Annotated in this window: 98 protein-coding genes (2 of these 98 cut by a window edge); 34 read left to right on the forward strand and 64 right to left on the reverse strand. The window is 67.6% G+C overall.

The annotated features are described in order from the left end of the window. From AC3A6J_RS22260 to AC3A6J_RS22325, 14 genes are all read right to left on the reverse strand, one after another. Positions 1-594, reverse strand: partial view of a glutamate synthase subunit beta gene (locus tag AC3A6J_RS22260; protein WP_487862174.1) — the beginning only. The gene continues 885 nt to the left of window position 1, outside the view; only the first 594 of its 1,479 coding nucleotides appear in the window; the start codon lies at positions 592-594; the stop codon falls past the left edge of the window. Positions 595-636: 42 nt separating this feature from the next. Then, on the reverse strand, positions 637-5,397 hold the full coding sequence (locus tag AC3A6J_RS22265) for a glutamate synthase-related protein (protein ID WP_487862175.1): 4,761 nt from the start codon (positions 5,395-5,397) through the stop codon (positions 637-639). 175 nt (positions 5,398-5,572) lie between these two features. Further along, positions 5,573-6,274 (reverse strand): transposase, encoded by a 702-nt coding sequence (locus tag AC3A6J_RS22270; protein ID WP_487862176.1) that lies wholly within the window; start codon positions 6,272-6,274, stop codon positions 5,573-5,575. Positions 6,275-6,311: 37 nt separating this feature from the next. Beyond that, positions 6,312-7,166, reverse strand: coding sequence for a class I SAM-dependent methyltransferase (locus AC3A6J_RS22275; protein ID WP_487862177.1), 855 nt, complete (start codon positions 7,164-7,166; stop codon positions 6,312-6,314). A gap of 23 nt (positions 7,167-7,189) precedes the next feature. Beyond that, complete coding sequence (locus AC3A6J_RS22280; protein WP_487862178.1) at positions 7,190-7,765, reverse strand: DUF1415 domain-containing protein; 576 nt, start codon at positions 7,763-7,765, stop codon at positions 7,190-7,192. Further along, positions 7,762-9,039 carry an MFS transporter gene (locus tag AC3A6J_RS22285; protein ID WP_487862179.1) on the reverse strand — a complete coding sequence of 426 codons (1,278 nt, stop codon included), beginning with the start codon at positions 9,037-9,039 and terminating at the stop codon, positions 7,762-7,764. Before AC3A6J_RS22285 ends, AC3A6J_RS22280 begins: the two co-directional genes overlap by 4 nt. 22 nt (positions 9,040-9,061) lie before the next feature. After that, positions 9,062-10,192, reverse strand: coding sequence for a deoxyguanosinetriphosphate triphosphohydrolase (locus AC3A6J_RS22290; protein ID WP_487862180.1), 1,131 nt, complete (start codon positions 10,190-10,192; stop codon positions 9,062-9,064). Positions 10,193-10,265: 73 nt separating this feature from the next. After that, positions 10,266-11,378, reverse strand: a complete 1,113-nt coding sequence (gene aroB / locus AC3A6J_RS22295; protein ID WP_487862181.1) for a 3-dehydroquinate synthase — start codon at positions 11,376-11,378, stop codon at positions 10,266-10,268. A 50-nt stretch (positions 11,379-11,428) separates the two neighbouring features. Then, entirely contained in the window at positions 11,429-11,977 is a 549-nt protein-coding gene (locus tag AC3A6J_RS22300) for a shikimate kinase (RefSeq protein WP_487862182.1), read from the reverse strand. 24 nt (positions 11,978-12,001) lie between these two features. Continuing rightward, positions 12,002-14,143, reverse strand: a complete 2,142-nt coding sequence (locus AC3A6J_RS22305) for a type IV pilus secretin PilQ (protein WP_487862183.1) — start codon at positions 14,141-14,143, stop codon at positions 12,002-12,004. Next, positions 14,140-14,682 carry a pilus assembly protein PilP gene (locus tag AC3A6J_RS22310; protein ID WP_487862184.1) on the reverse strand — a complete coding sequence of 181 codons (543 nt, stop codon included), beginning with the start codon at positions 14,680-14,682 and terminating at the stop codon, positions 14,140-14,142. The genes AC3A6J_RS22305 and AC3A6J_RS22310 overlap by 4 nt, the downstream gene beginning before the upstream one ends. Further along, positions 14,679-15,362: a type IV pilus inner membrane component PilO gene (locus AC3A6J_RS22315; protein WP_487862185.1), complete on the reverse strand. Its 684-nt coding sequence runs from the start codon at positions 15,360-15,362 to the stop codon at positions 14,679-14,681. Before AC3A6J_RS22315 ends, AC3A6J_RS22310 begins: the two co-directional genes overlap by 4 nt. A 7-nt stretch (positions 15,363-15,369) precedes the next feature. Beyond that, positions 15,370-15,999: a PilN domain-containing protein gene (locus AC3A6J_RS22320; protein ID WP_487862186.1), complete on the reverse strand. Its 630-nt coding sequence runs from the start codon at positions 15,997-15,999 to the stop codon at positions 15,370-15,372. After that, on the reverse strand, positions 15,996-17,075 hold the full coding sequence (locus tag AC3A6J_RS22325) for a pilus assembly protein PilM (RefSeq protein WP_487862187.1): 1,080 nt from the start codon (positions 17,073-17,075) through the stop codon (positions 15,996-15,998). The genes AC3A6J_RS22320 and AC3A6J_RS22325 overlap by 4 nt, the downstream gene beginning before the upstream one ends. Before the next feature lie 239 nt (positions 17,076-17,314). On the opposite strand from AC3A6J_RS22325, the gene AC3A6J_RS22330 reads away from it, so the two are divergent. Continuing rightward, complete coding sequence (locus AC3A6J_RS22330) at positions 17,315-19,723, forward strand: penicillin-binding protein 1A (protein ID WP_487862188.1); 2,409 nt, start codon at positions 17,315-17,317, stop codon at positions 19,721-19,723. 19 nt (positions 19,724-19,742) lie between these two features. Here the strand turns inward: AC3A6J_RS22330 and cyaY are convergent, their stop codons facing one another. Further along, positions 19,743-20,075, reverse strand: a complete 333-nt coding sequence (gene cyaY / locus AC3A6J_RS22335; protein ID WP_487862189.1) for an iron donor protein CyaY — start codon at positions 20,073-20,075, stop codon at positions 19,743-19,745. A 12-nt stretch (positions 20,076-20,087) separates the two neighbouring features. On the opposite strand from cyaY, the gene lptM reads away from it, so the two are divergent. Next, a complete protein-coding gene (gene lptM, locus AC3A6J_RS22340) occupies positions 20,088-20,342 on the forward strand; it encodes an LPS translocon maturation chaperone LptM (RefSeq protein WP_487862190.1) in 255 nt (84 codons plus the stop codon). Next, positions 20,339-21,622 (forward strand): diaminopimelate decarboxylase, encoded by a 1,284-nt coding sequence (gene lysA / locus AC3A6J_RS22345; protein ID WP_487862191.1) that lies wholly within the window; start codon positions 20,339-20,341, stop codon positions 21,620-21,622. The genes lptM and lysA overlap by 4 nt, the downstream gene beginning before the upstream one ends. 14 nt (positions 21,623-21,636) lie before the next feature. Here the strand turns inward: lysA and AC3A6J_RS22350 are convergent, their stop codons facing one another. The 5 genes from AC3A6J_RS22350 to AC3A6J_RS22370 all read right to left on the reverse strand — a co-directional run bounded on the left by AC3A6J_RS22350 (position 21,637) and on the right by AC3A6J_RS22370 (position 27,778). After that, a complete protein-coding gene (locus AC3A6J_RS22350) occupies positions 21,637-22,296 on the reverse strand; it encodes a protein-methionine-sulfoxide reductase heme-binding subunit MsrQ (RefSeq protein WP_487862192.1) in 660 nt (219 codons plus the stop codon). A gap of 41 nt (positions 22,297-22,337) precedes the next feature. Beyond that, positions 22,338-23,357 carry a protein-methionine-sulfoxide reductase catalytic subunit MsrP gene (gene msrP, locus AC3A6J_RS22355; protein WP_487862193.1) on the reverse strand — a complete coding sequence of 340 codons (1,020 nt, stop codon included), beginning with the start codon at positions 23,355-23,357 and terminating at the stop codon, positions 22,338-22,340. Positions 23,358-23,474: 117 nt separating this feature from the next. Further along, the gene (ccsB, locus tag AC3A6J_RS22360) at positions 23,475-24,791 is read right to left on the reverse strand and encodes a c-type cytochrome biogenesis protein CcsB (RefSeq protein ID WP_487862194.1); all 1,317 of its coding nucleotides are present in this window, start codon (positions 24,789-24,791) and stop codon (positions 23,475-23,477) included. Beyond that, on the reverse strand, positions 24,788-26,956 hold the full coding sequence (locus AC3A6J_RS22365; protein ID WP_487862195.1) for a cytochrome c biogenesis protein ResB: 2,169 nt from the start codon (positions 26,954-26,956) through the stop codon (positions 24,788-24,790). The genes ccsB and AC3A6J_RS22365 overlap by 4 nt, the downstream gene beginning before the upstream one ends. Positions 26,957-27,106: 150 nt before the next feature. Next, positions 27,107-27,778 (reverse strand): c-type cytochrome, encoded by a 672-nt coding sequence (locus AC3A6J_RS22370; RefSeq protein ID WP_487862196.1) that lies wholly within the window; start codon positions 27,776-27,778, stop codon positions 27,107-27,109. 70 nt (positions 27,779-27,848) lie between these two features. Between AC3A6J_RS22370 and yihA the strand changes: the two genes are divergently transcribed. Together yihA and AC3A6J_RS22380 are read left to right on the forward strand one after the other, a co-directional pair. Continuing rightward, complete coding sequence (gene yihA / locus AC3A6J_RS22375; protein ID WP_487862197.1) at positions 27,849-28,592, forward strand: ribosome biogenesis GTP-binding protein YihA/YsxC; 744 nt, start codon at positions 27,849-27,851, stop codon at positions 28,590-28,592. Positions 28,593-28,662: 70 nt separating this feature from the next. Next, the gene (locus AC3A6J_RS22380; protein WP_487862198.1) at positions 28,663-29,574 is read left to right on the forward strand and encodes an alpha/beta fold hydrolase; all 912 of its coding nucleotides are present in this window, start codon (positions 28,663-28,665) and stop codon (positions 29,572-29,574) included. On the opposite strand, the gene AC3A6J_RS22385 is transcribed toward AC3A6J_RS22380, so the two are convergent. After that, positions 29,568-30,452 (reverse strand): LpxL/LpxP family acyltransferase, encoded by an 885-nt coding sequence (locus AC3A6J_RS22385; protein ID WP_487862199.1) that lies wholly within the window; start codon positions 30,450-30,452, stop codon positions 29,568-29,570. The genes AC3A6J_RS22380 and AC3A6J_RS22385 overlap by 7 nt on opposite strands. Beyond that, on the reverse strand, positions 30,449-31,342 hold the full coding sequence (locus AC3A6J_RS22390) for a lysophospholipid acyltransferase family protein (protein ID WP_487862200.1): 894 nt from the start codon (positions 31,340-31,342) through the stop codon (positions 30,449-30,451). Before AC3A6J_RS22390 ends, AC3A6J_RS22385 begins: the two co-directional genes overlap by 4 nt. Before the next feature lie 219 nt (positions 31,343-31,561). Here AC3A6J_RS22390 and metK point away from each other — a divergent pair, with 219 nt between their 5' ends. Beyond that, positions 31,562-32,746, forward strand: coding sequence for a methionine adenosyltransferase (gene metK / locus AC3A6J_RS22395; protein WP_487862201.1), 1,185 nt, complete (start codon positions 31,562-31,564; stop codon positions 32,744-32,746). Positions 32,747-32,777: 31 nt separating this feature from the next. On the opposite strand, the gene AC3A6J_RS22400 is transcribed toward metK, so the two are convergent. From AC3A6J_RS22400 to AC3A6J_RS22450, 11 genes are all read right to left on the reverse strand, one after another. Beyond that, positions 32,778-34,919, reverse strand: coding sequence for a TonB-dependent receptor domain-containing protein (locus AC3A6J_RS22400; protein WP_487862202.1), 2,142 nt, complete (start codon positions 34,917-34,919; stop codon positions 32,778-32,780). 62 nt (positions 34,920-34,981) lie between these two features. Next, entirely contained in the window at positions 34,982-35,176 is a 195-nt protein-coding gene (locus AC3A6J_RS22405; protein ID WP_487862203.1) for a hypothetical protein, read from the reverse strand. Next, positions 35,173-36,378, reverse strand: a complete 1,206-nt coding sequence (locus AC3A6J_RS22410; RefSeq protein ID WP_487862204.1) for a PepSY-associated TM helix domain-containing protein — start codon at positions 36,376-36,378, stop codon at positions 35,173-35,175. Before AC3A6J_RS22410 ends, AC3A6J_RS22405 begins: the two co-directional genes overlap by 4 nt. Before the next feature lie 30 nt (positions 36,379-36,408). After that, positions 36,409-38,535: a TonB-dependent siderophore receptor gene (locus tag AC3A6J_RS22415; protein ID WP_487862205.1), complete on the reverse strand. Its 2,127-nt coding sequence runs from the start codon at positions 38,533-38,535 to the stop codon at positions 36,409-36,411. 134 nt (positions 38,536-38,669) lie between these two features. Next, the gene (locus AC3A6J_RS22420; protein WP_487862206.1) at positions 38,670-39,434 is read right to left on the reverse strand and encodes a winged helix-turn-helix transcriptional regulator; all 765 of its coding nucleotides are present in this window, start codon (positions 39,432-39,434) and stop codon (positions 38,670-38,672) included. Positions 39,435-39,643: 209 nt separating this feature from the next. Beyond that, entirely contained in the window at positions 39,644-40,405 is a 762-nt protein-coding gene (locus tag AC3A6J_RS22425; RefSeq protein WP_487862207.1) for a helix-turn-helix transcriptional regulator, read from the reverse strand. Between the two features lie 281 nt (positions 40,406-40,686). Next, positions 40,687-41,742 (reverse strand): helix-turn-helix transcriptional regulator, encoded by a 1,056-nt coding sequence (locus tag AC3A6J_RS22430; RefSeq protein ID WP_487862208.1) that lies wholly within the window; start codon positions 41,740-41,742, stop codon positions 40,687-40,689. A 205-nt stretch (positions 41,743-41,947) separates the two neighbouring features. Then, complete coding sequence (gene paoC, locus AC3A6J_RS22435) at positions 41,948-44,158, reverse strand: aldehyde oxidoreductase molybdenum-binding subunit PaoC (protein WP_487862209.1); 2,211 nt, start codon at positions 44,156-44,158, stop codon at positions 41,948-41,950. A gap of 5 nt (positions 44,159-44,163) precedes the next feature. Beyond that, positions 44,164-45,114: an FAD binding domain-containing protein gene (locus tag AC3A6J_RS22440; protein WP_487862210.1), complete on the reverse strand. Its 951-nt coding sequence runs from the start codon at positions 45,112-45,114 to the stop codon at positions 44,164-44,166. After that, positions 45,111-45,761, reverse strand: coding sequence for an aldehyde dehydrogenase iron-sulfur subunit PaoA (gene paoA / locus AC3A6J_RS22445; RefSeq protein WP_487862211.1), 651 nt, complete (start codon positions 45,759-45,761; stop codon positions 45,111-45,113). The genes AC3A6J_RS22440 and paoA overlap by 4 nt, the downstream gene beginning before the upstream one ends. A gap of 238 nt (positions 45,762-45,999) precedes the next feature. After that, positions 46,000-46,962 (reverse strand): AraC family transcriptional regulator, encoded by a 963-nt coding sequence (locus tag AC3A6J_RS22450; protein WP_487862212.1) that lies wholly within the window; start codon positions 46,960-46,962, stop codon positions 46,000-46,002. 275 nt (positions 46,963-47,237) lie between these two features. Between AC3A6J_RS22450 and AC3A6J_RS22455 the strand changes: the two genes are divergently transcribed. Together AC3A6J_RS22455 and groL are read left to right on the forward strand one after the other, a co-directional pair. Continuing rightward, positions 47,238-47,531, forward strand: coding sequence for a co-chaperone GroES (locus AC3A6J_RS22455; protein ID WP_487862213.1), 294 nt, complete (start codon positions 47,238-47,240; stop codon positions 47,529-47,531). 83 nt (positions 47,532-47,614) lie between these two features. Then, complete coding sequence (groL, locus tag AC3A6J_RS22460; RefSeq protein ID WP_487862214.1) at positions 47,615-49,267, forward strand: chaperonin GroEL; 1,653 nt, start codon at positions 47,615-47,617, stop codon at positions 49,265-49,267. Between the two features lie 99 nt (positions 49,268-49,366). On the opposite strand, the gene AC3A6J_RS22465 is transcribed toward groL, so the two are convergent. The 4 genes from AC3A6J_RS22465 to tal all read right to left on the reverse strand — a co-directional run bounded on the left by AC3A6J_RS22465 (position 49,367) and on the right by tal (position 53,398). Further along, positions 49,367-50,341 carry a carbohydrate kinase family protein gene (locus AC3A6J_RS22465; protein WP_487862215.1) on the reverse strand — a complete coding sequence of 325 codons (975 nt, stop codon included), beginning with the start codon at positions 50,339-50,341 and terminating at the stop codon, positions 49,367-49,369. Between the two features lie 77 nt (positions 50,342-50,418). Beyond that, entirely contained in the window at positions 50,419-50,748 is a 330-nt protein-coding gene (locus AC3A6J_RS22470; protein ID WP_487862216.1) for a DUF805 domain-containing protein, read from the reverse strand. A gap of 131 nt (positions 50,749-50,879) precedes the next feature. Further along, a complete protein-coding gene (pgi, locus tag AC3A6J_RS22475; protein WP_487862217.1) occupies positions 50,880-52,436 on the reverse strand; it encodes a glucose-6-phosphate isomerase in 1,557 nt (518 codons plus the stop codon). A 2-nt stretch (positions 52,437-52,438) separates the two neighbouring features. After that, positions 52,439-53,398, reverse strand: coding sequence for a transaldolase (gene tal, locus AC3A6J_RS22480; RefSeq protein WP_487862218.1), 960 nt, complete (start codon positions 53,396-53,398; stop codon positions 52,439-52,441). A 270-nt stretch (positions 53,399-53,668) separates the two neighbouring features. Here tal and AC3A6J_RS22485 point away from each other — a divergent pair, with 270 nt between their 5' ends. After that, a complete protein-coding gene (locus AC3A6J_RS22485; protein ID WP_487862219.1) occupies positions 53,669-54,346 on the forward strand; it encodes a lipocalin family protein in 678 nt (225 codons plus the stop codon). On the opposite strand, the gene AC3A6J_RS22490 is transcribed toward AC3A6J_RS22485, so the two are convergent. Together AC3A6J_RS22490 and AC3A6J_RS22495 are read right to left on the reverse strand one after the other, a co-directional pair. Then, complete coding sequence (locus AC3A6J_RS22490; protein ID WP_487862220.1) at positions 54,333-54,965, reverse strand: HAD family hydrolase; 633 nt, start codon at positions 54,963-54,965, stop codon at positions 54,333-54,335. The genes AC3A6J_RS22485 and AC3A6J_RS22490 overlap by 14 nt on opposite strands. Positions 54,966-54,977: 12 nt before the next feature. Continuing rightward, entirely contained in the window at positions 54,978-55,907 is a 930-nt protein-coding gene (locus tag AC3A6J_RS22495) for an extracellular solute-binding protein (protein ID WP_487862221.1), read from the reverse strand. A gap of 142 nt (positions 55,908-56,049) precedes the next feature. Here AC3A6J_RS22495 and zwf point away from each other — a divergent pair, with 142 nt between their 5' ends. Beyond that, positions 56,050-57,516 (forward strand): glucose-6-phosphate dehydrogenase, encoded by a 1,467-nt coding sequence (gene zwf / locus AC3A6J_RS22500; RefSeq protein ID WP_487862222.1) that lies wholly within the window; start codon positions 56,050-56,052, stop codon positions 57,514-57,516. A 16-nt stretch (positions 57,517-57,532) separates the two neighbouring features. Here the strand turns inward: zwf and AC3A6J_RS22505 are convergent, their stop codons facing one another. The 7 genes from AC3A6J_RS22505 to AC3A6J_RS22535 form a co-directional block, all read right to left on the reverse strand. Further along, positions 57,533-58,579: an ABC transporter ATP-binding protein gene (locus tag AC3A6J_RS22505; RefSeq protein ID WP_487862223.1), complete on the reverse strand. Its 1,047-nt coding sequence runs from the start codon at positions 58,577-58,579 to the stop codon at positions 57,533-57,535. Next, complete coding sequence (locus AC3A6J_RS22510) at positions 58,576-59,646, reverse strand: ABC transporter ATP-binding protein (protein WP_487862224.1); 1,071 nt, start codon at positions 59,644-59,646, stop codon at positions 58,576-58,578. Before AC3A6J_RS22510 ends, AC3A6J_RS22505 begins: the two co-directional genes overlap by 4 nt. Positions 59,647-59,666: 20 nt before the next feature. Further along, entirely contained in the window at positions 59,667-60,581 is a 915-nt protein-coding gene (locus AC3A6J_RS22515; protein WP_487862225.1) for an ABC transporter permease, read from the reverse strand. 75 nt (positions 60,582-60,656) lie between these two features. Beyond that, on the reverse strand, positions 60,657-62,240 hold the full coding sequence (locus AC3A6J_RS22520; protein WP_487862226.1) for an ABC transporter substrate-binding protein: 1,584 nt from the start codon (positions 62,238-62,240) through the stop codon (positions 60,657-60,659). A gap of 31 nt (positions 62,241-62,271) precedes the next feature. Continuing rightward, the gene (locus tag AC3A6J_RS22525) at positions 62,272-63,543 is read right to left on the reverse strand and encodes a M20 aminoacylase family protein (protein WP_487862227.1); all 1,272 of its coding nucleotides are present in this window, start codon (positions 63,541-63,543) and stop codon (positions 62,272-62,274) included. A gap of 1 nt (position 63,544) precedes the next feature. Further along, positions 63,545-64,525, reverse strand: a complete 981-nt coding sequence (locus AC3A6J_RS22530) for an ABC transporter permease (RefSeq protein ID WP_487862228.1) — start codon at positions 64,523-64,525, stop codon at positions 63,545-63,547. A 193-nt stretch (positions 64,526-64,718) separates the two neighbouring features. Continuing rightward, on the reverse strand, positions 64,719-65,906 hold the full coding sequence (locus tag AC3A6J_RS22535) for a porin (RefSeq protein WP_487862229.1): 1,188 nt from the start codon (positions 65,904-65,906) through the stop codon (positions 64,719-64,721). Positions 65,907-66,188: 282 nt separating this feature from the next. Here AC3A6J_RS22535 and coq7 point away from each other — a divergent pair, with 282 nt between their 5' ends. Further along, the gene (gene coq7, locus AC3A6J_RS22540) at positions 66,189-66,818 is read left to right on the forward strand and encodes a 2-polyprenyl-3-methyl-6-methoxy-1,4-benzoquinone monooxygenase (RefSeq protein WP_487862230.1); all 630 of its coding nucleotides are present in this window, start codon (positions 66,189-66,191) and stop codon (positions 66,816-66,818) included. A gap of 18 nt (positions 66,819-66,836) precedes the next feature. Here the strand turns inward: coq7 and AC3A6J_RS22545 are convergent, their stop codons facing one another. Further along, entirely contained in the window at positions 66,837-67,286 is a 450-nt protein-coding gene (locus AC3A6J_RS22545) for an OsmC family protein (RefSeq protein WP_487862304.1), read from the reverse strand. Between the two features lie 307 nt (positions 67,287-67,593). Between AC3A6J_RS22545 and AC3A6J_RS22550 the strand changes: the two genes are divergently transcribed. Further along, positions 67,594-68,817: a porin gene (locus tag AC3A6J_RS22550; protein ID WP_487862305.1), complete on the forward strand. Its 1,224-nt coding sequence runs from the start codon at positions 67,594-67,596 to the stop codon at positions 68,815-68,817. Between the two features lie 90 nt (positions 68,818-68,907). Here AC3A6J_RS22550 and AC3A6J_RS22555 read toward each other — a convergent pair whose 3' ends face one another. Next, the gene (locus AC3A6J_RS22555) at positions 68,908-69,879 is read right to left on the reverse strand and encodes a hypothetical protein (RefSeq protein ID WP_487862231.1); all 972 of its coding nucleotides are present in this window, start codon (positions 69,877-69,879) and stop codon (positions 68,908-68,910) included. 231 nt (positions 69,880-70,110) lie between these two features. Between AC3A6J_RS22555 and ilvA the strand changes: the two genes are divergently transcribed. Then, on the forward strand, positions 70,111-71,697 hold the full coding sequence (gene ilvA, locus AC3A6J_RS22560; protein WP_487862232.1) for a threonine ammonia-lyase, biosynthetic: 1,587 nt from the start codon (positions 70,111-70,113) through the stop codon (positions 71,695-71,697). 21 nt (positions 71,698-71,718) lie between these two features. Here ilvA and AC3A6J_RS22565 read toward each other — a convergent pair whose 3' ends face one another. Further along, positions 71,719-72,351: a type II secretion system protein N gene (locus AC3A6J_RS22565; protein ID WP_487862233.1), complete on the reverse strand. Its 633-nt coding sequence runs from the start codon at positions 72,349-72,351 to the stop codon at positions 71,719-71,721. A 49-nt stretch (positions 72,352-72,400) separates the two neighbouring features. Between AC3A6J_RS22565 and gspG the strand changes: the two genes are divergently transcribed. From gspG to AC3A6J_RS22640, 15 genes are all read left to right on the forward strand, one after another. After that, on the forward strand, positions 72,401-72,841 hold the full coding sequence (gspG, locus tag AC3A6J_RS22570) for a type II secretion system major pseudopilin GspG (protein WP_487862234.1): 441 nt from the start codon (positions 72,401-72,403) through the stop codon (positions 72,839-72,841). Further along, positions 72,816-73,280: a prepilin-type N-terminal cleavage/methylation domain-containing protein gene (locus AC3A6J_RS22575; protein ID WP_487862235.1), complete on the forward strand. Its 465-nt coding sequence runs from the start codon at positions 72,816-72,818 to the stop codon at positions 73,278-73,280. The genes gspG and AC3A6J_RS22575 overlap by 26 nt, the downstream gene beginning before the upstream one ends. Then, positions 73,277-73,732, forward strand: coding sequence for a type II secretion system minor pseudopilin GspI (gene gspI / locus AC3A6J_RS22580; RefSeq protein ID WP_487862236.1), 456 nt, complete (start codon positions 73,277-73,279; stop codon positions 73,730-73,732). Before AC3A6J_RS22575 ends, gspI begins: the two co-directional genes overlap by 4 nt. Then, complete coding sequence (locus tag AC3A6J_RS22585) at positions 73,732-74,427, forward strand: PulJ/GspJ family protein (protein ID WP_487862237.1); 696 nt, start codon at positions 73,732-73,734, stop codon at positions 74,425-74,427. The genes gspI and AC3A6J_RS22585 overlap by 1 nt, the downstream gene beginning before the upstream one ends. Continuing rightward, positions 74,424-75,425, forward strand: coding sequence for a type II secretion system minor pseudopilin GspK (gene gspK, locus AC3A6J_RS22590; protein ID WP_487862238.1), 1,002 nt, complete (start codon positions 74,424-74,426; stop codon positions 75,423-75,425). Before AC3A6J_RS22585 ends, gspK begins: the two co-directional genes overlap by 4 nt. Before the next feature lie 131 nt (positions 75,426-75,556). Then, positions 75,557-76,768 (forward strand): type II secretion system protein GspL, encoded by a 1,212-nt coding sequence (gene gspL, locus AC3A6J_RS22595; RefSeq protein ID WP_487862239.1) that lies wholly within the window; start codon positions 75,557-75,559, stop codon positions 76,766-76,768. Continuing rightward, complete coding sequence (locus AC3A6J_RS22600) at positions 76,765-77,298, forward strand: type II secretion system protein M (protein WP_487862240.1); 534 nt, start codon at positions 76,765-76,767, stop codon at positions 77,296-77,298. Before gspL ends, AC3A6J_RS22600 begins: the two co-directional genes overlap by 4 nt. Positions 77,299-77,321: 23 nt before the next feature. Continuing rightward, on the forward strand, positions 77,322-78,122 hold the full coding sequence (gene gspN, locus AC3A6J_RS22605) for a type II secretion system protein N (RefSeq protein WP_487862241.1): 801 nt from the start codon (positions 77,322-77,324) through the stop codon (positions 78,120-78,122). A gap of 2 nt (positions 78,123-78,124) precedes the next feature. Further along, positions 78,125-80,434, forward strand: a complete 2,310-nt coding sequence (gene gspD / locus AC3A6J_RS22610) for a type II secretion system secretin GspD (protein WP_487862242.1) — start codon at positions 78,125-78,127, stop codon at positions 80,432-80,434. Positions 80,435-80,448: 14 nt separating this feature from the next. Then, positions 80,449-81,840 (forward strand): GspE/PulE family protein, encoded by a 1,392-nt coding sequence (locus AC3A6J_RS22615; RefSeq protein WP_487862243.1) that lies wholly within the window; start codon positions 80,449-80,451, stop codon positions 81,838-81,840. A gap of 22 nt (positions 81,841-81,862) precedes the next feature. Beyond that, the gene (gene gspF, locus AC3A6J_RS22620; protein WP_487862244.1) at positions 81,863-83,101 is read left to right on the forward strand and encodes a type II secretion system inner membrane protein GspF; all 1,239 of its coding nucleotides are present in this window, start codon (positions 81,863-81,865) and stop codon (positions 83,099-83,101) included. 4 nt (positions 83,102-83,105) lie between these two features. Further along, positions 83,106-84,005 (forward strand): 5'-nucleotidase, encoded by a 900-nt coding sequence (locus tag AC3A6J_RS22625; RefSeq protein ID WP_487862245.1) that lies wholly within the window; start codon positions 83,106-83,108, stop codon positions 84,003-84,005. A gap of 167 nt (positions 84,006-84,172) precedes the next feature. Beyond that, positions 84,173-84,364: a hypothetical protein gene (locus tag AC3A6J_RS22630; RefSeq protein WP_487862246.1), complete on the forward strand. Its 192-nt coding sequence runs from the start codon at positions 84,173-84,175 to the stop codon at positions 84,362-84,364. 50 nt (positions 84,365-84,414) lie between these two features. Then, positions 84,415-86,625, forward strand: a complete 2,211-nt coding sequence (locus AC3A6J_RS22635) for a phosphocholine-specific phospholipase C (RefSeq protein WP_487862306.1) — start codon at positions 84,415-84,417, stop codon at positions 86,623-86,625. A gap of 14 nt (positions 86,626-86,639) precedes the next feature. Continuing rightward, positions 86,640-88,886, forward strand: a complete 2,247-nt coding sequence (locus tag AC3A6J_RS22640) for a phosphocholine-specific phospholipase C (protein ID WP_487862247.1) — start codon at positions 86,640-86,642, stop codon at positions 88,884-88,886. 11 nt (positions 88,887-88,897) lie between these two features. Here the strand turns inward: AC3A6J_RS22640 and AC3A6J_RS22645 are convergent, their stop codons facing one another. The 10 genes from AC3A6J_RS22645 to AC3A6J_RS22690 form a co-directional block, all read right to left on the reverse strand. Further along, the gene (locus AC3A6J_RS22645; RefSeq protein ID WP_487862248.1) at positions 88,898-90,139 is read right to left on the reverse strand and encodes a pyridoxal phosphate-dependent decarboxylase family protein; all 1,242 of its coding nucleotides are present in this window, start codon (positions 90,137-90,139) and stop codon (positions 88,898-88,900) included. 7 nt (positions 90,140-90,146) lie between these two features. Then, on the reverse strand, positions 90,147-90,962 hold the full coding sequence (locus tag AC3A6J_RS22650; protein ID WP_487862249.1) for an ABC transporter permease: 816 nt from the start codon (positions 90,960-90,962) through the stop codon (positions 90,147-90,149). Continuing rightward, a complete protein-coding gene (locus AC3A6J_RS22655) occupies positions 90,959-91,795 on the reverse strand; it encodes an ABC transporter ATP-binding protein (RefSeq protein WP_487862250.1) in 837 nt (278 codons plus the stop codon). Before AC3A6J_RS22655 ends, AC3A6J_RS22650 begins: the two co-directional genes overlap by 4 nt. 4 nt (positions 91,796-91,799) lie before the next feature. Then, positions 91,800-92,843 carry a taurine ABC transporter substrate-binding protein gene (locus tag AC3A6J_RS22660; RefSeq protein WP_487862251.1) on the reverse strand — a complete coding sequence of 348 codons (1,044 nt, stop codon included), beginning with the start codon at positions 92,841-92,843 and terminating at the stop codon, positions 91,800-91,802. 117 nt (positions 92,844-92,960) lie between these two features. Beyond that, a complete protein-coding gene (locus tag AC3A6J_RS22665) occupies positions 92,961-93,683 on the reverse strand; it encodes a GntR family transcriptional regulator (protein WP_487862252.1) in 723 nt (240 codons plus the stop codon). A gap of 19 nt (positions 93,684-93,702) precedes the next feature. After that, positions 93,703-94,968, reverse strand: coding sequence for an MFS transporter (locus tag AC3A6J_RS22670; protein WP_487862253.1), 1,266 nt, complete (start codon positions 94,966-94,968; stop codon positions 93,703-93,705). 119 nt (positions 94,969-95,087) lie between these two features. Further along, positions 95,088-95,219, reverse strand: a complete 132-nt coding sequence (locus AC3A6J_RS22675) for a hypothetical protein (RefSeq protein WP_487862254.1) — start codon at positions 95,217-95,219, stop codon at positions 95,088-95,090. Positions 95,220-95,306: 87 nt separating this feature from the next. Beyond that, entirely contained in the window at positions 95,307-97,022 is a 1,716-nt protein-coding gene (locus AC3A6J_RS22680; protein WP_487862255.1) for a putative 2-aminoethylphosphonate ABC transporter permease subunit, read from the reverse strand. A gap of 6 nt (positions 97,023-97,028) precedes the next feature. Then, positions 97,029-98,114 carry an ABC transporter ATP-binding protein gene (locus AC3A6J_RS22685; RefSeq protein WP_487862307.1) on the reverse strand — a complete coding sequence of 362 codons (1,086 nt, stop codon included), beginning with the start codon at positions 98,112-98,114 and terminating at the stop codon, positions 97,029-97,031. 14 nt (positions 98,115-98,128) lie between these two features. Beyond that, on the reverse strand, positions 98,129-99,163 hold the full coding sequence (locus AC3A6J_RS22690; protein ID WP_487862256.1) for a putative 2-aminoethylphosphonate ABC transporter substrate-binding protein: 1,035 nt from the start codon (positions 99,161-99,163) through the stop codon (positions 98,129-98,131). 244 nt (positions 99,164-99,407) lie between these two features. Between AC3A6J_RS22690 and AC3A6J_RS22695 the strand changes: the two genes are divergently transcribed. Continuing rightward, the gene (locus AC3A6J_RS22695; RefSeq protein ID WP_487862257.1) at positions 99,408-101,204 is read left to right on the forward strand and encodes an ABC transporter ATP-binding protein/permease; all 1,797 of its coding nucleotides are present in this window, start codon (positions 99,408-99,410) and stop codon (positions 101,202-101,204) included. Here the strand turns inward: AC3A6J_RS22695 and queC are convergent. From queC to AC3A6J_RS22710, 3 genes are read right to left on the reverse strand one after another with little or no spacing between them, the layout of a single operon-like run. Continuing rightward, the gene (gene queC / locus AC3A6J_RS22700; RefSeq protein ID WP_487862258.1) at positions 101,153-101,890 is read right to left on the reverse strand and encodes a 7-cyano-7-deazaguanine synthase QueC; all 738 of its coding nucleotides are present in this window, start codon (positions 101,888-101,890) and stop codon (positions 101,153-101,155) included. The two genes, AC3A6J_RS22695 and queC, sit on opposite strands and share 52 nt — an antisense overlap. 16 nt (positions 101,891-101,906) lie before the next feature. After that, positions 101,907-102,398, reverse strand: a complete 492-nt coding sequence (locus tag AC3A6J_RS22705; RefSeq protein ID WP_487862259.1) for a cyanophycin metabolism-associated DUF1854 family protein — start codon at positions 102,396-102,398, stop codon at positions 101,907-101,909. Next, entirely contained in the window at positions 102,395-104,680 is a 2,286-nt protein-coding gene (locus AC3A6J_RS22710) for a cyanophycin metabolism-associated ABC transporter (protein WP_487862260.1), read from the reverse strand. The genes AC3A6J_RS22705 and AC3A6J_RS22710 overlap by 4 nt, the downstream gene beginning before the upstream one ends. Before the next feature lie 139 nt (positions 104,681-104,819). Here AC3A6J_RS22710 and AC3A6J_RS22715 point away from each other — a divergent pair, with 139 nt between their 5' ends. The 5 genes from AC3A6J_RS22715 (at position 104,820) to AC3A6J_RS22735 (ending at position 111,202) form a co-directional block, all read left to right on the forward strand. Next, positions 104,820-107,063, forward strand: a complete 2,244-nt coding sequence (locus tag AC3A6J_RS22715; protein WP_487862261.1) for a cyanophycin synthetase — start codon at positions 104,820-104,822, stop codon at positions 107,061-107,063. A gap of 20 nt (positions 107,064-107,083) precedes the next feature. Then, complete coding sequence (cphA, locus tag AC3A6J_RS22720) at positions 107,084-109,651, forward strand: cyanophycin synthetase (RefSeq protein WP_487862262.1); 2,568 nt, start codon at positions 107,084-107,086, stop codon at positions 109,649-109,651. Positions 109,652-109,820: 169 nt separating this feature from the next. Beyond that, positions 109,821-110,246 carry a hypothetical protein gene (locus AC3A6J_RS22725; protein ID WP_487862263.1) on the forward strand — a complete coding sequence of 142 codons (426 nt, stop codon included), beginning with the start codon at positions 109,821-109,823 and terminating at the stop codon, positions 110,244-110,246. Between the two features lie 41 nt (positions 110,247-110,287). After that, positions 110,288-110,821, forward strand: coding sequence for a hypothetical protein (locus tag AC3A6J_RS22730; RefSeq protein WP_487862264.1), 534 nt, complete (start codon positions 110,288-110,290; stop codon positions 110,819-110,821). A gap of 126 nt (positions 110,822-110,947) precedes the next feature. Further along, complete coding sequence (locus AC3A6J_RS22735) at positions 110,948-111,202, forward strand: hypothetical protein (RefSeq protein ID WP_487862265.1); 255 nt, start codon at positions 110,948-110,950, stop codon at positions 111,200-111,202. Between the two features lie 29 nt (positions 111,203-111,231). Here the strand turns inward: AC3A6J_RS22735 and AC3A6J_RS22740 are convergent, their stop codons facing one another. Together AC3A6J_RS22740 and AC3A6J_RS22745 are read right to left on the reverse strand one after the other, a co-directional pair. Then, positions 111,232-112,152 (reverse strand): dihydrodipicolinate synthase family protein, encoded by a 921-nt coding sequence (locus AC3A6J_RS22740; protein WP_487862266.1) that lies wholly within the window; start codon positions 112,150-112,152, stop codon positions 111,232-111,234. Positions 112,153-112,158: 6 nt separating this feature from the next. Next, positions 112,159-113,646: the 3' portion of an IlvD/Edd family dehydratase gene (locus AC3A6J_RS22745; RefSeq protein ID WP_487862267.1), read on the reverse strand. 252 nt of this gene lie beyond the right edge of the window; 1,488 of the gene's 1,740 nt are visible here — the last part of the coding sequence; its start codon lies off the right edge, out of view; it ends in the stop codon at positions 112,159-112,161.

Consider the following 113,646-nt stretch of genomic DNA (forward strand, 5'->3'; position numbering starts at 1 on the left):
GCGATCAATGTGCGACTTCTCCATCTTGAAATCGGGGATGCCGTAGCGCAGCAGGCCGCCAATGCGGTCGTTCTTCTCGAACAGCGTGACGTCATGGCCGGCGCGCGCGAGCTGCTGCGCTGCGGCCATGCCGGCCGGGCCGGCGCCCACCACGGCAACCTTCTTCCCCGTCTTGTGCTTGGCCACGCGCGGCGCGACCCAGCCTTCGTCCCACGCGCGGTCGATGATCGCGTGCTCGAGCGACTTGATGCCCACGGGATCGTCGTTCACGTTGAGCACGCAGGCGGCCTCGCAGGGTGCAGGGCAGATGCGGCCGGTGAACTCGGGGAAGTTGTTGGTGGAGTCGAGCACTGCGAAGGCGTTCTGCCAGTCGTTGCGGTACACGAGATCGTTGAAGTCCGGAATGATGTTGTTGACCGGGCAACCGCTGTTGCAGAACGGCGTGCCGCAGTCCATGCAGCGCGCGCCCTGCACCTTGGCCTGTTCGGTGTCCAGGCCGATGACGAATTCCTTGTAGTGCTTCAGGCGCTCCTCGACCGGGCGGTAGCCCTCCTCGACGCGCTCATGCTCCAGGAAGCCGGTGATCTTTCCCATCGTGATGTTCCTTCGTTATGTCTTCTGCGTTCACCCGGGCATTCAGGCAGCCGCCGGCGCCGTCTTGGACGCGGCAATCGCATGCGGCTCGAGGCCGACGTACGCGTTGTTGCCGCTGCTCGTGAGCTCGACCTTGCGGTCGTGGAGTTCGGCGAGCGCGCGCTTGTACTCGTTGGGGAAAACCTTCACGAACTTGGTCCGCGCCTCGGCCCAGTTGTCGAGCAGCTCGCGCGCGCGCTTGCTGCCGGTCCAGCGGTGGTGGTCTTCGAGCAGCTTGCGCAGCTGCGCCTCGTCGGTCTCGCCGCCGTGCCAGATCTTGCGGTGCACGCTCGCGGTCTGCTCGCTGGAGGTCAGCACCTTCTCGAGCGAGACCATCGCCATGTTGCAGCGCGAGGCGAACTGGCCGTCCTCGTCATAGACGAAGGCCACGCCGCCGCTCATGCCGGCCGCGAAGTTGCGGCCCGTCTTGCCGAGCACGGCCACGGTGCCGCCGGTCATGTACTCGCAGCCATGGTCGCCCGTGCCTTCGACCACCGCGGTGGCGCCCGACAGGCGCACTGCGAAGCGTTCGCCGGCCACGCCGCAGAGGTAGGCTTCGCCGGTGGTCGCGCCGTACAGCGCGGTATTGCCCACGATGGTGTTGCGCACCGCTTCGCCGCGGAAGTCGAGGCTCGGGCGCACCACCACGCGGCCGCCCGACAGGCCCTTGCCGGTGTAGTCGTTGGCGTCGCCGATCAGGTAGAGCGTGATGCCGCGCGCCAGGAAAGCCCCGAACGACTGGCCGCCGGTGCCTTCGAGCTGGATGCGGATCGAATCGTCGGGCAGGCCCTGCGGATGCACCTTGGTCAGCGCGCCCGAGAGCATGGCGCCCACCGAACGGTTGACGTTGCGCGCCACCTCGATGAACTGCACCTTCTCGCCGCGGTCGATGGCGGGGCGCGACTTTTCGATCAGCTTCACGTCGAGCGCGCGGTCGAGGCCGTGGTCCTGGTTCTCGACGTGGTAGCGCGACACATCGGCGGGCACGTTCGGCAGTGCGAACAGGCGGCTGAAGTCCAGGCCCGAGGCCTTCCAGTGCTCTATGCCGCGGCGCATGTCGAGCAGGTCGGCGCGGCCGATCATGTCGTCGAACTTGCGGATGCCGAGCTGGGCCATGATCTGGCGCACTTCCTCGGCCACGAAGAAGAAGTAGTTCACGACGTGCTCGGGCTTGCCCGAGAACTTCTGGCGCAGCACCGGGTCTTGCGTGGCCACGCCCACCGGGCAGGTGTTCAGGTGGCACTTGCGCATCATGATGCAGCCCTCGACCACCAGCGGCGCGGTGGCGAAGCCGAACTCGTCGGCGCCCAGCAGTGCGCCGATGGCCACGTCGCGGCCGGTCTTCATCTGGCCGTCGGCCTGCACGCGGATGCGGCTGCGCAGGCGGTTGAGCACCAGCGTCTGCTGCGTCTCGGCCAGGCCGATCTCCCACGGGCTGCCTGCGTGCTTGATCGACGACCAGGGCGAGGCGCCCGTGCCGCCGTCATGGCCGGCGATCACGACGTGGTCGCTCTTGCACTTGGCCACGCCTGCGGCGATGGTGCCGACGCCGATCTCGCTCACCAGCTTGACGCTGATGCTCGCATGCGGCGCGGTGTTCTTCAGGTCGTGGATCAGCTGCGCGAGGTCTTCGATCGAGTAGATGTCATGGTGCGGCGGCGGGCTGATGAGGCCCACGCCCGGCACCGCGTAGCGCTGCTTGCCGATGTACTCGGTGACCTTGCCGCCCGGGAGCTGGCCGCCCTCGCCGGGCTTGGCGCCCTGCGCCATCTTGATCTGGATCTGGTCGGCCGAATGCAAGTACTCGGCCGTGACGCCGAAGCGGCCCGAGGCCACCTGCTTGATGCGCGAACGCAGCGAGTCGCCATCGCGCAGCGGCAGATCGACCTCGACGTTCTCGGCACCGATGATGCTGCGCAGCGTGTCGCCCTGCTTGATCGGAATGCCCTTGAGCTCGTTGCGGTAGCGCGCCGGGTCTTCGCCGCCTTCGCCGGTGTTGCTCTTGCCGCCGATGCGGTTCATGGCCACGGCGAGCACCGAGTGCGCCTCGGTGCTGATCGAGCCGAGCGACATCGCGCCGGTGGCGAAGCGCTTCACGATCTCGGACGCGGGCTCGACCTCGTCGACCGGAATCGCCTTGGCGGTATCGATCTTGAACTCGAACAGGCCGCGCAGCGTGAGGTGGCGGCGGTTCTGGTCGTTGATGAGCTGCGCGTATTCCTTGTAGGTGTTCCAGTTGTTGGCGCGCGTGCTGTGCTGCAGCTTGGCGATCGCATCGGGCGTCCACATATGCTCCTCGCCGCGCGTGCGCCAGGCGTATTCGCCGCCCGCGTCGAGCATGTTGGCAAGCACCGGGTCGTCGCCGAACGCGGCCTTGTGCATGCGGATCGCTTCCTCGGCGATCTCGAACACGCCGATGCCCTCGACGCGGCTCGCGGTGCCCGTGAAGTACTTGCCGACCGTCCGGCTGTTGAGGCCGATGGCCTCGAACAGCTGGGCGCCGCAGTAGCTCATGTAGGTGCTGACACCCATCTTCGACATGATCTTCGACAAGCCCTTGCCGATGGCCTTGACGTAGTTGTAGACCGCCTTCTCGGCGCTCATGTCGCCCGGCAGGTCCGCGTGCATCGCCGCCAGCGTTTCCATGGCCAGGTACGGGTGCACGGCTTCGGCGCCGTAGCCCGCGAGCACAGCGAAGTGGTGCACCTCGCGCGCCGAGCCGGTCTCCACGACCAGTCCGGCCGTGGTGCGCAGGCCCTCGCCCACGAGGTACTGGTGCACGGCCGACAGCGCCAGCGCAGCGGGAATCGCCACCTGCGTCGGGCCGACGCCGCGGTCGCTCACGATCAGGATGTTGTGGCCGCCCTTGATCGCGTCCACCGCCTCGGCGCACAGCGATGCCAGCTTGGCCTCGACGCCTTCGTAGCCCCAGTCGAGCGGGTAGGTGATGTCGAGCACGTAGCTCTTGAACTTGCCCTGCGTGTAGGTGCCGATGTCGCGCAGCTTGGCCATGTCGGCAAAGTCGAGGATCGGCTGGCTCACTTCGAGCCGCATCGGCGGGTTGACCTGGTTGATGTCCAGCAGGTTCGGCTTGGGGCCGATGAACGACACCAGCGACATCACGATCGCTTCGCGGATCGGGTCGATCGGCGGGTTGGTCACCTGCGCGAACAGCTGCTTGAAGTAGTTGTAGAGCGGCTTGTTCTTGCTCGAGAGCACGGCCAGCGGGCTGTCGTTGCCCATGGAGCCGATGCCCTCTTCGCCGGCCTGCGCCATCGGGCTCATCAGGAACTTGATGTCTTCCTGGGTGTAGCCGAAGGCCTGCTGGCGGTCGAGCAGCGGCACCTGCGAGATCGGCGCGCTGACCGCGCCGGCCGGCTCGGCCTCGACGCTGTCGAGCTTGATGCGCAGGTTCTCGATCCACTGCTTGTAGGGCTTGCTGTTCGCGAGGGTGGCCTTGACCTCCTCATCGTCGATCATGCGGCCCTGCTCCAGGTCGATCAGGAACATCTTGCCGGGCTGCAGGCGCCACTTGCGCACGATCTTCTGCTCGGGCACGGGCAGCACGCCCGACTCCGAGGCCATGATGACGAGGTCGTCGTCGGTCACGCAGTAGCGCGAAGGCCGCAGGCCGTTGCGGTCGAGCGTGGCGCCGATCTGGCGGCCGTCGGTGAAGACGATCGAGGCCGGGCCGTCCCACGGCTCGAGCATGGCCGCGTGGTATTCGTAGAACGCGCGGCGGCGCGGGTCCATGGTGGCGTGCTGCTCCCAGGGTTCCGGGATCATCATCATCACGGCCTGGCTGATCGGGTAGCCGGCCATCGTGAGCAGCTCGAGGCAGTTGTCGAAGGTGGCGGTATCGGACTGGCCGGCGAAGCTGATCGGGTAGAGCTTCTGCAGGTCGGGGCCGAGCACCGGCGACGACATCACGCCTTCGCGCGCCTTCATCCAGTTGTAGTTGCCCTTGACCGTGTTGATTTCACCGTTGTGGGCGACGTAGCGGTACGGGTGGGCCAGCGGCCACTCCGGGAAGGTGTTGGTCGAGAAGCGCTGGTGCACCAGGCCGAGCGCCGAAACGCAGCGCTTGTCCTGCAGGTCGAGGTAATAGGTACCGACCTGGTCGGCGAGCAGCAGGCCCTTGTAGACCACGGTGCGGCTCGACATGCTCGGAACGTAGTATTCCTTGCTGTGCTTGAGCTTCAGGCGCTGGATGTTGGCGCTCGCGGTCTTGCGGATCACGTAGAGCTTGCGCTCGAGTGCGTCCTGCACGATCACGTCGTTGCCGCGGCCGATGAAGACCTGGCGCAGCAGCGGCTCTTTCTCGCGCACGGTCGGCGACATCGGCATCTCGCGATTCACCGGCACGTCGCGCCAGCCCAGCAGCACCTGCCCCTCGGCCTTGATCGCGCGCTCCATCTCCTGTTCGCAGGCCTGGCGCGAGGCATGTTCCTTGGGCAGGAAGATCATGCCGACGCCGTATTCGCCGGGCGGGGGCAGCGTGACGCCCTGCTTGGCCATTTCTTCGCGGTAGAGGCGGTCGGGCAGCTGGATCAGGATGCCGGCGCCGTCGCCCATCAGCTTGTCGGCGCCCACTGCGCCGCGGTGGTCGAGGTTCTCGAGGATCTTGAGGCCCTGCAGCACGATGGCATGGCTCTTCTCGCCCTTGATGTGCGCGACGAAGCCGACGCCGCAGGCGTCATGCTCGTCGGCACCGGAATACAGACCGTGTTGTTGGAGATGTTCGATCTCGGCAGCCGTCGTCATGGCGCACTCCTTCAGTTTTCGCAGGGATGGTGAGGATATTGCGATGCACAAAGAATGCCAAACACTTTAATCGGGGTCAGAGTCTCATTGAATTTCGAGGGTTTTGGTGAGGATAAAATTGGGGACAGATTGATTGGCCGACACGCGGAGCGGCGCCTTTTCCATGCCCCTGCGTTCAGGCCTGCGTCTCGGGCGCTGAGGGAGGCCGGCCGGCGCGGGCCTTGGTCACGCGGCGCTCGGTCGATTTCTGAAGCGAGGCCAGAAAGTCGGCATCGCCCGCTGCCCAGCCCCGCAAGGTTGCATCGGTGAGCGCGACCTGGTCGGCAGCACGCACGCCGCCGCGCACGAGCTCTACATAGGCAGCCTCGCGCGCGAACGGCGTGTTGCCGAGTTCCCAATAGAGCGGATGTGGCGTCAGCAGCCTGTCGTGGCGCAAGCCCGCGTAGTGACCGTGGCTGGACCAGGCGAAGTCGCGCGCATCCGACACCAGCCCTGCGCGCACCGGGTTCAGGTCGATATAGGCCATGCAGGTCAGCAGGTAGCGGTCGGTCTGGATCAGCGTGGACCTGTAGCGCCCTTCCCACAGCGTGCCGCTGCGGCCATGGCGGTCGTTGAAATAGCGCACGTAGCTGCGCCCCACCGACTGCATGAACTGCGGCAGGCCGGTGGTTCTGTCAGGCGTGGCCAGCAGGTGGAAATGGTTGTCCATCAGCACGTAGGCGTGCAGCGCGATGCCAAAGCGCACGGCGTTGTCGGCGAGCAGGCCGAGCAGCTTTTCGTGGTCCGCGCGATCCACAAAGATCGGCTGGCGGTTGTTGCCGCGCTGGATCACGTGGTGCGGCATGCCGGGGAGCGTGAGGCGGGGAAGACGGGCCATGGCGTCGAACGCTCGCGCGGGTTGCGTCGACGCCGGTTCAGTCCAGCCGAAACCGCGTATCGCCCAGGGCGTCGAGTCCGAACTGCGCCAGCAATTCGCGCAGCCGCGCCGCGGCGGCAGCCTTGCGCTGGCCGGTATGGCGCGCCAGGATCAGTTCGTTCTTCATGCTGTGCTCCCAGCCGACCAGTTCGGTGACGGTCACGCTGTAGCCGTTGGCCTCGAGGTAGAGGCAGCGCAGCACGTTGGTGAGCTGGCTGCCGATTTCGCGCGTGTGCAGCGGATGGCGCCAGAGCTCGGCCAGCGGCGTGCGCGACAGCGCGAGCGCCTTGGTCTCGCGCAGGCAGGCCGCGACCTCGGCCTGGCAGCAGGGCACGAGCACCATCGCGCGCGCCTTCTTCGCCAGTCCGAAGGCGATGGCGTCGTCGGTCGCGGTGTCGCAGGCATGCAGCGCGGTGACCACGTCGATGCGCTCGGGCAATTCGCTGGCGCTGGCCGACTCGGCCACCGTGAGGTTCAGGAAAGACATGCGGTCGAAGCCGAGCCGCGTGGCCAGCGCACGCGATTTCTCGACGAGTTCGCCGCGCGTCTCGATCCCGTATACGTGACCGCCCGCGTGCGAGCGGAAGAACAGGTCGTAGATGATGAAGCCGAGGTACGACTTGCCGGCGCCGTGGTCGGCCAGCGTGGCGCCGGTGCCCGCCTCCGGCAGCTCGCGCAGCAATTGCTCGATGAACTGGAACAGGTGGTAGACCTGCTTGAGCTTGCGGCGCGAGTCCTGGTTGAGGCGGCCTTCGCGCGTGAGGATGTGCAGTTCCTTCAAGAGCTCGACCGATTGGCCCGGACGCAGCACCTCCAACAATTCGTTTTCGGCCTTCGACGCTTTGGCGGTCATTCCGGCCCGGGTCGGCTGTCCGTTCATCGCGTTGCACTCCCGGCGCCGACGTCGAGCGCATTCCAGCCGGCCTGGCCCAGCGCTTCGAGCGTTTCGATGTTGCGCTCGAAGATCGCCTCGGCCTCGGGAAAGGCCTCGACCGCGCGGCTCACGCTGTCTTCGCGCAGCAGGTGCAGCGTGGGATAGGGCGCGCGATTGGTGGCGTTGCCGATGTCGTCGGGCGCGCTGCCGGCGAACTCGAACCGCGGATGGAAGCTCGCGAGTTGCAGCACGCCGTCGAAGCCTGCGCGCGCGAGCTTGCGTTCGGCGCGGGCCGTGAAGTCGTTGAAGTCCAGAAAGTCCGCCAAGGTGTTGGGTGCGATGAGCAAGGTAGTGTCGCGCACGGAAGCATCGTGCGCAGTGAGTTCACGGGCTTCGGCCAGGAGCATCTCGATCAGAAGGCCTTCGTCGGCGCCCAGGTAGACGGCATGGTGGATCTGCCGTTTCACGTGCACCGCCTTTGCGAAGGGGCACAGGTTGAGCCCGATGACCGCGCGCTCCAGCCAGCGCCGGGTATCGGCTTCGGCCTGCATGGCGTCGATTGTCGCTGCGTCCTTCATGCCACTTCCGTCGCAAGGCGTATTCGCCCGAGGCCCGCCGCGAGCAGCATGCCCGCGAGCGAGCAGGCGAGCGTGGCGATCCAGGTCCAATGCCAGCCGCCGGCGCGCAGCGCGATCCAGGCCACCGCCGGCGGCGCGAGGAACTGCCCCAGCGACGAGGCCTGCTGCATGAGGCCGACCGTGGTGGAGACGGTCGAAGGCCCCGGCGCCAGGCGCACGCCGAGCAGGAACAGCGTGGCAGGCACCATGCCGCCACCCAGCGAAAAGACGCAGACCGCGATGTAGCGCAGCGCCGGCGGCAGCCCCAGCGCGTCGCCGCCCTGCCCCACCTGCGCAAAGGCCGCGATGCCGCCCAGCGCCATGGCCAGGAACCCCCAGCGCAGCAGGCGCTCGGGCGCCACGCCGCGCTGCAGCCAGCGGCCGCCCGCGAGGTTGCCGACGATGTTCATCGCGGCAGCCAGCGCGGTCAGCACGGCGCTGAGCCCGGCCGGCACGCCCGCCCCCGCGTAGATGGCGGGCAGGAAACCGATCACCGCCATCCATTGGGCCGAATACACCGCGAAGGTCGCAGCCGTCATCCACGGCCCCCGTGCGCCGACAGTGGCGCGCAGCCGCGCCGGCCAGCCGGTGGCCGCCGCCCCGTCCGCCACCTTCGCGGCAGCGCCGGTCCGCCGTGCGTCCGGGGACACCGCAAGCCACAACCAGAGCGCCGCACCCGCGGAGACCGCGGACAGCGTCCACCACCAGTCGGGCCATCCGCCCCAGGCGATCAGAGCCGGGCCGGCCAGCAGCGCGAGCGCGACGCCGAACGGCATGTAAGCGCCCCACACGCCCAGCGCGGCCTTGTCGGCGCCGGCCGGCGTCAAGGCCCGGATCAACCCCGGTCCCGGCATCACGGCCATCAGGAAGCCGACGCCTTCGAGCGCGCGCAGGCCCAGCAGCCATTGCAGCGCGAACGTTCGGCCGAGCCAACCCGCGCCCACCGCGCCGCCCAGCAGGCTCGCGACCGTCAGGATCGCCAATCCCGCCAGCATGCTGCGGCGCAGGCCGATCGTGTCGGCTGCCAGCCCCGCAACCAGGCCCAGCGCCATGCTCGCCACCTGCACCAGCGACAGCAGGAACCCGGCCTCGACCAGGTCGATGCCCATCGTAGCTTGCAGCGCCGGCACCGCGGGCGGCAGCTTGCCGAGGTGCAGCGCGGCGCTGACGCCTCCCAGAACCACGGCAAAGGCGGCGAGCGGAACGCGTGCCGGCGCGGCGGCTGCAGCACTCACTGGTGCACCCTTCGCGCGGCGCTCATTCGATCGCCCGACGCCCGGTCAGGCGCTCATGCTCGCGCATCGCGAAGCGATCGGTCATGCCGGCGATGTAGTCAGCCACCGCACGGTGGCGGTCGCGGCGGCCCGCAAAGGAAGCCGGCATCTCGGCGTCGCGTTCGAGATACGCGTCGAACAGCTCGCGCACCACCTGCTGCGCCTGGTCGGTGGTCTGGGTGACCTGCGGATGCCGGTACAGATTGCGGAACAGAAAGCGCTTGAGTTCGTCGGATTGCGCCTGCATGGCCGGACTGAAACGCACCAGCGGTGGCGATTGGCGCACTGCGTCCGCGTCAGCCGGCTGCACCGCCTCGATCGCCGCCCGGGTGGCGTCGATCACGTCGTAGACCTGGGCGCTCAGCATGCGCCGGATGGTTTCGTAGAGCATGCGCCGCCCCTGCAGCCCCGGGTGCTCAGCCACCGCCTCGCAGCGGTATCGCTCGAACAGCGGCACCTCGCCGAGCTGCTCGACGCTGATGAGGCCGGAGCGCACGCCGTCGTCGATGTCGTGCGCGTTGTAGGCGATCGCGTCGGCCAGGTTGCACAGCTGCGCCTCGAGCGCCGGCTGCGTGCGGTCGAGAAAGCGCCGGGCCACGCCGCCGGGCTCGGCCGCTTCGAGCCGCTCCGCATTCGTTCGCGAGCAGTGCTTGAGGATGCCTTCGCGCGTCTCGAAGCTCAGGTTCAGCCCGTCGTACTGCGGATAGCGATGCTCCAGCGCATCGACCACGCGCAGGCTCTGCAGGTTGTGCTCGAAGCCGCCGTGGCCTTCCATGCAGGCGTCGAGCGCATCCTGGCCCGCATGGCCGAACGGCGTGTGGCCGAGGTCGTGCGCCAGCGCGATGGCTTCGACCAGGTCCTCGTTGATGCGCAGCGCACGCGCGATCGAGCGGCCCAGCTGCGCCACCTCCAGCGAATGCGTCAGCCGGGTGCGGAACAGGTCGCCCTCGTGGTTCAGGAAGACCTGGGTCTTGTAGACCAGGCGCCGAAATGCGGTCGAATGCACGATGCGATCGCGGTCGCGCTGGAATGCGTCGCGCGTCGGCGCCGGCGGCTCGGCATGCCGGCGCCCGCGCGAGCGCGACGGATGGCACGCAAAGGCCGCGAGGGTCATTGGTGCACCCTTGGCGCTGCGCGCCTTCCCGCCAAGCGGGAGCGAGCTTGCTTGGGGCGGCTCGGCGCGGCGCTCATTCGCTTGCGCAGCACTGCGCGAGCACTTCGCGCACCAGCGCATCGGGCGCGCTGCGGACTGCGGCCGAGCCCGGCCTGTCGATGACCACGAAGCGGATCTCGCCCGCCTCGGACTTCTTGTCGACCCGCATCAGTTCGAGGTACCGGTCGGCGCCCAGCGCCGGTCCGACGGTCGGCAGGCCGGCGCGCTCGACCAGCCGCGTGAGCCGCTCGACAAAGGCCGCATCCACGCCGCCGAGGCGCTGCGACAGATGCGCCGCCATGACCATGCCGCAGCCGACCGCTTCGCCATGGAGCCATTCGCCGTAGCCGAGCCCTGATTCGATGGCATGGCCGAAGGTATGGCCGAAGTTGAGAATGGCGCGCAGCCCGGTCTCGCGTTCGTCCTGGCCGACGACCAGCGCCTTGATCTCGCAGCTGCGCCTCACGGCATGCGCCAGCGCAGCCGGATCGCGCGCCACCAACGCATCGATGTTCGCCTCGGTCCAGTCGAGGAACGCCATGTCGTGGATCGGGCCGTACTTGATGACCTCGGCCAGGCCGGCGCTCAGTTCGCGCGGCGGCAGCGTCTGCAGCGTTTCCAGGTCGCACACCACGAGCTGCGGCTGGTAGAACGCGCCGATCATGTTCTTGCCGAGCGCATGGTTGATGGCCGTCTTGCCGCCGACCGACGAATCCACCTGCGCCAGCAGCGTGGTGGGCACCTGGACGAAGGGCACGCCGCGCATGTAGCTCGCAGCGGCGAAACCCGTCATGTCGCCAACGACGCCACCGCCGAGGGCAAACAGCACCGTCTTGCGGTCGCTGCCGCGGCCGAGTAGTTGGTCGAAGATCAAATTCAGGGTCTGCAGGTTCTTGTGGCTCTCGCCGTCGGGCAGCTCGAGCAGGTGCACGCTGCGGAAGCGGCCGGCCAGCACGGCACGCAGCCGCTGGGCATAGAGCGGCGCCACGGTGGTGTTGCTGACGATCAACGCGCTGGCAGCCGAGGGCACCACGTCAAAGCTCTGCGGCACGTCGAGCAGGCCGGCGCCGATCAGGATCGGATAGCTGCGGTCGCCGAGCTGGATGTCGACGCGTTCTGTCGTGGCGGAAGATGCGGGAAGGGACATGGCAGCGAGTTTAGGCGCTGCCACGTCCCTGCCCGTTGCGCGGGTTCGGCTCAGGGCTCCGACGCTTCGGGGTAGGCGCCCGTCGAGACGATGCCGGCCAGTTCGAGCTGCATCACGATGACGTTCACCAGCATCGTGATCGAGGGCCGGCCGGTGTCGACCACGTCGTGGGCGGTCTCGCGGTAGAGCGGGTCGCGCACGTCGTGCAGCTCGCGCAGCCGGCCGAGCGGATCGGCCACCTGCAGCAGGGGCCGCTTGACATCGTGGCGCAGGCGCCGGAACAGGTCTTCGGGCGAGGAGCGCAGGTAGATCACATGGAAGCGCTCGTGCAGCTGCCTGCGGTTGGCTTCCCTGAGCACCGCGCCGCCGCCGGTGGCGAGGATGCCGTGTGGCTGCGCGCCCAAGTCCTCGATGACGGCTTGCTCAAGATCGCGAAACGCCGTTTCGCCCTCGCGCTCGAAGTAGTCGCGGATGGAGCAGCCGATGCGCTGCTCGATCACATGGTCGGTGTCGACGAACGGAAGGTCCAGGCGGGCACCGAGGCGCCGGCCCACTGCAGATTTGCCGGCGCCGGGCAAGCCGACGAATGCGATCGCCACGCGGTGGCTGCTACACCTCGCGCGTCAGCGCGCGGCGTTGCGGTCGGTAATCATCTTCGGAGTGATAAAGACGAGCATTTCGGTCTTGTTGGCAACGCGCTCGCGCTTGCGGAACAGTGCCCCGAGGTAGGGCACTTCACCCAGCACCGGCACGCGCGATTCGTCATTGGTTTCGGTGAGTTCGAAGATACCACCGATGACGACCGTGCCGCCGTTCTCGACCAGCACTTCGGTCTGCACGTGCTTGGTGTTGATAGCCGGACCTGCCGAGGTGTTCACGCCGCGGGCGTCCTTGCTGACGTCGAGCGTCAGGATGATGTTGCCTTCGGGGGTGATCTGCGGCGTGACCTCGAGCTTCAGCACGGCCTTGCGGAATGAGATGGAGGTCGCGCCGCTCGAGGTTGCCTGCTGGTAGGGGATTTCCTCGCCCTGCTCGATCAGTGCCTTGGTCTGGTCGGCGGTGATCACGCGGGGGCTGGAGACCAGCTTGCCCCTGCCGTCGGCTTCGAGCGCCGAGATCTCGAGGTTCAACATGCGCGACAAGCTCGAGTTGAACAGCGAGATCGCGAAGGCACCGGGCGTATTGCCGGTGCCGCCGGCGTCGCCTGCGGGCAGGTTGATGAAGTTGGAGTTGGTCCAGGTGGCTGCTGCGCCGCCGACGCCGCCGCCGGTGGTGGCGGGCATCACGCCGACGGTGCCGAAGGCCGGATTGCCGTTGGACGACGCGACGCGTTCGCGGGAGATGCCGCCGCCCAGCCGCACGCCGAGCGATTTGCCGAAGGTGTCGGAAGCCTCGACGATCCGGGCCTCGATCAGCACCTGGCGCACCGGTATGTCGAGCTTCTGGATCAGTTCGCTGACCTGCGCGAGCCGCGACGGAATGTCGGACACGAACAGCTGGTTGGTGCGCGCTTCGGCGATCACGCTGCCGCGCGGGCTCAGGATGCGGGTGGTGGAGCCGGAGCCGCCACCGCCGCCGGCCGAGGCGCCGGTGCCGGTCAGGCCCTGGGCGATCGCGATCGCCTTGGTGTAGTTGAGCTGGAACGACTGGGTCCGCAGCGGCTCGAGGTTCTCGATCGCGGCCTTGGCCTCGAACTCGAGCTTTTCCTTGGCATTGATCTCGTCCTTGGGCGCGATCCACAGCACGGTGCCGTTCTTGCGCATGCCCAAGTTCTTGGCCTGCATGATGATGTCGAGCGCCTGATCCCAGGGCACGTCCTTCAGGCGCAGCGTCAGGGCGCCGGTGACCGAGTCGGAGGTCACTATGTTGAAGTTCGTGAAGTCGGCGATCACCTGCAGCAGCGAACGGATCTCGATGTTCTGGAAGTTCAGCGAGAGCTTCTCGCCGTTGTAGCCCACGCCCTGCGTCAGCTTGGTCGGGTCGACCTTGCGCGCGCGAAGCTCGACCACGAACTGGTTCTCGCTCTGGTAGGCGCTGTGCTCCCAGTCGCCACGCGCTTCGATTGTCATGCGGACGCGGTCGCCCGACTGCTGCGAGGTGATCAGCTGGACCGGCGTGTTGAAGTCGGCCACGTCGAGGCGGCGGCGCAGGCCCTCGGGCAGCGTCGACTTGGTGAACTCCACCACGAGGTTCTTGCCCTGCTGCCGCACATCGACGCCGACCTGGTTATTGGCCAGGTCGACGATCACGCGGCCCGAATTGTCGGGGCCCATGCGGAAGTCGACGTCGCGCAGCGGCAGGGTGTCACGGTTGCGGTTTTCGGCAAAGACCGAGGGCGTCGACGACGCGAGCGCCGTGCCCGCCACAGGCTCGAGGATCACGAGCAGCGACTTGCCCTGGATCTCGGCCTTGTAGGCAGTCGCCTGCTTGAGGTTGAGCACCACGCGGCTGCGGTCGCCCGCCTGGACCACGTTCACCGAGCGCAGGTTGCCCTGGTTCACCTCGATGGCGGAGCGCCCGATGGCGTTTGTCACGCCGGGAAAGTCGAGCGCGATGCGCGCCGGCGTCTGGACTGCGAAGCCGGTCGGCACGGCCGTGAGCGGCTGGGCGAGATCGATGCGGATCACCTCCGAACCGGACTGCGTCGAGCTGGTGACCGCTTCAATAGCGTTTTGCGCATGCGCGATCGCGAACGCGCCAAATGCCAGCAGGCCCAGGCCCGCCACTCGCAGCCGCTGTACCAACGTTAGTTTCTTGTGATTCATTTCGCACTCTCTTGCAGCTGCAGTGTCGCCGCGCGTTCGATCCATTCACCGGCGGCATCCTGCACGATCTCCCGCAGGCTCACTTCGGTTTCGTTGATTCGGGTGATGCGCCCGTAGTTGAGGCCCAGGTATTCGCCGACCCGCACCTTGTAGAGCAGCTTGTCGACGCGGATCAGCGCCACGGGCTGGCCGTTGCGGTTCATGCTGCCCACCATGGCCATCGCATCGAGCGGGAAGGCTTCGAGCGCCTCCTTGCGGCGCGCCAGCTCCGGCGCGATCAGTTCCGAGGTGCTCGGCTGGTTCGACTCGCGGCGCAATGCCTGGGTCAGCTTCAGCAGGTTGAATGGCTCGAAGGCCGCGCCTTCGGTGTAGGCCTGCGGCGTGAACTTCTTGGGCTCGGTGATCGGCGGCACGTTGGGCTTGACCTGGGCGCGCTGCTCGGCCATCCAGCGCCGCAGCTCTTCGCGCTCGGCGTCGGCGCAGGCGCTCAGGCCCAGCGCGGCCATCAGCAGCCAGAGGAATTTCGCAAACGTCCTCATTTCTTCTTCGCCTTCGGCGCAGCGGCGCGTTTCTGGGCTGCCCGCTCTTCGTCGTCGAGGTAGCGGTAGGTACGTGCCGTGGCGTCCATCGTCAGGGTGCCGTCCTTCTCTTTTTGCGGCGTGACCGTCAGGTTGTTCAGCGTGACGATGCGCGAGAGGCTCGCGATATCGGCGGCGAAGGCGCCGATGTCGTGGTAGCGACCGGTCACGCGCACCGCGATCGGCAGCTCCGCGTAGTAGTCCTTCACCGAGACCTGGCCCGGGCGGAACAGCTCGAACTGGAGGCTGCGGCCCAGGCCGGCCTGATTGATGTCGGACAGCAAGGCGTCCATTTCGGCCTTGCTGGGCAGCTGCTTCTCGAGCAGCGTCACGTATTGCTGTACCTGCTCGCGCTGCTTCTTGAGCAGGTCGAGGTTGGCGGCCAGCCCGACCTTCTTCTTGTAGTCGGCCCGCAGCGCGACTTCGCGGGCGCGCTCGCTCTCGAGTTCGTCGTTGGCATTGGTGAGCCACACGAACCACAGCGCGACGAGCACCAGCAGCGTGACCGCCACGCACAGGGCGTAGCGCGGCACGGGCGGCCACATCGAGGGGTCGTTCGGATTCAGGTTGCGAAACTGGTCGCCGAAGTTGCGCAGTGCCGCGCCGACGTCGAGTTTCTGGGAGGGGCGATTGCTTGCCATTGTTCGTCTACCCCTTGCCCGGCGCCGGTGCCGACCCCGGTGCGGTCAGCGCCTTCTCGGCCGCCTTCTGCGCGTCGGTCGGCCGCTTGAGGCCGATGCGCATCGTGAAGTTCGCCACACGGCGCTGGTCGCGCTGGCTCAGGCTCACGGTGGCGGAGGTGATCTCGATCAGTTCGGGCTTGACGAGCCAGGGGCTGTTGTTGCCGAGATTGCGCAGCAGTTCCGAGACGCGCTCGTTCGACTGTGCCATGCCCTGCAGGGTAACGGTCTGGTTGTCCTGCTTCATGCTCGTGAGATAGACGCCATCGGGCAGTTGCCGGACCAGTTCGTTGAGCAGGTGGACCGGCAGGTTGCGGTCGCCCTGGAGGTCTTCGACCGCCTGCTGGCGTGCGCGCAGCGCGGCGATTTCTTCCTGCAGCGTGGAGATTTCCTTGATCTCGACCTCGAGCTTGGTGATCTCCGCCTTGAGGAAGCTGTTCTTGTCCTGCTGGGCCGAGATCTGCGCCTCGAACCAGAGGTAGCCGAGGCCGGCGATCACGACGCCCAGCACCGCCGCGGCGCCGAGCGCGCCATAGAACGCCTCGCGCCGCCGCTTGCGTGCGGCCTCGCGGTGCGGAAGCAGGTTGATGAGGATCACTGCACGAACCTCCGCATGGCCAGGCCGCAAGAGGTCAGGTACGAGGGCGCCTCGCGCCGGACCTTCTTCTCGCGGACATTGGGTCCGATGTCCATGCCGTCGAACGGGTTCACGAGCGAGCAGGCGAACGAGGTCTGGCGCGTCACCGCGCTGGCCAGGCCCGGCAACGAGGCCGAACCGCCCGCGAGCAGCACGTAGTCGACCCGGTTGTGCGGCGTGCTCGTGAAGAAGAACTGCAGCGCGCGGGCGATTTCCTGGCCGATGCTCTCGACGAAGGGCTTGAGCACGCCCGAGCCGTAGTCGTCGGGCAGATCGCCGCTGCGCTTCTTGGCCTCGGCCTCCTCGGCGGAGAAACCGTACTGGCGAACGATGAGCTGGGTCAGCTGCGCGCCCCCGAAGGCCTGGTCGCGGTCGTACAGCACCTCCTGGTTGCGCAGCACCTGCATGCTGGTGGTGAAGGCGCCCACTTCGAAGAGCGCCACGACCGCATCGACCCCATTGCTCGGCAACTGCTCGATCAGGCGGGCGGCTGCAAGGCGGGAAGCGAAGGACTCGACGTCGAGGATCACGGCTTTCAGCCCGGCCGCTTCGGCCAGGCCTTCGCGATCCTGGACCTTCTCCTTGCGCGAGGCGGCGATCAGCACTTCGACGTCGCCGGCGGACGCGGTGCTTTGGCCGGTGACGCAGAAATCGAGGCTGACCTCGTCGAGCGAAAAGGGGATGTACTGGTTGGCTTCGGACTCGACCTGGATCTCGAGCTCCTGCTCGCTCATGCCGCCCGGGAGAATGATCTTCTTGGTGATGACCGCCGAGGGCGGCAGCGCCAGGGCGACGTTGCGGGTGCGGGTGCCGCTCTTGCGCACGACGCGGCGCACGGCTTCGGCCACTTCGTCGAACTTCTCGACGTTGCCATCGGTGATCCAGCCCCGCTCCAGGGGTTCGATCGCGCAGCGCTCGAGAACCAGCTTGCCGCTGGCCTCGCGGCCGAGCTCGACCAGCTTGACGCTGGACGAACTGACGTCCAGGCCGAGCATGGGAGCGCCTTGCCGGCGAAACAATGATCCGAAAGAAGCCAAGTTAGGTCCCTCTAGCCCTGCATTTGTAACTAATGGAAAGATTTGCGTTCGGTTGCATGCTATCAGCAGGCGTAGCGCCATCCAAGCGGGCGGCGCGGGCAAAACTCCGGTTCGTTGTCAAAACCTGACGCGGCAGCGACATTCGGTAACTTTTGGCTTAGCGGGAAACCTCTCCCTCACAGTTGAACCCCTTTCGGGTAGTCGGCTTTTTATAATGCGCGGTGACTCTCCGGGCCCCCATGCAAGAAACTCCACGCCCCAAAGGGGCAGCCAAGACCCCCTCTCCCGCACGCCCCGCCTGGCTGAAATGGCTGCTGCGCTTTCTTGCCTGGGGATTCGGCATTGCTGCAGCCGGCGCCCTGGCGATCCTGTGCGTTGTTGCCGTCGCCCTCGCGGTCGCCTACCCGAATCTGCCCGACATCTCGGAACTGTCCGACTACCGGCCGAAGCTGCCGCTGCGGGTCTTCTCTGCCGAAGGCATCCAGATTGGCGAATTCGGCGAAGAGCGCCGCAATCTAACCCCGATCGCAGCCATTCCCAAGCTCGTGAAGGACGCAGTGCTGGCCGCGGAAGACACCCGCTTCTACGACCACGGCGGCGTGGACTACAAGGGCATGGTGCGTGCCGCCATTGCCAACCTGAGCCGGGTGAAGAGCCAGGGCGCATCGACCATCTCGATGCAGGTGGCACGCAACGTGTACCTGAGCTCCGAAAAAACGCTGACCCGCAAGATCTACGAAGTGCTGCTCACCTTCAAGCTCGAGCACCTGCTGAGCAAGGATCAGATCTTCGAGATCTACCTGAACCAGATCTATCTTGGCAACCGCGCCTATGGTTTCGCCGCCGCATCGGAGGCCTACTTCGGCAAACCGCTGCACGCGCTGACCATTGCAGAGGCCGCCATGCTGGCGGGGCTGCCGAAGGCGCCGGGCGCAAACAACCCGGTCAACAATCCGCAGCGCGCCCGCGGGCGGCAGTTCTACGTGATCGACCGGATGCAGGACGCCGGTTTCATCACGGCCGAGCAGGCGGCCGAGGCCAAGAAGGAAGAACTCCACCTGCGCGACGCGTCCAACCCGGACCGGCTGCACGCCGAATTCGTGGCCGAGACGGTGCGCCAGTTGATGTACGCGCAGTACGGCGACAGTACCTACACGCGCGGCCTCAAGGTCTATACCTCGCTCGTGGCCGCCGACCAGGCCGCAGCCTACAAGGCGCTGCGCAAGGGCATCATGGACTATGAGCGGCGCCAGATCTACCGCGGGCCCGAGAAGTTCGTCGACTTGCCCAACGACCCGAAGGAACTCGACGAGGCCGTGGACGACGCGCTCGCGGAACACCCCGACAACGGCGACGTGAGGGGGGCCGTGGTGCTCCAGGCCGGGCCGAAGGAGATCTCCGCCGTGCGCGGCAACGGCGACCTGGTGCAGATCACAGGCGAAGGCCTGAAGCCCGCACAGTCAGGGCTTTCCAGCAAGGCTCCGCCAAACATCAAGATCCGTCGCGGCGCGGTGATCCGCGTGGTCAGGACGCCGAAGGACACCTGGGAGATCACCCAGTTGCCCGAAGTGGAAGGCGCCTTCATCGCCATGGACCCGCGCGACGGCGCCATCAAGGCCCTGGTGGGCGGCTTCGATTTCGGCAAGAACAAGTTCAACCACGTCACGCAGGCCTGGCGCCAGCCGGGATCGAGCTTCAAGCCGTTCATCTATTCGGCAGCCCTCGAAAAGGGCTTCACGCCGTCCACGGTCATCAACGACGGGCCTCTCTTCTTCGATGCCGGCACCACGGGCGGCCAACCCTGGGAACCCAGGAACTACGGCGGCGGCTACGACGGTCCGATGTCGATGCGCACCGCGCTCATGAAGTCGAAGAACCTGGTGTCGATCCGCATCCTGCAGTCGATCGGCACGCGCTACGCGCAGGATTGGGTCACCAACTTCGGCTTCGACAAGGAGAAGCATCCGGCCTACCTGCCGATGGCGCTCGGTGCCGGCTCGGTCACGCCGATGCAGATGGCCACCGCCTATTCGGTGTTCGCCAACGGCGGCTACCGCGTCAATCCCTACCTCGTGACCCGCATCACCGACCACAAGGACCGGGTGCTGGTCGAGAAGCAGCCGCCGCTGCTCAACGAGACGATCCGCGCGATTCCCCAGCGCAATGCGTTCATCATGAACACGCTGATGCAGTCGGTGACACGCTCGGGCACTGCCGCCAAGGCGCAAGCCCTGTTGAAGCGACCCGACCTCTACGGCAAGACCGGCACCACCAACGACTCGCTCGATGCCTGGTTCGCGGGTTTCCAGCCGACCATGACCGCCATCTCTTGGATCGGCTACGACACACCACGCAACCTGGGCGACCGCGAGACCGGCGGCGGCCTGAGCCTGCCGATCTGGGTCAACTTCATGCAGACCGCGCTCAAGGGCGTGCCGGTCACCGAACTCTCGGCGTCCCCGCCAAGCGGCGTCGTGAGCGTGGGCGGCGAGTGGTACTACGACGACTATGCACCGGGCCGCGGCGTGTCGAGCCTCGGCGTCGAGACCCCCGTCGCCGCGCCAGTGGAGGCCCTGACCGGCGTGCCCGTCGCCCCGCCGCCCCCGCCCGAGGAGCGCAACCGCATCCTCGACCTCTTCAGGAACTGATCCGACGCAAAGCGGCGGGTCAGGCGGCCGTGAATTCCAGTGGCTGCCCGGCCTGCAGGCTTGCTTCGCGCGTCAGGTTCGCGAAGAACTCCTCGCCCGTCTTGGTGTCGACCCAGGCGCTACCGTCGTGGCGGTAGTGATAGCCGCCCGAACGCGCGGCGAGCCAGATCTCCTGCAGCGGCTTTTGCAGATTGACGATCAGCTGGCTGCCGTTCCTGAACGAGATCGTGATCATGCCGCCGACCCGCTGGTTGTCGACGTCGGCGTCGGTGGCATCGTTGATGCGATCGCAGCATTGCTCGATGGCGGCGAGCGCGGCTTCGGCGCGGTCCAGGTATTCGGAGTCGGTCATTACAATTTCGTCATGTTGAATGTTCGTCAAATTCTAGTGAGCGCCTCCACCCGTGCTGCGCTCATGGTCGCCGGCCTCGCGGCTGCCGCCGCGGTCCTGTCGGCTTGCGGGCAGCGTGGACCGCTGTTCCTGCCGACCGATCCGGCGGCCGCACAGCGCGCCACCTTGCCGCAACTGCTGATCCCCGGCGGCGCGCCCGGCGCCGAGACGGCGCCTGCACCCGCTGCGCGAAGCAGTGCGCCAGTCGGCAATGGAGCGACGCGATGACGGCAAGCACCCCGCTCCCCGGCCATCCGCACATCGCCGACCAGGGCGGCGCGCTCCATGTCGAAGGCCTGAGCCTCGACGCGCTGGCCCGCGAACACGGAACCCCGCTCTTCGTCTATTCGAAGCAATGGATGCTCGACGCGCTGGCCGCCTACCAGCGCGGCTTCGAAGGGCGCGATGCGCTGATCTGCTATGCGATGAAGGCGAACGCGTCGCTCGGCGTGCTGCGCGTCTTCGCCGAGGCGGGCTGCGGCTTCGATATCGTCTCGGGCGGTGAACTGGCGCGCGTGCTGGCGGTGGGCGCCGATCCCGCGAAGATCATCTTTTCGGGGGTCGGCAAGACCCGCGCCGAAATGCGCCAGGCCCTCACGGCCGGCATCGCCTGCTTCAACGTCGAGAGCGAGGCAGAGCTCGACGTGCTCAACGAGGTGGCGCTGGCCGAGACCAAGCGCGCACCGATCAGCATCCGAATCAATCCCAACGTCGATCCGAAAACGCACCCGTACATCTCGACCGGGCTCAAGGGCAACAAGTTCGGCATCGCACACGACCGCGCGGTCGAGGCCTACCGGCATGCCGCAGGGCTGCCCGGCATCGAGGTGGTCGGCATCGACTGCCACATCGGCTCGCAGATCACCGAGGCGTCGCCGTATCTGGACGCCTGCGACCGGGTGCTCGACCTGGTCGAAGCCATCGAGGCAGCCGGCGTGCCGGTCCATCACCTCGACTTCGGCGGCGGCCTGGGCATCGACTACAACGGCGAAGTCCCTCCCAAGGCCGATGCACTCTGGCAGCAGCTGCTCGCCAAGCTCGATGCGCGCGGCTTCGGCCAGCGCAAGCTGGTCATCGAGCCGGGCCGCTCGCTCGTCGGCAATGCAGGCGTCTGCGTGACCGAGGTGCTCTACATCAAACCGGGGCAGGAAAAGAACTTTTGCATCGTCGATGCCGCCATGAACGACCTGCCGCGGCCCGCGATGTACCAGGCGTTCCAGAGGATCGTGCCGCTGCGCCCGCGCGCCGGCGACGGCACGACCTACGACGTGGTCGGCCCGGTGTGTGAGAGCGGCGACTGGATCGGCCGCGACCGGGCACTCAACGTGGTGGCCGGCGACCGGCTGGCCGTGTTGTCCGCAGGCGCCTACTGCATGAGCATGGCCAGCAACTACAACACCCGCGGCCGGGCGGCCGAAGTGCTGGTGAGCGGCCAGGAGGCGCGGCTCATACGCCGCCGCGAAACGGTGGAAGACCAGCTGCGCACCGAGCAGCAGATCGACGGCTGAGCGGCCGGCACGGGTCAGCCGGGGCTGCTGCCGCGCAGCGGCTTCTCGCCACCGCTCGCCGCGGTGGGCTTCGGCTTGCGCTTGCCCAACGCGTGCCACACTCGCCAGCCCAGCAGCACCGCGATGATGCCCGCGTAGACGAACACCTCGGCGAAATCGTTCTTGCCGGCCCGCATCCAGAAGAAGTGCAGCAGGCCGAGGCCGGCGATCAAGTAGACCAGCTTGTGCAGCATCTGCCAGCGCTTCGCGCCCATGGCCTTGATGGCGCGGTTGAACGAGGTCGCGGCCAGCGGCGTCAACAGCACGAAGGCCGAGAACCCCACGAGGATGAACGGCCGCTTGATGATGTCGCTTGCGATCTCGCCCCAGTCGAAGCCCTTATCGAACAGGCTGTAGCACAGCAGGTGCAGCACGACGTAGAAGTACGCGTACAGCCCGAGCATGCGGCGAAAGCGCGCCAGCGCATTGAGCTTGGCCATCACCCGCAGCGGCGTCACCGCAAGCACGATGCAGAGAAAACGCAGCGTCCAGTCGCCCGTGGCGCGGATCAGGAACTCCTGGGGATTGGCCCCCAGCTGGTCGACCACCACGCCATAGACCAGCCAGGCGAATGGCAGCAGGCACAGAAGGAAGACGAGCGGCTTGGCCGCCGGGTGCATGAGCAGCTTGTTCATGGGGCGATGCGCGCCGGGCCCGGAGGCCGGCACAGGCTCATTCAGAAGTTCTTCTTCAGGTCCATGCCGGCGTAAAGCTGCCCGACCTGGGCCTCGTAGCCGTTGAACATGAGCGTCTTGTGGCGCTTGGCAAACAACCCGCCCAGCCCGCCGCCCTCGCCGATCCGGCGCTCGGTGGCCTGGCTCCAGCGCGGATGGTCGACGTTCGGATTGACGTTGGAATAGAAGCCGTATTCGTTGGCCGCGGCCTTGTTCCACGCCGTGCTCGGTTCCTTTTCGACGAAGCGGATCTTCACGATCGACTTGGCCGACTTGAAGCCGTACTTCCAGGGCACCACGAGGCGCACAGGCGCGCCGTTCTGGTTCGGCAGCACCTCGCCGTACATGCCGAAGGCCAGCAGCGTGAGCGGATGCATGGCCTCGTCCATGCGCAAGCCCTCGACGTAGGGCCAGTCGAGCACGCGCGAGCCGACGAAGGGCATGGTCTTCGGGTCGGCGAGCGTCACGAACTCGACGAACTTCGCATTGCCCTGCGGCTCGACGCGCTTGATGAGTTCGGCCAGCGAGTAGCCCACCCAGGGAATGACCATCGACCAGCCCTCGACGCAGCGCAGGCGGTAGATGCGTTCTTCCTGTGCGCTGAGCTTGAGCAGGTCTTCGATGCCGTACTTGCCGGGCTTCTTGACCAGGCCCTCGACCTCCACGGTCCAGGGGCGCGTCTTGAGGGTGCCGGCATTCTTGACCGGATCACCCTTGTCGGTGCCGAACTCGTAGAAGTTGTTGTAGCTCGCCGCGTCCTTGTAGTCGGTGAGCTTTTCCATCGTCTGCGCGCCGGCCACGGCCGACTTGGCGCCGGGCAGGAGCGCGAGCTTGTGCGGCCCCGTGCCCTGGGCAAAGGCCTCGCGGCCCGCGAAACTCGCGAGCGCAGCACCTGCGGCACCGCCGGCCATGAGCTTCAGCAGGTCGCGCCGGCGCTCGTAGACTTCGCGCGGCGTGATTTCGCTCGCAACCGGGTGGATGAAACCGCTGCTGCGACCCTGCGGGCGGGAATGGAACGTCATGGTGGTGGCCTTTCGCGTGAATCGTTTGCTCGGGGTAGTTCGCGACTTCCCCTGATCCGGTTACGCGCTTTTGGCGCGCGCGGTTTCATTCTTCGCTAAAAAGCCGCCGTCTGCCCGTCAAAGGGTGCCGTAGCTGTGCAACCCGCTCAGGAACATGTTCACGCCGAGGAAGGCGAAGGTGGTCACGGCCAGCCCTGCCAGGGCCCACCATGCGGCCACGGTGCCGCGCAGGCCCTTGACGAGCCGCATGTGCAACCAGGCGGCGTAGTTGAGCCAGACGATCAGGGCCCAGGTTTCCTTCGGATCCCAGCTCCAGTAGCCGCCCCAGGCATCGGCCGCCCACAGTGCACCGAGCACCGTGGCAATGGTGAAGAAGGCGAAGCCGACCGTGATCGACTTGTACATCACGTCGTCGAGCACCTCGTTGGCAGGCAGCCGCGCGGCAATGCGCTTGCGGCCGAACAGGATGCCCGCGGCGATGAGTGCGGAGATGGCCGCATAGACCACCCAGTAGCTACCGCCGGCTTCCTGTGCGCGCTGGCGGAAGGCCACGGGCACGAAGCACAGCGCCATGCCCAATAGCCAGATCGGCGTGAGCTTGTACCAGCGTGTCTCGTTCGCCTGCTCCTTGACGAGGTAGGCGAAGGCCACCATGGCCGCGAGCGCGAAGGTACCGTAGCCGATGAAGTTGGCGGGCACGTGCACTTTCATCCACCAGCTCTGCAGCGCGGGCACCAGCGGCTGGATCTCGTGGGCTTCGCGCACCAGCGTGTACCAGAGCAGGAAGCCGACGGCGGCACTCACGACCAGCATGACGAAGGCGCCGAGCGACCGTGTGCGGTAGCGCTCTTCGTAGTACAGGTAGAACGCGGTCGTGAGCCAGCAGAACAGCACGAACACCTCGTACAGGTTGCTCACCGGGATGTGGCCGATGTCGGGCCCGATCTGGTGGCTTTCGTACCAGCGCACCATGGTGCCGATGAGCGCCATCGTGACGGCGGCCCAGGCCAGCCGCGATGCGATGGCTTCGAACGCATCGCCCTGCTTGCCGCCGAACAGGCCCAGCCAGTAGAACAGCGTGCTCATGAAGAACAGCACGCTCATCCAGAGGATGGCCGACTGGCTCGACAGGAAGTACTTGAGCCAGAACACCGTCTCGGCGCGCGCGAGGTCGCCCTGGTAGGACACGATGGCCAGCAGCGAGGCCGCCGCGACCACGATCGCCAGCACGCGCAGCGGCCGCCAGAACCAGCAGATGGCGATGATGGAAATCATCGCGCCCACGAGGATGGGCTTCTCGTAGTTGTCCATCGCGCTGGCGTATTGCGTCAATGCGAACAGGCCGCCGGCGATGACCAGCGCCGCGAACAACCAGTCGAACAGGCTGCGGCGCGAGAGCCAGCTTTCGTGGAGCGTGAGGGTGGTGGTGTTCATGGTGAGGCCGGCTCTTCTTTTTTCAGGGCGAGCAACTTGTGCTTGAGGTGCTCGAACTCGCGATCACTGTCGATGGTCTTGCGGTTGACCGAGAACGCCATGGTCGCGGCGGTCGCAGCGGTGTCTCCGGCGCCCTCGCCGGGCGTCAGCCACACCCAGAGACGGCGCTCGCGCACGTACAGCATGGCAAAAATCCCGATGATCAGCAACAGACAGCCCAGATAGACCACGTTCTTGCCGGGCGCGCGCGCCACCTGGAAGACGCTTGCCTGCACCTGGGTGAAGTCGGTCATCAGCATCGCGACCGGTGCCGGATAGAAATGGGCGTCGCTGATGGCCAGCACCGCCTGCGTCAGGAAGGCCTGCGACTTCGGTTCGCTCGGCAATGCCGCCAGCCCCGCGCCCTCGCGGCTCAGGTTGAGCACCTCGAACAGCACGTCGTTGAGGATGCGCACCAGCACTGTGCCGGCGCGCTCGCGCTCGGCCTCGGGCACGTTGGCCTCCATGAATTCGGCAATCGCCTGCCAGCCGCCACGCGTGCTCGCGTCGGCCTTGGCGCGTTCGCTGCCGGCAAACAGGGCCAGCGCCCGCGCCGCCGAGACGCGCAGTTGCTCGGCCATTTCGGGCCGCTTCGGATCGGCCGCCTTGGCGATGTAGCGCTCGACCGCGCGGGCGCGGGTGTCGGCGTCGGCCAGCGCGGTGCGCATGCGCACGAAGCCGTCCATCGCGCCCTCTTCGTCGGCCGGCACGCGCAGGTAACGGAAAGGCTCCTCGGGCTTCTCGCGCATGCCGAGCAGGAACACCGGCTGGCCGTCGCCCGTGTCGACCGGCACCATGTAGTTCTGGTACTCGCGCGCCTGGCCCGCGGCATCGCGCAGCTTGTAGCCGATGCTCGGGCCGATGTTGCGCAGCACTTTCGGCTTGTTGGTCTTGTTGGCCGCACCGAAGCGCGACTCGATGTCGTGGCGCAGGTCGACCTTGCGCACGTCGGCGCCGCTGCTCATGGCGCCGCCGTCCGCGAAATTTTCGACGTTGATCACGCGCAGCGCCGCGTATTCGAGCGTGAGCTTCTCGGTGCCGTTGGTGATCTCGGTGCTCGGGCCGCCGATCACGCCCTCGACCTCGAAAGGCTTGGCCGCGGCGGCCATCGGCACGGCCTTGAGCTTCACGCGCGAGCCCCCGTCGTCGAAGCTCGACTGGTAGATCTCCACGCCCTTGTAGCTCGCGGGATGGTTGACCTCGATGCGCGCCGGCACCTGCGCGCCGGTTTCACGGTCGTGCAGCACCACCTCGCTCGCGAACAGCTTGGGCATGCCGGTCGAGTAGTAGTCGACGATGAATTTCTTGAGCTCGATCGAGAACGGCAGCTCCTGCAGCAGCACACCGTCGGACTGTTGCAGGATGGCCACGCTGCCCTGCCCGCCCTCTGGCACCAGGATGTTGCCGCGGAAGGTGGGGTTGCGCGGCGAGAGCCGGTGTTGCGCCGGCACGTCGGCGATCATGCCGCCGCCGGTGAACACGCTCTTGCCGTTGAACCAGGTCTGGGCGCGCACCACGAGGTCGCCGTCGAGCAGGCCGCCGATGCAGACCAGCACGATCGCGCTGTGGGCCGCGATGTAGCCGAGCTTGTGGGCGCCGCCCGCGCGCGCGGCCACCATCCAGCCGGCGCCGGTTTGCCCGTCGGCACCGTCGCGCTGCTGCAACTTGACCTTCCAGCCACCGCTCACCAGCAGCTGGCCGATGCGGTTGGCAGCGGCCGCGGGCGCCTCGTCGAGCCGGCTCTCGGCACGCTGGCCGAAAGCCTTGAGGCTCTGCGCGCGGATGTCTTCCTTGAAGGTCTTGAGGTCCACCAGGATGCGCGGCGTGTTGCGCGCAATGCACAGCGAGGTGCTGACCACCAGGAACAACAGGATCAGCAGGAACCACCAGGCGCTGTACACCGAATCGAGCTTGGCCGCGCGGAACAGCTCGGCCCAGAAGGGCCCGAACTGGTTGATGTAGTTGTTGATGGGCTCGTGCTGCTTGAGCACGGTGCCGATGATCGATGCGATGCAGATGACCGTGAGCAGCGCGATCGCGAAGCGCATCGAGGACAGCAGTTCCACCGCAGCGCGAAGCACTTGCGGGCCGCGATGGACGCGAAGGCCGTGGGTGGAGACAGACATCGGGCAGCGAACGTGAAAAGAAGAAGAAAAGGGCAGGAAAGCGGGAAAAACAAAAGGGCGGGCCATCCAGCTGGATCGGCCCGCCCTCTGTTTGGGATTTTTATCGGCGGTTAGTTCAAGCGGTGCATGCGCCCTGAGCGCAGCGGTGCGTCAACGCAGGCCGGCGATGTAATCGGCCACGGCCTTGATCTCGCGGTCGTTCAGCTTGGCCGCGACGTCGCTCATCGGGATGCTGTTGAGGCGAACCTTGTCGCGGAACGCCACCAGCTGCGCCGCGGTGTAGTCGGCATGCTGGCCGCCCAGGCGCGGGTACTGCGCGGGCATGCCGGCGCCGTTGGGGCTGTGGCAGCCGGCGCAGGCCGGGATCTGGCGATCGGCAATGCCGCCGCGGTAGATCCGCTCGCCGAGCGCCACCAGGTCCTTCTCCTTGGAGAAGCCGGTCTTGATCTGCTTGGAACCGACGAACCAGGCGATGTCGCGCATGTCCTGGTCGGAAAGCTTCGCGGCCAGCGGCTGCATGATCGGGCTCTTGCGCTTGCCGGACTTGAATTCCTGCAGTTGCTTGAGGATGTATTCGGGATGCTGTTGCGCCAGCTTCGGGTTCGCCGGGATGGCCGAGTTGCCGTCCGCGTTGTGGCACGACGCGCAACTCTGGCTGTTTGCCGACGATGCGTTGAACAGCGTATCGCCCTTTGCGGGGTCGGGCTTGGCTGGCTTGGCGGCCGCCGCTGCAGGGGCAGTTGCAGGCTCTTCGGCTGCAAAACTCGCGCTGGCTGCAACGCCCATGAGGGCTGCAAGCAGAAAATTGGCAAACAACTTCATATCGGGGGCTCGATTTATTGGCGCAAAACCCCGCGATTCTACAATGGCGGCTCGTACCGAAAGCCTATTGATGACCAGCCCGTCGCGCAAGCACGCCGCCCCCCCTTCCCGCGCGACCCCGGCCGTGGACCCTGTCGTCGCCGAGCGCGAGCGCATTGCGCTCGGCTGGCTGCACACCGCCCACTTCCTGACCAGCGCGCCGCAGCTCGAGCATCTGCCGCCGATCGAGCTGCCCGAGATCGCCTTCGTCGGCCGCTCGAATGCAGGCAAGTCGACCGCCATCAACACCCTGACGCAGCAGACGCGACTGGCTTTTGCCTCCAAGACGCCGGGCCGCACGCAGCACATCAACCTGTTCGGCGTCGGCAAGCAGAAGGCGGACGACGCCGTGCTGGCCGACCTGCCGGGCTACGGCTATGCCGCGGTGCCCAAGGAGGCCAAGCTGCGCTGGCAGCGGGTCATGGGCAACTACCTGATCACGCGAGAGAACCTGCGCGGCGTGGTGCTGATGTGCGACCCGCGCCAGGGCCTCACCGAGCTCGACGAGATCCTGCTGGACGTGATCCGCCCGCGCGTGCAGCAGGGGCTCAAGTTCCTCGTGCTGCTGACCAAGGCCGACAAGCTCACGCGCAGCGAGGGCGCCAAGGTGCTGTCCATCACGCGACTGCAGGCCGGCGGCGGCGAGGTCAAACTGTTCTCCGCGCTCAAGAAACAGGGCGTCGGCGAAGCCGCCGAGCTGCTGTGGCGCTGGGCGCATCCGACCGAAGAGACGACGCAGGCAATGCCGCCGCCCGAGACCACCGACGGCCCGTAGCGAATCCGCCGCGGCCCGGCTCTCCAGGCGTGCAGCTATCGAAACCATAGCAAAGAGAGGCCAGGCCACCATGATCGAGACCTTCCAGCGCCAACTGCCGAACGGCACCACCCTGAGCTGCCGCGCGGCCGGCACACCGGGGCGGCCGTTGATGATGTTCCTGCACGGCTTCCCCGAGGCCGCGTTCATCTGGGACGAACTGCTCGCGCATTTCGCCGACGCGGCGCACGGCGGCTATCGCTGCGTCGCGCCGAACCTGCGCGGCTTCGAACGATCGAGCGCTCCCGCCGACGTGGCCCAGTACAAGGCCCATCTGCTGATCCAGGACATCCAGCAGCTCGTCGCCACCGAAAACCCGGCCGGCACGCTGGCCGCATTGGTGGCCCACGACTGGGGCGGCGCCTTCGGCTGGGGCTATGCCAACGCGTTCCCTGGGCAGGTCGAGCGGCTGGTCATCGTCAATTCGCCGCACCCGGGCACCTTCGCGCGCGAGCTGCGCGACAACCCGGCGCAGCAGCAAGCCAGCGCCTACATGAACTTCCTCGCGCGGCCCGACGCCGAGACGCTGCTCGCCGAAGACGACTACCGGCGCATGTGGCCTTTTTTCACGATGATGAAAGCGGGCCCCGATGGCCACGGCTGGCTGACCGACGAAGTGAAGCAGCAGTACCGCGAGGTCTGGAACGCAGGCCTGACGGGCGGCTGCAATCTCTACCGCGTGACGCCGCTGAAGCCACCTCCGCCGGGCCAGAGCGCCGACAGCATCCCGGTGCCACCGCGCGAGCGCCTCACGGTGAACGTGCCGACACTGGTGCTCTGGGCACTCGACGACGTGGCGCTGCTGCCGGGACTGCTCGAGGGCCTCGACGACTACCTGCCCAACCTCGTCGTGAAGAAGGTGCCCGGCGCCACCCACTGGATCGTGCACGAACAACCCGGGCTGGTCGCCGGCGAGATCGAGGCGTTCGTGCGCCGTCAGTAGATCGGCGCTTCTCCGTCGGGCCGGGTCTTGAAGCGCCGGTGTACCCAGTAGTACTGCGCGGGCATCGCATCGATGTAGCCCTGCAGCCGCAGGTTCATCAGCGTCGTGTCGGCGGCCACGTCGTCGGTCGGAAAGTTCTGCCAGGCCGGCAGCACCTCGACCTCGTAGCCCTCGCGCGTGAGCTTCGAGACGATCGGCACCACCTTCGCCTTGCCCAGCCGCGCAAAGCGCGACAGCGACGGCACGGTGGCGGCCTGCACGCCGTAGAACGGCACGAAGATCGTCTGGTCGCGGCCGAAATCCATGTCGGGCAACAGGTAGAGCAAGCCGCCCTTGCGCAGCCCCGCGAGCACCGGCTTGATGCCGTCGACGCGGTTGAGCGCGGCCACGTTGCCGAAGCGCGTGCGACCCTGGCGAATCCATTCGTCGACCATCGGATCGCGCTGGGTCGTGTAGATGGTGGCCGAGGGTCGCTCGGTGTGCCTGGTCAGCGCGGTGGCTGCGGCATCGAGGCCGTAGAAGTGCGGCGCGAACAGGATCATTGGCGCCTCGCCGTCGGCGATCTCGCGGATCTCGGGCACCGAGCCCACCACCTTGAGGCGGCTTGCCACCACGCGCTCGGGCGCATGCCAGAGCCAGCTGCGGTCGAGCCAGGACTGCGCCACGTACACGAAGGTCTGGCGCGCGATGGCACGGCGCTCGGCCTCGGACTTGTGCGGAAAGCAGACCGCCAGATTGCGGTCGACCACGCGCCGGCGCGGCACGGCGAGCGTGTGCAGCACGCGCCCGAGCACAGCGCCGACACCGCGCACGAGCGGCAGGGGCAAGGGCGCGATCGCGCGCATGAAACCGATGCCGAGTCGCGAACCAAGGCTCATGGCGCCTCCCCCGCGGCCGCGGCCGCCACACGCTCGGCCCGCGGCTCCTTGTAGCGCGCGTAGTCCCACACATACTGGCCCGGCAGGCTGCGGATCAGCCTGCCGATGGCATCGTTCATGGCGGTGGCGGCCTCTTCGACGGACGCCTTTGGATCGGTGAGCGCGGTGCCGACGATCGGCTCGAACCGGATCACGTAGCCCGCACCGCGCGGCAGCCGCTCGCACACGCTCAGGAAGCAGGCCGCGCCGGTCTGCTGCGCGAGGCGCGGCAGCAAGGTCATGGTGTAGGCCGGCCGCCCCAGGAACGGCGCCCACACGCCCTGCCCTGCCGGCGGCACCTGGTCGGGCAGGATGCCGGTGTAGCCGCCGCTGCGCAGCGTGCGGATCAGGCCGCGCACGCCCGTGTTGTTGGTCGGCAGCGTCTGCAGCCCGGGGCGGTCGCGCGAGCCGGCGGCGATCAGTTCGGCCATCCACTTCTTGCGCGCCGGACGGAACAGCGCCGTGATCGGCCCGAAGGTGGAAAGAAAGCGCTCGCCGATGGCCTGGCCGCACATCTCCCAGCTGCCGAGGTGCGGCGCCACCAGGATGACGCCCTTCTTCGCGCGCATGGCCGCCTCGAAGGCCTCGACGCCTTCCCATCGCACCACGCGCGACAGCACGGTCTCGCCCTGCGGCCGCAGCCACAGCCAGGGCAGTTCCGACACCATGTGGCCGGCTGCCGCGATCGCCGGCCGGTATTGCGCGGGAGAGATGCTCGCGCTCTCGGCGTTGGCCTTGAAACGGCGCCGGTAGCCGGGCGCACAGAACCAGACCAGCCAGCCCAGCAAGCTGCCGAGGCCATGCATCAGCGGCATCGGCACGCGGGCAAGCAGGCGAAACAGGGTGATCATCAACGGGCGGGAACGGGTGTCAAAAGCGGGACGCGCGCGCATGTTATTGCGCGGCTCGAATACAATCGAAATTGTCGCCGAGTTACGGAACAACTTGCAGGGCGACAAACACAAGCGCGAAGCGATTGTGCCCCGCCGATCACCGGCATCTGCTAAAGCGTTCGCCAGGGCTCCGCAGAGTTGGCAACGCGCCAAGTCACTTCTAGGAGTTTTGTACAAATGGCGAACGACTTTCTCTTCACTTCCGAATCGGTCTCCGAAGGCCATCCCGACAAGGTCGCCGACCAGATCTCGGACGCCATCCTCGACGCGATCTTCGAGCAGGACCCCCGCAGCCGCGTGGCCGCCGAGACCCTGACCAACACCGGTCTCGTGGTGCTCGCCGGCGAGATCACCACCAACGCGCACGTCGACTACATCCAGGTGGCGCGCGACACCATCAAGCGCATCGGCTACGACAACACCGACTACGGCATCGACTACAAGGGCTGCGCCGTGATGGTCTGCTACGACAAGCAGTCCAACGACATCGCCCAGGGCGTGGACCACGCGAGCGACGACCACCTCAACACCGGCGCCGGCGACCAGGGCCTGATGTTCGGCTACGCCTGCGACGAGACGCCCGAGCTGATGCCCGCGCCCATCTACTACGCGCACCGCCTCGTCGAGCGCCAGGCCCAGCTGCGCAAGGATGGCCGCCTGCCCTTCCTGCGCCCCGATGCCAAGAGCCAGGTCACGATGCGCTACGTCGACGGCAAGCCGCACAGCATCGACACCGTGGTGCTCTCCACCCAGCACAGCCCCGACCAAAGCGAAACGCCCACCAAGATGAAGGCTTCGTTCAACGAAGCCATCATCGAGGAGATCATCAAGCCGGTGCTGCCCAAGGAGTGGCTGCAGAACACGCGCTACCTGATCAACCCGACCGGGCGCTTCGTCATCGGCGGCCCCCAGGGCGACTGCGGCCTCACGGGCCGCAAGATCATCGTCGACACCTATGGCGGCGCCTGCCCGCACGGCGGTGGCGCGTTCTCGGGCAAGGACCCGTCGAAGGTCGACCGCTCGGCCGCCTATGCCGCGCGCTACGTGGCCAAGAACGTGGTGGCCGCCGGCCTGGCGCGCCAGTGCCAGATCCAGGTGGCCTACGCGATCGGCGTGGCGCAGCCGATGAACATCACGGTCTACACCGAAGGCACCGGCGTGATCCCCGACGACAAGATCGCCGAGCTCGTGCGCGAGTTCTTCGACCTGCGTCCGAAGGGCATCATCCAGATGCTCGACCTGCTGCGCCCGATCTACCAGAAGACCGCCGCCTATGGCCACTTCGGCCGCGAAGAGCCCGAGTTCACCTGGGAAGCGACCACCCAAGCTGCGGCGCTGCGCGCGGCGGCGGGCCTGAAGTAAACGAGGCGCAACGACGCGATGGTGGGCCCGGTCAGAAGCGGTACGCGCCGTTCAGGCCCACCGTCCAGTTGCGGCCCGGCGCGGGCTCGAAATAGCGCGCATTGCCTTCGTTGACGATGACCGAGCCCGCGTAGCGCCGGTCGAACAGGTTGTCGACGCGCGCGAAAGCGTTGAACTCCCAGCGCTCCCATTTCCTGAGATACCCGGCGTACAGCGCCGCCACCGCATAGCCCGGCGCGCTCGCGCTGTTGGCGTCGTTGGCCTGAATGCGCCCGAGCGCGCGCATCTCGATGCCCGCACGCCAGCCTTCGGGCGGCACCCAGCCCAGCGATGCGAAGAGCGATTGCCGTGCGATCCCGGGAATGCGGTTGCCGGCCGCGACCTGGCTGGCAGCGGTGCAGGGCGATGGCGAGCAGAAGCCGTCGCGGTACTGCGCATCGAGCCAGGTGTAGGCCAGCTGCGTGCGCCAGTGGTTGGTCGTTTCGTGCTGCCAGGCGAGCTCGAAGCCGTCGCGGCGCGTGCGGCCCGCATTCTGGAAGGTGGCACGCCCGCCGCTGTTGGTGTCGGTCACGATCTCGTCGCGCGTGCGCGTCTGGAACAGCGCTGCGGTCAGCAGGCCACCGCCCAGCCGGGCCTTGGCGCCAAGCTCGACGCTGTCGTTGACGGCCGGACGCAATGCGAAGTTGAGCCCGCTGGCGCCGCCGGCGCGGTACGAGAGTTCGTTCAGCGTCGGCGTCTCGAAGCCGCGCCCGATCGATCCGTACAGCGCAAGGTCGGGCGTGGCCTCGAAGCGCAACGAGGCCGCCGGCAGTGTCTTGGCATGGCGTGCACTGCCACTGTCGTCGCGGTTGGGCCCGAGGATGTAGCGGTCGCGCGAATCGAAGTGCACGCTGCTGCGGCGCACGCCGGCTTCGAGCGTCCATCGTTCGGCCAGCTGCCACGTCGCCTGCGCATACGGGTCGAGGTTCCAGACCTCGTTGCGCTCGTTGCGCCGCAGCCGGCCCTGCACGCCGAGCAGTGCCGACGAGGCGGGCCCCAGGTAGTTCTCGTGGCCGCGCCGCGATTCGCGCAGGCTGTCGTAGCCCAGGCCCGCCACCACGTCGAAGGGCCGTCCAGCCACGGTCCAGGCGGCGCTCCAGCGCAGGTCGATGCCGCTGTACTGCCGCGAAAGGTCGATGACGCCGCCCGCATGCTGCGGGCTCTGCTGCGCGGAGGGCGGGATCGACTGGTACTGCACGGTCTTGCGCTCGCCGCCGTAGACCATCAGCCGCAATCCCTGCGTCGCATCGATGCGGCGTTCGTACAACAGGCCGAGCTGGGTCTGCTCGACCGTCTTGCGCGTGTCGTACTGCATGGCGAGCGGCGCACCGCGCGGCGCGAGCGCGTACTGGCTCGCGGTCAGGCCCAGCGGGTCCTGCGCATCGATGCGCATGCTGTTGACCACCAGCGTCAGGCGGTCGCCGTTGTCGAGCGCGACGCCGAGCTTGCCGTTCACCAGGTCGCGCCGGGCCGCGCTGTGCGCGCGCCATCCCTCGGTGCGGAACCGGCTCGCGTTCAGCAGGTAGTCGACCGCGCCCTGCGATCCGCTGGCCTGCAGCGACTGGCGCCAGGTGCCGAAGCTCCCCCCCGCCGCCGAATAGGCAAGCCTCGGCGCGCCTTCGCCCGATGCGGTGAAGGCCTGCAGCACACCGCCCGACGAGTTGCCGTAGAGCGCCGAAAAGGGTCCGCGCAGGATCTCGATGCGATCGATCGAGCCGATGTCGATGTTGGAGGTCTGCCCCTGCCCGTCGGGCAGCGTCGCCGGAATGCCGTCGACATAGAGCCGCACACCGCGCACGCCGAAGGTCGAGCGCGCGCCGAAGCCGCGGATCGAGAGCTGCAGGTCCTGCGCGTAATTCATGCGGTTCTGCACCTGCAGACCCGGCACGCTCCCGAGGCTCTCGGAGAGATTGACCTGCTGGCGGCTGTCGCGCATATCGGCGCCGTCGATCCGGTCGACCGAGCCCGGCACGCTGAAGGGCGCGACCTCGCCGCGCGGCGTCGACACGGTGACCTCGGGCAACTGGCCGCGGTCGGCCTGCGGCGGCGCTGCCATCTGCGCCTGCGCGATCAGGGGGATGCCGAATAGCAAGACCCGCGTTGTGGCGACACTGGCGGAAAAGGCGGAGTTCATGCGCCGATTCTGCTTCGGCGCGCGCCGCCCGGCCTACTGGCAATCACCCGGTCGGGCCGGGATCAGCTTTTGCCTTTGCGCCAGCCGAACCAGGCGCACACTGCCACGGGGAAGCCCAGAGCGAACCAGGCGACCACATCGCCTGCCCCACCGTCGCTGAACAGCGCGGAGATGAGGCCCACCCCGGTCAATAGGCCAAGTGCGATCGGCCAGCCCCACATGCGTCCGAACGACTGCGAATGGCGCTGCGGCTTCATGCCTGCACCTTCATCGCCGGCGCCGGTTCGCCTGGCTTTCCGCCGCCCTGCGCCGGCGTTCGCCCGGCGGCGCCGGCCGCCGCGGCAGGCCCAGCCGGCGTGGGCACCGTGTTGCCGCGCTTGAGCCAGAGATAGAGCCCGCTGCCCAGCACGATGATGGTCGCGATGTCGAGCAGCGCCCAGAGGATCTGCATCGGCATGCCGCCGTAGTCGCCGAAGTGCAGCGGCTGCGACACCAGGAGCGCGGTCAGGTACCACGGCAGCTCGGGCACGGCCGTGACCTGCGCGGTCTTGGCGTCGACCAGCACCGGCTTCAGCAGCTTCGAGGTGAAGGGCTCGTTGCCCCGCATGAAGAAGGTCGTGTGGTGCGGGCTCGAGAACGCGGTGCCCGGGAAGGCGATGAACGACAGCTCCATGCCGGGCGCCTGCTGGACGGCGGCTTCCATCGATCGCTGGACCGAGGCCCGCTCGGCCACGGCCACCGTCGGTTCGCCCTTGTACGGCGCCAGCAACGCGCTCAGCTGGTCGTACTGCCAGTACTTGATGAGCAGGTCCGCCCAGGTGTTGATCATGCCCGTGGCGCCCACCACGAACACCCACACCAAGGTGACGATGCCCAGCAGGTTGTGCAGGTCGAGCCACTTCAGGCGGGGGCGCTTCTCGCGGCGCACGGTGCCAAATTCGAGCTTGCGCATGAACGGCGCATAGAGCACCACGCCCGAGACCACGGCCACCAGCAGCAGCAGGCCCATGAAGCCCAGGAACAGCTTGCCCGCGAGCCCGGCGAACAGGTCGACGTGCAGCTTGAACATCACGTACATGAAGCCCTCGCCGAACTTGGGCTCTGCCAGCACGGCGGCGGTGCGCGCATCGACCGCCACCGACTTGAAGTCGTCGGTGGGATCGGGCGTGGGCGTCAGCGTGACGAACCACAGGCCTTTGTCGTCCTCGGGCTGCGACGCGAACTGCACCACGCGGTCGGGATGCTTCGCACGCGCAACCTCGAGCACGCGGTCCAGGCTCGCGCGCGGCGTGTCCGCCGACATGGCGGGCGACTCGACCTCGGTGCCCAGCAGATGCCCGATCTCATGGTGAAAGATCAGCGGAAGCCCCGTGATGCACAGCAGCAGCATGAACACGGTGCAGACCAAGCTGCTCCACTTGTGCACCCAGGCCCAGGTCTTGATCTTGCGGCTGTTCATGTCGCGGCGGCTCCGGTCGAAAGTGGAATATTAAAAGCGATAGGTCGCACTTGCCACAACGCTGCGGCGGGCGCCGTACCAGCAATCGCCGCGCGCAAGGCAGGTGCTGGAGTACGTCTTGTCGGTCGCATTGTTGATGTTCAGGGCATAGCGCCACTTGTCCGACTCGTAGGCCAGCATCAAGTCCAGCAGGGTCACGGCGGGCATGTTGGGCCCCACGCTGGTACCTTCGACGTCGCGGAAACTCCCCATGTAGCGCACGCCGGCACCCGCCGAGAAGCCCGGCACGCCGCCCACGGAGAAGCGGTACTTGCCCCAGACCGACAACTGGGTGCGGGGCGCGTCGGTGAGTTTCTTGTCGACGTCGATGTACGTGTAGTTGGCGATGACGTCGAGATCGCGGCCGAGGGTGGTCTTCAGTTCGAGCTCGACGCCCTTGTTCTTGCTCGAATCGACCTGGCGGCCGTAGTTGATGTCGGCGCTGTCGAAAACGGTGCGGTTCTTTTCCTTGAGCGAGAAGACCGACGCAGTGAAATTCGTGGACGACCCCAGGGGCTGGTACTTGATGCCCGCTTCCACCTGCTCGCCACGCAGCGGCTTGAACAGATTGCCATTTGCGTCGGTGCCCGCCTGAGGCGTGAACGATTCGGTGTAGCTCAGGTAGGGCGACCAGCCAGAAGGCAGGTTGTACATGACGCCCAAACGGCGCGACGTGGCGCTCGTCGTCTCCGAAGCACTGCCCGCCGATCCGGCGGTGCTGCGGTCGTAGCGCAGGCCAGCCACGAAGATCCAGTTGTCCAGCTTCATCTGGTCCTGCACATACACACCAGCGTTGCGCTGCGTCGTGCGAGGCCGGTCGGTCAGTTCCGTCACGGGAACGTGGCCGATGCCATAGATGGGCGCGTAGGCATCGATGGTGCTGAACGCTGAGCCCTCGCGCTTGTCCTGGCGCTGGCGCGAATACTCGGCGCCCACCAGCAGCGTGTGGCGCAGCGCGCCGGTGTTGAAATGGCCTTCGACATGGTTGTCAATGCCCGCCATGCGGGTCCAGGCGAGCGACTTGTCGTTGTAGCGGCCGAGGATTCGCTGACCGAACGGGTCCTTTGCCCAGCCACCCGGCAGCGAGAACGAATCGGCATAGTGGTAGTGCGAGTCGTTGAAGGTGCGAGACACACGGAAGTTCTGCCGGAACGCCCACTGGTCGTTGAACCGGTGCTCGAACAGCCAACCCAGGGTCTTGCGCTCGGTGTCGTATCCGTCACCGGGCTCTCCGATGAAGCGGCTGAGCGGCAACGGACCATTGCGGTTAGGCAGCTGCGTGCCTTGCCAGGGGAAGAACTGCGACGTACTGCCGGTCTTGTCCTTTTGCCAAAGCCCTTGCAGCGTCAGCGAGGTGGCAGCCGTGGGTCGCCACGTGAGTGAGGGCATGAGAAGCGAGCGGTCGTCAGGCACATGGTCGACCTGCGTATCGGATTTTCGGTGCAGCGCCACCAGGCGATAAGTCCAGTCGCCATCCGCGGTCAGCGCGCCAGTGAGGTCGGCCTGGACCTGCTTGCGGCCAAACGAACCCACCTGCACGCCCACTTCGCGGTAGGTCTCCCGCTGTGGGCGCTTGCTGACCATGTTGACCACGCCGCCGGCGTTGCCCGCGCCGAAAAGCATGCCCGCCGGACCGCGCAGCACTTCCAGGCGCTCCAGCGTGTACGGGTCGGGCCGCGCCGTCGCGGTGTACCAGCCGGCCGAGTACATCTGCAATCCGTCGAGGTAAATCGTGGGCTCGCTGCCGCGCACCTGGAAACTGTCGGCACGCGAGTCGAGGCCGTACGCATCGGAGCGCACACCCGCCGCGTAAGTGAGCGCATCCTGCAGGTTCGTGGCGCCCTGATCCACGATCTGGTCGCGCGTGACCACCGTCACCGATTGGGGTGTTTCGGCCAGCGGGGTGTCCGTCTTGGTGGCCGTTGCGGCGTTCCTCGCGCGGTAGCCGACGACGGGCGAAGTCGCTGTCTCGGCTTCGGTGCTCGCGTCGACGCGTACCTCCGGCAGCGAGCCAGTGGCCGGCGCGGCGGGCTGTGCCACCGCATGCTGCTGCACATAGATTGCCAGGCAACCCGCCAGAACGGATGCGACCTTGTGCCGCGCGATGAACCTCGTCATTTCCTGCTCCACTCCAAAACTCACTAAGAACGATTCGCATTCTAATAGTTAAGAATCAATCGTTTCAGTTCTTGTCTTGGATCGGAGCGACATCCCGCGGCAGGCGGAAGCGCCGGCACCCGGGCGTCGCCGGGTCAGGCGCGCATCGACGAAGGCGTCCAGTAAGGAATGGCGGCCCCCTCGCGCCCCGACGAACCGTCGAGGCGATAACCCGCACCCCAGACAGCCCGCAGCTCCCAGCCGTTCGAAGGCAGCTTCAATGCCCGACGGAGCACCGAGACGCAGGTGTCGAGCATGCGCGACTTCCCGTCCCACGGCTTGGCCCACACTGCGTCCCAGAGGGCGTCCCGTGCGACCGTGGAGCCTTCGTGGCCAAAGAGTTCGATGGCCAGATCGAACTCGTCAGGGCGCAGTTGCACCCGCCGACCGCCGAACTCCACCGTATTGCTCTGCATCAGGAAGCGGTAGCCGCCCCATCGGCGCTCGAGCGGCGGCATTTTGCCCGGGAAGCTGCTTGCGAAGAGCCGAACGACGCTGAAGAGTTCGGCAAACGACGAAGGCTTTGCGATCAGCTCGTCCGTGGCCTCCCGGCGCAGTGCGCTCACGTCGTCGAACTGCTCCTTGGGAAGCAGGCAGAGCATCGGCGTCTGCGTATCGAACATGCCCTTCGTTTCACGGATCAGCGCCATGGACGACAGGCTGTCGCTCTCGCCGGTCAGGATAAGCATCTTGAAAGCTTCAGGATTGTCGGAGCCCGAGGCGCTCGCTGCGCTGCTGCAAAGAACCACCGGCTCGTAGCCGAGCCTGCGGACGATCCGCCGCACGGCTTCGCGCAAGCGGTTTTCCTGGCCGAGGATCGCAATGCGCCCGGACGCGTAGCGGTTGTTGTCGTTGTCCATTGTTGTTCCTCATTTGCGCGCCGCGGATATCGAGCTCCGCACGGCGGTTGGCTGTGCCTTTCGTGTACTTTAGTAAATAGAAAATTCCGACACTACGAATGATGCGCGGTAGGAATATGAAAACCGCGCACGCAGAGGCAGCATTGCACGAAGCGCTCGTTTCGTTGTTTACGAGCCGCCGGCACTCACTCCCGGCTTGAATCGCGGGCTTACGCCGATGGCGCCTCGGTGGCCCGCGCGTAGGCACCCGGAGGGCAGCCGTACTTCTTTCGGAACACCAGCCCGAAGTAGGCCGGGTCTGCAAAGCCGCAGCGGTAGGCCACCTGCGCTATCGCGCCGTTGCCTGCGGCGGTCGTCCGCAGCAGGCGCCTTGCGGCTTCGAGACGCTCGTGCTGCAGCGCCTCGCGAAAGGTCACCCCATGCCCGGCGCTTGCAAACACCTTGTGCACGTAGCGCGTCGACAGGTTGAAGTGCGCCGCGGCCTTGGTCACGCTGACCTCGGTGTCGGCATAGTTGTCGCGGATCCAGCTGGAGATGTGGGCGTGCATGGCACGGTCACGCGGCGGAACGGCATCGGGCGCTGCGCTGGGCGGCACCCCGGTCTGCGCCAGCGCGAACGAGAGCATGGACATGAGATGCTCCGCGACGAATTCGCGCTGGAACTTGCCGCCCTGGCGCTGCACCTGCCGGATGTCGAGCGACTGGATGTAGTTGGAGAGCACGCCGGCCCAGCCCGAATGTCCGTCGAGCCGCAATGCCGTTGCATCCTTGGCGTTCGGAAGCCACCGCGTGACCAGCGAGGTCGACAGTCCGATGATCCAGGCGTCGTTCCCTTCGGAAGACCGCAGGTGCATGGCCTCGTTCGAGTCGAGCAGCGTCATGTCGCCGGTTTGGAGTTCGAACACACGTCCGTTCTGCTCGACGAACGTGGCGCCTGGCGAGAGCTTCAGCAGCAGATGGAAGGGGTACATCCGACCTTCTTCCGGGACGCTCGCCTTCGGCCGATAGATGTCCAAGGCGGCACCTTGCGATCGCATGAAGGCCAGCCCGTCGGGATCGACGAGAACCAGTTTCAGGTTGACGGGGCTTGGTTCGGCAGCGTCACCCTGCCATGCCCCGGCCTTGGTCTCCAGTTCCTCGGCCCAGGCTGCAAGTTCGCCCCCGCTTCGGGTTCGGGTGTCTGGGTCTTGAGGGGGGAGAGGTGTGTGCACGGCGTTTTCAGCTGCCGCAACTCGCAGAATATTCACGAAGGTTATTCGCTTGAAACCTCGTCGTGGTCATTAGGGTTTTCCCTTATTTTTGAGCTGATCGGTTCCGGCGTTCGGCCCATGCGACGTGCGAAGGTTCCCGGGGAGGAGCCGAATTCCTTACGAAAGACCAAGCCGAAGTAGGCAGGATCCGAAAAGCCGCAGCGCTCCGCCACCTGGGCAACGAGGGTGTGCGACACCGTGGCGGTACGCAGCATTCGAACCGCCGCCTTGAGGCGCTCATGCTTCAGCGTCTCGCGAAAGGTCACGCCCTGCCCCGCCCCGGCAAACACCTTGTGCACGTAGCGGATCGAGACGTTGAAATGCCGCGCAAGCGTCGTCGCATTGACCTCCGGATTGCCGTAGTTGTCCCGGATCCAGCCGCACATGCGTGCGTGCAGCACGCGGTCGCGCGCGGGCACGCGGTCGTCGTCCGCCATCGGGAAGCCACTCTGCGTCAAGGCGAACGACAGCATCGACAGCATGTGCTCGCCGACCAGTTCTTCTTCGAAGGTGCTGTCGATGGTTTCGAGAAGGCTGGCGTCCAGCGCCCGGAGGTAGGCCGACAGCGTGCCGGCCCATCCAGCGCGGCCCTCGAGGCGAAAAGCGACGGCGTCCTTGGCGCTGGGCAGCCACCGCGCGACCAGCGAGTCGGGGAATCCGATGGCGAGAAAGTCCGTGGTCGGTCGCGAATGCAGCCGGAACTCGCGCCGGGCATCGAGCAGGACCATGTCGCCGGGCTCGATGGTTACTTCCCTTTCCTGGAAAAGCGTCGTGGCGCCGTAGCCCAGGCGGATCAGCAGATGAAAGGGCCGAAGTTCCGATTCGGGCAAATGGCCGGTTTCCGCATGGGACGCCGTTTCGCTGCCCCGCAAGCGGAGAAACCGCGTGAGCCCGAGATCGACACGTGTCAGGGTTTGATGGAAATTGTGGCCATCGGGACTTTCGAGCCCGGCGTATCCCAGGGTTTGGCCGAACTGCAGCGACCAATGGGCCAGTCTGCTTTCTGCGGGAAGGTCTTGCGTACTGAAGCGATTTATTCGAGTAGGGCGTTGAGGCATGCAGCACGGGACTCTATTGCAGCAAACTCAATTACTGAATAAAGATTCGCGCACACCGCTTATAAATAACAAGCACGGGCCTCGATATTTTCACATCGATTGAACCAAAAACTTCAGCTCAATTTCAATTGAAATCAAATTCATCTCAGTTGAAATAAATAATAATCTTGAGCAAGCCGAGCCGCACCCGTGCGCTCGGCTTCGTTCACACCACCGGCGGCAGTCGGTCCAGCAATTTGTCGAGCGTGATCGGATAGTTGCGCACGCGCACACCGGTGGCGTTGTAGACGGCATTCGCCACGGCGCCTGCGACCCCGCACATGCCGAGCTCGCCCACGCCCTTGGCCTTCATCGGCGATGAGATCGGATCTGTCTCGTCGAGAAAGATCACCTCCTGGTGCGGAATGTCGGCATGCACCGGCACCTCGTAGCCGGCCAGATCGTGGTTGACGAAGAAGCCGTGGCGCTTGTCGAGCGCGAGCTCTTCCATCAGCGCCCCGCCGACGCCCATCGTCATGGCGCCGATCACCTGGCTGCGCGCCGACTTGGGGTTCAGGATGCGCCCCGCGGCGCAGACGGCAAGCATGCGCCGCACGCGAATCTCGCCGGTCATCGCATCGACGCCGACTTCGACGAAGTGCGCGCCGAAGGTCGACTGCTGGTACTTCTTGTCGAGATCGCCGTACTCGATGCCGTCCTCGGCCACGAGGCCGTTCGCGCCGGCCGCCTGTGCCAGCGGCACCGCCCGCCCCCCGACACGCACCATGCCGTCCGAGAACGCCGCTTCGGCCGCTGCGAAGCCCAGCTTGGCCGCCACGGCCTCGCGCAGCTTCATGCAGGCGGCAAACACGCCCGACGTGGAATTGTTGGCACCCCACTGCCCGCCCGAGCCCGCCGACTCGGGATAGGCCGAGTCGCCAAGCCGCACCTGCACGCGCTCGAGCGGCAGGCCCATGGTCTCGGCCGCGGTTTGCGCAATGATGGTGTACGAGCCGGTGCCGATGTCGGTCATGTCGGTTTCCACCGTGACGATGCCCCGGTCGTCCAGACGCACGCGCGCGGCCGACTTCGTCAACAGGTTGTTGCGGAATGCCGCCGCAACGCCCAGGCCGACGAGCCAGCGACCGTCGCGCTGCTGGCCCGGCGCCGCGTTCCGCTGGTTCCAGCCGAAGCGCTCGGCACCCGTGCGCAGGCATTCGTTGAGCCGGCGCTGGGAAAAGGGGCGCTCGGGCTTCTCGGGATCGACCTGGGTGTCGTTGAGGATGCGAAATTCGACCGGATCGAGCCCCAGCTTCTCCGCCATCTCGTCCATCGCGATCTCAAGCGCCATCATGCCCGGCGCCTCGCCGGGCGCGCGCATGGCGTTGCCCTCCGGCAGGTCCAGCACGGCAAGGCGCGTGGTCGTCAGGCGGTTGGCCCCGGCGTACAGCAACCGGGTCTGGTTGACGGCGGTCTCCGCCTGCCCGCCGGGCAGGTCGCCCGACCAGCCCTCGTGGGCAATGGCGGTGATCCTGCCTTCTCTCGAAGCGCCGATGCGGATGCGCTGGATCGTGGCAGGCCGGTGCGTGGTGTTGTTCGCCATCAGCGGCCGCTGCAGCGCCACCTTCACCGGCCGCCCGGCCGCCCGCGCGCCGAGTGCGGCCAGCACGGCATCGGCGCGCACGAACAGCTTGCCGCCGAAGCCGCCACCGACGAAGGGCGACACCAGCCGCACGTTCTCCTTCGCAATGCCGAGCGTCTTGGCGACGTCGCCGACGCCCCACGCGATCATCTGGTTCGAGGTCCAGAGGGTCAGCTTGTCGCCCTTCCACTCCGCGATGGAGGCATGCGGCTCCATCATCGCGTGCGACTCGTCGGGCGTGGTGTAGGTGGCGTCGAGCTGTACCGGGGCCGCAGCGAACGCGCCCGCAAAATCGCCGGTCCGGGTCTCGGGCTGGCCCGAGAACGGATTGGGCTCGGGCATCTGCGCCGCGTTCTTTTCCGCGGCCAGGTCGAAGCGGCCCGGCGTTGGGGTGTAGTCGATGCGCACCAGCTGCGCGGCGGCCCGCGCCTGTTCGAAGGTGTGGGCCACCACCACCGCGAGCGCCTGGTGGTAGTGGTCGATCTCGGGCCCGCCGAGCAGCTTGGCGGTGTTGAAATTGCCCTTGCCGAGCTTGCCCGCGTTGCGCGCGGTGACGATGGCCAGCACGCCCGGCGCAGCGCGCGCCGCGCGCAGGTCCATCGACGCGATGCGGCCCTTGGCAATGCCTGCGCCGACAACGCAGCCGTAGGCGGCGCCCGGAACCTCGGCATGGCGTTCGTAGGCGTAGCGCGCAGCGCCGGTCGTCTTGAGCGGTCCATCGATCCGGTCGGTCGGCTTGCCGATGACCTTCAGCTGGTCGATGGGATTGGTGGTGGCGGGGGTGTCGAATTTCATGGCGATCAGCTCCTCGCTTGTGCGATGGCCGCAGCCAGCGCGCGCTCGGCCAGCGGCAATTTGAAGGCGTTGTCGTGGGTCGGCTGCGCATCGGCGAGAAGTCGTGCCGTTACGGCCCGCGCACCCTGCGGCATCGCGGCCTCCGCGGCCTCGACGCGCCACGGCTTGTGCGCAACGCCGCCGAGCGCCACCCGCCCCGATCCGTCGCGCTGCACGACCGCCGCGACCGACACCAGTGCAAAGGCGTACGAGGCGCGGTCGCGGACCTTGCGGTAGATCTGCGTGCCGCCAACCGGCTTTGGCAGCGTGACCGCGGTGATCAGCTCGTCGCGCTCGAGCGCGGTCTCGATGTGCGGCGTGTCGCCGGGCAGGCGATGGAAATCGGCGATCGGGATCACGCGCGTGCGCCCGTCGGGACGCACGGTCTCGACGGCCGCGTCCAGCACGCGCATCGCAACGGCCATGTCGCTCGGGTTCGTGGCGATGCAGGACCTGCTGCCGCCCACCACCGCGAGCTGCCGCGTCACGCCGCCGATGGCGCTGCAGCCGCTGCCCGGGCGACGCTTGTTGCAGGGCTGGTCGGTGTCGTAGAAATAGGGGCAGCGCGTGCGCTGCAGCAGGTTGCCGGCGGTGGTCGCCTTGTTGCGCAGCTGCCCGGAGGCGCCGGCCAGCAGCGCGCGCGACAGCACGCCATGGTCGCGCCGCACGCGCTCGTCGGCGGCGAGGTCAGTGTTGCGCACCAGCGCACCAATGCGCAGGCCGCCATCGGGCGTGGGTTCGATCTTGTCGAGCGCGAGGCCGTTCACGTCCACCAAGTGCGCAGGCGCCTCGATCTGGAGCTTCATCAGGTCGAGCAGGTTGGTGCCGCCGGCGATGAACTTGGCGCCCGGGTTCGCGGCCACGGCCGCCGCGGCCTGTGCCGGCGTTTGCACGCGCTCGTAGCTGAACGGCTTCATGTCGGGCTCCCGGCCACTTCGGTGATGGCGTCGACGATGTTGGAGTAGGCGCCGCAGCGGCAGATGTTGCCGCTCATGCGCTCGCGCAGCTCTTCGGCCGAGAGGATCGGCCGTGCCGTGAGGTCTGCGCTCACATGGCTCGGCACGCCGCGCCGGACCTCGTCGATCACCGCCACCGCCGAGCAGATCTGGCCCGGCGTGCAGTAGCCGCACTGGTAGCCGTCGTGCTTGACGAACGCGGCCTGCAGCGGATGCATGTTCTGCGGCGTGCCGAGCCCTTCGATGGTCGTGACCTGCCCGCCGTCGTGCATGACCGCGAGCGTCAGGCACGAATTGATCCGCCGTCCGTCGGCGATCACCGTGCAGGCACCGCATTGGCCGTGGTCGCAGCCCTTCTTGGTGCCGGTGAGGTGCAGGTGCTCGCGCAGTGCATCGAGCAAGGTGGTGCGTGTGTCGAGGTCCAGCGCATGCGCGTTTCCGTTGACGTTGAGCGTGAGCTTCATGCGGGGTACGGCCGCAGCAGAGGGTGCCGCCGGTGCGGCAGCGGCCGGTGCCGCGGACGAGACCGCCGCCGCGGTGGCGGCGGTCGCAGCGCCGACGATGAGCGCGTCGCGCCGCGAGATCATCTGGGTCGTGGGACTGTTCATGTCAACTCCTGTTGTTGATCGAAGTTCGGTGTCTGCATGCATCGTGGAGGGCTGCACAGGAGAATGGTTTCGGCGGTGCCGGCGCGCAGTTCATCGCCTACTTTCCGAGTCAGCCGAAGGCTTTCCGACCTGGGTCCGGACCGACCATTCTTCGCGAGACGCGCTGCCATCGATAGCGCATTCCGCTCCATTTCTTGCCCGATCCTGTGAGGCTCGCGGCGCGCTGTGACGTAAAGACTTAAATGCGCCGGCGCGCGGCGGGGTCGCCGCCCTTGGCGTTGTCGCGCAGCAAGCCGATGTCGCGTTTGGGCGGGGCGCCGAACAGCCGGCTGTATTCGCGGCTGAACTGGGACGGGCTTTCGTAGCCGACCCGGAATGCGGCGCTCGCCGCATCGGCGTGTTCGCTCAGCATCAGGCGCTTCGCCTCGTTCAGCCGCAGCCATTTCTGGTACTGCAGCGGGCTCATCGCGGTGAGCTGGCGAAAGTGATGGTGAAAGGTGGGCGCGCTCATCTGCACGCGGGCCGCGAGCTCGTCCACGCGCAGCGAGGAGGCGTAGTTCAGCTTGAGCCAATCGATCGCCCGCGCGATGCGGCGGCCCTGCCCGTCCACCGAGGCGATCTGCCGCAGCCTGCCCGCCTGGTCGCTCATCAGCAGCCGGTAGTGGATCTCGCGCTGGATCAAGGGAGCGAGCACCGGAATGGCCTCGGGCTCATCGAGCAGCGCCAACAGTCGCTCGATGGGCGCCCAGAGCGCAGGGGTGGCGGTGCCGATCTCCACGCCCACCCCGGCCGGACGGTCGCGCTGCGGCGGCAGGCTGCCCTGCGCGATCAGCTCGGCCAGCATGCGCACGTCGAACTTCAGCACCAGGCCGAGGCAGGGCGCCTCGGGGCTCGCCGCCAGCACTTCGGAGTTGGCGGGCACGTCGAGCGAGGTGACGAGGAAGCGCGAGGCGTCGTACGCATAGGCCGCGCCGCCGACCCACAGCTGCTTCGTCCCCTGGGCGACGAGCACGATGCCGGGTTCGATCATGCAGACGACGGGCGCTGCCGGGGCGTCCCGCCGGAACAAGCCGAGGCCCGCGATCGGCGTCTCGAAATCGCCCGCGCGCGGCGTGTGGGCGGCAATGATCCGCGCCATCGCGGCCTGGGGGGCCCGCAGGTGCTCGGCAGCGGGCGTGTCGTGTTGATGTCGGGTTGCCATGGACGGCGTGAATCTCCGCGGCGGACTCTACCTGCGAGGCACCGGCCTTCCACAAAACCACGGGTGCCGCGAGGGGATCGGGCAAGAAATCCAGCGGATTGCGCAACCAGCGCGTGTGCCCTGCCGGGCCGCCCGGCCTTGAAACTCCGCCGATTGCCCTTATGATTAGCACTCGCTGCTGTTGAGTGCTAACAACCAGGCCTCGCTTCCAGTCGATGGCTGCCTGCTTTCCCGCCGGCGCCGACCACAACCCCGTTTCTTATTCAGGAGATGCAATGAAACTTCGTCCTTTGGCCGATCGCGTGATCGTCAAGCGTGTTGACAGCGAAACCAAGACCGCCTCTGGCATCGTCATCCCCGACGCCGCCGCCGAGAAGCCCGATCAGGGTGAAGTCCTGGCCGTGGGCCCGGGCAAGCGCAATGACAAGGGCGAAATCTCGGCCCTGACCGTCAAGGTCGGCGACCGCGTGCTGTTCGGCAAGTACAGCGGCCAGACCGTGAAGGTCGATGGCGACGAGCTGCTCGTGATGAAGGAAGACGACCTGTTCGCGGTCGTCGAAGCAAAGTGATTTTGCGGGACAGACCAAGCCGACGCGAAGCGCGGATTGCTCTGTCCCCAACTGATTAGATCTAATTACTGGAGTAATAAAACATGGCAGCAAAAGACGTAGTCTTCGGCGGTGAAGCCCGCGCACGCATGGTCGAAGGCGTGAACATCCTCGCCAACGCCGTCAAGGTGACCCTGGGCCCCAAGGGCCGCAACGTGGTGCTCGAGCGTTCGTTCGGCGCCCCCACCGTGACCAAGGACGGTGTGTCGGTCGCGAAGGAAATCGAGCTCAAGGACAAGCTCCAGAACATGGGCGCCCAGCTCGTGAAGGAAGTGGCCTCCAAGACCAGCGACAACGCCGGTGACGGCACCACCACCGCGACCGTGCTGGCCCAGGCCATCGTTCGCGAAGGTTTCAAGCTGGTGGCTGCCGGCATGAACCCGATGGACCTGAAGCGCGGCATCGACAAGGCCGTGACGGCCCTGGTCGCCGAGCTGAAGAAGGCTTCGAAGCCCACCACCACGTCGAAGGAAATCGCTCAAGTCGGCTCGATCTCGGCCAACAGCGACGAAACCATCGGCAAGCTCATCGCTGACGCGATGGACAAGGTCGGCAAGGAAGGCGTGATCACCGTCGAAGACGGCAAGTCGCTCGACAGCGAACTCGACGTCGTCGAAGGCATGCAGTTCGACCGCGGTTACCTGTCGCCCTACTTCATCAACAACCCCGAGAAGCAATCGGCGCTGTTGGACAACCCCTTCGTGCTGCTGTTCGACAAGAAGATCAGCAACATCCGCGACCTGCTCCCCACGCTGGAACAAGTCGCAAAGGCTGGCCGTCCGCTCCTGATCATTGCCGAAGAAGTCGAAGGCGAAGCCCTGGCTACCTTGGTCGTGAACACGATCCGCGGCATCCTGAAGGTCGTGGCCGTCAAGGCACCTGGCTTCGGCGACCGCCGCAAGGCCATGCTGGAAGACATCGCCATCCTGACGGGCGGCAAGGTCATCGCTGAAGAAGTGGGCCTGACGCTCGAGAAGGTGACGCTGGCCGACCTGGGTCAAGCCAAGCGCATCGAAGTGGGCAAGGAAAACACCATCATCATCGACGGTTCGGGCGCTGCGGCCGACATCGAAGCCCGCGTGAAGCAAGTCCGCGTGCAGATCGAAGAAGCCACGAGCGACTACGACCGCGAGAAGCTGCAAGAGCGCGTGGCCAAGCTGGCCGGCGGCGTGGCAGTGATCAAGGTTGGCGCTGCCACCGAAGTCGAAATGAAGGAAAAGAAGGCCCGCGTCGAAGACGCCCTGCACGCCACCCGCGCTGCAGTGGAAGAAGGCGTCGTGGCTGGCGGCGGCGTGGCTCTGCTGCGTGCCAAGCAAGCCGTGGGCGACAAGGTCAAGGGCGACAACGCCGACCAGGAAGCCGGCATCAAGCTGGTGCTCAAGGCCATCGAAGCGCCGCTGCGCGAAATCGTGAACAACGCCGGCGGCGAAGCCTCGGTGGTGGTGAACGCTGTGTTGGCCGGCAAGGGCAACTACGGCTTCAACGCTGCGAACGACACGTACGGCGACATGCTCGAGCTGGGCATCCTGGACCCGACGAAGGTCACCCGCACCGCACTGCAGAACGCCGCTTCGGTGTCCTCGCTGCTGCTGACGACGGAAGCCATGATCGCCGACGCACCCAAGGACGAGGGCGCTGGCGGCGGCGGCATGCCCGACATGGGCGGCATGGGTGGCATGGGCGGCATGGGCATGTAAATTCGCCCGCGCCCCTGCCCGGGGCCAGCACCCCGCGGACCGGCAGCGCCGGTTCTGCGGGGTGTCGCGAACAGGAAACCCGTCGAAAGGCGGGTTTTTTTATGGGCGCTCGAAAAGGGTGCCGGCCGTGACTACCTGCCGCGCGAGCGCCGCCTCGACGGCCGCGAGGGTGGGCGGATCGGCACCCTCGCGGGCGCAGTTGAGCGCCGCGGCCGTGGCGGCAAAGCACATGGCCGTTTGCCATGCACCGTCGGTCAGCGCGCCGAGTTGCGCCGGATGCGCCACGCCCGCGGCAAGCAGCGCGACCGAGAGCCCGGCCGTGAAGGTGTCGCCCGCGCCGATGGTGTCGACCACCTCGACCCGCGGTGCCGGCACGGAAAGCGGCGCATGGCCGGTACGCCAGAGCGTGGCACCGGCCCCGCCCTGCGTGACGACCACCGCACGAGCGCCGGCCTGCAGGCATTGGGCCGCGAGTGCATCGATGGACTGGCCAGGCGCCAGCAGCCCGGCGTCCTCGTCGCTGAGCTTCACGATGTCGGCCAGCTCGACCCAGCCTTGGATGCGCGCGCGGTAGAACGCCATGTCGGGAACCAGGCTCGGCCGCACGTTGGGATCGAAGACGATCACGCAACGCCCGGCGTGGGCCGTGACGAGTTCCACGATGCGCGTCGCCGCGGGCTCCTGCAGCAGCGCGATCGAACCGAAGTGGAGGAAGCGGCATTCCGCAGGCAGCCGTGGCAGCGGCTCGGGCGCCCAGGTCGCATCGGCACTGCCGCGGGTGTAGAAGGCGTAGCGGTTGGTCTCAGGCATGCGCTCGACGAAGGCCAGTGTCGATGGCGCATCGCTGCGCAGGATGAAACGCGTGTCCACGCCGTTGCGTTCGAGAAAGCCCACCAGCCGCTCGCCGAACAGGTCCGTCGACAACTGCGTGAGAAAGCCGGTCGGCTCGCCCAGGCGCGCACAGGCCACGGCCGTGTTGAGCGGCGAGCCGCCTTCGTGGCCTACGAAGGTCAGGGCGCCCGGCTCGCCAGCGGTGAAATCGATCAAGGCTTCGCCCGTGAGTGCAATGCGCATGTGCGTGGATTCTCGTGCGGGTTGAGGCAGAAAACGAAAAGGCCGCTCGCGCGGCCCTTTGATGCGTGCTTGGGTGCTCAGACCGCCGGCGCGCCGTGTGCGTTGGTCTCGGGTTGCGTCGGCTGCACGAAGAAATAGATCAGCACGAGGTTGACCAACGGAATGATCATCAGCAACTGGAGCCATCCGCTCTTGCCGATGTCATGCAGGCGGCGTGCACCCACGGCGAGCACCGGCAGCAGGAACCCCAATGCCGCAATGAAGTAGACGTACTGGTGGATCAGGCTCGCGACAATGAGCACGGCCACCTCGGCCAATATGAACCACCAGAACTCCGAGCGCGACGCACGCCCGCTGAAATCGGTGTACTTGGCGAAACAGGTCTTGACGGCTGTTTGGAAATCCATTGAACGACTCCTCTTGATTGACCCCCGGGAAAGTTCCCGGGGCCGATCATATCGGTGCGTCATTCAAGAGCGAATACAGCTTTTGGCGGGTTGCGAGATCGCAAACAAAAGGCCGCAGACGGCCGGACGGTCTACGTCCGCAGCCGTTCGAGCAGGCCCGCGGTCGAGGCATCGAGGCCCGTGACGTCGCCCGAGGCGAGGCGCGGCTCGATGTCCTTGGCGAGCACCTTGCCGAGCTCCACGCCCCACTGGTCGAAGCTGTTGATGCCCCAGAGCGCGCCGCTCGTGAATACGCGGTGCTCGTACATCGCGAGGAAGGCGCCGAGCGATTCGGGCGTGAGCTTCTCGAGCACGAAGAAGGTGCTCGGCCGGTTGCCCGGAAAGTTCTTGTGGCCGCCCGCGTCGAGCTGGCCGACCATCAGCGCTTGCGCCTGCGCGAGCGCATTGGCCAGCAGCTTCGGATGGTGACCGTCGAGGTCGTGCGCCGCGTCGCGCACCGCGACGAATTCGAGCGGGATCACATCGGTGCCCTGGTGCAGCATCTGGAAGTAGGCATGCTGGCCGTTTGTGCCCGGCTCGCCCCAGAGCACGGGCGAGGTACCCAGGCCCGGCGGCAGCGCCGCGCCGGTCGCATCGACCTGCTTGCCGTTGCTTTCCATCTCGAGCTGCTGCAGGTAGGCCGGCAGGCGCTTCAGCGCGCTGTGGTACGGCGCAATGCCGCGGCTCGTGAAGCGATGGAAGTTGCGGTACCAGACGTCGAGCAGGCCCAGGCGCACCGGCAGGTTCTGCGCGAGCGGCGCGGTGCGGAAGTGCGCGTCCATCGCGTGCGCGCCCGCGAGCAGCCGGCGAAAGCCTTCGGCGCCGATGGCGAGCGCGATCGGCAGGCCGATGGCCGACCACAGCGAATAGCGTCCGCCCACCCAGTCCCAGAAGCCGAAGGTGGTCTCGATGCCGAACTGCCTGGCGGCCTCGACGTTGGTGGTGAGCGCGGCGAAATGGCCGGCAATGTCGTTGCCGCCCGATTGCGCATACCAGCGCTTGGCCGAGAGCGCGTTCGTCATCGTCTCGGTCGTGGTGAAGGTCTTCGAGGCGATCAGGAACAGCGTGTGCTCGGGCGCGAGGTCGCGCAGCACGCCCGCGAGCTCGTGGCCGTCGACATTCGAGACGAAGTGGAACCGCTTGCCGGGCGCCACGAATTCCGCGAGCGCCAGCACCGCCATCTGCGGACCGAGGTCGGAGCCGCCAATGCCGATGTTGACCACGTCGGTGATGGTGTGGTCCGCGCGCACCTTCTCGGCATAGGCCAGCATGGCGTCGAGCGTGGCATGCACCTCGCGCAGCTCGGCGGCCGTCTTTCCCGCGTTCGCACCAACCGGTGCGCGCAGTAGCGTGTGCAGCACCGCGCGGTCTTCGGTGCTGTTGATGTGCTCGCCCGCGAACATTGCGTCGCGGTGCGCCTCGAGGCCGCATTCTCCGGCCAGCCGCAGCAGCAACGCCTCGGTGGGCACGTCGATCAGGTTCTTCGACAGGTCGGCAAAGACATGCGGCGCCTGCTGGCTGAAATGCTCGAAGCGCCCGGCGTCGTCGACGAAGGCATGGCGCACATCGAACTGCTTGCCCGCGGTGTCGAAGCAGGACTGGAGTTGCGCCCACGCGGGCGCACGGTCGCAGCGGAAGGTCATGGCCATCTTTACTTGCCGCTTTCCTGCATGAGCTTCTCGAGCTTCACGGCATCGCCCGCGAAGGCGCGGATGCCTTCTGCGAGCTTCTCGGTGGCCATCGCGTCCTCGTTGAGCGCGAAACGGAATGCGGCCTCGTCATAGCTGAGCTTCTGCACCTTCGCCTCGGCGGCGGCCTTGCCCGCATCAAGCGCATGCGAAAGCGGCGCGTCGCTCGCGGCCAGTTCGGCCAGCAGTTCGGGGCTGATGGTCAGCAGGTCGCAGCCGGCCAGTGCTCGGATCTGGCCCACGTTGCGGAAGCTCGCGCCCATCACTTCGGTCTTGATGCCATGCTGCTTGTAGTACGTGAAGATTTCTCGCACCGACTTCACGCCAGGGTCGTTTGCGCCCGCATTGGCGGTCTCGTCCCATTGGCTGCCGGCCGACTTCTTGTACCAGTCGTAGATGCGGCCCACGAAGGGCGAGATCAGCTGCACGCCTGCCTCTGCGCAGGCCACGGCCTGGGCGAACGAGAACAGCAGCGTCAAGTTGGTGCGGATGCCCTTCTGCTCGAGAGCGCGCGCGGCCTGGATGCCTTCCCAGGTGGAGGCCACCTTGATGAGCAGGCGCTTTTCGGTGTCGATGCCCTCGGCCTTGTAGAGCGCCACGATGCGTTCGCCGCGCGCCACGGTGGCGGCCGTGTCGAAGGACAGTCGTGCATCGATCTCGGTCGACACGCGGCCGGGGATGATCGAGAGGATCTCGGTGCCGAAGCGCACCAGCAGGCGGTCGATGACCTCGTCGATCGGCTTGCCCGTGTGCTTGCCGACCGTCTCGTCGAGCAGTGGCCGGTACTCGGGCTTCTGCACCGCCTTGAGGATCAGCGACGGATTGGTGGTCGCGTCCTGCGGCTTCGAGATGGCGAGTTGCTTGAAGTCGCCGGTGTCGGCGACCACGGTGGTCCATTGGCGGAGGGCATCGAGTTGGTTCATGGCGAAAGATTATCCGGTCCGGGTGATGACAAGTCCTGCACGCAGTTGTGCAGGGGCCGATGTTTGTTTCTTCATTCATACCGTAGCACGGGTTCCCGCCCCCCTCCATCGGCCTTCCGCCGACAGGGTTGTCGGCGTTTTGCGCCGCGCTCCCCTACACGGGCTGTGGTCCGTCGCTGACGGCAGGCGCACCTCGGCGCGGGCTACCCTTTGCATTCGCCGGCTTCATGCTTTTCTTTTGCACCCGCAACACACAGGAGTGCCTCGCCCATGCCTTTCCGTCATCGCTCCGCGGCATCCGCCGCCGACAGCCGCGCTCCTTTCGACGACCGCCGCACCAGCCGCGCCATCGGTACCCTGGCAACCGCCTTCGTCGTGGGTGGCGTCGTCACCTGGTTCGCGCTCGGCGCGGGCCGGACCGCGCGCGCGCAACTGCCGGGCCCGCCGGATGGCGCGCCGCTCATGCGTGCACCGCTGCAGGTGGTGGCGCCGGTCGACCTTCAGCGCTACGCCGGCATCTGGCACGAACAGGCACGCCTGCCGAACCGTTTCCAGAAAGAGTGCAGCGGTCCCGTCACCGCGGAGTACACGCCGCAGCCCGACGGCACAGTGCAGGTGCGCAACCGCTGCGTACGGCCGGACGGCAACTTCGACGAGGCCGTGGGAACCGCGCGCGTGGTGCCGGTGGCGGGCCAGCCCGGCGCCGGCCGGCTCGAGGTGCGATTCGCACCGGCCTGGCTCGGCTGGCTGCCGATGGTCTGGGGCGACTACTGGATTCTCAAGCTCGACCGCGACTACCAGGTGGCGCTGGTCGGCACGCCCGACCGCGAGTACCTGTGGGTGCTCTCGCGCGCGCCGCGCCTCGAGGACGCCGCGCTCCAGGCCGAGCTCGACTACGCGGCCAGCCTGGGCTTCGACACCTCGAAGGTCGTTCTCACCGGCCGATAGGCGGCAGGTAACGGCCGAGCTGCGCGCCGAGCGCGGCCGGATGCGTGCAATGGATCGCATGCCAGCCGAAGGCGCGCGCCGCTTCGACGTTGGCGGCCGAATCGTCGATGAAGACAGTCTGCGCCGGCTCGAGCGCATGGCGCACCGCGAGCAGTTCGTAGATCTCGCGGTGAGGCTTGAGAAACTTCACGTCACCTGAGAAGACACCGCCGTCGAAACGCCGCATGAAGGCATGTCGGCGCTCGATGGCGCGCGCGTACGGCGCCGGCATGTTCGAAAGATAGTAGAGCCGGAGCCCCTCCCCCGCCGCGCGGCGGGCGAAGAGCCCCTCGAGCAGTTCGACCGTGACTGCGATCGGTTCGAGGCGCTCGCCCAGCGTGCCGAGCATCGCGTCGAGCTTCTCGCCCGGCAGCGACAGCCGCAGCGCCATGCGCGCGATGGCTTCGTCGAGCGAGCGGGTTCCGCAGTCGAAGCTCAGCCAGTCGTCATGTTGAAACAGCGCGCGGCCCAGCGCCGCCGCAGCAGCCTCGTTGGGCGCATTCTCGGAAAGGTGCGTCTGCACCAGCCGGGTGGGCTCCCAAGCCAGGAGCACGGCGCCAAGATCGAAAACCACGTTCATGGCGCCATTGTTTCATGGGCCTGTTGCAACGATCTTTCCGGCATCGGGGATGCGCGGATCGAGCCGGGTGCTCCTGTTGCTCGGCACCTGAAACTGGCCATTGGCTGCGGCCAGCGCCTGCGCGGCAGGCGTCAGCGCCCATTCATAGAGTTTCGTGGCGGCATCGAGGTTGCGCGCGCCCTTCACGAGGCTCATGGCGCCGATCTCGGCACCGGTGCCGTCGGCCGGGACCACGGTCTCGATCGGAAAGCCCTGCATCTTCTCGGCGATGCCGTCGTGCACGAAGCCGATGGCCACGGCGGCCTCGCCGCGCGCGACGGCCTTCATCGGTCCGGCGGCCGAGCGGGTGTAGCGGGCCACGCTGCCGTGCAGCGTCTTGAGATAATTGAACGCCTTGTCCTCGCCCATGCGCCGGACCAGCGCGGCGGTCATCGCCTCGCCCGGGCCGCCCGGGGCCGGGTCGACCACCTGGACCACGCCCTTGTACGCGGGCCTGAGCAGGTCGGCCCAGGTCATGGGCACCGGGAGCTGCTTGCTGGCCAGCAGGTCGGGGTTGTAGCCAATGCCGAGCGGCGCCGCATGGAGGCCCACGCTCCTGTGCCCCGACTGCTGTGCCAGCTGCCGCGCCCACGGACGCAGCTGCGCGAGCGTCGGCGACCGGTATTCAAGCGTGAGGCCTTGCGCGGCCGCTTGAAGATGCGCCTTGGCCGCGCCGCCGAACCAGAGGTCGGCGCCGGGGCGGTCCCCGTCGGCGATCAGCTGGGCCAGCGCGTCGTCAGGGCCCTTGAGCGACATCCTGACGTGCGTGCCGGTGCTGCGCGCATACGCGGTGGCCATCGCGCTGCACCAGGCGGCCTGCACCGAGCAGATCACATCGACCGAGCCCTGCGCCGAGGCCGTCGACATCGCCATGCAGGCGGTTGCGAAAAGAAGCTTCTTCATCCGGAACTTGCCGCCCTGAAACAAAAATAGGCCTCGTGGCCATGGTGAAGCGTAGCCGCCGTGCCGGCCTCATGAATCGGTACAAGTACCATTCGGTGGACGACAGAACCCCTCTGCATCCAGACACAAGGAAATTCGACCCATGAGCTTCGATCTCGTTCTGTTCGGCGGTACTGGCGACCTTGCATGGCGCAAGCTGATGCCCGCGCTGTTCCAGGCCTTCAGGCACGGCAGCCTGCCGAAGGACGGACGCATTGTCGGCGTGGCGCGCGACGATCTCTCGGACGACCAGTACCGCGAACTGATCCAGTCGCGGTTCAACGCGGTGGAGGGCGCCAAGCGCCCGTCGGCCGAGGAGTTCGAGAAGTTCGCCTCGCTGCTGCACTTCCTGCGCATGGACCTTTCGAAGCCCGACGACTACGCACGCCTTTCCGACCTGCTGAAGCAGCGCAACGCCGACACGGTCGTGATGTACGTGGCCACCGCGCCGGCGCTCTTCACCCAGGTGGTCGAGCAGATCGCCGCGGCCGGCCTCAACGGCCCGTCGACGCGCGTGGTGCTCGAGAAGCCGCTCGGCCACGACCTGGCATCGAACCGCGCGATAAATGCGGCGGTGTGCAAGGTGCTCGACGAGAAGCAGGTCTTCCGCATCGACCACTACCTGGGCAAGCCCTCGGTGCAGAACCTGTTCGCGATGCGCTTCGGCAACGCACTGTTCGAGCCCATCTGGCGCCGCGAGCACATCGCCAACATCCAGATCACGATCGCGGAAGACCTGGGCGTCGAGAAGCGCGGCGCCTTCTACGACCAGACCGGCGCCTTGCGCGACATGGTGCAGAACCACGCGCTGCAACTGGTCTGCGCGATCGGCATGGAGCCGCCGATCAACTCGCATGCCGACGCGATCCGCGACGAGAAGCTCAAGGTGCTGCGCGCGCTCAAGCCCTGGACGCCCGAGACGCTGGGACTGCACGCGATCCGCGGGCAATACACGGCCGGCACGGCCTACGGCGAGCGCGTGCAGGGCTACAAGGACGAACCCGGCGTCGACCCCGAAAGCCGCACCGAGACCTTCGTCGCGCTGCGCACCGAGATCGCCAACTGGCGGTGGGCCGGCGTGCCGCTCTACATCCGCACCGGCAAGCGGCTGGCCTCGCGCGACGCGCGCATCGAGGTCAACTTCCGCCCCACGCCGCATGCGATCTACCGCGCGCCGGCCGGCGCGGTGAACAAGCTGGTCATCAACCTGCAGCCGCGCGACGGACTGGAACTGCACATGCTCGCGCAGGCGCAGGACAACCGGCGCGGCAACGGCCACCAGAGCGCCACGCAACTGGCGCCGGTGCAGCTCGACCTCGACTTCGACAAACGCTTCGGCTCGGAGCGCGTGGGCGCCTACGAACGGCTTCTGCTCGACGTGATCGACGGCCGGCTGAACCTGTTCGTGCGCAGCGACGAGCAGGAAGAAGCCTGGCGCTGGGTCGAACCGCTGATCGACAGCTGGGCTTCGGACGGCGTGCCGCGCCCCTATGCGGCCGGCACGTGGGGGCCGAGCGCCTCGAGCGCGATGATCGCGCGCGACGGCTTCTCGTGGAGCGAGGAGCAATAGCCCCTCAGACAGGCTCTCAGATCCGCCCCTCTTCCACGGCGTGGCAGGCGACCTTCACGCCGTTGATCTCCAGCAGCGCCGGGCGCTCTGCCGAACAGCGGGCATTGGCGTTGGGGCAGCGCGGGTGGAAGGCGCAGCCCGTGGGCGGGTTCAGCGGGTTCGGCACTTCGCCCTGCACCGGCGTGCGGGCACGCCCCGTGTGCTTCATCTGCGGGATCGCGTCGAGCAGCATGCGCGTGTAGGGATGCTGCGGTTCGGCGAAGAGCTTGCGCTTGTCGGCCACCTCGACGAGCCGGCCCAGGTACATCACGCCGACCTGGTCCGCCACATGCCGCACCACCGCGAGGTTGTGCGAGATGAACAGATAGGTCAGGCTGCGCTGGCGCTGCAGGTCCTTCATGATGTTGAGCACCTGCGCCTGCACGCTGACGTCGAGCGCGGAGGTCGGCTCGTCGCACACCAGGAACTCGGGCTCGGTCGCCAGCGCGCGCGCGATCGAGATGCGCTGGCGCTGGCCGCCCGAGAACTGGTGCGGGTACTTCACGCCGTCGAGCGGCGAAAGGCCGACCGACTGGAGCAGTTCGCCCACGCGCGCGCGCAGCTCGGCCTTGTCGCTCAGGATGCCGTGCTCGCGCAGCGGCTCGCCGATGATGTCCTCGACGATCCAGCGCGGGTTGAGGCTCGCATAGGGGTCCTGGAAGATCATCTGGATGCGTCGGCGCAGCGTACGGCCTTCGGGGGCCTTGAACGCGGCATGCGCATCCTGCCCGTCGAACCGGAAGCCGCCACGCGTGGGCGCATACAGGCCGACCAGCAGCCGCGCCACGGTGCTCTTGCCGCAGCCCGATTCGCCGACCAGCGCGAGTGTCTTGCCGCGCTCGATCGAAAAGCTCACGCCATCCACCGCATGCAGCAGCACGCGCGGCTTGCGCTCGAGCACGCGGTTGAGCCAGGGCGGCGACACGTCGAAGGTGCGGGCCAGGTCGTGCGCGACGACGAACGGCTCGCTGCCTGCGGTGTCGCGGCTCTTGTCGTCGGCCGCGGGAAGCGTGGCGGTGCTCATCGGCTCACCTCGTCGAGTGGGGCTGCGGCATCGGGCACGGCGCGTTCGCCGGCCAGTTCCGCATCGTGGCGGCGGGCGGCCAGTTCGGCTTGGCCGCGGTGCGGATCGGTGGCATCGTGCAGCCAGCATGCGGCCCGCGTGGCGCCCGCATGCATGAGCGCGGGCCGCTCCGAGAGGCAGCGCGCGAAAGTGCGCGGGCAGCGCGGGTTGTAGGCGCAGCCCTCGGGAATGGCGTTGAGCCGCGGCATGGCGCCGTCGATCTGGTTGAGCCGCTCGCGGTCGCTCGCCATGTCCGGGATCGAGGCCATGAGGCCCGAGGTGTAGGGATGCGCCGGCTGGTGGATGACCTCGTGCACCGGACCGATCTCGGCGATGCGGCCTGCATACATCACCGCCACGCGGTCGCAGGTTTCGGCGATCACGCCCATGTCGTGCGTGATCAGCATCACGGCCGCGCCGCGGTCCCTGCAGACGCGCTTGAGCAGCTGGATGATCTGCGCCTGGATCGACACATCGAGCGCCGTGGTGGGTTCGTCGGCCACGATCAGCTTGGGCTCGGCCGCGAGCGCGAGCGCGATCACGACGCGTTGGCGCATGCCGCCGGAGAACTGGTGCGGAAAATGATCGATGCGCTGCTCGGCGGCCGGAATGCCGGTGTCCTGCAACAGGCCGATGCCACGGCGCCGCGCCTCGGCCTCGGTCACCGGCAGGTGGGTGCGGATGGTCTCGATCAGTTGCCGCCCGACGCTGTAGAGCGGGTTCAGCGAAGTCAGCGGATCCTGGAAGATCGCGCCGATCTTGCGGCCGCGGATCGGCCGCATCGCATCGAAGCCGAGGTTGTCGATGCGCTGCCCTTCGAGCACGATCTCCCCTCCGGCCACGCGGCCGGGTGGCTCGAGCAGCCCGATGATGGCCGCGCCCGTGAGCGACTTGCCGGCGCCCGACTCGCCGACCACGCCGAGGATCTCGCCGGGCGCGATGTCGAAGGAAATGCCGTCGATCGCGCGCAGTGTGCCGCGGCGGTGCGGAAACTCGACCACGAGGTCTTTGACCTGGAGCAGCGTCATGGTGTCCTTCCTTGTCTGTGTCAGCGCAGGCGCGGATTGAGCGCGTCGCGCAGCCAGTCGCCGAGCAGGTTCACGCTGAGTGCGATCAGCACCAGCATCGCCCCCGGAAACACCGTGATCCACCATTCGCCCGAGAACAGGTACTGGTTGCCGATGTTGATCAGCGTGCCGAGCGAGGGCGAGGTCGGCGGCACGCCGACGCCGAGGAACGACAGGGTGGCCTCGGTGATGATCGCGGTCGCCACCTGGATCGTGGCAAGCACCATCACCGGTCCCATCACGTTGGGCAGCACATGGCGCAGCATGATGCGCAGCGGCGCCACGCCGGTGACGCGGGCGGCCTGCACGTATTCCTTGTTGCGCTCGACCATCGTCGAGCCGCGCACGGTGCGCGCGTACTGCACCCAGCCGGTCAACGCGATGGAAATGATGAGCACGCCGAAAGCCAACGATTCGTGCGCATTCGGAAACAGCGCGCGGCCCACGCCGGCGATCAGCAGCGCGACCAGGATCGGCGGGAACGAGAGCATCACGTCGCACAGGCGCATGAGGAAGCTGTCGAGCCAGCCGCCGAAGAAGCCGGCCGCCAGACCGAGCACCACGCCGACGACCATCGAAATCACCACCGAGACGACGCCAACGATGAGGGAAATGCGCGCGCCGTAGATCACCGCCGACAGGATGTCGCGCCCCTGGTCGTCGGTGCCGAGCAGGTACTTGCTCGAACCCTCGGCCACCCAGGCCGGCGGCAGCCGGGCATCACTGAGCTCGAGCACGGCAAGGTCGAAGGGATTGTGCGGCGACACCCAGCCGGCGAATGCGGCGCAGAACACGCACACCAGTGCAATCAGTGCCGCGCCGATCGCCACCGGCGAGGTGCGGAAGCTGTGGCCGACATCACTATCGAGCCAGCGGACAAGCGTTTTTTTTAACATCGTGGGAAGCAAAAGGAATGGGCCCGCAAGAAGCGGGCCCATGGGGTCAGGCCACCGGGGCGCTCAGATGCCCGCTCAGGGCTTGATGCTCATCCACTTGAAGAACATGAAGTTGTCGGCGAGCTGCACCAGCTCGACCTTCTTGCTCAAGCCCCAGGCCAGCGACTGCTGGTGCAGCGGCAGGTGGCCGATGTCGTCGGAATGGACCTTGAAGGCCTGCTTGATCAAGTCGTTGCGCTTGCCCTTGTCGATTTCCGACAAGATCTGCTTGGTCAGCCCGTCCAATTGCGGGCTGCAGTACGCACCCAGGTTGAACTGCCCTGCGCCCTTGTCGTCGGGGCAGAACATCAGCGAAGCGAGCGCGTTGTGCGCGTCGTAGGTGGTCGGGGTCCATCCGAGCATGTAGAAGCTCGTGTCGCGCCGCAGGATCTTCGGGAAATAGGTTCCCTTGGTCTCGGCCGCGAGATTGATTTTCACGTTGATGCGCGCCAGGTTGGCGGCCACTGCCTGGCATATCTGGCCGTCGTTGACGTAGCGGTCGTTGGGGCAGTTCATCGTGACTTCGAAGCCCTGCGGATAGCCCGCCTCGGCCATCAGCTTCTTGGCCGCCTCGACGTCGTAGGGCATCCGCTTGTCCTGGTCCTCGGTCCAGCCGTTGATGCCGGGCCCGATCATCAGCGCGGTGGGCCGCGAGGCGCCGCGCATCACGGTGCGCTGGATGCCGGCGATGTCGATGGCCTGGTAGAAGGCCTGGCGCACGCGCTTGTCCTTGAACGGGTTCTTGCCCTTGACGTTCGAATAGAGCAGCTCGTCGCGCTTCTGGTCCATGCCCAGGAAGATGGTGCGCAGTTCGGGCCCGACGATCACGCGCGAGTTCGGGCTCGCGTTGATGCGGCCGATGTCCTGCAGCGGCACCGGCTCCATCACGTCGACCTCGCCCGAGACCAGAGCGGCCACGCGCGTGGACGGATTGGCGATCGGCGTGAAGATCACTTCCTGGACGTTGCCTTCGATCTTGCCCCAGTACTTGGCATTGCGCTCGAACACCGTGCGCACGTTGGGCTGCCGCTCGCGCACGCGGTACGGGCCGGTGCCGTTGGCCTTGAACGAGGCGGCGTTCTCGATGCCCTTGCGGCGGTCGACCGGCTGGACCGCCTTGTTCTCCTCGCACCACTTCTTGCTCATGATCGAGAACGTGGTGAGCGCGTCGGGCAGGATCGGCTGCGGGCCGGTGGTCTCGATCTCGACGGTGTGCGCGTCGACCTTGCGCACTTCCTTGATGTCGGACAGCGAGGCCTTCATGTCGGAGCCTTCGCCCTTGCCGCGCGCGATGCTGAACACCACGTCGTCGGCGGTGAACGGCGTGCCGTCATGGAACTGCACGCCCTTGCGCAGTTCGAAGCGCCAGACCGTCGGCGAACTCTGCTTCCAGCTGGTGGCGAGCAGCGGCGCCAGGCTCAAGTCCTTGTTGCGCCCCACGAGGGTTTCGTAGGCGTTGGCCGTCACGCTGAGCTGCAGCGACTCGTTGAGCGAATGCGGATCGAGCGAAAGCGCGTCTCCCTGGTTGGCGATCCGGATGGTCTGCGCACTGGCGACCAGGCTGACGGCGCCCAGGGCGCACAACACGGCGGCCGCAGCCACGTTCTTCCTGAAACTCATGGGAACACTCCTCGGGTTGGGATCAAAAATTTCAAGGCGCCGCGGTGGCGGCATCTTTCTCGGTCAACTCGCCGCGGGTGGCGGCCAGTGGCATGCCCTGCTCGATCAGGCCCGCGTGCAGCGCGGCGCCGAGCGGCAGGATCTCGTCGTTGAAGTCGTAGCGGCTGTTGTGCAGGAAGGCGCCATTTCGGGCGTCCTGGCCGATGCGCAGGTAGGCACCGGCCTTCTTCTGCAGCATGAAGGAAAAATCCTCGGCGCCCATGCTGGGCTCCATGCTGCGCTCGACGTTCGAGGCGCCGACCAGCGATTCGGCCACGTCGGCCGCGAACATCGCCTCGGGCGCGGTGTTGATGGTGGCCGGATAGATACGTTCGTACTTGATCGTGGCGGTGGCACCAAAGCCCGTGGCCACCGCGGTGCAAAGCTCGCTGAGCCGCTGCTCGACCTGCGCCTGCACGCGCGCACTGAAGGTGCGCACCGTGCCCACCAAAGTCGCCTCGCCCGGGATCACGCTCATGGCTCCGAGGTCGCCGGCCTGCACGGCGCAGATGCTGACGACCGCGGCATCGATGGGCCGCACATTGCGCGACACGATGGTTTGCGCGGCCGTGATGATGTGTGCGGCCACCACCACCGGATCGATGGTCTGGTAGGCATGCGCGCCATGCCCGCCCTTGCCCTTGATCTCGATGGTCACGCGGTCGGCGGCGGCCATCATGGCGCCCCGGTTGATGCCCACCGTGCCCGCGGGCAGGCCGGGCCAGTTGTGCATCGCATAGACCGACTGCACCGGAAAACGCTCGAAGAGGCCGTCTTCGATCATCACGCGGGCGCCAGCCAGGCCTTCTTCGCCGGGCTGGAAGATCAGCACGGCGGTGCCGTCGAAGTGGCGCGTCTCGGCCAGGTAGCGTGCCGCGCCGACCAGCATGGCGGTGTGGCCGTCGTGTCCGCAGCCGTGCATCAGGCCGTCGTGGGCCGAGCGCCAGCCGAAATCGTTGTCTTCGCGCATCGGCAAGGCGTCCATGTCGGCGCGCAGACCGATCATTCGCCCGCTCGCGGTGGAGCGGCCGCGGATGACGCCCACCACCCCGGTCTTGCCGATGCCTTCGTGGATCTCGTCCACGCCGCAGGCGCGCAGCGCCTCGCGCACGCGCCGCGAGGTGTAGACCTCTTCGAAGCCGAGTTCGGGATGGGCATGCAGGTCGCGGCGGAAGGCCTCGATCTCGGGATAGAAACTCGCAATCTGCGCGAATGCCCTGCCGGCTGCGCGCAGCCGCGGTGCGGCAGCGGTGGTCGTTGTCATCTCAATGCCCTCCCGCCTTGCCGACGCGCAGCCGCGGGTCGACCACGAAATACAGCAGGTCGACCACGAGGTTGATCACCACGAAGATCAGCGCGATGAGGCACAGGTAGGCCGCCATCACGGGCACGTCGGCGAAGGTCACGGCCTGGATGAACAAGAGCCCCATGCCGGGCCACTGGAACACCGACTCGGTGATGATCGCAAAGGCGATGAGGCCGCCGAGCTGCAGGCCGGTGATGGTCATCACCGGCACCAGCGTGTTCTTCAGTGCATGGCCGAAGTGAATGGCCCGGTTCGTGAGCCCGCGCGCCCGCGCGAACTTGATGTAGTCGGTGCGCAGCACCTCGAGCATCTCGGCGCGCACCAGCCGCATGATCAGCGTGAGCTGAAAGATCGCGAGCGTGACGGCCGGCAGGATGATGTGGTGCCAGCCGTCGGCACGGAACAGCCCGCTGGTCCACCACCCGAACTGCACCGTCTCGCCGCGTCCGAAGCTCGGGAACCAGCCCAGCGTCACGGCGAAAATCAGAATCAGCAGGATGCCGATCAGAAAGGTCGGCAGCGACACACCGAGCAGTGACACGGTCATGAACAGCTGGCTCAGGAAGGTGCCGCGGCGCAGCGCGGTGTACACGCCCATCGGAATGCCGACGAACAGCGCCAGCATGGCCGCGACCAGCGCAAGTTCGAGCGTGGCTGGAAAGCGCTCGCCGATAAGACGCGAAACCTTCGCGCCCTGGCGCAGGCTCAGGCCGAACTCGCCCTGCGCAGCATTGCCCAGAAAGCGCCAGAACTGCACGAAGAAGGGCTGGTCGAGCCCCAATGCGGCGCGCATTTCGCGGATCTGCTCGGGCTTGGCATCCTGCCCCAGCAGGAAGACGACCGGGTCGCCCACGTATTGGAAGAGAAGAAAGGCAATGAACGCGACCGCGATCATGACGATCACGGCCTGTATCAGGCGACGCAGGACAAAGGCAATCATTCAGCAAACAAAGTGAGCAGGCATGCTAGCAGTGCAAGGTGCGTGCCCGCACGGTGATTCCCCGGGGGTGCACGCCCCTGGTGCGCTTTCGCCACACTTGCGGCAAAGTGGAATTGCAATAAAAAAAGCCACCCGACTTGCGTCGAGTGGCTTTTTGAACTTTCGATCAAAGCTGGCTCAGGCCAGCCTCGAATTAGAAAGCGTGACGGATGCCGAAGTCGTAACCGGTCGAGTTCTTCGGGGTGAAGACGCCGGTGTTGATGAAGGCGGGGCCGCCGACGGTCAGAGCAGCACCGTTCTTGTTGCTGACGCGAGCGATCGTGGCGTACAGAGCCGTGCGCTTCGACAGGTTGTGCACGTAGCCGATGGCCAGCTTGTTGGCCTTCGGGTCGGCAATGCTCGGCTCGAACGGCAGTTGAACTTCGTTGAAGTCGTACTTGACGTGCGAGTAGGAAGCGCGGATCAGGCCAGCACCGACCGGCACGGTCACGCCGAGCAGGTAGCCGGTGAGGTCGGCGTCAGCAGCAGCCACGAACGGGGTCACTTCGTAGTCGACCTTGTTCTTCAGGCGCGACACTTCACCGAACAGCTTCACGGGACCGAAGTCATACGAAGCGCCAACATTCAGCGTGTTGACCTTGGTGGTCGTGCCAGCGTAGAACTGGTCGCCCACGGTGCTGGTGCCATAAGCCACAGCAACGTCCAGCGGGCCGTTGGCGTAGCCAAAGCGGCCAGCGATGTTACGGCCGGTACGCGAATTGTTCGCGACGTTCGGCGTAGCAAGGCCCGGATCGTACTTGGTCTTCTCGTGGAAGCCGTACTGCAGCTGACCGTAGAAGCCACCCAGGTTCGGCGGCAGGAAGTAGCCGATGGTGTTGCTTGCGCGGGTCGGGTGACCGAAGTCGGCGGCGGCCGTCTGGATCAGGTTGGTACCCACACCGTTGGTGCCGAACGGATCGAACACGGTGTTGTTCCAGAAGGTGGGCGTGTAGTCGCGGCCGAGGCGGACTTCACCGAAACCACCCGACAGGCTCACGGTCGAACGACGGTTGAACGTCGAAACGCCGGTAGCGCCATCGTCATTGGTGATCGGGGCTTCGAGCCAGAAGCTCGCGGCCAGGCCACCACCGAGGTCTTCCGTGCCACGGAAGCCCAGACGGCTGGAGTTGTAACCCGAGTTGGCCAGTTCACGGCGGCTGACCTTGACGCTGCCTTGGTTCACGTAGAACGGGTTCAGGAACGTAGCGCCGTTCAGGTCACGCGACGAGCTCGAATAGCTGCTGATCGAAGCGTCGACCACGCCGAACAGGGTGACGGACGACTGAGCCGAGGCAACACCGGCAACAGCCAGGGCAGCCAGAGCAACTAGAGATTTTTTCATTGCAAGTTTCTCCAAGGTTAAACATAGGGCTCCGGTGCGAAGGGCTCACCGTGACTGGCACTTTGTGCTCCCACCGGACCCCGGGCCAACCTCCTTTTGGGAAGTTGATGCTATTGCACCAGAGCCGATGCGGCAGGGCAAAACAAATCGCCCGAAATCTCCGGCACCCCCTGCGTTTCGTTGCGGGACTGCAACAAAGGTCGAAAACACCCCGGAAACTCACGATGTGAAATGAAAGCAAGCACTATCTTGCCGCCCCTGCGCCTGGGTTTAAATTGCGGCATGTCCCTTTCGCTTGATCCCGTCCTGACCACGGCCGATGCAGCGCTGCGTACCCTTTTTGCGCGCCATCGCGCCAGCCGCGCCCTTCCCACACCGGTCCAGCCGCCCGGCGAAATGACCGATTCAGAGCGCCGCGAAGCCGGCGCGCTGATGCGGGTGAACCATGTGGGTGAGGTCTGCGCCCAGGCGCTCTATACCGCCCAGGCCGCGGTGGCGCGCGATCCCGTGCTGCGGGCGCAGCTGCTCGAAGCCTCGCACGAGGAGACGGACCATCTGGCCTGGACGCGCGAGCGGCTGGACGCGCTCGGCGCCCGGCCTTCCTTGCTGAATCCGCTCTGGTACGCGGGTGCATTTGGCCTCGGGCTCGTGGCCGGACGACTCGGGGATCCACTGAGCCTCGGCTTCGTGGCGGAGACCGAGCGCCAGGTCGAAGCCCACCTGGAGAGCCACCTCGGCCGGCTGCCGGCCGCCGACAGCGCCTCGCGGGCCGTGGTCGAACAGATGAAGGTGGACGAGGCGCGGCATGCCTCGCAGGCCGTCGCCGCGGGAGCGGCCGAATTGCCCGCACCGGCCAAGGCGCTGATGCGGATGGCCTCCCGTGTCATGACCACGGTGGCGCACCGCATCTGACCCAAGGCCGCGGCCTGCTCAGGTCTCGATCAGGTCGAAACTCGTGGTGATCTCGGCCGTCTTGGCCAGCATGATGCTGGCCGAGCAGTAGGTGTCGTGGCTGAGCGCAATGGCGCGCTCGACCGCAGCGGCCGGAATGTCATTGCCGGCCACCGTGAAATGCATGTGGATCTTGGTGAAGACCTTCGGATCGGTCGGCGCGCGTTCGCTCGTGAGCTTGACGCTGCAGCGCTCCACGCGGTGGCGCCCGCGCTTGAGGATCAACACGACGTCATAGGCGGTGCAGCCGCCTGTGCCGGCGAGCACGGTCTCCATGGGGCGAGGCGCCAGGTTCTGCCCCCCGTTTTCGGGTTTGGCCGCATCCGGGGCGCCATCCATCGTCAGTACATGGCCGCTGCCGGTCTCGGCCACGAAACCCATGGCCGAACGGGTGCCGGCGTCGCCGGTCCAACTCACTGTGCATTCCATCTTCGTCGGGTCCAATCGGAACGTCAGCAGTAACGTTTGCTGACATTCGTTTGTGTGTGGGAAAAGCGTCACTGCTTGTTGCAATGCAGCAAACAGCCGATATACTTTATTTCATCGCGCACCCCGCTGTGCGCACCGGTTGTCTCCTCCACCCTTCCAATTGGTGGATTTAGCCCCGAGCCGCAAGGCCCGGGGCTTTTTTCTTGCCTGCTTGTGACGCGGCGCCCACCTCCACTCTAGTTTTTCGTTCGAAGGGCAGCTGTTCGCCTCGAAATGGCAGCTTTTCGCCTCGAAAAGGGCAGTTGCTCTGGCTGCCCTGGCTGTTGCCGGTGTTGCCTCGGCTCAGTCGTCCGTCACCCTGTTCGGCGTGGTCGACGCTTCGATCAGCAGCTATTCGAACAGCGCGAGCGATCAGCGCGATGGCTTCACGTACAACGCGTTCGGCTACCCGGTCGCGTACAACCCGGCCTTCGTGAATCGTGGCAGCGTCAAGACCAGCAGCCGCGGGCTGTCCACCGGCGCCTACAACAGCAGCCGTCTGGGTTTCCGTGGCACTGAAGACCTCGGTGGTGGCCTGGCTGCCAGCTTCTGGCTCGAAGCCCCAATCAAGAACGACGACGGTTCGGAAGGTGTCGCAACCTTCGCTCGCCGCTCCACCGTGAGCCTGTCGGGTGGTTTCGGTGAAATCCGCCTCGGCCGTGACTACGCGCCGACGTTCTGGAACCACACCGTGTTCGATCCGTTCGGTACCGTCGGCGTCGGCGCCAGCGTCATCCAGACGGCCGCCGGCTCGTTCGGCAACCCAACGCGCAACAGCAACAGCATTGGCTACTTCCTGCCGCCGAACCTGGGTGGCTTCTACGGTCAGCTGCAGTACGGCTTCCACGAGCAGACCAAGGGTGCTATCGACCCCGCGACTTTGAACAACTCGCGCACCGGCCGCTATGTCGGCACGCGCTTCGGCTATGCCAACGGTCCTCTGGACGTCGCGTTCTCCGTGGGCAGCGCGACTGTCGGTGACGACTACTACGCCGGCACGACGGACAAGCTGAACACCATGAATCTTGGTGCTTCGTACGACTTCGGCCCAGCGAAGCTCTTCGGCCAACTGTCGCGTTCCAACAAGAAGACCGATTTCGACAGCAGCTTCTTTGCCAACGCCGGCAACTTCAGCGACAGCGTTCTTCCGAACGTCGTTGCCTCGACCACCACCGACAAGCTCAACGGTTGGCTGATCGGCGTGACGGTTCCCGTGGGTGCCGGCCTGATCCGCGCTTCGTACTCGGGCGTGAAATACAAGCTGCAAAGCAACGACCCGTTCTCGAACAAGGCGGATCCCAAGGCAAACAAGCTGGCACTCGGCTACGTGCACAACCTGTCGAAGCGCACTGCGCTGTACGCAACGATTGCCCGCTTGAACAACAAGGACGGCGCCGCCCTCACGGTGGGCGGCCCGGCGTTTGTCACCAACGACATCTTCACCCCGAAGAGCTCGACCGGCTACGACTTCGGCATCCGCCACGCCTTCTGATCGCGACCTGACGCCATGCTGGCTTTCGCCAGTTCACGTCGATTCAGTGTCAAGCCGCCCTGCGCAAGCCGGGCGGCTTTTTGGCTTTCCTCAATTTGCCCGGCTGCGCCTGCTTTGCAGCAGCCCCACATTCATTTCTCCGCTCAGCACCGAAGCGTAGAAACGTTCGACCATGTTTACGCTTGTGCGCGCATTTCGCGCCAAGGTCAGCATGTCGATGCCTTGTCCATAGAGCAACCGCAACGTGATCGCGGTGTGACGCAAGCAATAGAGCGTCCTCGATTGGCCCAGTGGTCCCTTCTCGAGGCCTTTGACCTTGAGGGCCCAATGGAACAAAAAGTTGAGCACCGCCAATGCGTGCTCACGGTTCTTCAGGTGCGGCATGAAGATGTAGTCATCGGGCGCCGCAGTGCCCTCCTTGCGCCGGCGGGCAAGCAGACATTCGTAAACCCGTACTGCGGGACGCAAGCTCACGATGGGCTGACTGTGCCGCTTGGTTTCCGGCAGGTTCATGCGCAGATAGACATGCTTGCCGCGTACGACCTCGATGTGCTTGTGCTTCATGAGCTTGATGTCGCTCGGACGCACGAAGGTATTGACCATCCAGCGAATCAGCCACGGCAGTTCCTCCGGCATGACGAGCAACTCCCGTGCAATCCAGAAACGATCGCCCGCGCCGAGCTCGTCGAGCACGGGATGCGGCAGCCCACGCAACTTGCGCGCAGCGGCAACCACCGCGCGGTACTCCGCCACGCTGAAGCTGCCACGCGGCTGACTGCGCACCTTGACCTTTGGAAACAGCGGTGCCGCGCGAAGCACACCCGTGCTCACGCCATGCACCACGACCTTCCGCAACAGCACGAGGTACTGCGCAATCGTCGTGCTCGTGAAGCCTTGCTCGCCGAGGTGATCGATCAGGCGTTGTGCATCCGCCGTCGAGAAGTCTTGCGCGCGCACCGAACCCAACAGCGGAAGGATGTGGGCATTCAATCTGTTGCCCATCACCTGCCAGGTGGGACGTCCGATTTCGCCTCGCTGCACACGCGCGGCTTCTGCTTGCATTAACCCTCTAGAAAGGTCACTGACAAGAACTGATAACAAATTTTGCTCATCTGTTAACCGAACGGCGGACGTATGGATCGCGGGATAGGCTCGTTCAAAAAAACCTGAATCGTTAGCGGCAGAGGCTCTAAAAGAGATATTTATGACATTTGTGTCCATGTCATATCCGTAAGCAATCTCGATGCCTCTTATGATGATGCGTTATCAATTTAGAACTCCCGTGGAAATAACGTGCGCGATGTACCTGCGGCGCTGACGCCCGCCGACTATCTCAGAAAAATCCTGAATGCCCGCGTTTACGATGTAGCAGTCGAGTCTGCACTCGAGAAAGCCAACGCACTCAGTGAGAGGCTCGACAACACGGTGTTGCTCAAGCGCGAAGACCAGCAACCGGTCTTCAGCTTCAAGCTGCGCGGTGCCTACAACAAGATGGCGAACCTCACGCCAGAGCAGCTTGCGCGCGGCGTGATCTGTGCGTCGGCCGGCAACCATGCACAAGGCGTGGCGCTGGGGGCGCGCAAGCTCGGCACGCGTGCGATGGTGGTGATGCCCGTCACCACGCCGCGTCTCAAGATAGATGCAGTGCGTGGCTTCGGCGGCGAAGTGGTGTTGCATGGCGACAGCTATTCCGACGCCTATCTGCATGCGCTCGAACTGCAGGCGCAGCAAAATCTCACCTTCGTGCATCCCTTCGACGATCCCGATGTGATCGCGGGACAGGGCACGATCGCGATGGAGATCCTGCGCCAGCACCAGGGCAGACTCGACGCCGTGTTCGTTGCGATCGGCGGCGGCGGCCTGATCTCTGGCGTGGCCAACTACATCAAGGCATTGCGTCCCGAGATCAAGGTGATCGGCGTGCAGATGAACGATTCCGACGCAATGATGCAATCGGTCGCGGCGCACCAGCGCGTGAGCCTGCCCGACGTCGGGCTGTTCTCGGACGGCACGGCGGTCAAGCTCGTGGGCGAGGAAACCTTCCGCATCGCAAGCAACCTCGTCGACGACTACATCGCGGTCGACACCGATGCCGTGTGCGCCGCCATCAAGGACATCTTCGTCGACACGCGCAGCATCGTCGAGCCGGCCGGTGCACTCGCGGTGGCGGCAATCAAGCAGTACGTGGCCGAACAGGGCCGCCACGGCGAGACCTATGCGGCGATCCTGTGCGGCGCCAACATGAACTTCGACCGGCTGCGCTTCGTGGCCGAGCGCGCCGAGGTCGGCGAAGAGCGCGAGGCGCTGTTCGCCGTCACGATTCCCGAAGAGCGCGGCAGCTTCCGCCGGTTCTGCGAACTCGTCGGAGAAATGCCGGCTGGCGCGTCGCCGCAAACAGGTTCAGCCGGCGGCACGCTGCGCAACGTGACGGAGTTCAACTACCGCATCAGCGATGCCGCGAAGGCCCATGTGTTCGTGGGGCTGACGACGTCCACGCGCGGCGAGTCGGCCACGATCGCGCAGACCTTCAATGCCCACGGATTCGACGCGCTCGACCTCACGCACGACGAACTCGCAAAGGAACACCTGCGGCACATGGTGGGCGGCCGCACCGGCCTCGCGCACGACGAGCGCCTGCTGCGTTTCATCTTTCCGGAGCGACCGGGCGCGCTGCTCAAGTTTCTGAGCCTGATGCGGCCGAACTGGAACATCAGCCTGTTCCACTACCGCAACCAGGGCGCCGACTACGGCCGCATCCTCGTGGGCCTGCAGGTGCCGGCGAGCGACGCCGCGGCGTTCGAAGCGTTCCTCGAAACGCTGGGCTATCCCTGGGTGGAAGAAACCGCGAACCCTGCGTACCGCCTGTTCCTGCAGGCCTGAGCCAGTCGCCGGTCCGGTCGGCTATTGCGCGGGCTGTTGCTGTTGTTGCTGCCCAGGCGGCGGCGCCATGACCGCCGGCATGGTAGCGGGCAGCAGACCCACCGGCGCCTGTTCCGGCGATGCTGGCTGGACTGGCGGTGTTTGCGCCATCGGCAAACCTGCCGGCGCAGGCGGAATCACTGCTGGAGCGCTTCCGACGGCGATCGGCGCACGCACGGGCAGTTGCAGCGTGAACGCCGCCGGCCCGTCCGCCTGCGCGCCGAGCGTCGCGGCACGCACATCCACCGACTGCAGCACGTAGCTGTCGCCGACGCGCGAACCGACGCGGAACGGGCGCGGCGGCTTGCCGTCGATCGAGATGAGGGCAGCACCCTGATTGGACGGATCCGCCACCACGCCCGAAAGTGCGAAGCGGCTCGCCGCCGCGGGGGCCTCGGGCGCCATCTGCTCCGCCGGAAGCGCACCGAACAGCCGTGCGATCGCATCGGCGTCGGCAGAGACCGCCGCACGCGGCAGGGTCGCCGCTGCGGCCACGGGTTCGGCCGGGCTCGCGAGCCGGAGTCCCCAGAACACGGCCGCGCCAGCGGCCAATGCCCAGAGGCCCGTAGTGGCGACCGGAGCATGCCAGCGCGCAGCGGAATAGGGACTTGTCATGGCCGCGGATTATCATGCAGCGGGCCTTCCGAAACATGTTCTTCCCGATATGAAAAAAATCCTTCACGAGACCATCCGCACCGCCCAACGCGGCTTCACGCTGATCGAGCTGATGGTGGTGCTGGTCATCATCGGCGTGCTGGCCGCGCTGATCGTGCCGAACGTGATCGAGCGGGCCGATGATGCCCGCGTGACCGCCGCCCGCACCGACATCAACAACCTGATGCAGGCGCTGAAGCTCTACCGCCTCGACAACCAGCGCTATCCCACGGCCGAACAGGGCCTGCAATCGCTGCTCGTGCGGCCCACGGCCGGCCCCGCGGCACCGAACTGGAAGCCTTATGTCGAGAAGCTGCCGAACGATCCCTGGGGCCATTCCTATCAGTACATGAATCCGGGCATCAAGGGCGAGATCGACGTGCTCTCCCTCGGTGCCGATGGCCAGGCCGGCGGCGAGGGCAAGAATGCCGACATCGGCAGCTGGCAATAGGCGCCGCAGCGGCTTCACGCTGCTCGAGCTCATCGTGGTGATCGCCATCATCGCGGTCGCCACGGCAGGCGTGAGCTTCGCGATGCGCGACAGCAGCGCTGCCCAGCTCGACCGCGAAGCCGACCGGCTGGCCGCGCTGCTCGAGTCGGCCCGCGCCCAGTCGCGCGCGAGCGGCGTCGCGGTGCGCTGGCGCCTCGTCGAGGGCGGCAATTTCGTGTTCGAGGGCCTGCCGCCCGATGCGCTGCCCGGCGGCTGGATCACCAGCGGCATCAGCGCCCGGGCCGCGCTGGCGAACGGTGCTCCCATCGCTGCGGTTCAACTGGGGCCCGATCCGATCATCGCGGCCCAGCAGATCCTGCTGCAGGCCGAAGGACCGCCAGCGCGCTCGCTGCGCATTGCGACGGACGGCCTGCGCCCCTTCACGGTGTCCACGCCATGAGCGCCGCGCCGGGCCGCCCCCGAGCAAGCTCGCTCGCGCCTGGCGGGAAGGCGCGCAGCGCCAAGGGTGCACCATTGACCCCCGCGCGGCGCGCCCGCCACTGTTGCGGATTCACGCTGATCGAAGTGTTGATCGCACTCGGCATCGTCGCGCTGGCGCTCGCGGCGGGTTCACAGGCCACGATGTCGCTCACGCGCAATGCCCAGCGCCAATCCGACCTGCTGCTGGCCGACATCTGTGCCGAGAACGAACTCGCCAAGGTGCGGCTCGCGCGGCAGATGCCGCCAGTGGGCGATTCGGGTTCGATCTGCGTGCAGGCCGGCGTCTCGTTCAACGTCACCACCGCCACCATCGCCACGCTCAATCCGAACTTCCGGCGCGTCGACGTGCAGGTGCGCGACGAGGCCGATGCGCCAGTGCTGCGCGTCTCGACCGTGGTGGGCCGCTTCTGATGTCCGACCGTTTCGCGCGCCGACAAGGCCCTTGCGGCTTCACGCTGATCGAACTGCTGGTGGCCATCGCGGTCATGGCGCTGCTGGCGCTCGTGAGCTGGCGCGGGCTCGACGGCATGTCGCGCGCCACCACCCTGAACCAGCAGCGTGCCGATGCGGTGCTCACGCTGCAAACCACACTGGCGCAATGGAGCGCCGACCTCGACGCGGTCACCGCGCTCGCGCAGACGCGCCCCATCGACTGGAACGGCCGCGTGCTCCGGCTCACGCGTCGCGGCGGCGACGAGGCCGCACCCGTGGTGCTGGTGGTGGCCTGGACGCTGCGCAGCGGCGCCGACGGCACGCGCTGGCGACGCTGGCAATCGCCGCCTTTCTCCACACGCGGCGAGTGGCAGCAGGCCTGGAACATGGCGGCCTCGTGGGCGCAGGATGGTGGCGCGGCGGCCGGCGGCGAGGTTGCGCTCATGCCGGTCGACAGCTGGCAGCTCTACTACTTTCGCGAGAACGTCTGGGCGCCCGCCGGCGCGCTCCCAACCGCTCCACCCACCCCATCCAACCCTGCCAATCCGCTGCGCGCCACGGTGAACATGCCGGACGGCGTGCGCCTGGTGCTCAACCTCTCGCCGGGCGACGGGCTCGCGGGCATGCTCACGCGCGACTGGGTCAAGCCCACCGTGGGAGCGCCAAGGTCATGAGCACATCGCCCAGGCTCGCGCGCCCTCGGCAGCAGCGTGGCGCCGCACTGCTCGCGGCCATGCTCACCGTGATGCTCGTCGCGACCTTCTCGGCCGCGGCGCTGTGGCAGCAATGGCGCGCCTCCGAGGTCGAGGCCGCCGAGCGTGGCCGCGTGCAAGCCGCATGGGTGCTGGTCGGCGCGCTCGACTGGTCGCGCCTCATCCTGCGCGAAGACGGCATGACTGGCGGCCCCGATCACCTGGCCGAGCCCTGGGCTGTGCCCCTCGCCGAGGCGCGGCTCACGAGCTTTCTGTCGGCCGAGAAGAACGTGGCAAGCGACAACCTCGAAGGACTGCCCGACGCCTTTCTTTCGGGCCGCATCGTCGATGCGCAGTCCAAGCTCAACATCCTGTCGCTGGTCGACGGCAACAAGCCGGTGCCGGCCAGCGTCGCGACCTTCACCAAACTGTTCAACATCCTCGGCCTGCCGGCCTCCGAACTCAGCGCAATGACTGCCTCGCTGCTGCGCACGATGGCCACCGCCTCCGATGCGGCAGGCGACGGTGCCGGCGGCGGCGCGGCACCGTTGATGCCGCAGGAAATGTCGCAGCTCGTATGGCTCGGCCTTTCGCCCTCGACAGTGGCCGCGCTCGAGCCCTACGTCACCGTGCTGCCGGTGCGCACGCCGCTCAACATCAACACCGCGAGTGCCGAGGCCATCAGCGCCAGCCTGCCATCGCTGAGCATCAGCGACGCGCGCCAGGTGGTCGAGAAGCGCACACTCGCGTTCTTTCGGCAGATCACCGATGCCAACCGCGCGCTGCCGAATGGTGGTTCGCAGTTCAATGCCGCCCAGCACAGCGTGAGCACCCAGTTCTTCGAGGTCTACGGCCGGCTGCGCATCGACCGCACCTGGGTCGACGAGCGTTCGCTGCTGCAGCGCGACGGCATCACCGTCAAGACCATTTGGCGCCACCGCGGTGCCGGCCTTGCCGCGACGCCGCCGGCCAAAACCTGAGGCGGGTTTTTCATCGATTCTCTTGCATTGATTAATCTTCCAACGCGCGCCGCACCTGGGTTACTAGCTATCGAAAAAATAGCGCTTTCAGGACGCCCGACCCTACAATCACCCGCCCTTCCGAATTCGAAATGACACCGCTGCTGCTCATTGCCCCCCTCGCCCCGGCGGATGCCGCGGGCGAGTACGACTGGGCCCAGGCGGGCGATGACGGCATCGCATTGCGCAACCATGGCCGCGCACTGCGCGCGCTGCTGCCTGCCGGCGCCGAAGTCACGCTCGGCGTTCCCGCCGCAGCGCTTTCGTGGCATCGCGTCACGCTGCCCAAGGGCAGCATGGGAAGCGCATCCAAACTGCGCGCGGTACTCGACGGCCTGCTCGAAGAGCGCCTGCTCGATGAACCCGAAGCCCTGCACTTCGCGCTCGAGCCCGAGGCCAAGGCCGGCGTGCCGGTCTGGGTCGCGGCCTGCAACCGCATCTGGCTGCGCACGCTCGTGCAGGGCCTCGAATCCGCAGGCCGGCGCGTGGTGCGCATCGTTCCCGAATTCACGCCGCAGCCGCCCGATGCCCCGCCACTGCTGCAGGTCACCGGCGAGGCCGACGCACCGATGCTCACCGTGTGCGACGCCGACGGCGTGGTCTCGCTGCCGCTCGCGGGCGCCGGCCTCGCGCTCTCGGGCACCGTCCCGCTCGACACGGCCGTGATCACCGCCGAGCCCGCCGTCGCAGAAGCTGCCGAGCATCTGCTCGAGCGCCGGCTGCCGATCGTGCAGGCGCCGCAGCGCTGGCTCCAGGCTGCGCGCTCGCCTTGGGAGCTCGCGCAGTTCGACCTCGCCGCCACCGGCCGCGCACGCGCCGGCAAGAAATTCGCGTCGCTGCTCCAGACGCTGCGCCACGCGCCCGAATTTCGCGCCGCGCGCTGGGGCGCCGCTGCGCTGCTGCTGGTCCAGTTGATCGGCCTCAACGCCTGGGCCTGGAAGGAGCGGCAGGCGCTCGACGCCAAGCGCCAGGCCGTGAACACCATGCTGACCCAGACCTTCCCGTCCGTGAAACTCGTGGTCGACGCACCGTTGCAGATGGCGCGCGAGGTCGCGGCCCTGCAGCAGGCCGTGGGCGACGTCGCCGGCAGCGATCTCGAACCGATGATCGGCGCGCTCGCGGGCAACCTGCCGCCGGGCCGCATTCCCACCGCCATCGACTTCAGTGCCGGCCAGCTGCGCCTGCGCGGCCTGGCGCTGCAGCCGTCCGAACTCACGCGCCTGTCGGGCACCCTGGGCCCACGCGGCTACAGCGTACGCGCCGAAGGCGATCTCCTGCTGGTGCAGGCCGAGGGGACGCGATGAACGCCAGCGAACAACTCCGCGCGCGGTGGGCCGCACTCGAACAGCGCGAGCGGCGCATGGTGGCCATCGCGGCTGCGCTCGTCGCGCTGGCGCTGCTGTGGTGGATCGCCCTGGCCCCCGCGCTGCGCACCTTGGCGGCAGCGCGCACCGAGCACGCGAAGCTCGACGCACAGCTGCAACAGATGGCGAGCCTGCAGGCGCGTGCCAAGGCACTGCAGGCTCAGCCGCGCCTCACGCGCGACGACGCGCTGCGCGCGCTCGAAACCTCCGTGCGCCAGAGCCTCGGCGGCAATGCCCAGCTCATGACCGCGAGCGGCGACGGGGCAGCCACGATCACGCTGCGCGCCGCACCCGCCGATGCTGTCGCGCAGTGGCTCACGCAGGCGCGTGGCAATGCCCATGCGGTGCCGCGCGAAGCCCATCTCACGCGCGCTGCCGCCGCGCCGCCGGCCGCCGGCAAGAATGAACCCGCGACTCCGGCCGTGCGCTGGGAAGGCACCTTCGTGATGGCGCTGCCCGCCGCCCGATGAGCCAGGCTTGGTGAACCGATCGCATGCTGAAGCGCTCTCCACTTTCTGAACCGGCGCCGCGACGCGGCTGGCGCTGGGCCCTGCTCGGCCTCGTGATCGGCGCGCTGGTCGCGCTCGTGCTGTTCGCGCCCGCACGCTGGCTCGCCGCGGGGCTGTCGAACTGGAGCCAAGGCCGTCTGCTGCTGGTCAATGCACGTGGCACGGTCTGGAACGGCACCGCGGCCGTGGTGCTCGCAAGTGGCGCGGGCGGCGCCGAAGCGGTTTCGCTGCCTGGCCTGCTCAACTGGCGCATGCGCCCGGGCTGGGGCGGCCTGTCCGCCGCGCTCGACCTGCCCTGCTGCGCCGCCCGGCCGCTGCAGCTCAGGGCCAGCCCGCGCACCAACGGCCTGCAGCTCCAATGGGGCGACGGCAGCTCGCGCTGGCCTGCGAGCCTTCTGACCGGGCTCGGCGCACCGTGGAACACGCTCAGGCTCGAAGGCACGCTCGACCTCTCCACGCGCGGGCTCGCCATGCAGTGGGACGGGCTGGTGCTGCGCATTGCCGGCCAGGCCACGCTCGATGCCACCGACGTTTCATCAAGCCTGTCTACCCTCAAGCCGATGGGCAGCTACCGGATCACGCTCGAGGGCGGCAACCGGCCCACGCTGCTGCTGAACACGCGCGAAGGCAGCCTGCAGCTCAACGGCAGCGGCAGCTGGAACGGCACGGCCTTCCGCTTCAACGGCGAAGCGAGCGCTGCTGCGGGGCGCGAAGACGCGCTCTCCAATTTGTTGAACATCATCGGACGCCGCGACAACGCGCGTTCGATCATCACCCTGGGTTGACCATGAAGAAGCCTCCGACCACGCTCGGCATCGTTGCACTCGCCGCGCAGATGCTGATCGCTGCCACCCTCGTGCAGGCCGTGCCGCCCGCCTTCGCGCAGGCGACCGGCGGCGCGCCGCGGCGCGGCGAACCCATCACGCTCAATTTCGCGAACGCCGACATCGAGGCCGTGGCGCGCACCATGGCGGTGGTCACGGGCCGCGACGTGGTGGTCGACCCGCGCGTCAAGGGCACGATGAACCTCGTCACCGACCGCGCCATCGCACCGGCGGCGGCGTTCAACCAGTTCGCCTCGGCGCTGCGCCTGCAGGGCTTCGCGATCGTTGAGGCCGAAGGGCTCTACAAGATCGTGCCCGAGGCCGAAGCCAAGCTGCAGACCCAGAGCGTCAGCACCGCCACGCCCGGCGCCTCGGTGGCCGACAGCCAGATCGTCACGCAGATCTTCAGGCTTAACCACGAATCGCCGAACAGCCTGCTGCCGGTGCTGCGGCCGTTGATTCCGCCTAACAACACGATCAACGTGAACCCGGGCAACAACTCGCTCGTGATCACCGACTACGCGGGCAACATGCGCCGGCTCGCGCGCATCATTGCGGCGCTCGACGTGCCCGACGCGTCCGACATCGAAGTGATTCCGCTCAAGCATTCGATCGCCACCGACATGCTGCCGCTGATCACGCGGCTGGTCGACGGCAGCGGCTCGGGTGCACCGGGCGCCGCTGCGCCGGGCAGGGCTGATACCTCGTTCCGCACCACGCTGCTGGCCGATCCGCGCAGCAACTCGCTCATCCTGCGCGCGGCGAATCGCGCCCGGACGGCGCTGGTGCGCACGCTGGTCGAGAAGCTCGACCGCCCGCCGGCCGAAAGCAGCAACGGCGCGGCCGGCAACATCTACGTGGTCTACCTGAAGAATGCCGACGCGGTGCGCCTCGCGGCCACGCTGCGTGCAGCCATGGCCGCCAACCAGATGCCCGGCATGCCCGGCGCCCCGGGCGCTGCCGGCGGGGCCGCGAGCACACCGCAGGCGCAAGCGAACATGCCGCAGGCCATGTCCATGTCGGTCGGCCTCAATGGCCAGAGCGGTTCGCCGGCCGCCAACGCGCCGCTCAACAATGCCAACCAACCCTCGACCGGCGGCCAGATCCAGGCCGACCCGTCGACCAACTCGCTGATCATCACCGCGCCCGAGCCGCAGTACCGACAGATGCGCGCGGTGATCGACAAGCTAGACGGCCGGCGCGCGCAGGTCATGATCGAGGCGCTGATCGTCGAGGTCAGCGCCGACAAGGCCGCCAACTTCGGCGTGCAGTGGCAGAGCGCGCTCGGCAACAACGCGGTCATCGGCACCAATTCGAGCCTGGCCAGCGCCAACATCCTCGCGCTCACGCAGGCGCTGGCCACGCGCGACGTGGCCAACATCCGGCCGTCGTCGGGCCTGAACCTCGGCATCGCCGGCAAGATCGGCGGGCAGTACATCCTCGGGGCCATCGCGAACTTCTTCAACAGCGACGGCGACGCCAACGTGCTCTCGACGCCCAACCTGCTCACGCTCGACAACGAAGAGGCCAAGATCGTCATCGGCCAGAACGTGCCCTTCGTCACGGGCCAGTACGCGAGCACCTCGGGCTCGGTGGGCATCAACCCGTTCACCACGGTCGAGCGCAAGGACGTGGGCCTCACGCTGCGCGTGCGCCCGACGATCAACGAGAACGGCACCGTGAAGATGACCATCTTCCAGGAGATTTCCACGGTCGCCGGAAACACCATCAACAACCCCAACGGCCCCACCACCAACAAGCGCGCGATCGAATCGAGCGTGCTGGTCGAAGACGGCGGCCTCATCATGCTCGGCGGACTGCTGTCGGACGACTACAGAAACACGATCGAGAAGGTGCCGTTGGCAGGCGACATCCCGGTGTTCGGCAACCTGTTCAAGAACGAGGTTCGTTCGCGCGTCAAGAGCAACCTCATGATGTTCCTGCGGCCGGTGGTCATGCGCGACGGGGCATCGAGCGAAGCGTTCGCCTACGACCGCTACGACGAGATCCGCGGCATGCAACAGCGCGCCCAGCCCAGCACCGACAACATCATGCTGCGCGGCGTCGACGCCGCGCCCGTGCTGCCCGAGGCGCCGCTGCCGCGCGCGGCGGCTCGCCAGAGCGAGAGCGGCAACCGCAGCGACCGCATGATGGGCACGCAGCTCATTCCCCCGCCCGCCCCGCCGTCAGACACCCGCACCCTGCGCCCCAGCCCGCTGCGCGGCGCACTGCCGCCCACGGCCGATCCGAGCACCGCGCGGGAACTGCCCTGAAGCCGACCACCGCCATGCGCCATCCCCTGCCCTACGCGTTCGCCCGCAGCCAGCAACTGCTGCTCGAGGAAACCGACGACGGCCGCTACACGCTCTGGATGTCGCGCCTGCCTTCGCGCAGCGCGCTCGGCGAGGTCACGCGCAAGTACGGCGTGCATGCCTTCGAGGTGCTCGACCCCGGCCCGCTCGCACAGCGCATCAGCGCCGCCTACGCGCAGGGCGAATCGAGCGCCGCCGCGGTGGTGAGCGAAGTGCAGAGCGACGCCGATCTCTCGCGCATGATGCAGGAGCTGCCCGCGGTCGAAGACCTGCTCGAGAGCGCGGGCGACGCGCCGATCATCCGCATGCTCAACGCCCTGCTCACGCAGGCCGCACGCGACGGCGCGAGCGACATCCACATCGAGCCGTACGAGCGCACCTCGTCCGTGCGCTTTCGCATCGACGGCACGCTGCGCGAGGTGGTTCAGCCCAACCGCGCGCTGCATGCGGCGCTGATCTCGCGCCTGAAGATCATGGCCGACCTCGACATCTCCGAGAAGCGGCTGCCGCAGGACGGCCGCATCTCGCTGCGCATCGGCACGCGCGCGGTCGACGTGCGCGTCTCCACGCTGCCGAGCGCGCACGGCGAACGCGCAGTGCTGCGGCTGCTCGACAAGACCGAATCCAAGCTCACGCTCGAATCGGTCGGCATGCAGGGCGACACGCTCGATCGCTTCGAGCGGCTCATTGCGCAGCCGCACGGCATCATCCTCGTCACCGGCCCCACGGGCTCGGGCAAGACCACCACGCTGTACGCGGCGCTGGCGCGGCTCGACGCCGGGCGCAGCAACATCATGACGGTCGAAGACCCGATCGAATACGAACTGCCGGGCGTGGGCCAGACGCAGATCAACGCCAAGATCGAACTCACCTTCGCCAAGGCCCTGCGCGCGATCCTGCGGCAGGACCCCGACGTGATCATGATCGGCGAGATCCGCGACTTCGAGACCGCGCAGATCGCCATCCAGGCCTCGCTCACCGGCCACCTCGTGCTCGCGACACTGCACACCAACGATTCGGTCAGCGCCGTCACGCGCCTGACCGACATGGGCGTGGAGCCCTTCCTGCTGAGCTCGTCGCTGCTCGGCGTGCTCGCGCAGCGCCTCGTGCGCAAGCTCTGCACCACCTGCGCAGGTACCGGCTGCGACGTCTGCGGCCAGACCGGCTACCAGGGCCGCACCGGCATCTTCGAGCTGCTCGTGGCCAACGACGAAGTGCAGGCGCTCATCCACGGCAAGGCCGCCGAGAGCCAGCTCTTCGAGGCCGGCACGCGCGGCGGGTTGCGCTCGATGCGCGACGACGGCGAACGGCTGGTCGAGACCGGCATCACCTCGCGCGCCGAGCTGCTGCGCGTGACGCGCGAATAACCGCCGCCACGCCGCGTCCGCCATGCCCGCCTATTCCTTCGAAGCCATCGATGCTGCCGGCCAGTCGCGCGAAGGCGTGCTCGAGGCCGACACCGCGCGCAGCGCGCGCAGCATGCTGCGTGCGCAGTCGCTCATCCCGCTGTCGGTCAAGCCGGTCGGCGGCGAGGCGCTCGATGCCAATGGCCGGCCGAGCGGCCTCGGGCGCTGGCTCGGCGGCGGCAAGCGCGTCTTCAATTCCACCGGCCTCGCGGTCTGGACGCGCCAGCTCGCTGGCCTCGTCTCCTCGGGCCTCCCGCTCGAACGCGCGCTGACCGCGCTCACCGACGAAGCCGAGACCGAGCCGCAGCGGAACCTCGTCGCATCGCTGCGCGCCGAGGTCAATGCGGGTTCCCCGTTCGCACGCGCCCTGTCCGCACATCCGCGCGAGTTCTCGCCCATCTACACGGCCGTGATCGGCGCGGGCGAGCAGAGCGGCAATCTCGGCCTCGTGCTCGACCGGCTTGCCGACGACCTCGAGGAACGGCAAGCGCTGCAGCAGAAGCTCGTCGGCGCGGCGCTCTATCCGGCCATCGTCACGCTGGTGGCGATCGTGATCGTGATCTTTCTCGTGAGCTATGTGGTGCCGCAGGTGGCGCAGGTGTTCGCGGGCACCAAGCGCTCATTGCCTTTTCTCACCACCGTGATGCTCTCGCTGAGCGCCGCCGTGCGCAGCTACGGATGGTGGATGCTCGGCGGCGTGGTGCTGGCCACCATCGCCGTGCGCATCGCCTTGGCGCAGGAAGCCTTTCGTCTGAAGTTCGATGCGGCGTGGCTCAACCTGCCGCTGGTCGGCAAGCTCGCCCGCGGCTACAACGCCGCGCGCTTCGCCAGCACACTCGCCATGCTCGCGACCGCGGGGGTGCCGATCCTGCGCGCGCTGCAGGCCGCCGCCGAAACGCTGAGCAACCGCGCCATGCGCGCCGATGCGCTCGACGCGCTGGTGCTGGTGCGCGAAGGCGCACCGCTCGCGTCGGCCCTGGCGCAAAAGAAGCGCTTCCCCGGCCTGGTCTCGATGTTCGCGCGGCTCGGCGAACAGACCGGCACGCTGCCCCTGATGCTGCAGCGCGCCGCCAACCAGCTCGGTGCCGAGGTGCAGCGCCGCGCCATGCACCTGGCCACCATCCTCGAGCCGCTGCTGATCGTGGCGATGGGTGGCGTGGTCATGCTGATCGTGCTCGCGGTGATGCTGCCTATCATCCAGCTCAACCAGTTCGTCAAGTAGCGCCATGCCCGTCACCCTCGAAGACAAGCTCGTGGTCGCGATCTCCTCGCGCGCCCTGTTCAACCTCGAAGAAGAAAACCTGGTTTTCGAATCGGGCGACGACACGGGCTACATGAAGCTGCAGCTCGAGCGGCTCGACGTGCCGGCCGCACCCGGCATCGCGTACTCGCTGATCCGCAAGCTGCTGCGCTTCAACGACGACGGTGTCCAGCGCGTCGAGGTCGTGATCCTGTCGCGCAACGACCCGGTCTCGGGCATGCGCATCTTCCGCTCCAGCGCGGCGGCCGAGATCAAGCTGCAGCGCGGCGTGTTCACCCAAGGCCGCCCGCCTTTCGGCTACCTGCGGCCGCTGCGCGCGCACCTGTTCCTGTCGGTCAATGCGCAGGACGTGCGCGAGGCGCTCGGCGCGGGCTTTCCGGCCGCGCGGGTGCTGGTCGAGTCGGTCAAGGCCAGCGATGCCTGGCCCAACGAAGTGCGCATCGCCTTCGACGGCGACGCCGTGCTGTTCTCTGACGAAGCCGAGCGCGTGTTCCAGTCCGAAGGCCTCGACGCCTTCCAGGCGCATGAACTCAGCAAGGCCGATCTGCCGCTGCCCGAAGGGCCGTTCAAGCCGCTGCTCATGGCGCTGCACCGCCTGCAGCTGGCGGGCAATGCGCAGATGCGCATCCGCACCGCGCTCGTCACCGCCCGCAGCGCCCCTGCGCACGAGCGCGCGATCCGCACGCTCATGAACTGGAACATCCGCGTCGACGAAGCGATGTTCCTCGGCGGCCTGCCGAAGGGCGAATTCCTGCGCGAGTTCGAGCCCGACTTCTTCTTCGACGACCAGACCGGCCACGTCGATGCCGCGGCACGCCACGTGCCCGCGGGCCACGTGTCGAGCGGCATCAGCAACGAAAAGTAGGGGCCTGCCCCCGAACGCCCGAACGCGCCGGCCTGCGCCCGCGCTGGCTTTGTCACGGCCGATTCACCGTGACGTCATGGCTTCGCCCTAGTCTTTGACGCTGTCCGCGCAACGTCCTTGCGCGGGCGCTTTTTTTTGTGCGAACCGACACGAGCCAAAGGAACCCCATGCAGCGTCCACGCCCACTTCATTTGCCGCGCCTCGTTCCGGCGCTCTTCCTGGCCTGCCTGCTGTGCGCCTGTGGTGGCGGCAACGGCGGCGGCGGCGGCTTCTTCGGCGGCCTGCCCGTGGTGGGCAATCCGGAACCCACGCCCACTCCGCCGGCCACGCCCGAGCCGGTGATGCGCTGCGCCCCTTGAGTGCGCCTGGAATCGATCAAGAACAACGCCCAGGACGCACCCCGATGACCATGCCTTCTCGCCGCAAATTCCTGACCGGCACCGCCACCACCGGTGCCGCCGCGCTCGCGCTCTCGGCCTTTCCGCCGAGCATCCGCCGCGCCCTCGCCATTCCCGCCAGCAACAAGACCGGCACTCTCAAGGACGTCGAGCACATCGTCATCCTCATGCAGGAGAACCGCTCGTTCGACCAGTACTTCGGCACGCTCATGGGCGTGCGCGGCTTCGGCGACCGCTTCACCATTCCGCTGCCCGAAGGGCGCGGCGTCTGGCAGCAGCTCGACGATGCAGGCAAGGAAGTGCTGCCCTATCACCTCGACGATTCGAAGGGCAATGCCCAGCGCGTGACCGGTACGCCGCACAGCTGGAGCGACGGCCAGGATGCATGGGCCGGCGGACGCATGCACGAGTGGGTCAAGTACAAGAAAACCGACACGGCGCCTTTCACGCAATCGATGGGATACCTCCGGGAGGCGGAACTGCCGTTCCAGTTCGCACTGGCCAATGCCTTCACGCTGTGCGACGCCTACCACTGCAGCATGCACACCGGCACCAACTCGAACCGCATGTTCCACTGGACCGGCACCAACGGCCCCACGGGCGCGGGCGTGGCCACGGTGAACAACGAGTGGGACTCGATCGACAGCTCGGCCACGGGCTACGAATGGAAGACCTACCCCGAACGCCTGCAGGAGGCCAAGGTCAGCTGGATCGTCTACCAGAACATGCCCGAGAACTTCGGCGACAACCCGCTCGCGGGCTTCAAGCAATACCGCCTGGCCAACGAGGCTTCGGGCAAGCCCGTCAGCAACAGTTCGAGCATTGCCTCGCCGGTGTACGACCCGGCCAGCGACGACGCCAGCAATCCGCTCTACAAGGGCATTGCCAACACCATGGGCGACGGCGGCTTCCTCGAACAGTTCCGTCAGGACATCAAAGGCGGCAAGCTGCCGCAGGTCTCGTGGCTCATCGCGCCCGCCACCTACTCCGAGCACCCGGGACCGTCGAGCCCGGTGCAGGGCGCCTGGTACATCCAGGAAACGCTCGACGCGCTCACCGCCGTGCCCGAGGTGTGGAGCAAGACGGTGCTGTTGATCAACTTCGACGAGAACGACGGCTACTTCGACCACTACCCCTCGCCGGCCGCGCCCTCGATCAACCCCGACGGCACACCCGCAGGCAAGACCACGCTGCCGATCGAGGTGCTTGCGCCCGAGTACTTCAACCATCCGAAGCCGCCGGGCACCAGCAGCCAGCCCGCGCCCGACGGCCGCGTGTACGGCCCCGGCCCGCGTGTGCCGATGTACGTGATCTCGCCCTGGAGCCGCGGCGGCTGGGTCAATTCGCAGGCCTTCGACCACACCTCGGTGCTGCGCTTCATCGAGGCGCGCTTCGGCGTGCAGGAGCCGAACATCAGCGCGTTCCGCCGCGCGGTGTGCGGCGACCTCACGAGCGCCTTCAACTTCGCCACCCCGAACGACGAGCCGCTGCCCGCGCTCGCCGGCCGCACCACGCGCAACGCGGCCGACCAGTTGCGCAGCGACCAGGAAAAGCTCGCACAGGTGCCGCTGCCGCTCGACCCGCAACGCCCGCGCCAGGCGAGCGGCACAAGGCCTTCGCGGGCACTCCCCTACGAGCTGCACACCAGTGCGCGCAGCGACGTGGTCGCCGGCACGGTGCGGCTGGTGTTCGCCAACACCGGCACCGCCGCTGCCGTGTTCCACGTCTACGACAAGCTGCACCTCGACCGCCTGCCGCGCCGCTTCATGGTCGAGGCCGGCAAGACACTCGATGACGCGTGGAATGCGATGGCCGACGACAGCGGCTTCTACGACCTCTGGGTGCTCGGGCCCAACGGCTTCCATCGCCACTTCAAGGGCGACCTGGGCCGCGTGCGCGCCGGGGGCGCCGCCCTGCCCGAAGTGCGCGTGTGCTACGACATCGCGAACGGCAACGTGTACCTCGAGATGCTGAACGGCGGCGGCAGCCCCGCAAAGTTCACGGTGCGCGCCAAGGCCTACCGCGACGATGGTCCGTGGACGGCCACGGTGCAAGGCGGCAGCAAGGCCGAGCTGCACTGGGATCTGGCGTCGAGCGGCGCCTGGTACGACTTCGTCGTGACATGCGATACCGATCCCGGCTGGCAGCGCCGGTTCGCGGGTCGCGTGGAAACCGGCCGCCACACGGTCAGCGACCCGGCCATGGGCATGGGCGACCTGTGAGGCGCGCGACCGACATGACCACCCGCCGCAAGTTCCTCACCGGCAGCGCCGCCACCGGTGCCGCTGCGCTCGCGCTCTCGGCCTTTCCCCCGAGCATCCGCCGCGCGCTCGCCATCCCCGCCAACAACAAGACGGGCACCCTCAACGACGTCGAGCACATCGTCATCTTGATGCAGGAGAACCGTTCGTTCGACCACTACTTCGGCACGCTCATGGGCGTTCGCGGCTTCGGCGACCGCTTCACCATTCCGCTGCCCAAGGGCATGAACGTCTGGCAGCAGAGCGATGCCACCGGCAACACCGTGTTGCCCTACCACCTCGACAGTTCCAAAGGCAATGCCCAGCGCGACGGCGGCACGCCGCACGACTGGGCCGACAGCCAGGACGCCTGGGACGGCGGGCGCATGCACCAATGGGCGCGCTACAAGACCAGCCAGTCGATGGGCTACCACAAGCAAGCCGAGGTGCCGTTCCAGTTCGCGCTGGCGAACGCCTTCACGCTCTGCGATGCCTACCACTGCAGCATGCACACCGGCACCGATGCGAACCGGGCCTTTCACCTGACCGGCACCAACGGACCGACCGCCTCCAACACCGCCTTCGTGACCAACGAGTGGGATTGGATCAGCGGCCTGCCCGACTCGCCCAACGTGGGCTACACCTGGAAGACCTATGCCGAGCGCCTCGAGGAAGCGGGCGTGCGCTGGATCAGCTACCAGAACATGCCCGACGAATGGGGCGACAACATGCTCGGCGCTTTCCGGCAGTTCCGCCAGGCCAACGTCGACTCGGGCTATCCGGTGTCGAGCGGCGGCGAACCCAACAAGCCCTACGCGAACACCGGCCAGCCGCTGCCCTACAAGGCCTACGACCGCACCACCGACGACGCCAGGAGCCCGTTGTACAAGGGCATCGCGAACACGCTGCCGGGCACCTGCCCCGAGGACTACCTCGACGCCTTTCGACGCGACGTGCGCGAAGGCACGCTGCCGCAGGTCGCCTGGATGAGCGCGCCGTCGATCTACTGCGAGCACCCCGGGCCGTCGAGCCCGGTGCAGGGCGCCTGGTTCGTGCAGGAGGTGCTGGACGCGCTCACCGCCGTGCCCGAGGTCTGGAGCAAGACCGTGCTGATCGTCAATTTCGATGAGAACGACGGCTACTTCGACCACGTGCCCTCGCCGTCGCCGCCCTCGATCAATCCCGACGGCACGCCCGCGGGCAAGACCACGCTGTCCGACAGCGCACTGCTCCCCGAGTACTTCACCCAGCCCGCGCCGATCGGCAGCACCAAGCAGCCCACACCCGACGGCCGCGTGTACGGCCCCGGCCCGCGCGTGCCGATGTACGTGATCTCGCCCTGGAGCCGCGGCGGCTGGGTCAATTCGCAGGCCTTCGACCACACCTCGGTGCTGCGCTTCATCGAGGCGCGCTTCGGCGTGCAGGAGCCGAACATCAGCGCGTTCCGCCGCGCGGTGTGCGGCGACCTCACGAGCGCCTTCAACTTCGCCACACCCAACGACGAGCCGCTGCCCGCGCTGGCTGGCCGCGTCAGCCGCACCGAGGCCGACCAGATCCGCGTCAACCAGGAGAAGCTGGACCACGTGCCGCTGCCGCTCGACCCGCAGTTGCCGCGCCAGGCCAGCGGCACGCGGCCTTCGCGCGCGCTGCCGTACGAGCTGCACGCCAGTGCGCGCGTGGCGCCGCTCGACGGCACGCTGCAGTTGCTGATGGCGAACACCGGCACTGCGGCCGCGGTGTTCCACGTGTACGACAAGCTCAACCTCGACCGGCTCCCGCGCCGCTACATGCTCGAGGCCGGCAAGACGCTCGACGATGTGTGGACGGCGGGCCGCGACAACAGCGGCTTCTACGACCTCTGGCTGCTCGGCCCCAACGGCTTTCACCGCCACTTCAAGGGCGACCTCGGCAGCTTGCGCGTCGCCGATGCGTCGAGCCCCGAGGTGCGCGTGTGCTACGACATCGCCAACGGCAACGTGTACCTCGAGATGCGCAACACGGGCGCGAGGGCCTGCAGGTTCACGGCGCGCGCCAAGGCCTACCGCGAGGACGGCCCGTGGACCACGACGGTGCAGCCCGGCGGCAAGGCCGAGCAGCACTGGGACCTGGCTTCGAGCGGCGCCTGGTATGACTTCGTCGTGACGTGCGATGCCGACGCGTCCTGGGCGCGCCGTTTCGCGGGCCGCGTCGAGACCGGCCGGCATTCGGTCAGCGACCCGGCCATGGGCCTGGGCGAACGCTGAACTTCACAACCTCAGTATTGCGCCTTCACCTCGGGCGCATTCCCGTTCGCCAGCGTCGCCGGGTCCCGCAGCACCGCGGCCACGTCGGCCAGGTACTGCCCGACGACGGGCTCGTGCGTGAGGTTGAGCATGTGGTGGATGCCCGCGGGCTGCTGCACGTAGCCCACGGTCCAGCCGCGCTCGCCGAGCCCGTGGCCGATCGCGCCCATGTCGCGCGTGGGCGAACCGAAGGCGAAGATCGACAGCTGGGGCCGGCCCAGCGTGGGCAGGCCGAGTGCGTCGAGGCCCTGCTGCATCGCGCGCCGCGTGGCGAGCACGCGCTCGGTCACGCGCAGGTAGCCTTCGTGGCCCAGGTAGTTCATCACCGCCCATGCCGCGGCGATGGCGCCGCCCGCGCGCGTGCCCACCAGCGTGTGCGTGAAGTACTGGCCGCGCGGCCAGTCGTCGAAGTAGTAGCCCATCAGCGCGAACGCATCGGGGTCCGCGAAGAACAGCGTCGACGCGCCCTTGGCGGTGTAGCCGTACTTGTGCAGGTCGGCCGAGATCGAGGTGACGCCCTCGACCGCGAAGTCGAAGTCGGGAACGTCCGCGCCGAGCGCGCGCGCAAACGGCGCAAAGTAGCCGCCCACGCAGGCATCGACATGCATCCAGGTGCCGTGTTCGCGCGCCAGCGCTGCAATCTCGGAAATGGGGTCAACCACGCCGTGCGGGAACGCGGGCGCCGAGCCGACGACCATCGCGGTGTCGGGCGTGACCGCCGCGCGCATCGCCGCCGGGTCGGCGCGAAAATCGGCCGCGAGCGGCGTGCGCACCGGCGTGAGCCCGAGAAAGTACGCGGCCTTGTCGAAGGCCGGGTGCGCACTGTGCGGCATGACGATCTGCGGCCGCCCCATGCCGGGCCGCCGTGCCAGCGCGCGGTCGCGCGCGCACTTCACCGCCAGGAAGATGCTCTCGGTGCCGCCCGTGGTCATGGCGCCGCGCGCCTCGGGGCCGCCGTGCAGCAGGCCCAGGCCCATCTCCACGACTTCGCGCTCGAACTTCGCGAGGCTCGCGAACGCGCGCGGCCCGAGTCCGTTCTCGGAGAAGTACATCAGGTAGGCCTGCTTTGCCACGTCGAGCACGTCTTCGCCCGCGTAGTGGATGAACATCGGCACGCGGCCGCGGCGCCAGTCCACGTCGCCTTCGCCGGCTTCCTTGAGCTGCCGCTGCAGTTCGGGCCAGGGCGTGCCGCTGGCCGGGAGTGTCATTGCCATGAGTGAGTCATCCTTCCTTGCCGCCCCAGTGGACGACCTTGTTTTCGAGCGCCCGCGCCAGCAGGTCGAGCAGGTAGCCGAGCACCGCCATGATCAGCGCGCCGACGATCACGACATTGGTGAGCAGGAAGTCGGAGGCCGACATCGCCATGTACGCGATGCCCGCGTTGGTGGCGATCATCTCGGCGCCCACCAACATCGTCACGCCCAGGCCGATGCTCACGCGGATGCCGGTGAAGATGCCCGGCAGGCTCGCCGGGAAGATCACACGCCGGAAGATCATGGCGCGCGACGCGCCGAGCGCCATCGCGGCCTGCACCTTGCGGCGGCCCACCGCGCGCACCGCCTGCATCGAGCTGATCGACAGGATCGGGAACAGCGCGAGCACGATGATCACGATCTTCGACACTTCGCCGATGCCGAACCAGATGATCAGAAGCGGCAGCAGCGCGAGCTTGGGCATCGGCCGCGTGATCTCGATCGGCGGATCGAGCACGGCCTTGACCGTTTCGTTCATGCCCATCCACAGGCCCAGCGGCACCGCGACCAGCACGGTGAGCCCAAACGCCACGCCGAAGCGGAACAGGCTGATGCCCAGGTGGTGCGCGAGCGTCTTGCCCTGGTAGCCGTTCTCCATCAGCTGCCAGAAGGTCTGCCACACCGCCATCGGCGACGGCAGGAAGAGCGGCGCGACGAAGGGCTTGTCGCCCACCAGCGGCACGGTGAGCAGCAGCCAGAGCGCCAGCAGCACGGCGAACGAGCCCAGATTGATCCAGCGCGAGCGCCCGCGCGCGCCCGAGCGGGCGTTGGATGCACCGCTCATCGCTGCGCCTCCTGGTGCTGCGCCGCCAGCGCCTCTTCGCGCAGCAGCCCGAAGATCTCGGCCTTCATGCGCGCGAACTCGGCGCTCGCGACCACCGCCGGGTCGTCGCTCTGCGCAAAGGTGGGATGAAACGTCGCCTTGATGCGCCCGGGCCGCGCCGACATCACGACCACCTCGGTCGCGAGGAACAGCGCCTCGTCGATGCTGTGCGTGATCCACAGCACGGTCTTGCGCGTCTCCTGCCAGATGCGCTTGATCTCCTCCTGCAGCAGCTCGCGCGTCTGCGCGTCGAGCGCCGCGAAGGGCTCGTCCATCAGCAGGATCTCGGGCGAATTGGCGAGCGCGCGCGCAATGCCGACGCGCTGCTGCATGCCGCCCGAAAGCTCGTACGGGTAGCGCTTCGCAAAGCCGGTGAGTCCGACCATCTCGAGGTAGTGCGACGCGATGCGCGTGGCCTCGGCCGCCGGTTTGCCGGTGGCGAGCGGGCCGAAGGCCACGTTGTCGATCACCCGCATCCAGGTGAAGAGCGCGCCCTGCTGAAACACCACGCCGCGGCGCGGGTCGGGGCCGCGCACCGGCAGGCCGTCCATCAGCACGCGGCCGGCCGTGGGCTGCTCGAAGCCCGCGACGATGTTCAGCAGCGTGCTCTTGCCGCAGCCCGAGGGGCCGAGCAGGCAGGTGAAGGCGCCCTGCGCGATGTCGAGCGTGATCGGCTCCAGCGCCTGCACCGCATCGGGCCCGTCGCCGAAGCGCTTGGAGACGCCCTCGAAGCGAACCTTGGGCGCGCCGGCGGCCGGCGCCGGCTGCGCCGTTCCTGTGTGTGCCGCTCCCATGGCCTCAGGCGGCCATCTTCGCGACGAAGCTCGCATCGACGAGCCCGCTCAGGTCCTTCGGCATCGCCGTGATCTGGCCCGCCTCGAACAGGAACTGCGCCTGCGTCTGCAGCGTCTTGAGCACGCCCGTGTCCTTCTCGCCGGGCTTGCCCATCCACTGGCTCGTCAGCTGCTCGCGCGCGGGCACCGGGTAGAAGGTGTTGAGCGAGCGCATCACCGTGGCCTCGTCGACGTTGAGGAACTTGGTCATCGTCTCGACCACTTCCTTCGGCTCCTGCTTGAAGGTGCGCGCGATCTGCTCGTAGTCCTTGAGGAAGGCCAGCACCAGGTCGGGCGACTTCTGCTTGAACTCGTCGCGCACCAGCAGGCCGTCGAAGATCACCAGGCCCTGCTTGTTGAGGTCGCCGGTCTTGAAGATGATCTTGCCGCCGTCGTCGGTGAGCCGCGGCACCACCGGCACCCAGATGTAGCTGGCATCGATTTCGCGGCGCTGCCAGGCCGAGGCGATCTGGTCGGCGCGCATGTTGATGAGCTGTACGTCCGAAAGGCCCAGGCCCGCGGTCTTGAGCGCGGCCACCGCCGCGAAGTGCACCGAGGTGTTGAACGGCAGGCCGATCTTCTTGCCCTTGAGGCCCGCCACGGTGGTGATGCCCGATTGGCCCTGCACCACCAGGCATTCGCTGTCGACGATGTTCTTGTAGACGTAGACCATCGAGGCCTTCAGCCCGTTGGCGTAGCCGACCATCATGGGGCTCGAGCCGATGTTGCACATGTCGAGGCTCCCGCCGGCCATCGCCGAGATCACCTCGGAGCCGGCGCGCACGGTGACGAAATCGGCACTCACGCCTGCGCCGAAGGTCTTGGCCACCAGGTTCTTCGCACGGATGTAGTTCTGCGCGTCGATGGCACCGAAGGTGCCGAGCCGGACCGCGCGCGCCTGCGCGGCGGCCGGCGCCGAAGCCCCCATCAACAGCGCGCCGGCGGACGACGCGACGAGCATGTGGGCGCTCGCCAGATGGAACTCGCGGCGGGAGAGATTCAGCTTCATGCGACGGCCTTTCCTGAACAAACAAGGAACTGGCGCCCCGCACACCGGGGGCCTGGCACGCACTTTAGGCGATCAGAATATATTCTGCGTACGCAGAAACCCGAATCCCGCGCAACTTCAGGGCTTGAGCAGCCGGATCAGGTAGCGCGACCCGTGCGTCAGGTCGTCGCGCATCGCCTGCCCCAGCGCGTCGCCATCGCGCCGGCGCAGTGCATCCATGGCCACGCGATGCGTCTCGTGCCCTGTGAGGCTGCCACAGTACTGCGGAAACAGCAGGTTCAGCGTGGGGCCCACGCGCAACCACAGGCTTTCGATAATGCGGATCAGGATGGGCTGGCCCGAGGCGCGATATATCGAAAGATGGAACTCAGTGTTCTGGACCAGCGTGCGGTGCGCATCGCCGGCCTGGATCGCCGCCAGGTGCGCCTGCATCACGCCGTCGAGCCGCTCGATCTCGTCATTCGAGATGCGCGGCGCGGCCTCTTTCGCGGCCAGGCATTCGAGTTCCATGCGGATCTTGAGGATCTCGCGGTAGGTCTCGACACCGAGCCGCGGCACGCGGATCGTGCGGCCATTGACCACTTCGAGCCCGTGCTCCACCACCAGCCGCTGCACCGCCTCGCGCACGGGCGTGAGGCTCACCCCCTGATTCTCGGCGACGCCACGCACGGTGAGCACCTGCTCGGGCAGCAGCGCGCCGGTCATCAGCGACTGGCGCAGCTGCTGGTAGACCTGGTCGGTCAGCGTGTCGCCGCCGCGCACCGCGGTCTCCTCGGGCATGGCGGGGCGCGCGGCGGCGCGGGCGGGCCGCCGGGAAGGCGACGAGGTCTGCTGGGGCATGGGAACAGGTGTTCGGCGGTCAGTGGGTCGGCTTGAATATACTCTGCCGCCTTGCGATCACCGTCACCCGCCACAGCAGCATGGCCGCGATCGACACGTTCACCAGGTTCCACGCGATGCCGTTGAGGAAGGCGGCGTGGTAGCTGCCGGTGAGGTCGAACACCTTGCCCGACATCCATCCGCCGAGCGCCATGCCGAACAGCGTGAACATCAGCACCGTGCCCACGCGCGCGCCCGCCTCGGACGCCGGGAAATGCTCGCGCACGATGATCGCGTACGACGGCACGATGCCGCCCTGGAACAGCCCGAAGAGCGCCGACACCACGAACAGCGGCACCAGTCCGTCGAAGGGCAGGAACAGCAGCAGCGCGACGCACTGCAGCGCGCCGCCGAGCAGCAGCGTGCGCAGCCCGCCGATGCGATCGCAGATCGCCCCCGACACCAGCCGGCTCACCACGCCGAAGGCCAGCATCAGCGACAGCATCTGCGCGCCGCGCGCGGCACCGAAGCCCAGGTCGCTGCAGTACGCCACGATGTGCACCTGCGGCATCGCCATGGCCACGCAGCAGGCCACGCCAGCGACGCACAGCAGGCCTTGCGCGGTGCCCAGGCTGAGCCCGAAAGGCCGGAGGGCATTGCGCACCGCGGCGCTGCCGGCAGCCGCGGTGCCGGCCGGTGCAGCCGCCGCGATCGGCGGTCGCGCGCGGAAGAACAAGGCCAGCACCACCATCGTGAGGCCGCAGAAGACGCCCATGCCGATGTAGGTCTGGCGCCAGCCCACCGTCTCGATGAAGTGCTGCACGATCGGCGGCCACACCGCGCCGGCCACGTAGTTGCCGCTCGCGCATACGGCCACCGCGATGCCGCGGCGCTTGACGAACCAGAGCGAGGTGTCGGCCACCAGCGGCGCAAAGGCCACGGAGCTGCCGAGCAGACCCACAAGCAGCGTCTGCGCGATGGTGAACGACACGATGCCGTCGGCCAGGCCCGAGGCGATGTAGCCGAGCCCGAGAAACACCGCACCGCCGAGCAGCGGCCACATCACGCCGAAGCGGTCGGCGAGCTTGCCCATCAGCACGCCGCCGATGCCGAAGCCCAGCATCAGCAGCGTGTAGGGCAGCGAGGCATCGGCGCGCGCGATGCCGAACTCGGCCTGCACCGACGGCAGCATCACCGACACCACGTACATGCCGCTGCTGCCCACCGTCATGACGAGCAGCGTGAGCCCGAGCCGCACCATGGCATAGCGGGAGTCGGGCTGGTGCCTTGCGGCCGTGGTCTCCATCGTGGTTCTCTCTTGTATGCGCCGGGCGCCGCGAACGTGGGCGTCGAGCATACAAGGCGCGGCGAGATCGCGCAGGAAGGCACCGCGCCGCCGCGATGGCGGCGCGCGCGGCGACCGGATCAGGCCAGCGAAGGCGCGGCGAGCGACACCGCCGCGGCCTTGGGCATCGGCCCGCCGGGCTTGGGCTTGTCGTCGCAGCCGGCGGCCAGCAGGCCGAGGCAGAAGAAGAGTGCGGTCAAGAGGGTTCGCATGGGCCGCATGCTAGGCCTGCGCCGCCCCCGGTCAAGTCGGACGTGAGCCCGATCCGGCCACCGCCGCAAGCGCGCCAGGCCCGGCCTTCAGCGCTGCCGCCACTGCTGCGTGCGCGCCAGCGCCCACCGCCCGGCGAGCGCGAACAGCCCGCGGCCGACCGCCGCCGTGAGCATGATCAGCGACGCCATCGCCGCGGCCGGCGCCACGTCGCCGGCGTCGTCCATGTTGAGCACCGCGATCGCGGCCAGCGTAGTCTGTGGCGAATAGAGGAAGACCACGGCCGACACGGTGGTCATCGCGTTGACGAAGAAGTAGCCGCCGACGTTCAGCACCGTCGGCAGCGCCACCGGCAGGTGCACGCGCCACAGCGTGCGCCAGAACGGCACGCCCATCGACTCCGACACCAGCTCGTACTCGCGGTCGAGCTGGCGCAGCGCGGTGAGCGCGGTGAGGTGCGCCACCGAGAAGAAGTGCGCCACCGTGCAGACGACCAGGATCGTCATGCTGCCGTAGATGGCGCGCAGCGGGTTCGAAGGCGAGATGAAGAAGAAGATGTAGCCCACGCCGAGCACCAGCCCGGGCACCGCGAGCGGCAGGTTGGCCAGCAGGTTCAGCAGTTCGCGCAGCAGGCCGAAGCGCCTCGGCTTCTCGACCAAGTAGGCCGAGACGAAGGTGGCCAGCGCGCCGGCCACCGCCGCGCAGAGCGCGAGCCGCAACGAGTTGAAGTAGCTGCCCCAGCCACCGCCGTCCATGTTGCCGAAGTCGTAGTTCTTCAGCGAGGGCGCGAGCTGGTAGGGCCAGTAGGTCGCGAGCGATGCGAACACGGCCATGCCGATCATCACGAGGATGGCGCAGGCGGTGAGCGCGCAGAACACGAAAAGCGCCCGGTCGCGTGCGGCCACCGGCTCGGGCCGATAGGGCGTGGCGCGCGCGGACAACGCCGCCGACTGCCTGCCGCGCACATGCCGTTCGACCAGGAACGACAGCAGCGCCGGAACCAGCAGCACCAGCCCGACCACCGCGCCCATCTGGAAGTTCTGCTGCCCGACCACCTGCTTGTAGATGTCGGTGGCGAGCACGCCGGTCTGGCCACCCACCACCTTGGGCACGCCGAAGTCGGTGATGACGAGCACGAACACCACCATCGCGGCCACGATCAGCCCGTAGCGCGTCGACGGCAGCGTCACGGTGCGGAACATGCGCCAGCGCGAGGCGCCGAGCGTCTGCGCGGCCTCGTAGAGCCGGCCGTCGGAGGTGGCCATGGCCGTGGTGAGGATCAGGAGCGCATGCGGCAGCGTCCAGAACACCGAGCCCAGCACGATGCCGAGCGGTCCGTAGATCGACGTGTCGCCGAAGAGGCCCTTGAAGATGCCCTGGTTGCCGAAGAGGTAGACGAGGCTGATGGCCGGCAGCAGCGAAGGCGCGAGCAGCGGCACCAGCGCCACCGCGCGCAGCACGCCCTTGGCGGGCATGCACGAGAGCGTGAGGCCGTAGGCGTACACGTAGGCCAGCGTCGTGCAGGCCACCGCGCTCACGGCCGCGATCCAGACGCTGTTGAATGCCGACTGCACGAGCGCCGGACTGTCGAGGTAGCGCGCGAAGTTGGCCAGGCCGACGAAGGCGCCCGTGCGGTCGAAGAAGCTCTGGCCCACGAGCGCACCGACCGGCAGCGCCACGATCAGCACCAGCAGCGCCACCATCGCCAGCACGGCCGCGCCGGTGAGCCAGCGCTCGCGGTCGAACGCGCTGCTGCGCGGCATCGCCATCGGCATGACGGCGATGGCCTGGGGGCTGCTGCTCATGCTTTTTCAGTGCGCCAGGACCGACAGCGCATTCAAGGGCAGCTGGATGTGCACCATGCTGCTGGGGGCCAGGGGCTCCTCGCCGCCGTAGCGCGCATCGGCCGGCAACTCGGCCTCGATCTCGATGCCGAGCGGCTCGCAGGCCAGCCGCGCGGAGGTGCGGTTGCCGAAGAATTCCGTGTCGAGCAGGCGCGCTGCGAAGCTGTTGGCACCCAGCTCGGTGCCGAAGCGCTTCACCACCACGTGTTCGGGGCGGATGCCCACGGTGGCCTGCGAACCGATGCCCAGGGCACCGAGGTGGCCCGGCGTGCAGAACAGCTCGCTGTCGCGCACGCGCACCTTGCCGTCGGCCACGATGGTCGCGGGCAGCATGTTCATGCGGCCGACGAAGCCCGCGACGAAGCGGGTGCGCGGCTGGCGGTAGAGCTCGTCGGGCGTGCCGGCCTGCTCGATGCACCCGTCGTGCATCAGCACCACGCGGTCGGCCATCGAGAGCGCCTCTTCCTGGTCGTGCGTGACCATGATCGTGACGATGCCCAGGCGCTTCTGCAGCGCGCGGATCTCGCTGCGCAGGCTGGCGCGCACCTGCGCGTCGAGCGCCGAGAGCGGCTCGTCGAGCAGCAGCAGCCGTGGATTGGGCGCGAGCGCACGCGCCAGTGCCACGCGCTGCTGCTGGCCGCCCGAGAGTTGCACCGGGTATTTGTCGGCATGCGCCGTGAGTCCAACGAGGTCGAGCATCTCGCGCGAACGCTTGGCCATCTCGCGCGCGAGCGCGCCCGTGGGATGCAGGCCATACGCGATGTTCTGCGCCGCCGTGAGGTTGGGAAAGAGCGCATACGACTGGAACACCACGCCGAAGCTGCGCGCCGCGGGCGGCAGGCCCGCGATGTCCTGGCCGCCGAGCAGGATCTGCCCGCGGTCCGCGCGCTCGATGCCGCAGACGATGCGCAGCAGCGTGGTCTTTCCGCAGCCCGAAGGCCCGAGCAGGCAGACGAACTCGCCCGGCTCGATGTCGAGGTCGATGCCGTCGAGCACGCGGCTGGCACCGAAGGATTTTTCGATGCCGCGCAGGGACAGGAAGCTGGTGGTCATCTCGGTCCGCTGGCTCACATCGGCTTCTTTTCCGACTTCGATTCGTAGCGCTTCGACCACTCGGTGAGGATGCGCTCGCGGTTGGCCGCGGCCCAGGTGAAGTCGTTCTTGGCGAGCAGCTTCTCGACGTCGCCCGGCACGAATTCGAGCTTCTCCTGGATGCCCGGCAGCGCGAGCACCGCGAAGTTCTTGGCGTAGAGCGCGTTGGCCTGCTTCGTCACGGCCCAGTCGGCGAGCGCACGGGCGGCGTCCTGCTTCTTGCTGGTCTTGAGGATGCCGGTGGCCTCCATGTCCCAGCCCAGGCCTTCCTTGGGCAGCACGATGTCGATCGGCGCGCCGTCGCGCTTGGTCTTGTCGGCACGGTATTCGAACGACATGCCGAGCGCGAACTCACCGGCGCCGGCCTGGCGGCAGGGCTTGCTGCCCGACTGGCTGTAGATGCCGATGTTCTGGTGCAGCGCGTCCATGTACTTCCACGCGTTCTCCTCGCCCATCATCTGGATCCAGCCCGAGACCATCAGGTAGCCGGTGCCCGACGCAGCCGGGTTGGGCATGGTGATCTGGCCCTTGTAGACCGGGTTCACGAGTTCGGCCCAGCTGGTGGGCTTGGGCAGGTTCTTCTTCTGCGCCTCGACGGTGTTGAAGCAGATGGCCGACGACCACACGTTCATGCCGACCCACTTGGGCGGGTTCGCGGGGTCGCGCATCGTGGGCTTGACGGCCTCGAGGCCCTTGGGGGCGTAAGGTTGCAGCATGCCTTCCTTGTCCAGCAGCATCAGCGAGGTGGCGGCCAGGCCCCACACCACGTCGGCCTGGGGGTTGGCCTTCTCGGCCAGCAGCTTGGCGGTGACGATGCCCGTCGAGTCGCGCACGAACTTCAGCGCGATGGACGGATTCTCCTTTTCGAAGGCGGCCTTGTAGGCCTGCATCTGGTCGGCTTCGAGCGCGGTGTAGACCAGCAGTTCGGTGCGGCCCTGGGCCGAGGCGGCAAAGGCCAGCGAGAGCAAGGCAGCGGGCACGGCGGCGCGGCGGATGAAACGAAGCAGCATGGTGGGGGAGTCCCTCGAAGGAGTGGGCAGAAAGACGAGAAGAAGACGCGGAAGAAAGTACGCAGCGCAAGGCCTGGAACGCGCGATGCTCGCAGCGCCATGTGACAAGGATTTGTCATCCGCGTCACGCCGCTGTCACAACCGCGCCGCTGCGGCTGTCGCATTTCAGGGCGGCTTAAGAAATCTGTCTACGATCGCTCCCTCACGGTCCCCGCGCGCGAGCGCCTGTCGAGGAAAAACCTGCATGTCATCTTCCGCCAATGAACGCGCCCGAAGCTTCGTCCAGGTGCTGCGCCGCATCTTCGCGCTCGCGGTGCCCTATTTCCGCTCCGAGGAGAAATGGCGCGCCCGGACCATGTTCGCGGCCATCGTCGCGCTGAACCTGGCCTACGTGTACGCGCTGGTGCTCTTCAACCAGTGGTACGGGCGCTTCTACGATGCGCTGCAGAACAAGGACGCCACGGTGTTCTGGCGCGAGATCCAGGTGTTCGGCATCCTCGCGTTCTTCAACATCGCGCTGCAGGTGCTCAAGTTCTACGTGACGCAGCTGCTGCAATTGCGCTGGCGCGCCTGGATGACGCGCAGCTACCTGGGCCGCTGGATGGCCAACCGCACCTTCTACGAGCTCGAGCTCGCGCGCTATGCCAAGGGCGACGGCACCACGCCCGACAACCCCGACCAGCGGATCCAGGAAGACATGCACCTGTTCACGAGCGCGACCATGACGCTGTCGATGGGCCTACTCAACGCGGTGGTCACGCTGGTGAGCTTCGTCGGCATCCTGTGGGGGCTGTCGGGCACGGTGATGCTGCCATTCGGCGGCAGCAGCTACGAGATCGCGGGCTCGATGGTCTGGCTCGCGCTGGTCTACTGCGTGGTGGGCACGGTCATCACCCACTACATCGGCCGGCCGCTGATCGGGCTCAACTTCCGCCAGCAGCGCTTCGAGGCCGACTTCCGGCACCATCTGGTGCGCGTGCGCGAATACAGCGAGGCGATCGCGCTCGACCGCGGCGAGACCGTGGAGCGCGGCCAGCTCGACCTGCGCTTCGGCTCTGTGCTGCGCAACTACCTCGCGCTCATCAAGCAGCAGAAGAACCTGGTCACCTTCACGGCCTTCTTCAGCCAGGCGGCGGTGATCTTCCCGTTCATCGTGGCGGCGCCGCGCTTCTTCAGCGGCGCGATCCAGCTCGGCCAGCTGATGCAGATCTCCACCGCCTTCGGCCGCGTGCAGGATTCGCTGAGCTGGTTCGTCGACAACTACGACAATGTGGCCGCCTGGCGCGCCACGGCCGACCGCCTGACGAGCTTCGACGACGCGATCCGTGCGCGCACCGAGCAGGCACGCGCGCTGGAGCGCAGCGACGCCGAGGTGCTGCACACCGATGGCCTCTCGCTCAGCCTGCCGACCGGCCGGCCGCTGCTCGCGGACGCCGCGCTCTCGGCGGCCGCGGGCGAGAGCGTGCTGGTGCAGGGCCCCTCGGGCAGCGGCAAGTCGACGCTGTTCCGCGCCTTCGCGGGAATCTGGCCCTTTGCGCGCGGCCGCGTGCAGGTTCCGGCCGACGCGATGTTCATGCCGCAGCGCCCCTACGTGCCCGACGGTCCGCTGCGCCAGGCGCTGGCCTATCCCGAGGACGCCGCGAAATACAGCGACGCCGAACTGCGCCAGGCGCTCGACGACGCGCTGCTGCCCGATCTGGCGGTGCGGCTGGACGACAGCGACGCCTGGAGCCAGAAGCTCTCGGGCGGCGAGCAGCAGCGGCTGGCGATCGCGCGCGTGCTGCTCAAGAAGCCGCGCTGGATCTTCGCCGACGAGATCACGAGCGCGCTCGACGCGACGGCCGAGCGCACGGTCTACCAGCGGCTCGCGCAAATGGTGAAGGCCCGCGGCGGTGCGATGGTGTCGATCGCGCACCGCGCGGCGGTGGGCGAGTTCCACACCCAGCGCTGGACGCTGGTGCCCGACACCGCCGAAGGCGCCGCGGCGCGCTACACCGTCGAGGTCGCGCCCTCGGCCGCACCGGCCGGCGCCGCCACGTAGCGCTCCCAGCCCTTCTTGCGCAGGTCGCAGGCAGGGCATTCGCCGCAGCCGTAGCCCCAGGCCTGGCGGTGCGCGCGGTCGCCGAGGTAGCAGGTGTGGGTTTCTTCGACGATCAGGTCGACCAGCGGCGCGCCGCCCAGCCGATGCGCGAGCTGCCAGGTCTCGGCCTTGTCGATCCACATCAGCGGCGTCTCGATGACCAGGCGCCGCTCCAGGCCGAGCGACAGCGCGAGCTGCATCGCCTTCATGGTGTCGTCGCGGCAGTCGGGGTAGCCTGAAAAGTCGGTCTCGCAGACGCCGGTGACGATCACCTGCAGCCCGCGCCGGTACGCAAGCGCGCCGGCGAGCGTGAGGAACAGCAGGTTGCGCCCGGGCACGAAGGTGTTCGGCAGGCCGTCGGCCTGCATCTCGAACGCGACTTCTTCAGTCAGCGACGAGCCGCCGAGCTGCGCCAGTGCGGCGAGCGTGAGCACGTGATCCTGCCCGAGGCGCGGCGCCCAGTCGGGAAAGCGCTCGCGCAGCTTGGCGAGCACGGTGCCGCGCACGTCGAGCTCCACGCGGTGGCGCTGGCCGTAGTCGAAGCCCAGCGTTTCGACGCGCTGGTACTTCGACAGCGCATCGGCCAGGCAGGTGGTCGAATCCTGGCCGCCCGAGAACAGGACCAGCGCGGTGGTGTGAAGAGGCATGTGCGTTTCGTTTTCTTCAGAGAAAGCGCTCGAGGAGCTTGCGCGAGGCGCGGTCCAGCGCCTTGGGATCGGGAATGCGGAACTGCACGCCGTGCGCGCTCGCGATCAGCAGCGCGCCGCCGTCGATCCGGCGAATATCTTCCTCGGCCTTGAGCACGAAGCGGGTCTCGCCGCGGTCGGTGCTCACGGTCCAGGTGCTCGGCACGCCGAAGCTCGAGACGCTGTGCAGCCGCAGCAGCGTGGGTGCGAAGTCGCGCACCGCGAGCTCGGCTTCGAGCAGCGTGCGCACCGGTGCCGGCAGCTGCTCGAGGCGATCGATCCAGACCAGCTCGCGGCCGTCGCTGCCGACCAGCGACACGCCCTCGCCCGGCGCGCTGAGCGGAAAGGCACGCACCGGCGTCACGCCCGCATGGCGCTCGCCGCGTGCATCGGTCAGCACCAGCCGGCCGAAGCCGTCGCGCTCCAGCGTGAAGCCCTGTTCGATGGAGGGGTGGGTGTGGGCGTTCATGCGTCTCCTGCCGGATGGGCCGCGTGGCTGATCAGCGGCGCGAGCACGCCCGCGCGCTCGTCGACGGCGCCTTCGCTCGCGTCGTCGTCGGCCTGCCGCAGCTGCGCCTGGTAGAGCCGCCAGTAGGCGCCCTGCTTCTCCATCAGCGCGTCGTGCGGCCCGACCTCGACCACCTCGCCGCGGTCCATCACCACCAGCCGGTCGGCCTTGCGCAAGGTCGAGAGGCGGTGCGCAATCGCGATGGTGGTGCGGCCCTGCACCAGGTTGTCGAGCGCCTTCTGGATCTCCTTCTCGGTCTCGGTGTCGACGGCCGAGGTTGCCTCGTCGAGGATCAGGATGCGCGGATCGATCAAGAGCGCGCGCGCGATGCTGATGCGCTGGCGCTCGCCGCCCGAGAGCCCCTGGCCGCGCTCGCCCACGAGCGAGTCGTAGCCGTGCGCAAGGCGCAGGATGAAGTCGTGCGCATGCGCGGCGCGCGCGGCGGCCACGATCTCCTCGCGCGTGGCATCGGGCTTGCCGTAGGCGATGTTCTGCGCAATGGTGCCGAAGAACAGGAAAGGCTCCTGCAGCACCAGGCCCACGTGGCGCCGGTAGTCGGCCACCGCGAAGCGCCGGATGTCGGTGCCGTCGACCTTGATGGCGCCGTCGGTCACGTCGTAGAAGCGGCAGATCAGGTTGACCAGCGTGCTCTTGCCCGAGCCGCTGTGGCCCACCAGGCCGATCATCTCGCCGGGCTCGATCGTGAGGTCGAGGTCGTGGATCACCGCGCGCGAGCCGTAGCGAAAGCCCAGCCCGCTCATCTCGATGCGGCCCTGCACGCGCGGGACCTTCACGGGGTTCGCGGGTTCGGGCACGTTGCTCACGTGGTCGAGGATGTCGAAGATGCGCTTGGCGCCGGCCGCCGCCTTCTGCGTGACCGAGACGATGCGGCTCATGGAGTCGAGCCGCGTGTAGAAGCGCCCGATGTACGCGATGAACGCGGTGAGCACGCCCACCGTGATGCTGCCGCGCGCCACCTGCCAGATGCCGAAGCCCCAGACCACGAGCAGCCCGATCTCGGTCAGCAGCGACACGGTGGGCGTGAACAGCGACCAGGTCCGGTTGAGCTTGTCGTTGACCTGCAGGTTGTAGGCGTTGGCGACGCGGAAGCGCTCGGCCTCGCGGCGCTCCTGCGCAAAGGCCTTGACCACGCGGATGCCCGGGATCGTGTCGGCCAGCACGTTGGTCACCTCGGACCAGACGCGGTCGATCTTCTCGAAGCCGGTGCGCAGCCGGTCGCGCACCACGTGGATCATCCAGGCGATGAAGGGCAGCGGCACCAGCGTGACCACGGCGAGCAGCGGGTTGATCGAGAACAGGATGGTCGCGGTCATCACGATCATCAGCACGTCGTTGGCGAAGTCGAGCGCGTGCAGCGACAGGAACACGTTGATGCGGTCGGTCTCCGAACCGATGCGCGCCATCAGGTCGCCGGTGCGCTTGCCGCCGAAATAGTCGAGCGGCAGCGTCAGCAGGTGCTCGTAGGTACTGGTGCGCAGGTCGGCGCCGATGCGCTCCGAGACCAGCGCGAGCAGGTAGGTGCGCGCCCAGCCCAGGCCCCAGCCGAGCAGCGCCGCGCCGAGCAAGCCGCCGAGGTACAGCGCCACGCGCGACGGGTCGATCGTCTGTCCGTTCTGGAACGGAATCAGGATGTCGTCCATCAGCGGGATGGTCAGGTACGGCGGCACCAGGCTGGCGGCCGTGGAGATTAGGGTCAGCACGAAGCCCGCGATCAGCTGTTTGCGGTAAGGTCGCGCGAAGCGGCCCAGGCGCAGCAGCACCCAGGTCGATGGCGGCGTCTGCAGCTCGGTGTCGACCGCGGCCTCGTCGCCGTCGGCTTCGGCTGTCGCCTCAGCGACAGCGGCGCCATTCGCGCGCTGCCCGAAGATTTTCAGCAGTTTCAGCGCGGCCGGCTGGTGCACCAGGGTGTAGCGCCAGCGCGCCAGCAGCCCGGCGGCGCCGGCGAGGTCGAGCGTGCCGACGCCGGCATGGTCGTTCAGACGCAACGTCAGTCCCAAATCGGACAGTGGCCACTCACACCATTGGCCGGCCGGGCCGAGCGCCACCAGGCGCCGGTCGGTCAGGGCCAGCAGGCCGGAGGTAAACCTAAGTTCTTCGTCGAGGTCAACCGCCAGTGTGACCAGAACGTTTTCGGCGGCTGCGAGGCGGCTTTTCAGCGCGGCTGAAGCCGCCGTCTCTGTATCTTCACCCTCCCGGGTGCCGACTGGATCGTGATGTTGCATCGTGTTGATTTGACTCTTGCCCGTCGCGGTTCACTACAACCGCGCCATGACGCCCTTCGCGGGGCGCCGATTCTGACCGATCGCCATGGGCGCGCTTGAAGGCGCCGCGGTGCTCGGCCAAAGCACATCGAACGTTTGCATGACCCGTTTCGACGACATCCGCCTGCTGCGCATCAACTATTTGCGCGGACCGAACCTCTGGACCTACCGGCCCGTGCTCGAGGTCTGGCTCGACCTGGGGGCGCTGGAAGACTTTCCGTCCAACAAGATCGACGGCTTCACCGCCCGCCTCACGGGCCTGCTGCCGGCGCTGATCGAACACCACTGCGGTGTCGGCGAGCGCGGCGGCTTCATCCAGCGCCTGACCGAAGGCACCTGGGCCGGCCACGTGCTCGAGCACGTGGTGATCGAACTGCTCAACCTGGCGGGCATGCCCACGGGCTTCGGGCAAACCCGCAGCACCTCGGCGCACGGCGTCTACCGCATGGTGTTCCGCGCGCGCGACGAACAGGTGGCCCGCGTGGCGCTGGCCGAGGGCCATCGCCTGCTGATGGCCGCCATCAACGCCGATCCGTTCGCCGCCGCCGACGTGCAGAAGGCCGTCGATGCGGTCAAGGCCAAGGTCGAGGACTGCTACCTCGGGCCGAGCACCGCGGCCATCGTGGCCGCCGCCACCGACCGCGGCATCCCGCACATGCGGCTCAACAGCGGCAACCTCGTGCAGCTGGGCTATGGCGCGAGCCAGCAGCGCATCTGGACCGCCGAGACCGACTACACCAGCGCCATCGGCGAATCGATCGCGAGCGACAAGGAGCTCACCAAGTCGCTGCTCGCGAGCTGCGGCGTGCCTGTGCCCGAAGGCCGGGTCGTGGCCAGCGCCGAGGAAGCCTGGGAAGCGGCCGAGGACATCGGCGTGCCGGTGGCGGTCAAGCCCTCGGACGCCAACCACGGCCGCGGCGTGTCGCTCGAACTGACCACGCGCGAAGAAGTCATGGCCGCCTTCGCCGTGGCCGAGCCCGAGGGCAGCGACGTGATGGTCGAGCGCTTCATCCGTGGCCATGAGCACCGCCTGCTGGTGGTGGGCGGCGAAGTGGTGGCCGCAGCGCGCGGCGAGATCATCACCGTGACCGGCGATGGCCGCAGCACCGTGGCCGAGCTGATCGACAAGCAGCTCAACAGCGACCCGCGCCGCGGCGCCGAAGAAGAATTTCCGCTCGACCTGATCGTGCTGACGACCGACGCCAAACTGCAGCTCGAACTCAAGCGCCAGGAACTCGACGGCGATGCGGTGCCCGCCGCCGGCCGCGTGGTCACGATCCAGCGCAACGGCAACATGGCCAACGACTGCACCGACCAGGTCCACCCCGAAGTGGCGCACGCCGCCGTGCTGGCCGCCCGCGTGGTCGGCCTGGACATCGCAGGCATCGACCTCGTGGCCGAGGACATCGGCAAGCCGCTCGGCCCGCAGCGCGGCGCCATCGTCGAAGTGAATGCCGGCCCCGGACTGCTGATGCACCTGAAGCCGGCTGTCGGCTCGCCGCGTCCGGTGGGCCGCGCGATCTGCGACCACCTGTTTCCGAACGACGCGCCGGGCCGCATCCCGGTGGTGGGCGTCGCGGGCTCGCGCGACACCGCCGTGCTCGCGCGGCTGGTGGCCTGGCTCATCGACCTTGGCGGCCGCCACACCGGCCTGGCCTGCCGCGACGGCCTGTTCCTCGAGCGCCGCCGCGTCGATGCGCGCGACAGCGCCAACTGGGACGCCGGGCGCCGCCTGCTCATGAACCGCGCCGTGCAGGCAGTGGTGATCGAGAACGGCGCCGAGACCATCTTGCGCCACGGCCTCGCGTACGACCGCTGCGAAGTCGGCATCGTGACCGACCTGGACGGCGCCGAGGCGCTCGGCGATTTCGACATCACCGACAGCGAGCAAATGGTCAAGGTGCTGCGCACGCAGGTCGACGTGGTGCTCGCCGAAGGCACCGCCGTGCTCAATGCCGGCGATGCGCGCGTGGCCGGCCTCGCGCCGCTGTGCGACGGCGCCGTCATCCTGTATGCGGCCGACGCGCAGGCGCCGGCGCTGGCCGCGCACCAGGGCGCGGGCGGCAAGGCCGTGCTGGTGCGCCAGGACCGCGTGGTGCTGGCCAACGGCAGCAGCGAATCGTTCCTGCCGGGGCTCGGCCGCCTGACCGTCTGGCGCGCCACGCACGTGGGCGTCGGCCTCGAGAGCCTGCTCGCCGCCGTGGCGGCGGCCTGGGCGCTGGGCATTCCGCTCAACCTCATCGGCGCCGGCGTCGAAGCCTTCGAAGCCGACCTGCAGGCAGCGCTCGCGTCGCTGCAGCTGTCGCAGAGCCCGCCGCTCCCCGTTCAACCGCAGCTCGCCTGAACCCAACCGCGTCGCCGTCCATGAAAGTCACCCGTCTCCGCGCCCTGCGCGGGCCCAATCTCTGGAGCCGCCACACCGCGATCGAAGCGGTGGTCGCCTGCGAAGGCGACGAGAACGCCATCAGCCGCCTGGCCGGTTTCGAGGCCCGCCTGCGCGCGCGCTTTCCGACCATCGGCGAGCTGCATCCGATGGTGCTGGGCCAGCCGCTGGCGCTGGCCCACGTGCTCGAGAACGCGGCCGTGGCGTTGCAGGCGCAGGCCGGCTGCGCCGTCAACTTCGGCCACACCTCGCCCACGCTCGAAGACGGCGTCTACCAGGTCGTGGTCCAGTACACCGAGGAAGAGGTCGGCCGCCGCGCGCTCGCGCTCGCCGAGGCGCTGCTCACCGCCGCCCTCTACGACACGCCTTTCGACGCGACCGCCGCCCTCACGGAGCTGCGCGACCTCGACGAATCGGAGCGCCTGGGCCCGAGCACCGGCGCCATCGTCGACGCCGCCGTGGCGCGCGGCATTCCCTACCGCCGGCTCACGAGCGGCAGCCTGGTGCAGTTCGGCTGGGGCTCGCGCCAGCGCCGCATCCAGGCCGCCGAGATCGACAGCACCAGCGGCGTGGCCGAATCGATCGCGCAGGACAAGGAGCTCACCAAGCAGTTGCTCAATGCCGCGGGCGTGCCGGTGCCGCTGGGCCGCCCCGTGGCCGATGCCGACGACGGCTGGGCCGCTGCCATGGAGATCGGACTGCCCGTGGTGGTGAAGCCGCAGGACGGCAACCAGGGCAAGGGTGTCACGGTCAACATCACCACGCGCGAACAGCTCACGGCCGCCTACGAATCGGCCGCCGCGTACGGCGAGGTGATGGTCGAGAAGTTCCTGCCGGGCTTCGACTTCCGCCTGCTCGTGGTGGGCGACCGCCTCGTGGCCGCGGCACGGCGCGACCCGCCGCACGTGATCGGCGACGGCAGCGCCACGGTGCGCCAGCTCGTCGATGCGGTGAACCTCGATCCGCGGCGCGGCGAAGGGCATGCCACCTCGCTCACCAAGATCCGCCTCGACGACATCGCCGTCGGCCGGCTCGAGGCGCAGGGCCTCACGCCCGACAGCGTGCCCGAGCGCGGCCAGCGCGTGGTGCTGCGCAACAACGCCAACCTCTCCACCGGCGGCACCGCCACCGACGTGACTGACACCGTGCACCCCGAAGTGGCCGCGCGCGCGGTCGATGCGGCGCAGATGGTCGGGCTGCACATCTGCGGCGTCGACATGGTGTGCGAGAACGTGCTGCGCCCGCTCGAGGAGCAGCACGGCGGCGTGGTCGAAGTCAACGCCGCACCCGGCCTGCGCATGCACATCTCGCCCTCGTTCGGCCGCGGCCGCGCCGTTGGCGAGGCCGTCATGGACACCCTCTTCGCACCCGGCGACGACGGCCGCATCCCCGTGGTGGCCGTGACCGGCACCAACGGCAAGACCACCAGCGCGCGCCTCGTCAACCACCTGCTCGCATCGAGCGGCCTGCGCACCGGCATGACCAACACCGACGGCGTGTACGTCGACGGGCGCCAGACCGACAGCGGCGACTGCAGCGGCCCGAAGAGCGCGCGCAACGTGCTGCTGCACCCCGACGTCGATGCGGCGGTGTTCGAGGTGGCGCGCGGCGGCGTGCTGCGCGAGGGCCTCGGCTTTGATCGCTGCCAGGTGGCCGTGGTCACCAACATCGGCAGCGGCGACCACCTGGGCCTGAACTACATCACCACGGTCGAAGACCTTGCGGTGCTCAAGCGCGTGATCGTGCGCAACGTCGCGCCCGAAGGCTATGCGGTGCTCAATGCGGCCGACGCGAACGTGGCCGCGATGGCCGCGGGCTGCCCCGGCCATGTGATCTTCTTCGCGGCCGACCGGCAGCATCCGGTGATGGCCACGCATCGCGCACAGGGCAAGCGCACCGTCTACGTCGACAACGACGCGCTGATTGCGGCCGAGGGCTCGTGGCGCGAGCGCATCGCACTGCGCGACGTGCCGATCACGCGCAACGGCACCATCGGCTTCCAGGTCGACAACGTGATGGCCGCCGTGGCTGCGGCCTGGGCCGTGGGCCTCGACTGGGACACGATCCGCAGCGGCCTCGCCAGCTTCATGAACGACGCGGCCGGCGTGCCCGGGCGCTTCAACGTCATGGACTACCGCGGCGCCACGGTGATCGCCGACTACGGCCACAACACCGACGCAATGCGTGCGCTGGTGTCGGCGGTCGACACCATGCCCGCGAACAAGCGCTCGGTGGTGATCAGCGGCGCCGGCGACCGGCGCGACTGCGACATCCGCGACCAGACCGCGATCCTCGGGCAGGCCTTCGACGAAGTCATCCTCTACCAGGATGCCGCGCAGCGCGGCCGCGCCGACGGCGAGGTGATGGCGCTCCTGCGCCAGGGACTGCAGGGTGCGCAGCGCACGAGCTACATCGACGAGATCCGCGGCGAGTTCATCGCCATCGACACTGCGCTGGCGCGGCTGCAGCCGGGCGACCTGGCGCTGGTCCTGGTCGACCAGGTGGACGAAGCGCTCGCGCACCTGGCCAAGCGCATTTCGGAGGCTTGATCCCCGGAGCGCCTTCGGGGCGCGCATGCCGGACCAGTCCCACATGCAGCGGCGAGTCCGGCCGGGGCTGCTGTCTGTGCCGTCCCACAGGGGCCGCTGGGCCAGCGGCCCCAGACTGGCGCTCCGGTCGTGCCCTCTTCGGAGGGCGTGGCCCAACCAGGAGCACCCGATGAGAACAAGAGCCCGTTCCGTATCCCGCCTTTCCGCTGCCGCCTTCTTCGCGGCCAGTGTGGTCATTCTCGCGGCCGGCACCTCGCTGGCGCGGGCCCAGGCACCCGCCGGCAGCGCCGACACGATGCGCCAGGAGCGCGCCACCTGCGACGGCGTCCAGCAGGACCGCGCAGCCTGCCTGCGTGAAGCGGGTGCCGCCCGCCAGGAGGCGGCGCGCAGCGGCTTGACCAGCGCGAGCCCGGGCCGCTACGACGCCAATGCCCTGGCACGCTGCCGCGAGCAGCCCGCGGCCGACCGCGCCGACTGCGAAGCGCGCCTGCAAGGCGGCGCGCGCACCAGCACCGAGGGCAGCGTGATGGGCGGTGGCGTCATCCGCGAAACGGTGACACCGCTGCCGGCGCAACCGGCATCCCCCGCGCGCTGAATGCGCTTCCTTTCGTTTCAGGTCACGCCAAGGAGCACACCATGAACAACAGTCTTCACGCCCGTTCGATGATCGCCGCCCTGATCGCAGTCGGCGGTCTGTCAGCCGCCGTGGCGCCGGCCTCGGCCCAGTCGCGCCAAGGCGGTTCCACCTACCAGCAGGAACTCGCCGTTTGCGGCCACAACCAACAGGACCGTGCGGCCTGCATTCGCGAAGCCGGCGCCGCGCGCCAGGAAGCCGCGCGCGGCGGCCTGACCAGTGCACCCGACTTCCGCGCCAATGCGCTCGCGCGCTGCAACCTGCAGCCGCCCGCCGACCGCTCGGCCTGCGAGGCGCGCGTGCTCGGCGACAGCGGCAACACCGACGCCCGGGTCAGTGGCAGCGTGATGGGCGGCGGCGTGATCCGCGAATCGGTCACCACGGTCGTCATGCCCGCGCCCGCGGCGATGCCTGCACCGATGCCTGCGCCCTCGCGCGCGCCGGCGCCAGCGATCGTCGCACCGGTCGAGCGCATGCCGCCGCCCGCGGCGTACCCGGCGCCCGCACCCTATCCAGCACCGTATCCCGCACGCTGAGCGTTTCGCGCGATGGCCAAGGCCACTGCCGCAGGGCATGGCCTTGGACTGTCACAGGACTGTCATAAAGCCTGGCGCACTGATAGCTATAGTTCCCGGTCTCTGCCTACCGAGGAACACTTTCCAATGAATGCCATCAAGGTCGCCCGCCGATTCATCGAAACGGACCCGGCCAATGAATCGGCCAAGATCCTGGCCCAGCTCGTGCTGGCGCTCGAATCGGAGCGCAGCTTCGAACTGGTCACCCTCTACAACCTCGATTACAAGAGCTTCGAACTCGCGATCGACATCCTGAAGGAATGGCGGCTCGACCGCTACTACGCGAGCAAGTCGAAGCTGTTCGATCTGTCGCTGCAGGTCAGCGAACTCGAGAAGCCCTGAGACGCTTCCGCGTCTTCTTTTTTTCTTCTTCAACGCCCCCAGCGCAGCACCAGAGGATCGAGCCGCCTGGCGGTTTCGATCAGGCCTGCGCGCGTGTCGGGGTGCAGCGCCGGCAGCGGATGGCGCGGTGCCTCGCAAGCGATCACGCCGCCCTCCTTCATGAGCGCCTTGCAAGCGAGCAGGCCGGCCTGGCGGTTCTCGTAGTTGATCAGCGGCAGCCACTGCTGGTAGAGCGCGAAGGCACGGTCGCGATCGCCCGCGCGGTGCGCCTCGATGATCGGCCGGATGCCATCGGGATAGCCGCCGCCGGTCATCGACCCGGTGGCGCCCGCATCAAGGTCGGGCATCAGCGTGATGGCCTCCTCGCCGTCCCAGGGTCCCTCGACCGCATCGCCACCGAGGCGGATCAGTTCGCGCAGCTTCGATGCGGCACCGGGCGTCTCGATCTTGAAGTACGCCACCTGCTCGATCTCACGCGCCATGCGCGCGAGGAAGGCCGCCGACAGCACGGTGCCGCTCGCGGGCGCGTCCTGGACCATGATCGGGATGCCCACCGCGTCGGACAGCCCCGCGTAGAACTCGAAGATCTGCGGCTCGGGCACGCGGAAGGTCGCGCCATGGTAGGGCGGCATCACCATCAGCATCGCCGCACCCATGTCCTGCGCGCGGCGGCTGCGCTCGGCGCAGACCCGGGTGCTGTAGTGCGTGGTGGTCACGATCACCGGCACGCGGCCTTTCACGTGGTCGAGGATGGTGCGCGTGAGCACCTCGCGCTCCTCGTCCGACAGCACGAACTGCTCCGAGAAGTTCGCGAGGATGCACAACCCGTCGGAGCCCGCGTCGATCATGAAGTCGACGCAGCGCTTCTGGCTGTCGAGGTCGAGCGTGCCCTGTTCGGTGAAGGTGGTGGGCACCACCGGGAAGATGCCGCGATAACGGGGATTGTTCATGGTGAATCAGTGTGAATGGCGGGGAACGGCAGAGCCTCGGCAGCCGACCAGGAAGTCGAAATCGCAGCCCTCGTCGGCCTGCAGCACGTGGTGGACGTAGAGCTTCTGGTAGCCACCGCCGCGCGTGCTCATCGGCTGCACGTCGGAGGCCGACAGCGCCGCCAGGCGCGCGGCGAGTTCCTCGTCGCTGATGTCCAGGTGCAGGCGGCCTGCATCGCAGTCGAGCTCGATCCAGTCGCCGTCGCGCACCGCCGCGAGCGGGCCGCCATCGGCCGCCTCGGGTGCGACGTGCAGCACCACCGTGCCGTAGGCCGTGCCGCTCATGCGCGCGTCGGAGATGCGCACCATGTCCTTGATGCCCTGGCGCAGCAGCTTGGGCGGCAGGCCCATGTTGCCGACCTCGGCCATGCCAGGGTAGCCTTTGGGGCCGCAGTTCTTCATCACGAGCACCGAGCTGGCGTCGACTTCGAGCGATTCGTCGACGATGCGCGCCTTGTAGTGCTCGAGGTTCTCGAACACCACGGCGCGGCCGCGATGCTTGAGCAGTTCGGGCGATGCGGCCGAAGGCTTGAGCACAGCGCCGCGCGGCGACAGGTTGCCGCGCAAGATGCGAATGCCGCCGTCGGCGATCAGCGGCCGGTCGAGCGGGCGGATCACCTCGTCGTCGAGGCTCGGCGCCTCGCGCACGTTGTCCCAGATCGAGTGGCCGTTGACGGTGAGCGCGCCCGGGTGCGGCAGCAGGCCGTTCTCGCCCAGGCGCCGCAGCACGGCCGGCAGCCCGCCTGCGTAGTAGAACTCTTCCATCAGGAAGCGGCCCGAAGGCATCAGGTCGACGATGGTCGGCGTGTGGCTGCCGATGCGCGTCCAGTCTTCGAGCTCGAGCGGCACGCCGATGCGCCCGGCGATGGCCTTCAGGTGGATCACCGCGTTGGTCGAGCCGCCGATCGCCGCATTCACGCGGATCGCGTTCTCGAACGCCTCGCGCGTGAGGATCTTCGACAGCGTGAGGCCTTCCTTGGCCATATCGACCGCGCGCATGCCCGACATCTGCGCGAGCACGTAGCGCCGCGCGTCGACGGCCGGGATCGCCGCGTTGTGCGGCAGCGAGGTGCCCAGTGCCTCGGCCATGCAGGCCATGGTCGAGGCGGTGCCCATGGTGTTGCAGGTGCCGGCCGAACGCGACATGCCCGCCTCGGCCGACAGGAACTGGTGCAGGCCGATCTCGCCGGCCTTCAGCGATTCGTGCAGCTGCCACACGGCCGTGCCCGAGCCGATGTTCTTGCCGTCGAGCTTGCCGTTGAGCATCGGTCCGCCGGTGACCACGATGGCCGGGATGTCGCAGCTCGCCGCGCCCATCAGCAGCGCCGGCGTGGTCTTGTCGCAGCCCGTGAGCAGCACCACCGCATCGACCGGATTGCCGCGGATCGCTTCTTCCACGTCCATGCTCGCGAGGTTGCGCGTGAGCATCGCGGTCGGCCGCAGGTTCGATTCGCC

Source organism: Variovorax sp. Soil_C_39 (assembly GCF_057656815.1).

Bases quoted from the DNA above. Each gene is read 5' to 3' on its own strand.
- msrP (WP_487862193.1), bottom strand. From the start codon at position 23,357: ATGACGTTCCATTCCCGCCCGCAGGGTCGCAGCAGCGGTTTCATCCAC.
- AC3A6J_RS22455 (WP_487862213.1), top strand. From the start codon at position 47,238: ATGAAACTTCGTCCTTTGGCCGATCGCGTGATCGTCAAGCGTGTTGAC.
- AC3A6J_RS22440 (WP_487862210.1), bottom strand. From the start codon at position 45,114: ATGAAGCCGTTCAGCTACGAGCGCGTGCAAACGCCGGCACAGGCCGCG.
- AC3A6J_RS22450 (WP_487862212.1), bottom strand. From the start codon at position 46,962: ATGGCAACCCGACATCAACACGACACGCCCGCTGCCGAGCACCTGCGG.
- AC3A6J_RS22305 (WP_487862183.1), bottom strand. From the start codon at position 14,143: ATGAATCACAAGAAACTAACGTTGGTACAGCGGCTGCGAGTGGCGGGC.
- AC3A6J_RS22695 (WP_487862257.1), top strand. From the start codon at position 99,408: ATGTCATCTTCCGCCAATGAACGCGCCCGAAGCTTCGTCCAGGTGCTG.
- AC3A6J_RS22485 (WP_487862219.1), top strand. From the start codon at position 53,669: ATGCCTTTCCGTCATCGCTCCGCGGCATCCGCCGCCGACAGCCGCGCT.
- paoA (WP_487862211.1), bottom strand. From the start codon at position 45,761: ATGAACAGTCCCACGACCCAGATGATCTCGCGGCGCGACGCGCTCATC.
- AC3A6J_RS22660 (WP_487862251.1), bottom strand. From the start codon at position 92,843: ATGAAGCTGAATCTCTCCCGCCGCGAGTTCCATCTGGCGAGCGCCCAC.
- AC3A6J_RS22510 (WP_487862224.1), bottom strand. From the start codon at position 59,646: ATGACGCTGCTCCAGGTCAAAGACCTCGTGGTCGAGTTTCCGCACCGC.
- gspG (WP_487862234.1), top strand. From the start codon at position 72,401: ATGAAAAAAATCCTTCACGAGACCATCCGCACCGCCCAACGCGGCTTC.
- AC3A6J_RS22520 (WP_487862226.1), bottom strand. From the start codon at position 62,240: ATGAGTTTCAGGAAGAACGTGGCTGCGGCCGCCGTGTTGTGCGCCCTG.
- AC3A6J_RS22690 (WP_487862256.1), bottom strand. From the start codon at position 99,163: ATGCTGCTTCGTTTCATCCGCCGCGCCGCCGTGCCCGCTGCCTTGCTC.
- AC3A6J_RS22640 (WP_487862247.1), top strand. From the start codon at position 86,640: ATGACCACCCGCCGCAAGTTCCTCACCGGCAGCGCCGCCACCGGTGCC.
- gspN (WP_487862241.1), top strand. From the start codon at position 77,322: ATGCTGAAGCGCTCTCCACTTTCTGAACCGGCGCCGCGACGCGGCTGG.
- AC3A6J_RS22615 (WP_487862243.1), top strand. From the start codon at position 80,449: ATGCGCCATCCCCTGCCCTACGCGTTCGCCCGCAGCCAGCAACTGCTG.
- paoC (WP_487862209.1), bottom strand. From the start codon at position 44,158: ATGAAATTCGACACCCCCGCCACCACCAATCCCATCGACCAGCTGAAG.
- AC3A6J_RS22350 (WP_487862192.1), bottom strand. From the start codon at position 22,296: ATGAACAAGCTGCTCATGCACCCGGCGGCCAAGCCGCTCGTCTTCCTT.
- AC3A6J_RS22675 (WP_487862254.1), bottom strand. From the start codon at position 95,219: ATGCGAACCCTCTTGACCGCACTCTTCTTCTGCCTCGGCCTGCTGGCC.
- AC3A6J_RS22530 (WP_487862228.1), bottom strand. From the start codon at position 64,525: ATGATTGCCTTTGTCCTGCGTCGCCTGATACAGGCCGTGATCGTCATG.
- AC3A6J_RS22290 (WP_487862180.1), bottom strand. From the start codon at position 10,192: ATGACCCTCGCGGCCTTTGCGTGCCATCCGTCGCGCTCGCGCGGGCGC.
- lysA (WP_487862191.1), top strand. From the start codon at position 20,339: ATGACGGCAAGCACCCCGCTCCCCGGCCATCCGCACATCGCCGACCAG.
- AC3A6J_RS22390 (WP_487862200.1), bottom strand. From the start codon at position 31,342: ATGATCACCCTGTTTCGCCTGCTTGCCCGCGTGCCGATGCCGCTGATG.
- AC3A6J_RS22625 (WP_487862245.1), top strand. From the start codon at position 83,106: ATGCCCGTCACCCTCGAAGACAAGCTCGTGGTCGCGATCTCCTCGCGC.
- AC3A6J_RS22280 (WP_487862178.1), bottom strand. From the start codon at position 7,765: ATGAAGGACGCAGCGACAATCGACGCCATGCAGGCCGAAGCCGATACC.
- AC3A6J_RS22430 (WP_487862208.1), bottom strand. From the start codon at position 41,742: ATGCCTCAACGCCCTACTCGAATAAATCGCTTCAGTACGCAAGACCTT.
- AC3A6J_RS22730 (WP_487862264.1), top strand. From the start codon at position 110,288: ATGAACAACAGTCTTCACGCCCGTTCGATGATCGCCGCCCTGATCGCA.
- AC3A6J_RS22555 (WP_487862231.1), bottom strand. From the start codon at position 69,879: ATGCAAGCAGAAGCCGCGCGTGTGCAGCGAGGCGAAATCGGACGTCCC.
- AC3A6J_RS22535 (WP_487862229.1), bottom strand. From the start codon at position 65,906: ATGAAAAAATCTCTAGTTGCTCTGGCTGCCCTGGCTGTTGCCGGTGTT.
- gspK (WP_487862238.1), top strand. From the start codon at position 74,424: ATGAGCACATCGCCCAGGCTCGCGCGCCCTCGGCAGCAGCGTGGCGCC.
- AC3A6J_RS22655 (WP_487862250.1), bottom strand. From the start codon at position 91,795: ATGGGAGCGGCACACACAGGAACGGCGCAGCCGGCGCCGGCCGCCGGC.
- AC3A6J_RS22685 (WP_487862307.1), bottom strand. From the start codon at position 98,114: ATGACCACCAGCTTCCTGTCCCTGCGCGGCATCGAAAAATCCTTCGGT.
- AC3A6J_RS22310 (WP_487862184.1), bottom strand. From the start codon at position 14,682: ATGAGGACGTTTGCGAAATTCCTCTGGCTGCTGATGGCCGCGCTGGGC.
- AC3A6J_RS22585 (WP_487862237.1), top strand. From the start codon at position 73,732: ATGTCCGACCGTTTCGCGCGCCGACAAGGCCCTTGCGGCTTCACGCTG.
- gspD (WP_487862242.1), top strand. From the start codon at position 78,125: ATGAAGAAGCCTCCGACCACGCTCGGCATCGTTGCACTCGCCGCGCAG.
- coq7 (WP_487862230.1), top strand. From the start codon at position 66,189: ATGTCCCTTTCGCTTGATCCCGTCCTGACCACGGCCGATGCAGCGCTG.
- AC3A6J_RS22710 (WP_487862260.1), bottom strand. From the start codon at position 104,680: ATGCAACATCACGATCCAGTCGGCACCCGGGAGGGTGAAGATACAGAG.
- gspI (WP_487862236.1), top strand. From the start codon at position 73,277: ATGAGCGCCGCGCCGGGCCGCCCCCGAGCAAGCTCGCTCGCGCCTGGC.
- AC3A6J_RS22505 (WP_487862223.1), bottom strand. From the start codon at position 58,579: ATGAGCACCGCCACGCTTCCCGCGGCCGACGACAAGAGCCGCGACACC.
- AC3A6J_RS22665 (WP_487862252.1), bottom strand. From the start codon at position 93,683: ATGCCCCAGCAGACCTCGTCGCCTTCCCGGCGGCCCGCCCGCGCCGCC.
- AC3A6J_RS22670 (WP_487862253.1), bottom strand. From the start codon at position 94,968: ATGGAGACCACGGCCGCAAGGCACCAGCCCGACTCCCGCTATGCCATG.
- AC3A6J_RS22645 (WP_487862248.1), bottom strand. From the start codon at position 90,139: ATGGCAATGACACTCCCGGCCAGCGGCACGCCCTGGCCCGAACTGCAG.
- zwf (WP_487862222.1), top strand. From the start codon at position 56,050: ATGAGCTTCGATCTCGTTCTGTTCGGCGGTACTGGCGACCTTGCATGG.
- AC3A6J_RS22740 (WP_487862266.1), bottom strand. From the start codon at position 112,152: ATGAACAATCCCCGTTATCGCGGCATCTTCCCGGTGGTGCCCACCACC.
- gspF (WP_487862244.1), top strand. From the start codon at position 81,863: ATGCCCGCCTATTCCTTCGAAGCCATCGATGCTGCCGGCCAGTCGCGC.
- AC3A6J_RS22425 (WP_487862207.1), bottom strand. From the start codon at position 40,405: ATGTACCCCTTCCATCTGCTGCTGAAGCTCTCGCCAGGCGCCACGTTC.
- AC3A6J_RS22420 (WP_487862206.1), bottom strand. From the start codon at position 39,434: ATGGACAACGACAACAACCGCTACGCGTCCGGGCGCATTGCGATCCTC.
- tal (WP_487862218.1), bottom strand. From the start codon at position 53,398: ATGAACCAACTCGATGCCCTCCGCCAATGGACCACCGTGGTCGCCGAC.
- AC3A6J_RS22715 (WP_487862261.1), top strand. From the start codon at position 104,820: ATGACCCGTTTCGACGACATCCGCCTGCTGCGCATCAACTATTTGCGC.
- AC3A6J_RS22415 (WP_487862205.1), bottom strand. From the start codon at position 38,535: ATGACGAGGTTCATCGCGCGGCACAAGGTCGCATCCGTTCTGGCGGGT.
- AC3A6J_RS22275 (WP_487862177.1), bottom strand. From the start codon at position 7,166: ATGACCGCCAAAGCGTCGAAGGCCGAAAACGAATTGTTGGAGGTGCTG.
- AC3A6J_RS22385 (WP_487862199.1), bottom strand. From the start codon at position 30,452: ATGAGCCTTGGTTCGCGACTCGGCATCGGTTTCATGCGCGCGATCGCG.
- AC3A6J_RS22410 (WP_487862204.1), bottom strand. From the start codon at position 36,378: ATGAACAGCCGCAAGATCAAGACCTGGGCCTGGGTGCACAAGTGGAGC.
- AC3A6J_RS22365 (WP_487862195.1), bottom strand. From the start codon at position 26,956: ATGTCTGTCTCCACCCACGGCCTTCGCGTCCATCGCGGCCCGCAAGTG.
- queC (WP_487862258.1), bottom strand. From the start codon at position 101,890: ATGCCTCTTCACACCACCGCGCTGGTCCTGTTCTCGGGCGGCCAGGAT.
- aroB (WP_487862181.1), bottom strand. From the start codon at position 11,378: ATGTCCCTTCCCGCATCTTCCGCCACGACAGAACGCGTCGACATCCAG.
- AC3A6J_RS22635 (WP_487862306.1), top strand. From the start codon at position 84,415: ATGCCTTCTCGCCGCAAATTCCTGACCGGCACCGCCACCACCGGTGCC.
- ccsB (WP_487862194.1), bottom strand. From the start codon at position 24,791: ATGAACACCACCACCCTCACGCTCCACGAAAGCTGGCTCTCGCGCCGC.
- AC3A6J_RS22565 (WP_487862233.1), bottom strand. From the start codon at position 72,351: ATGACAAGTCCCTATTCCGCTGCGCGCTGGCATGCTCCGGTCGCCACT.
- AC3A6J_RS22650 (WP_487862249.1), bottom strand. From the start codon at position 90,962: ATGAGCGGTGCATCCAACGCCCGCTCGGGCGCGCGCGGGCGCTCGCGC.
- AC3A6J_RS22400 (WP_487862202.1), bottom strand. From the start codon at position 34,919: ATGAACTCCGCCTTTTCCGCCAGTGTCGCCACAACGCGGGTCTTGCTA.
- AC3A6J_RS22330 (WP_487862188.1), top strand. From the start codon at position 17,315: ATGCAAGAAACTCCACGCCCCAAAGGGGCAGCCAAGACCCCCTCTCCC.
- metK (WP_487862201.1), top strand. From the start codon at position 31,562: ATGGCGAACGACTTTCTCTTCACTTCCGAATCGGTCTCCGAAGGCCAT.
- AC3A6J_RS22270 (WP_487862176.1), bottom strand. From the start codon at position 6,274: ATGGCCCGTCTTCCCCGCCTCACGCTCCCCGGCATGCCGCACCACGTG.
- AC3A6J_RS22725 (WP_487862263.1), top strand. From the start codon at position 109,821: ATGAGAACAAGAGCCCGTTCCGTATCCCGCCTTTCCGCTGCCGCCTTC.
- AC3A6J_RS22630 (WP_487862246.1), top strand. From the start codon at position 84,173: ATGCAGCGTCCACGCCCACTTCATTTGCCGCGCCTCGTTCCGGCGCTC.
- AC3A6J_RS22680 (WP_487862255.1), bottom strand. From the start codon at position 97,022: ATGAGCAGCAGCCCCCAGGCCATCGCCGTCATGCCGATGGCGATGCCG.
- AC3A6J_RS22735 (WP_487862265.1), top strand. From the start codon at position 110,948: ATGAATGCCATCAAGGTCGCCCGCCGATTCATCGAAACGGACCCGGCC.
- AC3A6J_RS22470 (WP_487862216.1), bottom strand. From the start codon at position 50,748: ATGGATTTCCAAACAGCCGTCAAGACCTGTTTCGCCAAGTACACCGAT.
- AC3A6J_RS22370 (WP_487862196.1), bottom strand. From the start codon at position 27,778: ATGAAGTTGTTTGCCAATTTTCTGCTTGCAGCCCTCATGGGCGTTGCA.
- groL (WP_487862214.1), top strand. From the start codon at position 47,615: ATGGCAGCAAAAGACGTAGTCTTCGGCGGTGAAGCCCGCGCACGCATG.
- AC3A6J_RS22600 (WP_487862240.1), top strand. From the start codon at position 76,765: ATGAACGCCAGCGAACAACTCCGCGCGCGGTGGGCCGCACTCGAACAG.
- pgi (WP_487862217.1), bottom strand. From the start codon at position 52,436: ATGGCCATGACCTTCCGCTGCGACCGTGCGCCCGCGTGGGCGCAACTC.
- cphA (WP_487862262.1), top strand. From the start codon at position 107,084: ATGAAAGTCACCCGTCTCCGCGCCCTGCGCGGGCCCAATCTCTGGAGC.
- yihA (WP_487862197.1), top strand. From the start codon at position 27,849: ATGACCAGCCCGTCGCGCAAGCACGCCGCCCCCCCTTCCCGCGCGACC.
- AC3A6J_RS22490 (WP_487862220.1), bottom strand. From the start codon at position 54,965: ATGAACGTGGTTTTCGATCTTGGCGCCGTGCTCCTGGCTTGGGAGCCC.
- AC3A6J_RS22575 (WP_487862235.1), top strand. From the start codon at position 72,816: ATGCCGACATCGGCAGCTGGCAATAGGCGCCGCAGCGGCTTCACGCTG.
- AC3A6J_RS22465 (WP_487862215.1), bottom strand. From the start codon at position 50,341: ATGCGCATTGCACTCACGGGCGAAGCCTTGATCGATTTCACCGCTGGC.
- gspL (WP_487862239.1), top strand. From the start codon at position 75,557: ATGACACCGCTGCTGCTCATTGCCCCCCTCGCCCCGGCGGATGCCGCG.
- AC3A6J_RS22705 (WP_487862259.1), bottom strand. From the start codon at position 102,398: ATGAACGCCCACACCCACCCCTCCATCGAACAGGGCTTCACGCTGGAG.
- AC3A6J_RS22495 (WP_487862221.1), bottom strand. From the start codon at position 55,907: ATGAAGAAGCTTCTTTTCGCAACCGCCTGCATGGCGATGTCGACGGCC.
- AC3A6J_RS22405 (WP_487862203.1), bottom strand. From the start codon at position 35,176: ATGAAGCCGCAGCGCCATTCGCAGTCGTTCGGACGCATGTGGGGCTGG.
- AC3A6J_RS22380 (WP_487862198.1), top strand. From the start codon at position 28,663: ATGATCGAGACCTTCCAGCGCCAACTGCCGAACGGCACCACCCTGAGC.
- AC3A6J_RS22525 (WP_487862227.1), bottom strand. From the start codon at position 63,543: ATGACAACGACCACCGCTGCCGCACCGCGGCTGCGCGCAGCCGGCAGG.
- AC3A6J_RS22265 (WP_487862175.1), bottom strand. From the start codon at position 5,397: ATGACGACGGCTGCCGAGATCGAACATCTCCAACAACACGGTCTGTAT.
- AC3A6J_RS22545 (WP_487862304.1), bottom strand. From the start codon at position 67,286: ATGGAATGCACAGTGAGTTGGACCGGCGACGCCGGCACCCGTTCGGCC.
- AC3A6J_RS22515 (WP_487862225.1), bottom strand. From the start codon at position 60,581: ATGTTAAAAAAAACGCTTGTCCGCTGGCTCGATAGTGATGTCGGCCAC.
- cyaY (WP_487862189.1), bottom strand. From the start codon at position 20,075: ATGACCGACTCCGAATACCTGGACCGCGCCGAAGCCGCGCTCGCCGCC.
- lptM (WP_487862190.1), top strand. From the start codon at position 20,088: ATGTTGAATGTTCGTCAAATTCTAGTGAGCGCCTCCACCCGTGCTGCG.
- AC3A6J_RS22315 (WP_487862185.1), bottom strand. From the start codon at position 15,362: ATGGCAAGCAATCGCCCCTCCCAGAAACTCGACGTCGGCGCGGCACTG.